General features: G+C 64.6%; 99 protein-coding genes and 9 pseudogenes (2 of these 108 cut by a window edge). 51 read left to right on the top strand and 57 right to left on the bottom strand.

Annotation, left to right across the window (positions count from 1 at the left end):
* Positions 1-104: the beginning of a phosphoenolpyruvate synthase gene (gene ppsA / locus ABIF91_RS04090; protein ID WP_284282791.1), read on the bottom strand. 2317 nt of this gene lie to the left of the window's left edge; the window shows 104 of its 2421 coding nt (coding positions 1-104); it begins with the start codon at positions 102-104; its stop codon lies off the left edge, out of view.
* Positions 105-226: 122 nt separating this feature from the next.
* Here ppsA and ABIF91_RS04085 point away from each other — a divergent pair, with 122 nt between their 5' ends.
* The gene (locus ABIF91_RS04085) at positions 227-1357 is read left to right on the top strand and encodes an SbmA/BacA-like family transporter (protein WP_080659871.1); all 1131 of its coding nucleotides are present in this window, start codon (positions 227-229) and stop codon (positions 1355-1357) included.
* Here ABIF91_RS04085 and ABIF91_RS04080 read toward each other — a convergent pair.
* Both ABIF91_RS04080 and ABIF91_RS04075 read right to left on the bottom strand, forming a co-directional pair.
* Positions 1344-2284 (bottom strand): annotated as a pseudogene (locus ABIF91_RS04080) (1-phosphofructokinase family hexose kinase). The gene ABIF91_RS04085 and the pseudogene ABIF91_RS04080 sit on opposite strands and share 14 nt — an antisense overlap.
* A 4-nt stretch (positions 2285-2288) precedes the next feature.
* Positions 2289-3719, bottom strand: coding sequence for a GH1 family beta-glucosidase (locus ABIF91_RS04075; RefSeq protein ID WP_050995088.1), 1431 nt, complete (start codon positions 3717-3719; stop codon positions 2289-2291).
* A 224-nt stretch (positions 3720-3943) separates the two neighbouring features.
* Here ABIF91_RS04075 and ABIF91_RS04070 point away from each other — a divergent pair, with 224 nt between their 5' ends.
* Positions 3944-4702 carry a CBS domain-containing protein gene (locus tag ABIF91_RS04070; RefSeq protein ID WP_028177083.1) on the top strand — a complete coding sequence of 253 codons (759 nt, stop codon included), beginning with the start codon at positions 3944-3946 and terminating at the stop codon, positions 4700-4702.
* Positions 4703-4750: 48 nt separating this feature from the next.
* On the opposite strand, the pseudogene ABIF91_RS04065 reads toward ABIF91_RS04070, so the two are convergent.
* Positions 4751-4870: pseudogene (locus ABIF91_RS04065) on the bottom strand (IS5/IS1182 family transposase); the annotation flags it as partial.
* A 327-nt stretch (positions 4871-5197) separates the two neighbouring features.
* Here ABIF91_RS04065 and ABIF91_RS04060 point away from each other — a divergent pair.
* Positions 5198-5647 carry an SgcJ/EcaC family oxidoreductase gene (locus ABIF91_RS04060; protein WP_196233503.1) on the top strand — a complete coding sequence of 150 codons (450 nt, stop codon included), beginning with the start codon at positions 5198-5200 and terminating at the stop codon, positions 5645-5647.
* Positions 5648-5750: 103 nt separating this feature from the next.
* Here ABIF91_RS04060 and ABIF91_RS04055 read toward each other — a convergent pair whose 3' ends face one another.
* From ABIF91_RS04055 to ABIF91_RS04020, 8 genes are all read right to left on the bottom strand, one after another.
* Positions 5751-5954 (bottom strand): hypothetical protein, encoded by a 204-nt coding sequence (locus ABIF91_RS04055; RefSeq protein ID WP_155251774.1) that lies wholly within the window; start codon positions 5952-5954, stop codon positions 5751-5753.
* Between the two features lie 28 nt (positions 5955-5982).
* Positions 5983-6183 (bottom strand): hypothetical protein, encoded by a 201-nt coding sequence (locus tag ABIF91_RS04050; protein WP_284282789.1) that lies wholly within the window; start codon positions 6181-6183, stop codon positions 5983-5985.
* A 253-nt stretch (positions 6184-6436) separates the two neighbouring features.
* Positions 6437-6616 (bottom strand): hypothetical protein, encoded by a 180-nt coding sequence (locus ABIF91_RS04045; RefSeq protein ID WP_035717310.1) that lies wholly within the window; start codon positions 6614-6616, stop codon positions 6437-6439.
* 23 nt (positions 6617-6639) lie between these two features.
* Positions 6640-7362: a CBS domain-containing protein gene (locus ABIF91_RS04040; RefSeq protein ID WP_028177081.1), complete on the bottom strand. Its 723-nt coding sequence runs from the start codon at positions 7360-7362 to the stop codon at positions 6640-6642.
* Between the two features lie 77 nt (positions 7363-7439).
* Positions 7440-7961 carry an Hsp20/alpha crystallin family protein gene (locus tag ABIF91_RS04035; RefSeq protein ID WP_028177080.1) on the bottom strand — a complete coding sequence of 174 codons (522 nt, stop codon included), beginning with the start codon at positions 7959-7961 and terminating at the stop codon, positions 7440-7442.
* Positions 7962-8206: 245 nt separating this feature from the next.
* On the bottom strand, positions 8207-8425 hold the full coding sequence (locus tag ABIF91_RS04030) for a ChaB family protein (RefSeq protein WP_028177079.1): 219 nt from the start codon (positions 8423-8425) through the stop codon (positions 8207-8209).
* Between the two features lie 79 nt (positions 8426-8504).
* Positions 8505-10127 carry a chaperonin GroEL gene (groL, locus tag ABIF91_RS04025; protein ID WP_028177078.1) on the bottom strand — a complete coding sequence of 541 codons (1623 nt, stop codon included), beginning with the start codon at positions 10125-10127 and terminating at the stop codon, positions 8505-8507.
* A gap of 3 nt (positions 10128-10130) precedes the next feature.
* Complete coding sequence (locus tag ABIF91_RS04020) at positions 10131-10403, bottom strand: hypothetical protein (RefSeq protein WP_155251773.1); 273 nt, start codon at positions 10401-10403, stop codon at positions 10131-10133.
* Here ABIF91_RS04020 and ABIF91_RS04015 point away from each other — a divergent pair.
* From ABIF91_RS04015 to ftsH, 4 genes are all read left to right on the top strand, one after another.
* Positions 10392-11666: an efflux RND transporter periplasmic adaptor subunit gene (locus tag ABIF91_RS04015; protein WP_028177077.1), complete on the top strand. Its 1275-nt coding sequence runs from the start codon at positions 10392-10394 to the stop codon at positions 11664-11666. The genes ABIF91_RS04020 and ABIF91_RS04015 overlap by 12 nt on opposite strands.
* Positions 11663-12889, top strand: coding sequence for an ABC transporter permease (locus ABIF91_RS04010; protein ID WP_028177076.1), 1227 nt, complete (start codon positions 11663-11665; stop codon positions 12887-12889). The genes ABIF91_RS04015 and ABIF91_RS04010 overlap by 4 nt, the downstream gene beginning before the upstream one ends.
* A complete protein-coding gene (locus ABIF91_RS04005; protein ID WP_028177075.1) occupies positions 12882-13568 on the top strand; it encodes an ABC transporter ATP-binding protein in 687 nt (228 codons plus the stop codon). Before ABIF91_RS04010 ends, ABIF91_RS04005 begins: the two co-directional genes overlap by 8 nt.
* A 151-nt stretch (positions 13569-13719) precedes the next feature.
* Positions 13720-15564, top strand: coding sequence for an ATP-dependent zinc metalloprotease FtsH (ftsH, locus tag ABIF91_RS04000; RefSeq protein WP_035717308.1), 1845 nt, complete (start codon positions 13720-13722; stop codon positions 15562-15564).
* 63 nt (positions 15565-15627) lie between these two features.
* Here the strand turns inward: ftsH and ABIF91_RS03995 are convergent, their stop codons facing one another.
* Together ABIF91_RS03995 and ABIF91_RS03990 are read right to left on the bottom strand one after the other, a co-directional pair.
* Complete coding sequence (locus ABIF91_RS03995) at positions 15628-15966, bottom strand: hypothetical protein (protein ID WP_284282788.1); 339 nt, start codon at positions 15964-15966, stop codon at positions 15628-15630.
* Positions 15967-16300: 334 nt separating this feature from the next.
* Positions 16301-17430 (bottom strand): IS3-like element ISRj2 family transposase gene (locus ABIF91_RS03990; protein WP_129557670.1). Its coding sequence is split into 2 segments (ribosomal slippage): positions 16301-17178 and positions 17178-17430, totalling 1131 coding nucleotides; the frame shifts between segments, so codons are not numbered across the junction.
* A 232-nt stretch (positions 17431-17662) separates the two neighbouring features.
* Here ABIF91_RS03990 and ABIF91_RS03985 point away from each other — a divergent pair.
* A complete protein-coding gene (locus ABIF91_RS03985; RefSeq protein ID WP_028177712.1) occupies positions 17663-17881 on the top strand; it encodes a DUF6894 family protein in 219 nt (72 codons plus the stop codon).
* 202 nt (positions 17882-18083) lie between these two features.
* Positions 18084-18281 carry a hypothetical protein gene (locus ABIF91_RS03980; protein ID WP_028177711.1) on the top strand — a complete coding sequence of 66 codons (198 nt, stop codon included), beginning with the start codon at positions 18084-18086 and terminating at the stop codon, positions 18279-18281.
* A gap of 84 nt (positions 18282-18365) precedes the next feature.
* On the opposite strand, the gene mgtA is transcribed toward ABIF91_RS03980, so the two are convergent.
* The 6 genes from mgtA to ABIF91_RS03950 all read right to left on the bottom strand — a co-directional run bounded on the left by mgtA (position 18366) and on the right by ABIF91_RS03950 (position 23526).
* A complete protein-coding gene (mgtA, locus tag ABIF91_RS03975) occupies positions 18366-20906 on the bottom strand; it encodes a magnesium-translocating P-type ATPase (protein ID WP_050995090.1) in 2541 nt (846 codons plus the stop codon).
* 110 nt (positions 20907-21016) lie between these two features.
* Positions 21017-21223, bottom strand: a complete 207-nt coding sequence (locus tag ABIF91_RS03970) for a hypothetical protein (RefSeq protein WP_050995091.1) — start codon at positions 21221-21223, stop codon at positions 21017-21019.
* Positions 21224-21270: 47 nt separating this feature from the next.
* Positions 21271-21735 carry a hypothetical protein gene (locus tag ABIF91_RS03965; protein ID WP_245285428.1) on the bottom strand — a complete coding sequence of 155 codons (465 nt, stop codon included), beginning with the start codon at positions 21733-21735 and terminating at the stop codon, positions 21271-21273.
* Between the two features lie 204 nt (positions 21736-21939).
* Positions 21940-22176, bottom strand: a complete 237-nt coding sequence (locus ABIF91_RS03960; protein ID WP_035717479.1) for a hypothetical protein — start codon at positions 22174-22176, stop codon at positions 21940-21942.
* 29 nt (positions 22177-22205) lie between these two features.
* Positions 22206-22484 carry a hypothetical protein gene (locus ABIF91_RS03955; protein ID WP_028177708.1) on the bottom strand — a complete coding sequence of 93 codons (279 nt, stop codon included), beginning with the start codon at positions 22482-22484 and terminating at the stop codon, positions 22206-22208.
* Positions 22485-22845: 361 nt separating this feature from the next.
* A complete protein-coding gene (locus tag ABIF91_RS03950; protein WP_028177707.1) occupies positions 22846-23526 on the bottom strand; it encodes a helix-turn-helix domain-containing protein in 681 nt (226 codons plus the stop codon).
* A 250-nt stretch (positions 23527-23776) separates the two neighbouring features.
* Between ABIF91_RS03950 and ABIF91_RS03945 the strand changes: the two genes are divergently transcribed.
* From ABIF91_RS03945 to ABIF91_RS03930, 4 genes are all read left to right on the top strand, one after another.
* Entirely contained in the window at positions 23777-24007 is a 231-nt protein-coding gene (locus ABIF91_RS03945) for a hypothetical protein (protein ID WP_035677616.1), read from the top strand.
* Between the two features lie 471 nt (positions 24008-24478).
* Positions 24479-24841 carry a copper resistance CopC family protein gene (locus ABIF91_RS03940; RefSeq protein ID WP_028177706.1) on the top strand — a complete coding sequence of 121 codons (363 nt, stop codon included), beginning with the start codon at positions 24479-24481 and terminating at the stop codon, positions 24839-24841.
* A 7-nt stretch (positions 24842-24848) separates the two neighbouring features.
* Positions 24849-26504, top strand: a complete 1656-nt coding sequence (locus ABIF91_RS03935) for a copper resistance D family protein (RefSeq protein ID WP_028177705.1) — start codon at positions 24849-24851, stop codon at positions 26502-26504.
* A gap of 67 nt (positions 26505-26571) precedes the next feature.
* A complete protein-coding gene (locus ABIF91_RS03930) occupies positions 26572-27759 on the top strand; it encodes a CaiB/BaiF CoA transferase family protein (RefSeq protein ID WP_028177704.1) in 1188 nt (395 codons plus the stop codon).
* Between the two features lie 2 nt (positions 27760-27761).
* Here ABIF91_RS03930 and ABIF91_RS03925 read toward each other — a convergent pair whose 3' ends face one another.
* The 8 genes and pseudogenes from ABIF91_RS03925 to ABIF91_RS03890 all read right to left on the bottom strand — a co-directional run bounded on the left by ABIF91_RS03925 (position 27762) and on the right by ABIF91_RS03890 (position 36310).
* Positions 27762-28484 carry a DUF72 domain-containing protein gene (locus ABIF91_RS03925; protein ID WP_028177703.1) on the bottom strand — a complete coding sequence of 241 codons (723 nt, stop codon included), beginning with the start codon at positions 28482-28484 and terminating at the stop codon, positions 27762-27764.
* Positions 28485-28666: 182 nt separating this feature from the next.
* Complete coding sequence (locus ABIF91_RS03920) at positions 28667-29815, bottom strand: amidohydrolase (RefSeq protein ID WP_028177702.1); 1149 nt, start codon at positions 29813-29815, stop codon at positions 28667-28669.
* Between the two features lie 273 nt (positions 29816-30088).
* Positions 30089-31177, bottom strand: coding sequence for a mandelate racemase/muconate lactonizing enzyme family protein (locus tag ABIF91_RS03915; RefSeq protein ID WP_284282930.1), 1089 nt, complete (start codon positions 31175-31177; stop codon positions 30089-30091).
* Positions 31178-31251: 74 nt separating this feature from the next.
* Complete coding sequence (locus ABIF91_RS03910) at positions 31252-32445, bottom strand: M20/M25/M40 family metallo-hydrolase (RefSeq protein ID WP_028177700.1); 1194 nt, start codon at positions 32443-32445, stop codon at positions 31252-31254.
* Between the two features lie 33 nt (positions 32446-32478).
* A complete protein-coding gene (locus tag ABIF91_RS03905; protein ID WP_028177699.1) occupies positions 32479-33723 on the bottom strand; it encodes an MFS transporter in 1245 nt (414 codons plus the stop codon).
* 104 nt (positions 33724-33827) lie between these two features.
* Positions 33828-33995 (bottom strand): hypothetical protein, encoded by a 168-nt coding sequence (locus ABIF91_RS03900; RefSeq protein WP_244430021.1) that lies wholly within the window; start codon positions 33993-33995, stop codon positions 33828-33830.
* Between the two features lie 20 nt (positions 33996-34015).
* On the bottom strand, positions 34016-35149 hold the full coding sequence (locus ABIF91_RS03895) for a PepSY-associated TM helix domain-containing protein (RefSeq protein ID WP_424578770.1): 1134 nt from the start codon (positions 35147-35149) through the stop codon (positions 34016-34018).
* Between the two features lie 21 nt (positions 35150-35170).
* Positions 35171-36310 (bottom strand): annotated as a pseudogene (locus ABIF91_RS03890) (TonB-dependent siderophore receptor).
* A 131-nt stretch (positions 36311-36441) separates the two neighbouring features.
* Here ABIF91_RS03890 and ABIF91_RS03885 point away from each other — a divergent pair.
* Positions 36442-36789, top strand: coding sequence for a hypothetical protein (locus ABIF91_RS03885; RefSeq protein WP_424578769.1), 348 nt, complete (start codon positions 36442-36444; stop codon positions 36787-36789).
* A pseudogene (locus tag ABIF91_RS03880) lies at positions 36744-37709 on the top strand (IS256 family transposase); the annotation flags it as partial. The gene ABIF91_RS03885 and the pseudogene ABIF91_RS03880, both read left to right, overlap by 46 nt.
* Before the next feature lie 20 nt (positions 37710-37729).
* Here the strand turns inward: ABIF91_RS03880 and ABIF91_RS03875 are convergent.
* On the bottom strand, positions 37730-38863 hold the full coding sequence (locus ABIF91_RS03875; protein WP_424578768.1) for a TonB-dependent siderophore receptor: 1134 nt from the start codon (positions 38861-38863) through the stop codon (positions 37730-37732).
* Between the two features lie 146 nt (positions 38864-39009).
* Here ABIF91_RS03875 and ABIF91_RS03870 point away from each other — a divergent pair, with 146 nt between their 5' ends.
* Positions 39010-39687 (top strand): TetR/AcrR family transcriptional regulator, encoded by a 678-nt coding sequence (locus tag ABIF91_RS03870; protein WP_050995094.1) that lies wholly within the window; start codon positions 39010-39012, stop codon positions 39685-39687.
* A gap of 349 nt (positions 39688-40036) precedes the next feature.
* On the opposite strand, the gene ABIF91_RS03865 is transcribed toward ABIF91_RS03870, so the two are convergent.
* On the bottom strand, positions 40037-40273 hold the full coding sequence (locus tag ABIF91_RS03865) for an HGGxSTG domain-containing protein (RefSeq protein WP_283805388.1): 237 nt from the start codon (positions 40271-40273) through the stop codon (positions 40037-40039).
* A gap of 26 nt (positions 40274-40299) precedes the next feature.
* The gene (locus ABIF91_RS03860; RefSeq protein WP_028177696.1) at positions 40300-40947 is read right to left on the bottom strand and encodes a hypothetical protein; all 648 of its coding nucleotides are present in this window, start codon (positions 40945-40947) and stop codon (positions 40300-40302) included.
* A 441-nt stretch (positions 40948-41388) separates the two neighbouring features.
* Here ABIF91_RS03860 and ABIF91_RS03855 point away from each other — a divergent pair.
* A pseudogene (locus tag ABIF91_RS03855) lies at positions 41389-42371 on the top strand (Bug family tripartite tricarboxylate transporter substrate binding protein).
* Positions 42372-42391: 20 nt separating this feature from the next.
* Here the strand turns inward: ABIF91_RS03855 and ABIF91_RS03850 are convergent.
* Both ABIF91_RS03850 and ABIF91_RS03845 read right to left on the bottom strand, forming a co-directional pair.
* Entirely contained in the window at positions 42392-42853 is a 462-nt protein-coding gene (locus tag ABIF91_RS03850; protein WP_028177694.1) for an NUDIX domain-containing protein, read from the bottom strand.
* Between the two features lie 146 nt (positions 42854-42999).
* Positions 43000-43962: a lytic transglycosylase domain-containing protein gene (locus ABIF91_RS03845; protein WP_284282932.1), complete on the bottom strand. Its 963-nt coding sequence runs from the start codon at positions 43960-43962 to the stop codon at positions 43000-43002.
* Positions 43963-44144: 182 nt separating this feature from the next.
* Here ABIF91_RS03845 and ABIF91_RS03840 point away from each other — a divergent pair, with 182 nt between their 5' ends.
* The gene (locus tag ABIF91_RS03840; RefSeq protein WP_035677508.1) at positions 44145-45176 is read left to right on the top strand and encodes a L,D-transpeptidase family protein; all 1032 of its coding nucleotides are present in this window, start codon (positions 44145-44147) and stop codon (positions 45174-45176) included.
* Here the strand turns inward: ABIF91_RS03840 and ABIF91_RS03835 are convergent.
* The 3 genes from ABIF91_RS03835 to ABIF91_RS03825 all read right to left on the bottom strand — a co-directional run bounded on the left by ABIF91_RS03835 (position 45173) and on the right by ABIF91_RS03825 (position 47730).
* A complete protein-coding gene (locus ABIF91_RS03835) occupies positions 45173-45448 on the bottom strand; it encodes a hypothetical protein (protein ID WP_035677504.1) in 276 nt (91 codons plus the stop codon). The two genes, ABIF91_RS03840 and ABIF91_RS03835, sit on opposite strands and share 4 nt — an antisense overlap.
* Positions 45449-45526: 78 nt before the next feature.
* A complete protein-coding gene (locus ABIF91_RS03830) occupies positions 45527-46384 on the bottom strand; it encodes a VOC family protein (protein ID WP_028177690.1) in 858 nt (285 codons plus the stop codon).
* A gap of 143 nt (positions 46385-46527) precedes the next feature.
* Positions 46528-47730 (bottom strand): urate hydroxylase PuuD, encoded by a 1203-nt coding sequence (locus ABIF91_RS03825; RefSeq protein WP_028177689.1) that lies wholly within the window; start codon positions 47728-47730, stop codon positions 46528-46530.
* A gap of 226 nt (positions 47731-47956) precedes the next feature.
* On the opposite strand from ABIF91_RS03825, the gene ABIF91_RS03820 reads away from it, so the two are divergent.
* Complete coding sequence (locus ABIF91_RS03820; RefSeq protein WP_035694808.1) at positions 47957-49294, top strand: PQQ-dependent sugar dehydrogenase; 1338 nt, start codon at positions 47957-47959, stop codon at positions 49292-49294.
* Positions 49295-49589: 295 nt separating this feature from the next.
* Here the strand turns inward: ABIF91_RS03820 and ABIF91_RS03815 are convergent, their stop codons facing one another.
* Positions 49590-50390: an SDR family NAD(P)-dependent oxidoreductase gene (locus ABIF91_RS03815; RefSeq protein ID WP_028177687.1), complete on the bottom strand. Its 801-nt coding sequence runs from the start codon at positions 50388-50390 to the stop codon at positions 49590-49592.
* A gap of 257 nt (positions 50391-50647) precedes the next feature.
* On the opposite strand from ABIF91_RS03815, the gene ABIF91_RS03810 reads away from it, so the two are divergent.
* The 4 genes from ABIF91_RS03810 to cyoD are packed head-to-tail and all read left to right on the top strand — an operon-like array spanning position 50648 to position 54519.
* On the top strand, positions 50648-51505 hold the full coding sequence (locus tag ABIF91_RS03810; protein WP_424578767.1) for a cytochrome ubiquinol oxidase subunit II: 858 nt from the start codon (positions 50648-50650) through the stop codon (positions 51503-51505).
* Complete coding sequence (gene cyoB / locus ABIF91_RS03805; protein WP_424579079.1) at positions 51495-53495, top strand: cytochrome o ubiquinol oxidase subunit I; 2001 nt, start codon at positions 51495-51497, stop codon at positions 53493-53495. Before ABIF91_RS03810 ends, cyoB begins: the two co-directional genes overlap by 11 nt.
* Positions 53495-54136, top strand: coding sequence for a cytochrome (ubi)quinol oxidase subunit III (locus ABIF91_RS03800; RefSeq protein ID WP_028177684.1), 642 nt, complete (start codon positions 53495-53497; stop codon positions 54134-54136). The genes cyoB and ABIF91_RS03800 overlap by 1 nt, the downstream gene beginning before the upstream one ends.
* Entirely contained in the window at positions 54133-54519 is a 387-nt protein-coding gene (cyoD, locus tag ABIF91_RS03795) for a cytochrome o ubiquinol oxidase subunit IV (protein WP_028177683.1), read from the top strand. The genes ABIF91_RS03800 and cyoD overlap by 4 nt, the downstream gene beginning before the upstream one ends.
* 319 nt (positions 54520-54838) lie before the next feature.
* Here cyoD and ABIF91_RS03790 read toward each other — a convergent pair whose 3' ends face one another.
* Entirely contained in the window at positions 54839-55627 is a 789-nt protein-coding gene (locus ABIF91_RS03790; protein WP_028177682.1) for a thermonuclease family protein, read from the bottom strand.
* Positions 55628-55826: 199 nt separating this feature from the next.
* On the opposite strand from ABIF91_RS03790, the gene ABIF91_RS03785 reads away from it, so the two are divergent.
* From ABIF91_RS03785 to ABIF91_RS03770, 4 genes are all read left to right on the top strand, one after another.
* Positions 55827-57425, top strand: a complete 1599-nt coding sequence (locus ABIF91_RS03785; RefSeq protein ID WP_424578766.1) for a GMC family oxidoreductase — start codon at positions 55827-55829, stop codon at positions 57423-57425.
* Between the two features lie 214 nt (positions 57426-57639).
* Positions 57640-58089, top strand: a complete 450-nt coding sequence (locus ABIF91_RS03780) for a hypothetical protein (RefSeq protein WP_028177680.1) — start codon at positions 57640-57642, stop codon at positions 58087-58089.
* A gap of 91 nt (positions 58090-58180) precedes the next feature.
* Positions 58181-59200 (top strand): S1C family serine protease, encoded by a 1020-nt coding sequence (locus ABIF91_RS03775; protein ID WP_028177679.1) that lies wholly within the window; start codon positions 58181-58183, stop codon positions 59198-59200.
* A gap of 59 nt (positions 59201-59259) precedes the next feature.
* Complete coding sequence (locus ABIF91_RS03770; RefSeq protein ID WP_028177678.1) at positions 59260-60987, top strand: FAD-dependent oxidoreductase; 1728 nt, start codon at positions 59260-59262, stop codon at positions 60985-60987.
* A 141-nt stretch (positions 60988-61128) separates the two neighbouring features.
* Here the strand turns inward: ABIF91_RS03770 and ABIF91_RS03765 are convergent, their stop codons facing one another.
* Positions 61129-64584: an indolepyruvate ferredoxin oxidoreductase family protein gene (locus tag ABIF91_RS03765; RefSeq protein ID WP_424579078.1), complete on the bottom strand. Its 3456-nt coding sequence runs from the start codon at positions 64582-64584 to the stop codon at positions 61129-61131.
* 252 nt (positions 64585-64836) lie between these two features.
* Between ABIF91_RS03765 and ABIF91_RS03760 the strand changes: the two genes are divergently transcribed.
* Positions 64837-65966 (top strand): IS3-like element ISRj2 family transposase gene (locus ABIF91_RS03760; protein ID WP_129557670.1). Its coding sequence is split into 2 segments (ribosomal slippage): positions 64837-65089 and positions 65089-65966, totalling 1131 coding nucleotides; the frame shifts between segments, so codons are not numbered across the junction.
* Between the two features lie 78 nt (positions 65967-66044).
* Here ABIF91_RS03760 and ABIF91_RS03755 read toward each other — a convergent pair.
* Entirely contained in the window at positions 66045-67253 is a 1209-nt protein-coding gene (locus ABIF91_RS03755) for an IS256 family transposase (protein WP_424578765.1), read from the bottom strand.
* Positions 67254-67502: 249 nt separating this feature from the next.
* Here ABIF91_RS03755 and ABIF91_RS03750 point away from each other — a divergent pair, with 249 nt between their 5' ends.
* The 3 genes from ABIF91_RS03750 to ABIF91_RS03740 all read left to right on the top strand — a co-directional run bounded on the left by ABIF91_RS03750 (position 67503) and on the right by ABIF91_RS03740 (position 71172).
* Positions 67503-68456 carry a hypothetical protein gene (locus tag ABIF91_RS03750; RefSeq protein ID WP_028177676.1) on the top strand — a complete coding sequence of 318 codons (954 nt, stop codon included), beginning with the start codon at positions 67503-67505 and terminating at the stop codon, positions 68454-68456.
* Between the two features lie 339 nt (positions 68457-68795).
* A complete protein-coding gene (locus ABIF91_RS03745) occupies positions 68796-69494 on the top strand; it encodes a cysteine hydrolase family protein (protein WP_028177675.1) in 699 nt (232 codons plus the stop codon).
* Positions 69495-69504: 10 nt separating this feature from the next.
* Complete coding sequence (locus ABIF91_RS03740) at positions 69505-71172, top strand: regulator (protein ID WP_424578764.1); 1668 nt, start codon at positions 69505-69507, stop codon at positions 71170-71172.
* A gap of 51 nt (positions 71173-71223) precedes the next feature.
* On the opposite strand, the gene soxA is transcribed toward ABIF91_RS03740, so the two are convergent.
* The 7 genes and pseudogenes from soxA to ABIF91_RS03705 all read right to left on the bottom strand — a co-directional run bounded on the left by soxA (position 71224) and on the right by ABIF91_RS03705 (position 77437).
* Positions 71224-72003, bottom strand: a complete 780-nt coding sequence (gene soxA / locus ABIF91_RS03735) for a sulfur oxidation c-type cytochrome SoxA (RefSeq protein ID WP_028177673.1) — start codon at positions 72001-72003, stop codon at positions 71224-71226.
* Positions 72000-72317, bottom strand: coding sequence for a thiosulfate oxidation carrier complex protein SoxZ (soxZ, locus tag ABIF91_RS03730; protein ID WP_028177672.1), 318 nt, complete (start codon positions 72315-72317; stop codon positions 72000-72002). The genes soxA and soxZ overlap by 4 nt, the downstream gene beginning before the upstream one ends.
* Positions 72317-72784, bottom strand: a complete 468-nt coding sequence (locus ABIF91_RS03725) for a SoxY-related AACIE arm protein (RefSeq protein WP_028177671.1) — start codon at positions 72782-72784, stop codon at positions 72317-72319. Before ABIF91_RS03725 ends, soxZ begins: the two co-directional genes overlap by 1 nt.
* Positions 72785-72788: 4 nt before the next feature.
* A pseudogene (gene soxX / locus ABIF91_RS03720) lies at positions 72789-73210 on the bottom strand (sulfur oxidation c-type cytochrome SoxX).
* A 204-nt stretch (positions 73211-73414) separates the two neighbouring features.
* Positions 73415-74684 (bottom strand): annotated as a pseudogene (locus tag ABIF91_RS03715) (FCSD flavin-binding domain-containing protein).
* 105 nt (positions 74685-74789) lie between these two features.
* Entirely contained in the window at positions 74790-76976 is a 2187-nt protein-coding gene (locus ABIF91_RS03710; protein WP_284282776.1) for a xanthine dehydrogenase family protein molybdopterin-binding subunit, read from the bottom strand.
* 11 nt (positions 76977-76987) lie between these two features.
* Complete coding sequence (locus ABIF91_RS03705; RefSeq protein WP_028180374.1) at positions 76988-77437, bottom strand: (2Fe-2S)-binding protein; 450 nt, start codon at positions 77435-77437, stop codon at positions 76988-76990.
* Between the two features lie 341 nt (positions 77438-77778).
* Between ABIF91_RS03705 and ABIF91_RS03700 the strand changes: the two genes are divergently transcribed.
* Positions 77779-79398: a B12-binding domain-containing radical SAM protein gene (locus tag ABIF91_RS03700; RefSeq protein WP_028180375.1), complete on the top strand. Its 1620-nt coding sequence runs from the start codon at positions 77779-77781 to the stop codon at positions 79396-79398.
* A 216-nt stretch (positions 79399-79614) separates the two neighbouring features.
* Positions 79615-81798 carry a hypothetical protein gene (locus tag ABIF91_RS03695; RefSeq protein ID WP_424578763.1) on the top strand — a complete coding sequence of 728 codons (2184 nt, stop codon included), beginning with the start codon at positions 79615-79617 and terminating at the stop codon, positions 81796-81798.
* 37 nt (positions 81799-81835) lie between these two features.
* On the opposite strand, the gene ABIF91_RS03690 is transcribed toward ABIF91_RS03695, so the two are convergent.
* Entirely contained in the window at positions 81836-83224 is a 1389-nt protein-coding gene (locus ABIF91_RS03690) for an MFS transporter (RefSeq protein ID WP_028180377.1), read from the bottom strand.
* A gap of 481 nt (positions 83225-83705) precedes the next feature.
* Here ABIF91_RS03690 and cax point away from each other — a divergent pair, with 481 nt between their 5' ends.
* The 5 genes from cax (at position 83706) to ABIF91_RS03665 (ending at position 89141) form a co-directional block, all read left to right on the top strand.
* Positions 83706-84806 (top strand): calcium/proton exchanger, encoded by a 1101-nt coding sequence (gene cax / locus ABIF91_RS03685; protein WP_028180378.1) that lies wholly within the window; start codon positions 83706-83708, stop codon positions 84804-84806.
* A gap of 331 nt (positions 84807-85137) precedes the next feature.
* The gene (locus ABIF91_RS03680; protein ID WP_157783717.1) at positions 85138-86766 is read left to right on the top strand and encodes a hypothetical protein; all 1629 of its coding nucleotides are present in this window, start codon (positions 85138-85140) and stop codon (positions 86764-86766) included.
* 63 nt (positions 86767-86829) lie between these two features.
* Entirely contained in the window at positions 86830-87873 is a 1044-nt protein-coding gene (locus tag ABIF91_RS03675) for a TAXI family TRAP transporter solute-binding subunit (RefSeq protein ID WP_028180380.1), read from the top strand.
* The gene (locus tag ABIF91_RS03670) at positions 87870-88499 is read left to right on the top strand and encodes a hypothetical protein (protein WP_028180381.1); all 630 of its coding nucleotides are present in this window, start codon (positions 87870-87872) and stop codon (positions 88497-88499) included. The genes ABIF91_RS03675 and ABIF91_RS03670 overlap by 4 nt, the downstream gene beginning before the upstream one ends.
* A gap of 24 nt (positions 88500-88523) precedes the next feature.
* Positions 88524-89141, top strand: coding sequence for a hypothetical protein (locus ABIF91_RS03665; RefSeq protein ID WP_244430025.1), 618 nt, complete (start codon positions 88524-88526; stop codon positions 89139-89141).
* On the opposite strand, the gene ABIF91_RS03660 is transcribed toward ABIF91_RS03665, so the two are convergent.
* Entirely contained in the window at positions 89131-89379 is a 249-nt protein-coding gene (locus tag ABIF91_RS03660; RefSeq protein ID WP_424578762.1) for a hypothetical protein, read from the bottom strand. The genes ABIF91_RS03665 and ABIF91_RS03660 overlap by 11 nt on opposite strands.
* 114 nt (positions 89380-89493) lie before the next feature.
* Positions 89494-90237: an SDR family NAD(P)-dependent oxidoreductase gene (locus ABIF91_RS03655; protein WP_035674790.1), complete on the bottom strand. Its 744-nt coding sequence runs from the start codon at positions 90235-90237 to the stop codon at positions 89494-89496.
* Between the two features lie 141 nt (positions 90238-90378).
* Between ABIF91_RS03655 and ABIF91_RS03650 the strand changes: the two genes are divergently transcribed.
* Together ABIF91_RS03650 and ABIF91_RS03645 are read left to right on the top strand one after the other, a co-directional pair.
* Positions 90379-91149 carry a methyltransferase domain-containing protein gene (locus ABIF91_RS03650; protein ID WP_028180385.1) on the top strand — a complete coding sequence of 257 codons (771 nt, stop codon included), beginning with the start codon at positions 90379-90381 and terminating at the stop codon, positions 91147-91149.
* A 199-nt stretch (positions 91150-91348) separates the two neighbouring features.
* A pseudogene (locus ABIF91_RS03645) lies at positions 91349-92204 on the top strand (DctP family TRAP transporter solute-binding subunit); the annotation flags it as partial.
* A 69-nt stretch (positions 92205-92273) separates the two neighbouring features.
* Here the strand turns inward: ABIF91_RS03645 and istB are convergent.
* Positions 92274-93041 carry an IS21-like element IS1631 family helper ATPase IstB gene (gene istB / locus ABIF91_RS03640; protein WP_038952109.1) on the bottom strand — a complete coding sequence of 256 codons (768 nt, stop codon included), beginning with the start codon at positions 93039-93041 and terminating at the stop codon, positions 92274-92276.
* A gap of 4 nt (positions 93042-93045) precedes the next feature.
* Positions 93046-94803, bottom strand: a complete 1758-nt coding sequence (gene istA / locus ABIF91_RS03635; RefSeq protein WP_100214066.1) for an IS21-like element IS1631 family transposase — start codon at positions 94801-94803, stop codon at positions 93046-93048.
* A 334-nt stretch (positions 94804-95137) separates the two neighbouring features.
* On the opposite strand from istA, the pseudogene ABIF91_RS03630 reads away from it, so the two are divergent.
* The 4 genes and pseudogenes from ABIF91_RS03630 to ABIF91_RS03615 form a co-directional block, all read left to right on the top strand.
* Positions 95138-95695 (top strand): annotated as a pseudogene (locus ABIF91_RS03630) (TRAP transporter small permease); the annotation flags it as partial.
* Positions 95696-95914: 219 nt separating this feature from the next.
* Positions 95915-97195, top strand: coding sequence for a TRAP transporter large permease subunit (locus ABIF91_RS03625; RefSeq protein ID WP_035718011.1), 1281 nt, complete (start codon positions 95915-95917; stop codon positions 97193-97195).
* A 163-nt stretch (positions 97196-97358) separates the two neighbouring features.
* Positions 97359-98516, top strand: a complete 1158-nt coding sequence (locus ABIF91_RS03620; protein ID WP_028179376.1) for a GGDEF domain-containing protein — start codon at positions 97359-97361, stop codon at positions 98514-98516.
* 122 nt (positions 98517-98638) lie between these two features.
* Positions 98639-100567, top strand: coding sequence for an alkyl/aryl-sulfatase (locus ABIF91_RS03615; RefSeq protein ID WP_424578761.1), 1929 nt, complete (start codon positions 98639-98641; stop codon positions 100565-100567).
* A gap of 163 nt (positions 100568-100730) precedes the next feature.
* On the opposite strand, the gene ABIF91_RS03610 is transcribed toward ABIF91_RS03615, so the two are convergent.
* Positions 100731-101801 carry a glycosyltransferase family 4 protein gene (locus tag ABIF91_RS03610; protein WP_028179374.1) on the bottom strand — a complete coding sequence of 357 codons (1071 nt, stop codon included), beginning with the start codon at positions 101799-101801 and terminating at the stop codon, positions 100731-100733.
* Between the two features lie 275 nt (positions 101802-102076).
* On the opposite strand from ABIF91_RS03610, the gene ABIF91_RS03605 reads away from it, so the two are divergent.
* From ABIF91_RS03605 to ABIF91_RS03590, 4 genes are read left to right on the top strand one after another with little or no spacing between them, the layout of a single operon-like run.
* Positions 102077-103840 carry an ABC transporter ATP-binding protein gene (locus ABIF91_RS03605; RefSeq protein ID WP_028179373.1) on the top strand — a complete coding sequence of 588 codons (1764 nt, stop codon included), beginning with the start codon at positions 102077-102079 and terminating at the stop codon, positions 103838-103840.
* A 59-nt stretch (positions 103841-103899) separates the two neighbouring features.
* Positions 103900-106104, top strand: a complete 2205-nt coding sequence (locus ABIF91_RS03600) for an amylo-alpha-1,6-glucosidase (RefSeq protein ID WP_028179372.1) — start codon at positions 103900-103902, stop codon at positions 106102-106104.
* 23 nt (positions 106105-106127) lie between these two features.
* On the top strand, positions 106128-106649 hold the full coding sequence (locus ABIF91_RS03595; RefSeq protein WP_028179371.1) for a PRC-barrel domain-containing protein: 522 nt from the start codon (positions 106128-106130) through the stop codon (positions 106647-106649).
* A gap of 23 nt (positions 106650-106672) precedes the next feature.
* The gene (locus tag ABIF91_RS03590) at positions 106673-107959 is read left to right on the top strand and encodes an MFS transporter (RefSeq protein WP_035718009.1); all 1287 of its coding nucleotides are present in this window, start codon (positions 106673-106675) and stop codon (positions 107957-107959) included.
* 66 nt (positions 107960-108025) lie between these two features.
* Here ABIF91_RS03590 and ABIF91_RS03585 read toward each other — a convergent pair whose 3' ends face one another.
* The 4 genes from ABIF91_RS03585 to fixL all read right to left on the bottom strand — a co-directional run bounded on the left by ABIF91_RS03585 (position 108026) and on the right by fixL (position 111423).
* Complete coding sequence (locus ABIF91_RS03585) at positions 108026-108724, bottom strand: helix-turn-helix domain-containing protein (RefSeq protein WP_028179369.1); 699 nt, start codon at positions 108722-108724, stop codon at positions 108026-108028.
* Between the two features lie 103 nt (positions 108725-108827).
* Entirely contained in the window at positions 108828-109241 is a 414-nt protein-coding gene (locus tag ABIF91_RS03580) for a response regulator transcription factor (protein ID WP_028179368.1), read from the bottom strand.
* Between the two features lie 43 nt (positions 109242-109284).
* Positions 109285-109902: a response regulator FixJ gene (fixJ, locus tag ABIF91_RS03575; RefSeq protein WP_028179367.1), complete on the bottom strand. Its 618-nt coding sequence runs from the start codon at positions 109900-109902 to the stop codon at positions 109285-109287.
* 3 nt (positions 109903-109905) lie between these two features.
* Positions 109906-111423 carry a sensor protein FixL gene (gene fixL / locus ABIF91_RS03570; RefSeq protein ID WP_028179366.1) on the bottom strand — a complete coding sequence of 506 codons (1518 nt, stop codon included), beginning with the start codon at positions 111421-111423 and terminating at the stop codon, positions 109906-109908.
* A gap of 217 nt (positions 111424-111640) precedes the next feature.
* Here fixL and ABIF91_RS03565 point away from each other — a divergent pair, with 217 nt between their 5' ends.
* The 3 genes from ABIF91_RS03565 to ccoN form a co-directional block, all read left to right on the top strand.
* On the top strand, positions 111641-112474 hold the full coding sequence (locus ABIF91_RS03565) for a universal stress protein (RefSeq protein WP_028179365.1): 834 nt from the start codon (positions 111641-111643) through the stop codon (positions 112472-112474).
* 38 nt (positions 112475-112512) lie between these two features.
* Positions 112513-112938, top strand: coding sequence for a CBS domain-containing protein (locus ABIF91_RS03560; protein WP_028179364.1), 426 nt, complete (start codon positions 112513-112515; stop codon positions 112936-112938).
* Between the two features lie 261 nt (positions 112939-113199).
* A protein-coding gene (gene ccoN / locus ABIF91_RS03555; protein WP_284281466.1) for a cytochrome-c oxidase, cbb3-type subunit I crosses the window boundary here: on the top strand, positions 113200-114558 show its 5' portion. It continues 291 nt past the right edge of the window; the window shows 1359 of its 1650 coding nt (coding positions 1-1359); the start codon lies at positions 113200-113202; its stop codon lies beyond the right edge, outside the window.

Here is a 114558-nt window from a genome sequence, read left to right as displayed (position 1 = left end):
AGCGCCGAATACAATTCGCCCAGGGATGCGGTCTTGCCTCCGACCAGCGGCACGTCGGCAAGACGTATGTCCCTGAACCAGCGAATGTAGCTCGATGCGTCCATCGCGCATTCTCCCGCGCTGCAAGATGGGTGTGAACGGCGACGACTTTCGCGCATCTCCGCGCCGTCGGTTTGCGAAAGATCAAGTGCGCAGCACATGCCCGCTTTAGCTGTGAACGTTGATGATGATCGAACCAGACCAGAACGGCTCTTCACGGGCGAAGTCGCGATTTTGGCAGAGCGCCTCCGGCTTCTGGCGGGGAGCATCGGCCTGGCGCGTATGGGTGCTATGCGGGCTGTTGGTGATGGTCGTCGTCCTCCAGCTCTACGTGCAATTTCGCTTCAACTACTGGAACCGTGACTTCTTCGATGCGCTGGAGAGCCGCGATCCTGCGCGGCTGAAAGGGCAGGCGTTCCTGCTCGTCCCCTTGTGCATCGGGAGCATCACGCTCGCCGTGACGTCGGTCTGGGGCCGCATGACCGTGCAGAGACAATGGCGGGAATGGCTGACCGGCAAGGTGATCGACTATTGGGTCGAGGATGACCGTTACGCCCGCCTCGCGGCTGTGCAGAGCGAGCAACAGATTCCCGAATACCGGATCGCCGAGGACGTCAGGATCGCGACGGACGCGCCGATCGATCTGGCGCTCGGACTGGTTTCCGCGTTGCTCAGCGCGGTCATTTTCATTCAGGTCCTCTGGACGGTCGGTGGCGACATCGCGCTGCCGGTGGGAAGTCATTCCGTCCGGATTCCGGGCTACCTTGTCTTGGGTGTGGCGCTCTATTCCGGCATCGTGACCACTGCGATGATGACGGTCGGGGCGCCGCTGACCCGGCTGGTTCAGATCAAGAATCAGGCGGAAGCGGAGTTAATCACGGCGGCACACCGGCTCCGCGATATCGGGGAGGGTATCGCGCCGCAAGAACAACGGCCGGAAGTCTGCCGTGACCTTCGCAGCACTCTCAGAGCCACCATAGACCAGTGGCGCCGCCTGTGCTGGCAATTGATGCGAACGACGATCGTGTCGCATGGCAACTCGCTTCTGGCACCGATCATCGGGCTGGTGCTGTGCGCGCCGAGATTTCTCTCCGGGGCCATGACACTGGGCGAACTCACACAAGCCGCCGCGGCCTTCACGCTGGTGCAGGCCTCGTTCAACTGGATTGTCGACAATTATGGGCGTATTGCCGATTGGATGTCGTCGCTGGAACGGGTCGGCAGTCTCCTGCTGTCGCTCGACCGCCTCAACCGGGACATGCCGCCGCAGCAGGCAGAGCCCCCGGCGCTTCCGACCGGCTCGGTCAAATTGCCGTAGAGAGAATGACCTGCTCGGCGAGACGCTTGATGTCGTCGGGCCGGCAGAGTTCTGTGCCGGGATTGAGCAGGGCGGCGGCGCCGGCGGCGACCGCCTGTCGAAAGCAGTGTTCGAGGCTGGCTCCAGATGCCAGCCCGTAAACCAGCGCGCCGAGAAAACTGTCGCCCGCGCCGACGGCGCCGACGGGCACGATCGCCAGAGGTTTGGCGCGCCACACGCGGTCGCTCGTCACCAGCGCGGCGCCGAGATGTCCCATCGTGAGGGCGACCATTGCCGCTTTGCCGCTGCGCACCAGCGTTCCGGCAGCAGCTTCCCATTCGGCGGAATCAGACGGCTCCTGGCCGACCAGCTCGCGCATCTCCGCAGGTTCGGCTTGACCAGTTCGACCCCTTCCGCCACCGCAGCAACGAGGGCCTGACCCGAGGTATCAAGGATCATCTTGGCGCCGCGCTGTTTGACGATCCTTGCGACCCTTGCATAGAAGTCGTCGGGCACGCCTGCCGGCAGGCTTCCGCTGGCAACCACGAAGCCGGGAAACGGCTGCAGCGCCGACAGCAGGGCAAGGCATCTCTGCCATTCGTCCTCGGCAAGAGGCGGCCCTGGCAGGATGAAGCGATAGGGCTGGCCCGTGCCGATCTCGCGGACGAAGAAGTCTTGCCGGGTCTCGCCCGCGATCGGAAAGGTCAGGCTTTCGACGCCCTCCTTGTCCAGCAACTGACGCAGCAGGTCTCCCGTGAGGCCGCCCACCGGATAGAGCGCGGTGGCATTGCCGCCGAGGCGCTTGACCACGCGCGCAACGTTGATGCCGCCGCCGCCGGGATCGCGGCGCTGCCCGATGCCGCGCAGCTTGGCGACAGGAACGATCCTGTCCACCGCTGTCGACACGTCGACCGCCGGATTGGGCGTGATCGTGAGGATCGCGCTCATCGGCCTAGCTGGAGACCGTGGAGGCGGCCATCGCGCCGGGCGTTGCCGTCACGTTGTCGAGCCCCGCACGGCCTGCGGCAACCTGCGGCCGTCGCGACGACCGGATGAGATCGGAATACCAGTGCGCCGACGCCTTCGGGGTTCGCTTCTGCGTGGCAAAATCGACATGCACGAGACCGAAGCGTTGCGAATAGCCCGATGCCCACTCGAAATTGTCGAGCAGCGACCACACGAAATAGCCCTTGACGTTGGCTCCGGCCCGCATCGCTTCCTGCATCGCCCTTGTATAGGCGTCGAGATAGGCAATTCGTGCGGTGTCCTGAACGCGGCCGCTATCGTCCGGCTTGTCGTCCGCGGCGGTTCCGTTCTCCAGCACGTAGATCGGCAGCCGGAAGCGCTCGTGGATGTCCAGCAACGTATCGCGGAACGCGTCGGGAATGATGGGCCAGCCGATTGTGGTGCGGCGTACGCCATCCGGCGGTGCACCAAAGCCAGCGCCGATCGGATTGCTGTCGGCCTTGATGTAGTGCGGCGAATAGTGGTTGAGCCCGAACCAGTCGACCGGCCGCGCGATCTGCGCCATGTCACCGGGCTTGACGTAAGGCTCGATGGCCTCGGCAAGCTCCGGAGGATAGTAGGCAAAGTGCTGCGGATACGGGAATGCGTCATTCCAGTACGGCGCAAGGCGCTGCGTCGCCGCAACGTCCTCCTCCCGCGTGGTGGCGGGATAGCAGGGCTGGCGGTTGTGAATGGCACCGAGCGATGCGCCCGTCACCGATTGCCGGAGGACGTCGATGGCGCGGCCATGACTCAGGTTGACGTGGTGAATGGCCCGGTGCAAAGCGCCCCTGTCGGCAATGCCGGGCGCGTTCCAGCCGAGACCGTATCCGAACAACGTGAATACGCATGGCTCGTTGAAGGTGGCGAACCGCTTGACCCGATCGCCGAAGCGGTGGGCCGCCAGCGCGGCATAATCGGCGAACCATCCCGCGATGTCCCGGTTCTGCCAGCCACCGAGGTCCTGCAGCGCCTGCGGCAGATCCCAGTGATAGAGACAGATCCAGGGTTCTATGCCGGCAGTCAGAAGTGCATCGACGAGCCTGTCGTAGAAATCGAGGCCCGCCTCGTTCGCAGCCCCGCGACCGCGAGGCAGGATGCGAGGCCACGAGATCGAGAAGCGGTAGGCGCCGACGCCGATATCGCGCATCGTCGCGATGTCTTCACGGTAGCGGTGATAATGATCGCAGGCGATATCGCCGGTATCGCCATTCTTGATGCGGCCCTTCTGCCGGCAATAGCTGTCCCATATGCTGTCGCCGCGCCCATCCACGTGGGAGGCGCCCTCGATCTGGAAGCTCGAGGTCGAGACGCCCCACAGAAATGAATTGGCAGCCGGCACGCGCGACTGAGGTGAGGGAGCGGCTCCGTCTGTCATTGTCATATGCCTGCCTTGCGATGGCGCAGTTCAGATTGTGTTAGGTCCACAATGCTGCTCTTTGCCGATCGACGTTTGACCGAGATCAACCGCCAGGTACGCAACGGGCGAAGGGAGCGGGCGGGGTTCTAGCGCGGCAGCACCCGATCGCGGCCGGGCGGTTGATCTCGATCAAGACCCTGTCGGGGGCGGCGACTACCTGTGAGTTCACTGGAGTTGAAGACATGCGCGCGCACCAGATCATGTCCCGGCGGGTGATGACTATTCGGCCCGAGGCTTCGATCGCCGATGCCATCAGGGTCATGCTTGGTCACCACATCAGTGGACTGCCGGTCACGGATGCGGCGGGAAAGCTCGTTGGCATCATTTGCGAAAGCGACTTCCTCAGGCGGGCCGAGCTCGAAACGGAGCACACGCGCAACCGGCTGCTGACCGTCCTGCTCGGAACAGACCGGATGGCGCGCGAATTCGTCAAGGAGCACGGGCGCAAGGTCGAGCAGGTGATGACGCGTGATCCGGCGACGACCAGGGAGGAGACTCCCCTCGAGGAGATTGCCGACCTGATGGAGCGTCGAAACCTGAATCACGTTCCGGTCATGCGCGATGATCGCATTGTCGGCATCATCACCCGGTCCGACTTCCTGTCCGCAGTGGCCGGTCCGTTGACCGGCGCACCCGGCTATTCGGAAGACGACAGTCAGATCCGCCGTTCGGTCCTTGCGGCGATGGCCGGGATGCCCTGGCAGCCCTTCGGCCTGAACGTGAGCGTCAGGGACGGCGTTGTGACGCTGCGCGGCGTCGTCAACGGCGACAGCGCCCGCCGGGCGGCCATCGTGGCTTGCGAGAATGCTTCAGGCGTTCGCGGCGTCGATGACCGCCTGTGCCTTCAATCGATCAGTCCCGATCCGGAGGACGATTACGGCGGTGGTGACTTCGTCTCGCTGCAGGCAGAACCCTCCACGCTCGATGACGAACCATTGTGACGATCGTCCCAGGACGCGGTCTCGCGACGGGCGACCGCGCGGATCGACCTAGGGCGCGGACTCATAACGCGCGGCCAGCCAGAGGCGGATAGATGCGAGCTGGACGAAGGCAAGGTAGTTTCCTGCAAGTCTGTCGTAGCGTGTAGCCACCCAGCGGCATTGCTTGATCGAGAAATGCCACGCGGCTTGTTGGGCAGCATAGGCTTGATGGCGACCCATTCATGATCGGCGAGTTCATAGCGCATGATTCGAGCTCCCAGTTTGGTAGCTCGAATCACAGAGGTCTGGCCGCACAACGCTCCCAGGCAGGCTTCGGTTGGACGCTTACGAGGTAGAGGCGGACACAGGCCAACCGACCATCTCCGCTGAACTGTCGCCCATTGTGGACGACAGTGTCGTTCTTCCCTCTTGTGGGCTAGGCGCGGGATGCTAGATTTGTGCGTCGCAGCTAATCATCTCCGCTATTGTAAACTCGATATCCAAATTGGGGGAACGATGAAAAGGACAATTACGGTCGCGATGTATCTTTGGGCCGGGGCATTTGCTTCAGATGCGCTTGCGGGACCCGCAGAAGAGGCCAATGCGGTAATTGACAAATGGTCGGCTACTTACACTGCAAATGACCGCGACGCGCTCGTCAGCCTATATGCTCCCGATGCAGTCCTGCTAGGAACGACCAGCCCTGTGATTTCCGAGGGTACAGAGGGCATACGGAAATACTTCCAGGAATTGCCAGGCAGTGGTCGAAAGAATGTGATCGTCGAGCGACGAATGATCATCCTGAGCGAGACGTCCGTGGTGGGGACAGGTTTCTACAATTTTGCCCGAGCCGCGGAAAACGATACTCCCCGCCCATCTCGATTTACCTTCGTGGTTGTCAAACGCGACGGTCGATGGATGATTGCTCACCACCATTCATCGCCGCTGTCATCCTCTCGGCAGTGATTTCCAATTTTGGTCGGTCATCGTGACGTCCGGCTTTGGCCCATCGCGACGCGTTGCGCTGCGGCATGAACGTGGTCGCTATAGAAGCAAAGGGGACGTGTCATCAGTCACATGACGCCACCGAGTTTATAGGTACACGGCCTAGTCCTCCGCCACGGGACGGGTGAAATCGGAATTCGCAGTCCGGCCGGGTGTCCAACGCACCGATTGCTTGGGCAGATCTGGTGATCGACGAAAAATAGAGCGCGAGTTCGAGGATGCCATACATCGCGAATATCATCAGCGCCTTGATTGCTTCGTTGGTCATCTGCATATCCTCCAACAGCCGATCTCAACTAGCGTTGGGCCATTTCGGTCAGTGCGTGCATTGGACGTGCCTGGTAGACGGCCAGCGTCTTCGCCTTCTGCAAGCCTAGTTCAGGCTGGGCCAGGTGCACGGTCAGCGTGGTCGCTGCGACGGCGATGCCGGCAAGCAATCCGGCGACGACCACTTTCAGATGCGTTGCCCTGTCTGCAGTGTAAATCGAGTGGTTCATTTCAGGCCCCTTGCCGGTGCATCCTGACGAACCCTTACTATCGGATAAATCGTCCGGCCGAAATTTGGGAGCTTCACCTAAGGTGATGTCCGTAGCGGCACGGCGAACACCTGCACTCCCCGAGTACGGCCCCACCGCGTTACCTTTGCTGTGGCTTGCCGATGCCATCGGGCGGCTTCGCGCATCGGTTCGGCAGGAGCGGGCGAGCCGGAGGCGGCGACTTCAGGGGCCGGCCACCGTGTCGTGGCGGCAGCTACCGCGGTGCCTGTCGGTCCCGCCCGGTACAGGCGGCAATCAGCCCGACCAGGGCAGTCACGAGCAACATGGTCACGATGGTCTGGATCAAGCCGAAGTTCAGCGCGTCACGTGCCACGAACAGCGCCGTGATCGGCGCTGCTATGGCGAAGAGAATCCGAACGAACCATCCGAGCATGGTGACCTCGATCCGCGGGGAGTTCAGCTAGCGGCCTTCATGTCTTCGGGCGATTCCACGTAGAACCCGGTGTAGGTATCTACGAAGCAGAGATGGTCGTGCACTTCCTTGACGCCGGCGGTGCTCTCGGCGGCGACGATCGCGGCCTGACGGGCCTCATCGGTGGTGACGAGGCCGTGCAGATGCACGACGCCCTTGCGGACATTCACCTCGAAGCCGATCGGACGCCAGTCCGTGCCGTTGACCGCGCGCGTGATGCGCTCGCGAATGTGCTCGTCATCGGCGGTCGGATCCGGAATCTCGTGCAGGAGGCTCGCCACGGCCTGCAGCAGGTTCGACCTCGTGACGATCCCGACGGGCGTCTTGCCCCGCATCACGGGGACACGCTTGATGTCGTTCTTCTCCATCAGGTCGACCAGTTCAGCCAGATCCGTGTCTTCCTCCACCGAGACGACCTGCTTCGTCATGACGTCCTCGACCTTGCGGCCGCGCTCGTGAACGAACTCGGCGGCAGCGCGTCCTGGTCCCATGAAGAACTTCAGCCAGGCGGCGTGCGTGCGGCCGGTGCCGATCTCGCTGCGGCGGAGGAAGTCGCTTTCCGAGACCACTCCGACGAGATTGCCGGCATCGTCGATGACGGGCAGGCCGCTGATGTGCATTCGGAGCATGATCTTGGCCGCCTCCTCGATCGTCGTGTGCGGCGTTACGGCAACGAGGTCCTTCGTCATGATATGATGCGCGCGCATGGTGTGTCCTCGAGTTCGCTGGCGAGTTTCCTGGGTGAGGCGAGGCTGTGGCTGTCGCAGCCTCGCGTCGGGGGCCGTCAGGCGGCCTTTACGCTGATGGTCTTGGCCGGCTTCTGAGCTTCTTCGGTCTTGGGAAGGACGACCTTGAGCACGCCGTTCTTGAACGTCGCCTCGATCTTGTCGGCATTGACATCGTCCGGGAGCGCGAAGTAGCGCTCGAACGAGCCGTAGCGGCGCTCGGAAACGTAGTAATCCTTCTTCTTCTCTTCGGTCTCTTCCTTCTTCTCGCCTCTGATGGTGAGACCCCCGTTGACGAGCTTGACGTCGATGTTCTTCTCGTCGAGGCCGGGAAGCTCAGCCGTGATCTCGTAGGCCTTGTCGCTTTCGGCGACGTCGACGGCCGGCGCATTGAAGTTCTTGGACAGGTCGCGCTCCAGCCGGGCAAGCGAGCGGAACGGCCGTTTCCAGAAGCCGCTACCGAAATCGTCGAAGATCTGGTCGATTTCGTTTCTCAGCGCCTGGAACGGCTGCCATGCCTCGCCGGCGGCTGCCGGGGCGGTGGACGTCTTGGTGACAGGAAGTTTGGTTTCGGTCGCCATGATCATGTTCTCCATCGAGTTTGACCATTCCGGTCGCCACGAAGGATAGTCTCGGCCGTCGTGCGCTGGTTGATTTCGCTCAAACCCAAGAGCCGCGCGCGCGAAATCGGATGCGTCCGCAGGGCATAGGACGATCATGTCCCATGCGGTGTGGAACTCGTCGTTCCGCATTCCTGTGTCGAGCAAAATGGGGCAGGTCCAGAGACGTTTCTCGGTTGCAGGGGCAGTCGAGAACATGTGGGCGTTTATGAAGCCGGTCTCCTTGGTAGCCATTGGTCGCCAAGTTTCACGTAAGAGCGCTTCACGGCAGCCCAGGCCGTGCGGTGAGCGATCTCTTCCTGCCGGAGGTCCCCGGCATGCGAGGCGAAGGCGTGGTTGAACGCCTCCCGGTAGATGTCCAGGGCATGAGGTGGCAGGTGGTGCCGTACGCCAAGGGGAAGGTCCTTGTTCGAGCGATAGGGCATCGTTGCATCCTGCGCGGAATCTTCGCCCCTCTTGCGCCGACGGGTGATGCCGCTGCGTTCGCTGCAGGGCCTGCGGCTGCTACATCGCCATGTCGGACTCGGGCAGCCGCTCGCGCTTCGGCTCCGGAATCTCCGTCATCGTCGCCTCCGTCAGAAGAAGCACGCTTGCGACGGACACCGCATTTTCGAGCGCGGTCCGTACGACCTTCACCGGATCGACGATGCCGGCTTCCACCAGGTCGACATAGACCTTCCGGGCGGCATCGAAGCCGGAATTGCCCTCGCTGGCCAGCATCCGGGCAACGACGACGCCGCCATCGGTTGCGGAATTCTCCGCGATCTGGCGCGCGGGAGCTTCGAGCGCGCGCTTCAGGATCTGCACGCCCGTTCTTTCGTCGCCCTCGCAGGTGGCCTCCTCCTTGGCTACGGCCGCGATCGTGCGGAGCAGGGCGAGGCCGCCGCCGGGAACGATGCCCTCGGCCACCGCAGCTTTGGTCGAGCTGATCGCATCGTCGAGCGCCTCCTTCTTGGCCTTCATCTCGGCCTCGGTCGGTGCTCCGACCCGGATGACGGCGACGCCGCCCGACAGCTTGGCGAGGCGCTCTTCGAGCTTCTCGCGGTCGTAGTCGCTGGTGGTCTTCTCGATCTCGACGCGGATCTGAGCGAGCCGTGCGTCGATACGGGCGCGATCGCCGCCACTCCCGATCAGGGTGGTGTTCTCCTTGTCGGCGACCACCCGTGCGGCGCGACCGAGCTGCTGGAGGGTGGCACTTTCCAGTTTGAGCCCGATCTCCTCCGAGATCACCTGCGCGCCGGTGAGGATGGCAATATCTTCCAGCATGGCCTTGCGCCGGTCGCCGAAGCCGGGTGCCTTGACCGCGCAAGCCTTGAGCACGCCGCGAAGCTGATTGACGATGAGGGTCGCCAGCGCTTCGCCCTCGATGTCCTCGGCGATGATCAGAAGCGACCGGCCGCTCTTGGCGACCTGCTCGAGCAGGGGAACCAGATCGCGCAGGGCGCCGATCTTGTGATCACAGAGCAGCACGTAGGGATCCTGCAGCACGGCTTCCATGCGGTCGGCATCCGTGACGAAGTAGGGCGACAGGAAGCCGCGATCGAACTTCATGCCTTCCACGACCTCCAGCAGCGTCTCGGTGGTCTTGGACTCCTCCACCGAGATCACGCCGTCACCGCCGACCTTCTCGATCGCATCCGCCACCAGTTCGCCGATGGAGATGTCGTTGTGCGCCGAGATCGTGGCGACCTGAACCTTTTCCGCCCTGGTCTTCACCGGCTTCGCCATGGCGTGCAGGGCGGCGATGGCGGCCTGTGTCCCGCGATCGAGGCCGCGTTTGAGGTCGATGGCGCTCGCGCCGGCGACGACGTTCCGGACGCCGTCCGCGAGGATGGCATGGGCCAGGATGGTCGACGTGCTGGTGCCGTCGCCGACGACATCGCCGGTCATCTCGGCGGCCTGCCGCAGCACCTGGGCGCCCAGGTTCTCTTCCGCGTCCTTGAGATCGAATTCCTTGGCAATGGTGACCCCATCGTTGCACACGATAGGTGCGCCCCACGACTTCTGGATCAGGACGGATTTCGACTTCGGCCCGAGCGTGACGCGCACGGCATCGGCGAGAAGGGACGCGCCGCGCAAGACTTCTTCACGAGCCGCCGAGTGAAACAGGACCCGCTTGTGCGCCATTTTTCATGTCCTCTGCTTTGCTGCCGCTGCCAATGCGATCTTGCAGGCCAGTTTGGACGAGTGAGCAGCAACCGGATTGATCTTCGTCAACGTGAGCACGTCGGCGTCGAAGCTCCCAGGAGCTCTCGACAGGTCGTCGATCGATGCAAACGCGACATTGTTTTGAGACAGCGCGCATTTTGCCGGCAGGGCGTTGACTTGGCGCAATCTGGAACTGGGGTGGTGCGGTATTGGGTTCGGTGGAATTCGCAGCAGCGCAGAGTCATGGTCGAGCAAACAATATCTGTTCCCAAGCAGGAGCATATGAGCGGGCTCTCCGCCGCGTCGGCGTGGTCGGGAGTCCTCGCCCACAAATGGTTTGTGCTCGCGATCCTTGTTCTGCTCGCCCTTGGTGCCTGGCAGGGCGTCCGCATCCTGTTCGGACCTGCCGTCGTGGTCGACCTGGTCGCGCGCGGCCGATTGATCGAGACCGTGGTGGCGAGCGGGCATGTCGAGACACCGTACCGCGTCGAGATCGGCAGCCAGATTACCGGCACGGTCGCGGACGTGCTGGTCCAGGAAGGCCAGAAGGTCACCAAGGGGCAGCCGCTGATCTCGCTGGAGGCGCGGGAACTGAAAGCGAGCGTGATCCAGGCGCAGGGGGCGGTAGCCCAGGCCGAAGCCCGGATCAGGCAGCTCGAAGAGCTGACGCTGCCCTCCGCGAAGGAAGCTCTGACACAAGCGCAAGCGACGCTTCTGAACGCCCAGCAGACCTATAACCGCACGGCGCAGCTCGAGCACAATGGCTACGCGACCAAGGCAGCCTTGGATGACGCGCAGAAGACGCTCGATGTCGCGCGCGCCGTGAAGCGTGCGGCGGAGTTCCAGGTCTATACCGCAAGCCCGGGCGGCAGCGACTATGTCATGGCGCAGACGCAGCTCAACCAGGCACGAGCCAATCTGGACACGGCGGACTCCCGCCTGGGCTATGCCACGATCGTGGCCCCTCGCGACGGCGTTCTCATCACCCGGAACGTCGAGCGAGGCACCGTGGTGCAGGCGGGGAAGGCGCTCCTGGTGCTGGCGCCGTCAGGTGACCTGCAGCTGGTCTTGCAGATCGACGAGCGCAATCTCGGCAAGCTCGCGCTCGGACAGAGCGCGCTGGCCTCCGCGGATGCTTACCCGGACCGGCGTTTCGCCGCCAAGGTCTCCTACATCAATCCGGGCATCGACATCTCCCGCGCGACCGTCCAGGTGAAGCTGACGGTGGTGGAGCCATCCGACGATCTGCGCCAGGACATGACCGTCTCGGTCGACATCGAGGTTGCCGCGAAAGACAATGCGAAGGTGCTTCCCGTCCGCTCGGTCCATGACGTTCTCTCCGGACAGCCCTGGGTCCTGACCGTGGAGGGCGGTCGTGCGGTCAAGCGTCCCGTGAAGCTCGGCCTGCGCGGCAGCAGCAACATCGAGATCGTCGAGGGGCTCGAAGCCGGTGATGTCGCGATTCCGCAAAGCTCCGGCGTCGTGACCGGGCAGCGCGTGCGGCCCGTCCGGCCATGAATCGCTGGCTTCCATTCGAGTGGATCGCTGCCGTGCGCTTCCTGCGTGAGGGGAGATTGCAGACCGCCTTCATCATCGGCGGCATTTCGATCGGCGTTGGCGTCATAGTCTTCATGTCGGCGATGCTCGCGGGCATGGAGGCGAATTTCATCAAGCGCGTGCTGACGTCGCAGCCGCAGATCCAGCTCCTCACGCCGGATCAGGTCGCGCGCCCCTTGCGCAATGCCGCCGGCGAGATCGAGGACGCGGTGGTGCAGCGGCCGAGCCAGCGGGTGATCTCGATCGACCAGTGGCCGAAGATCCGAGCCCAGATGCTGGCGATGCCCGAAGTCACCGCGGTCTCACCCACCATCACTGGATCCGCGCTGGCCATCCGCGGCGACGCCAGCCGGGCGGTGACGCTGACCGGAATCGAGCCGGACACCTATTTCAACATCGTCAAGGTGCCGGACTACATCGTCGCCGGCACCGCGCGGATGACCAGCGAGGACATCATCATCGGCACCGAGCTCGCCAAGAATCTCGGCGCCACCGTGGGTGACAAGCTGAACCTCCAGGCGGCAAGCTCTGCCAACCGGGTGCTGACGATCTCCGGCCTGGTCGATTTCGGCAACAAGGGCGCCAACCAGCGGGTGGCTTTCATCGCACTGCGGACCGGACAGTCTCTGCTCGGCATGATCGGCGGGGTTACTACCATCGACATGACGATCAAGGACATCTACGCGGCCGAAACCATCGCCAAGCGGATCCAGGCGGCGACGGCCGTCGAGGCCGATAGCTGGATCGCCACCAACGCGCAGTTCTACACCGCCGTCCAGGCGCAGATCTACACGAACACCTTGATCCGTGTGTTCGTGGGCCTGTCTGTGGCCTTTGGCATTGCCGCGGTGCTCATCGTCTCGGTGATCCAGCGCTCCAAGGAGATCGGCATCCTCAGGGCGATGGGCACCTCGCGCGGCCAGATCCTGCGGGTGTTCCTGCTCCAGGGTGGTCTGCTCGGCTTTGTCGGCTCGCTGTTCGGCGCGACGATGGGCGCCCTTGCGCTGATCTATTGGCACGCTGTTGCCCGCCAGGCGGATGGAAGCGAGTTCTTTCCGTTGATCCTGGAGCGAAACCTCTTCATCTATACGGCGGTGCTCGCCACGGTCACCGGCCTGTTGGCTGCGACAGCGCCGGCGGTGCGCGCCGCGAAACTCGATCCGGTGGTAGCGATCCGTGGCTGACGAGATCCTGAGGCTCGAGCGCGTCTGCAAGGCCTACAATGTGGGCCTGCCAACGGAGGTCGAGGTATTGCACGACATCGATCTCGAGCTCGCTCATGGCGAGTTCCTGGCCTTGATGGGGCCGTCCGGCTCAGGCAAGAGCACGCTGCTCAACATCGTCGGTCTGCTCGATCGGCCGACGTCCGGCCGGCTCCTCATCAAGGGGCGCGATACCGGGCTGCTGGGCGACAACGAACTCACGCATCTGAGAGGCCACACCATCGGCTTCGTGTTTCAGCATCATTTGCTGATCTCTGCCTTCACCGCGCGCGAAAACATCATGATGCCGATGCTCGCGGACCGCGGATTTCCGAGCGCGGAGATCGCGGCCCGGGCCGATCATCTCCTTGCCGAGGTCGGTCTCGAGAGATTCGGAAACAATCTCGCCAACAACATGTCGGGCGGCCAGCAGCAGCGGGTGGCGGTGGCCAGGGCGCTCGCGATGAATCCGGATCTCGTGCTGGCGGACGAGCCGACCGGAAATCTGGATTCGAAGTCGGCCGATGCCGTCTTCGAACTGATGCGACGGGTCAATCGGGAGAGCGGCACGAGCTTCCTGCTCGTCACACATAATCTGGACCTCGCGCGCCGCTGCGACCGCATCATCGAGGTGGTCGACGGCCGGATTGCGCAGCATTGAACGCTGGGACTCCGGCGCAAGCGCCATATGCTGTCAGCTGTCGAGTTCGTCGGCCCGGTCGTGTGAGACTGCGGTGTTGACCTGAATCAAGCAGAAGCCGCCGTTCCCCTATTACCATTCACGCCGCAGCCGACGGTGATGGAGAAGCAGAGTGGAGTCCGATCAAGTTTCACGGAAGCAGACCATGGTCATGGCCGCTGTCTTGGCAGGCGGCCTGCTGCTCGTCATGCTGCAGTTCGGGCTCGCGACGTATAGTTCGATCGAAACCATTCCCTACAGCCAATTCGAGCAGCTGCTGGCACAGGACAAGATCGCCGAGGTGTCCGTCGGCTCGGATATGATTCAGGGGAAATTGAAAGAACCGCTTCCGAGTGGAAAGTCCGCATTCATCACGGCGCGGGTCGATATGGCTTTGGCCGAGAAGCTCGCGGCGAAAGGCGTGAGCGTGACCGGCGTTCCCAGTGGCGGTCTGCTGCAGAGCTTGCTGTCCTGGATCTTTCCGGTCATCGCCTTCTTCGTGATCTGGTTCTGGATCGGCCGCCGCATGGGAGGCGGCCAGGGCCTGGGCGGGCTGATGGCGATCGGCAAGTCCCGCGCAAAGGTCTATGTCGAAAAGGACATCAAGGTCACCTTCGCGGACGTAGCCGGAGTGGACGAGGCGAAGTTCGAGCTCCAGGAAGTCGTTTCATTCCTCAAGGACCCCACGAGCTATGGCCGCTTGGGGGCGCACGTGCCGAAGGGAATATTGCTGGTCGGACCCCCGGGAACGGGAAAGACGCTGCTGGCCCGCGCCGTGGCGGGAGAGGCCGGCGTTCCGTTCTTCTCGATCTCGGGCTCGGAATTCGTTGAGATGTTCGTTGGTGTCGGCGCAGCCCGCGTCCGGGACCTGTTCGAGCAGGCCCGAAAGGCGGCACCGTGCATCATCTTCGTCGACGAGCTCGACGCACTGGGACGCAGCCGCGGGCCGCTCTCGTTCGGTGGTTACGACGAGAAGGAACAAACCCTCAACCAGCTGCTGTCCGAGCTTGACGGCTTCGACCCGAGCGCCGGCGTCATCCTGCTGGCGGCCACCAACCGCCCCGAGATCCTGGACCCCGCACTGCTGCGCGCGGGCCGGTTCGACCGCCAGGTTCTGGTTGACCGGCCGGACAAGAACGGGCGCGTCGCCATTCTCAAGGTCCATGTCCGCAAGATCCGCATGGGCAACGACGTCGACCTCGACAAGGTGGCGGGACTCACGACCGGATTTACCGGCGCCGACCTCGCAAACCTCATCAACGAAGCCGCGATCGCCGCGACCAGGCGGAGCGGTGAGGAGGTCACGTTCGACGATTTCGTCACGGCGATCGAGCGGATCGTGGCCGGCATCGAGAAGAAGAGCAGGGTGCTCAGCAAGGACGAACGGCGCAGGGTCGCCTATCACGAGATGGGCCATGCCCTCGTTGCGGCCAGCCTGCCCGGCGTCGACCCGGTGCAGAAGGTCTCGATCATTCCGCGCGGGATCGGCGCACTGGGATACACCATCCAGCGTCCGACCGAGGACAGGTTCCTGCTGACGATCGAGGAGCTCAAGAACCGCATCGCGGTGCTGATGGGGGGACGCGCATCGGAGCGTCTGATCTTCGACGGTGCGATCTCCACCGGCGCCGCCGACGATCTTCAGCGTGCGACCGAAGTCGCGATCGAGATGGTGACCAAGTACGGCATGGACGAGACGGTGGGGCAGCGCACCTATGCGCCCAAGCCGCAAGCGTTTCTCGGGGCGGCCCAGGACAAGATCGTCGGGGCTGCCGAGGCAACGGGCCGCGAGATCGATCTGGCCGTCCGCAACCTGATCGAGGAAGGAGACCGCCGCGCCCGGGATATCCTCCAGCGCCGGCGTGGTGACCTGGACGCCGGTGTGGAGCTGTTGATCGCGAACGAAACGGTGACGTCCGAGCAGTTCGCGCCGCTGCTGGGCCAGCGCAGCGGGGAGAGCAAGCCGGTCGCCGCGTGATCGCGGCACGCATCAATGGCCGCGGCCCGCTGTGCAGGAGCGCGCATCAAGCCTGCCGACCGATCAAGGGCCGCGCGAGTTGATCTTCCGGCGCAGGCGATGACACGTATCTTCCAGGAGAGTTTGAAGATTCTCGATGTTCACCAGCAGCTCCTCTGCTTGTCGCCGATCTGGTGTTCCGAAAGCAAAACCGTCGCGCAGATGCGCGACGGTCTCCACGCGCTTGCGTCCGGCTGCGGCTCGATTTTCGAAGAACTCGAGTTGCTCCAGATCATGGCCGAGCTCGTCCGCTTCGGAGATCAGCATCTTGGTGATCGCGCTTCGGCGGTCAGGCATGAGGTCGGCGCCGTTCAACAGCGCGATGTAATGGTCGACATTCGCCCGTGCGATGTAGCGATGCATGGCGCACTCCCCCGTCACGTAACCTTATATTACCACCGCAAAGGCAGGCGACGAAAGATGACCGCCTTTGGGTGGGCAGGCCGCCGCGGTATTATAGTAGCAGGGGCGAGAGCGGTAAACCAGAATATCCGTGATCTTCTGAACGGCGATCCAAGTCGCCAAGCAGATGTCGCGGCAGATCGGGCTTGAGAGCTGGCCCCGGTTGTTTGGACAGCGCCCCGCTGGATTTAAGTGGATTCCTGCCGGGTTATGCTGAACGCGGGGCTTTACGGTTTTGTCGTTGCGTCGGGAGGGCGTAGCCCGACCAGAGCGACGACAAAACCGTCGGCGACGGTCATGCGGCCATCACCATAGCTTGCGTGCCGAAGTAAGCCTCGTCGGGCGTGCGCCCGTCAAGGCTCGAGTGAGGGCGTCCCTGATTGTAGAAGGCCAGATACTTGGCAATTGACGCTCGCGCCTCGGACACGCTGTCGTAGGCGCGGAGATATACTTCTTCGTATTTGACCGTGCGCCAGAGCCGCTCGACAAACACGTTGTCGCGCCAGGCGCCCTTGCCGTCCATGCTGATGGCGATCTTCGCGTCCAGCAGCACATCGGTGAACTCGAGGCTGGTGAACTGGCTGCCCTGATCCGTGTTGAAAATCTCGGGCCTGCCGTGCTTCGCCAACGCCTCCTGGACCGCTTCGACGCAGAAGGCCGCCTCCATTGTGATCGAGACGCGATGGGCCAGGACCCGTCGGCTGAACACATCGACGACCGCCGCGAGATAGACGAAGCCACGCCGCATCGGAATGTAGGTGATGTCCATTGCCCACGCATGGTCGGGCCGCTCGATCTTCAATCCGCGCAACAGGTACGGGTAGATCTTGTGACCCGGAGCCGGCTTGCTCGTGTTCGGGCGACGATAGACCGCCTCGATCCCCATGCGCTTCATCAGCGTCGCGATGTGGCGGCGACCGGCGTATACGCCCTCCCGCCGCAGCAACGATCGCAGCATACGCGCTCCCGCGAAGGGATAATCGAGATGCAGCTCATCGAGCCGACGCATCAAGGCAAGGTCCTCGGCCGAAACTGGCCGAGGTTCATAGTAGACCGTGCTGCGAGCCAGCTTCAGGACCTTCGCCTGGCGCACGATAGAAAGATCATGATCGCGGTCGATCATCGCTTTGCGCTCAGCAGGCCCGCCTTGGTGAGCGCGCCGGACAAAAAATCGTTTTCCAACGCCAGCTCGCCGATCTTGGCATGTAACGCCTTCAAATCGACCGGCGTCTCGGCCGATGTCTTGTCATGCCCAAACACGCCGGCGGCGCCTTCCAGGAGCTGGTTTTTCCAGATCGTGATCTGGTTCGGATGAACATCAAACAGTTGCGCCAGCTCCGCCAGTGTCTTGTCGCCTTTGACCGCAGCCAAAGCAACCTTCGCCTTGAATGCCGGAGAATGCGTCCGGCGGCTCTTCTTCGTCATCTTCGCTCCTGATTCGCAGCAAGAATCCTCGCCGCTGTCAGGCAGAAAATCCACTCAAGCTACTGTCCGAATTTGCGGGGGCTCTCTTGATCCCGATCAAGCTCGGGCTTCGCGGGCCCGCTAGTATTTATTTTGCGTAACCCGACCCCACGGTTACGTCCCCAAGTCGCCGCCGAGGTCCATCCCACCGCATCTCGGCGGCTCTTTTCTTCTAATGATTATGAATGAGCCGATGCCCACCTATTATTTCGATATCAAGGACGGCGTGCCCGTCCGCGACAAGTCAGGATTGGAGCTTGTGAGTGATGGTGCCGCCATCGCACACAGCAAGAACCTCGCCGACAGGGTGCGCAGAGAGAAACCGAAAGGTCATCCCGCGCTCCAGATCGTCGTCATCGACGAGAGCGGCCGGGAAGTTCACCGCGAACGGATTTATTCAAACGCGACTTGAACACCGGTAAAGGGATGTAGCGCGGCTCGCTCCCTGCCGCAGTCTGGTCGCCTCACATCGCGGAATTCGGCCGCCTCATTGATTTGGCGCAAAGCCGCGGGCCAATCGGCTTGTAGCTTAAATCAAAAGCGCCGGGTCGGAGTGACGGTGTCCCTCGCCCAACAGGTGCTGAATGGAAGGTGCCTGGGAGGGGTGAAGCACCATGAAGCGGCAGCAGACCAAGCAAACCGTATCGTTTCAGGACCGCCTTTCGGCGTGGGCCGAACAGCTCCGCAAGAAGGCCGCTAGGCTGAAGCTTGGCCGCGAGCGGGACGACCTGCTCGTGAAGGTTCGTCAGGCCGATGTCGCAGCTCACCTCGACGAATGGGTCAACTCTCGCGGTCTTCAGCCGCCAAAGTAGGGTTGCTCTGCTTCCAGCTGGATGCAGGCAAGGCGCGCTGTCGCCTGCACGCGCGGCATCGAACCAGGTCGATCGTCTCGAGTATCAAGCCTCTGGGATTGCGAGGCGCTTGGCGGCGTTCGCCGAGACCAGATAGGCCGCCGCGATGGCAATGATCGCCGCAAGTATTCCTCCGGAAAGCGCGGTAAAGCCGAACAGCCCGCGCCACGGACCAAGCGCAAGCGCCAGCCCGGCGAGAAGGGCGCCGACAGACGTCGCGATCAGGATGTTATGGGGGCGGTTCGCGCGCCATGGCATGCGGCGCGACCGGATGACGAAGATGACCAGGATCTGAGTGAGTATCGATTCCACGAACCACCCGGTTCGAAACAGTGCTGCATCCGCTTCGAACACCTCGAGGAGAACGACGAAGGTGATTGCATCGAACAGGGAGGACGCCATTCCCATGATGATGGAGAAGCGCAGGATGCCGGCCATGTTCCACGTTTCGGGCTGGGCCACGTCTTCGCGGTCGACCTCGTCGAACGGGATGCCGATTTCGGAGAGATCGTAGATCAGATTGTTCAGCAGGATCTGCAGCGGCAGCAACGGCAGGAATGGCAGAACGATCGACGCCAGGGCCATCGAAAGCATGTTGCCGAAATTCGAACTCGTTCCCATTCGGACATATTTCAGGATGTTGGCAAAGGTTCTGCGGCCCTCGCGCACGCCGGCCGCAAGCACTGACAGGTCGGGAGTCACCAGGATCATGTCGGCGGCTGCGCGGGCGACCTCGGTCGCGCCCGTGACGGATATGCCGACATGTGCTGCGTGGATCGCCGGCGCATCATTGACGCCGTCTCCCATGAAACCGACGACGTGATTGCGGCGCCGGAGTGCGGCAATGATCCGCCCCTTCTGATCGGGGTCGATCCGGGCAAACAGATCGACGTCATCGACTCGGGCGACGAGCGCGGCATCGGTGAGCTCTGAGATCTCGGCTCCGGTCATGACTCGTTCCGACGGGAGACCGACCGCTCGCGCGACATGGGAGACCACGGCGTCATGGTCACCCGAGAGGATCTTGATCGTCACGCCGAGCGAGGTGAGCGCTTCAATCGCCGAGGCCGCATCCTGCTTGGGCGGATCGGCGAAGACACAGAAGCCCAGCATGGTCAGACTGGTCTCGTCACCGACGGCAATCGTCCGTTGCCCCACCGGAATGGACCTGATCGCGACGGCAAGAAGCCGGAAGCCGTCGCGGGCATATCGAGCCTGGATGTCCGCCATTTTCTGGTGCCATATGGCGTCGAGCGGATGAGCCAGGCCATCGATCTCCACGGCAGCGCAGCGGGCCAGGATGGATTCCGGAGCCCCCTTTGCGATCAGCATGTGCTCGTCGTGCCGAGCGGCGAGAACGGACAAGCATCTCCGCTCGAAGTCGAACGGGACTTCCGAAAGCCGGACCCAGCCGTCCGCGCCATCGCGGCTCGCTGACAGGATCGCGTCGTCGAGAGGGCTTCGGACACCGGCCTGGAACGTGCTGTTCAGGTGCGCGAAGCTCAGCACGCGATCGCTGGACCGATCCTGCGGATCGATATGCGCCTCCAGCGTGATCCTGGCTTCCGTCAACGTGCCGGTCTTGTCGACGCAAAGCGTGTCCATCGCGCCCAGGTCGTGAATGGCGGACAATCGCTTGACGATGACTTTTCGCTTTGCCATGCGCAGCGCGCCACGGGCGAGGGTGACCGTCATCACCATGGGCAGCAGTTCGGGCGTCAGGCCGACGGCGAGTGCGACGGCGAAGAGGAAGGACTCCATTGCGGGACGATGCGCGACGAGATGAGTCATCAGCACAAAGAGCATGAGAAAGAGTGTCAGCCGAAGGATCAGCACGCCGAGCCTTCGGACGCCCTCCTCGAGAGCCGTCGGCGGTGCGTCGGCGGCCATTGCCGAGGCGATCGCGCCGAAGCGCGTCCGGCCTCCGGTCCTCACGACCAGCATCCTGCCGCTTCCGCCCACGGTGCTGGTTCCCGCAAACAGGGCGTTCGTGGCGTCTGCCGGCAATGCCGCCGCGCAAGGAGCGTCCGTCTTGAAAGCCGGAAACGGCTCGCCCGTCATCAGGGCTTCATTGACATGCAATTCCTGGGCATCGAGGACGATGCCATCGGCCGGTATCAGATCGCCGATGCGGAGCTTCACGACGTCCCCGGGGACGAGAGCCGTCACCGAAACGGTCATGTCCCTGCCGTCCCTGACGACGTCGGCCTGAATGGCGACGGATTCCCGCAGCGCTTCGGCCGTCCGCTCGGCGCGATGCTCCTGAACGATATCGAGCGTGATGGACAGGGACAGCACGGTCGCGATGATGGCAAAACTGCCGATGTCGCCGCTCAGCCCGGATACGAGCGCGGCTGCCAGCAGCATCGCAATCAAGGGATTCCAGAGGCGTTGGCCGAGCTTGCGCAGCGCTGACCGGCTTTGGGAGGCGTCAGCGCGGTTTGCTCCGAAGATTGCCAGCCTTCGTTTCGCTTCGGTTTGTGTCAGGCCTTCCGGACCTGAGCCGAGCGCGCGGCAGAGTTCTTCCTTTGGCGTTTGCCAGAACTCGGCAACCAAAGCCTCCGCCGGAATGGATTGCGCGATCATTGCAAGGGCTCGCCGGTCACTGACATCTGGGCCAGGCGAGCGTAAGAGGCTGCTCGACCCCCGGGTTGATGCAGCTCAACCCGGTTTCGGGTGACACAGCCTGTGCATTGCTAATAGACGGACACCGCACGACCCGCGTCTGCGTGAGCACCATCCTGATGCGGCCGATCGATAGCGGCGAGGGCGGCCTGCTCATGCGACAGGCGCCACTCGATGTAGTTGCGCTCGACGTCGGTGAGATGCGCCTTCAGCAAGCGGTGATAGCGCTCGATGTTCCTGCTGTGGGCGCGACTGAGCGCAAAGCTGGCTGCCGACATGTCACCTCCTCGTGCTGACGTTCAGAGCGACGCGCCGCTTCAGCGCATCATTTCTTCCGGCTGTTCGCCGATGGCGAAAATATCTGGTTGGCAGGTGGTTGCCCGCCGGTCGGAACGGCGATGGTCACGAAGCCGCGGCCCATCGCGGTGTGGCAGGCATTGCAGCCGTCGGTCAGCGCGCGCATGGAGGCGACGAACTTGCGATCATCTCCCGCCGCGATCGCGTCGGCGACCGAGACCAGCGGCTCCCTCATCGTGGTCACGTTGCTGATGGGCACCGCCGGGTAGAAGACGGCTGCTTCGGCCAGGCTATTCGTCAGCTGCCTGAGCTCATACGCGGCCAGGTCCCAGTTTTTCGCCTTGCCTGCATACCACAGCTTGAGATGCTCGAGCTGCGCCATGCCCATGACCTCGACGAGACGAGGCACCTCTTGTTTCGCGCTCGCGGACGGCGGAAAGTCGGACTGAGCAATCGCGGATGTGACCGCACCCGCCGAAATCGCGAGAACCACGCACCAATGTCTTAGCGTCATCCGAGCATTCCCTGTCAGTTTCGCCCTTTACTATCAGGCTCCTGTTCCAGGCCTTTGCGCTGAATCAAGCTTTCGCGTTCCCGCCGCCGGATCTCGTCAGGAAGAGGTGCAGCGGACAGGGCGAGAGAAGCAGCCGACGGTGAATTCGAAATTGGTGCCTCGGCGCGAAGCGCCCGAGCGGGATCAATTCAGCCTTCCAAGAAGTCTTCGGATGATCTTCCTCAGATTGTCGGCGTACTCGTCGATGACCTGACGCCTCTCGGCCGATGGCGAAAGCCGACAATCATCGCCTTCGTCCGCTGACGGCGTATCCGTCCGGGATCCCCCGCGGATGATGGAGGCGGTGGGCTTCGTCGGTTTCACGGGAATTCTGGCCTCTGGATAGAGCTGCGCGTTGTTCAGGATAAGATCCGGTTCCATCTGCCTGATCCCGTTCGCTCGCGCCGGACTCAACGCCCCGGGGCCGTCCGATCGCATTTGGGGCAGCGGCCGTCGGCGGCTGCTCCGAGCTGACGGCCAATCTCCATCCAGAGAGTCTCTTTCTCCCATTTCGTGCCGTCACTTCTGGCCATTCGCTTCACGCGTTCGAAAGCGTGGCTCTCGGCAGCGTCATCTCCGATGCGGACGGTCACGTCGCGGTGGAAGGGGCAAACAGTCGTCGCGCGGGTCGTCTCCAGTGCATAGCGCACGACCGCGGTGAGATCGTCGGTGTGAATGTCGGTAAGCATGTCGGCTCTCCTGATCAGCGTTCCTCCTTGCCCGGACGATCCCAAGGGTTCGACGAAAATCGGCCCCGGGCTCCATGGGAGCGCCGAGGCCGATTGTTCGCTTGGTTCTTCCATTCAGGGTCCGAGCTCGTCCAACAAACCCGCGTTGCCGACTTTCGTTCCATCGAACTCTCCGGCGGAGCCGCGCTCCGGCCTGCTCCATGCTCGCGGTTTCTGCACCTGTCTATGAGAGCGGCGCCCGGAATACCTGGGAATCCGAACTTCGCTCCTTCGGGCAACGGTACCTCAGCAAGCGTTCCCGATGCCGATATGACGCTACAATCAGGGTCACCAACATGTCTTGATCCAGCTCAAAGGGCGATCAGGCGTTCATGTCCCTGAGGTGCTGACGATTGCGCAGCACGATCTGCCTGGCACCGGAAAAGCCGAGAATGCCTCCGCTGTGGAGCTGGGACAGTGCGCGCGAAATCGTCTCCAGCGTCAGTCCGAGATAGTCGCCGATATCCCGGCGGCACATCGGGAGCGCCAGCATGCCTGCGCTTGCCAGCCGGCGATCCATTTCGAGAAGGAACGCCGCGACCTTCTCCATGGCGGTCTTGCGGCCCAGCAGCAGCATGTGATTCTCGGCGTGATTGAGCTCGGCGGCCGTCATGTCCCACAATTTGCGCGCGACCTGGACGTCGGTGGTCGCGGCCTTTTCGAGCGCCGCGCGCTTCACGAGACGCACCGTCGTATCGACGATCGCTTCAGCCGCGAGGCGGTGGGTGGCTCCGGATTCCAGGCCGAAGACATCGCCGGGCAGATGGAATGACCCGATCTGGCGCCGTCCGTCCGACAGCAGCTTGTATGTCCTGACGGAACCCGACACGACCTGGTAGACATACTCGGCCGGCTCGTCGTCGCCAAAAATCTCCTCGTCCTTGTGGTAGGAGAACTCGCTCGCAACCAGTCCCGCCATGGCCGCGAATGGATCGGAAACGCGGGACGCCGGGGTCGTTTTAGGGCGAAGCGGCTGATTGACGTTGAGGGCGGCGGTCAGCATCGGAATCTCCTGTTGATGGAACTCCAATACGCCATCGCATCGTGCCCGGATATTTCGGGAGGATTCGTAGGGCGATCTCCTTACGTATGTTTGCGTAAGTCGGCGTGGCCGGAAGCGCTCGCCTGACCGCTCTCGATTGGCGACTTGCGCGCCAGCGCTGCGCGATATCCTCGCCACTCCCGCGTCGATCCGTTCAGGACAGTTGCCTAAGTATTGGCCCGCAATTTCAATGCCGGAGCGGCGGGCGCATATGATCGGCATGGACCGCAACATCATCTTCAAGTGCCCCCGCACCGGCATGAACGTGCAGCACTGGCTTCCCGGCGCAATGTCCGACGCCGCGGATACGCACGTCTCCATCCGATGTCCCGCTTGCGGCTCGCTGCACTTCGTCAACATCGCCACTGGCAAGATGTTGAGCGAGGGGAATCGTCCGGCGTCGAACGACTGCGGCTCCAGCCGGTCTTGGCGCCCAGCCTGATCCCTCACATGTTTGACGCGGTGAGAGTCGCACCCGCGCTCCAATGCGTCGGGATAACGCGATCACTCCACCGCCGGAGCGGCCGTTCCGCGTCCCCGTCGCTGCGCCGTCCACCGCGCTCACCCGGTCAGCCGGCGCATGCTCTGTACGATCCGCCTGACCCTCCCCAGCATCGCGCAGCGGTGTCCACTGGGATGCGACGAAAATTTCCGCCGAGCCCCACTTGAACAGAAATCGACCTGGTCACGTCGACTTCAAGCCTCCGTGCTTGGCTCGACGCGTGCCTCCCGCATCGGCATTTTGCCGCGGCCGGTGTGTCGCAGCGGCAACAGCCGATCCATTTCCGTCGATTGTAACCGGCCTGGCGCTCGCGCGCCCTTGGCGAACTGCGCCGCGGTTCCAACATAGGCACGGACCACGCGCCGGGGGCGGTGCGGTGGCGGGACGGCTGCCGACAGCGAGTGACCAACCATGCGCGTATTCATTCGAATCGCGATTCTTCTATCCGCCATCTGGTGTCTTGCCGACCCGAATGCAGCCTCGGCACACGCCATCATCGTGTCGTCCTCGCCGGCGGCCGGTGCGACCGTCTCGGGGGACGCCGTCGCGATCAGCCTGCATTTCAACAGCCGGATCGATCGCGCCCGTTCCAAGCTGACGCTGCTGGCGCCGAACGGCGCCACGCAGGCGCTGACGCCTGCGGCCAATGCGCCGGCCGACGAGCTCAAGGCCGAGGCGACGCGGCTTTCCGGCGGCGCATGGCGCCTGCGCTGGCAGGTGCTGAGCGTCGACGGACACATCACGCGCGGCGACATTCCGTTCATCGTTCATTGACCTCGCCTTGTACCTGTTTCTCGACATCTTCGGCTATCTGTCGGTCGTTCTGCGCGGCCTGATCCTGATCGCCCAAGCCTTCACGCTCGGCGGCCTTGCTTTTCAGATGCTGTTGTGGTGGCCGTTGCGGCCACAGCTGTCGGTGTTCGGTCTCACGATCGAGGAGAAATGCCTGACGGTGCTGAAGGTCAGCGCCTTCGCCTGGGCGCTCCTCACCATCGCTTCGCTGGGTCTCAATGCCGCCGCGCTGGTCGGGACGCTTCAGGTGTCGTGGCGCGAGGCGATCAGTGCCGATTTCGCCCGGGCCGGCCTCATCATTGCGGCGAGCGCATTCGGCCTCGCCGTGCTGGCAAACGGACGCGCGCAGGGTCTGCGATCCCTGGCACTCCTCGCGCTTGCGCTGCTCGCGCTCGCGATGCAGACCCGGCTGACCCACGCGGCGAGCCGGCCGGTCCTCAGCTGGCCGCTGCTCCTGTCCGATGCCGGCCACATGCTGGGCGCCGCGATCTGGATCGGCGGGCTTCCCTATTTCCTGATCGCGCTGAACGGCTGCAAGGTGCCCTCGGACTGGCGCCTCATCGCACGGCGCTACTCGCTGATGTCCATGGCCGCAGTCGCGGCCATCGTCGGCGGCGGCCTCGTCATGGCTTTCGATTACATCGGCTCGATCGAGGCGATCTACGGCACCGCCTATGGCGTCATGATCCTCGCCAAGATCGGGTTGCTGCTGATGCTGCTCGCGCTTGGCGCGGGCAATTATCTCTTGGTCGAGCGGCTGCGGCGCGATCCCGCAACGCCGATCCTCCGCCTCAAGCGCTTCGCCGAGGTCGAGGTCGGCATCGGTCTCACCGTTCTGCTCGCGGCTGCGTCGCTGACGTCGCTGCCGCCCGGCGTCGATCTGTCGCGCGACCGACTGAGCTGGCAGGAGATCGTCGAGCGCGCCACGCCGCAATGGCCGCCGCGCCTGACCAGCCCGGACTACGACAAGCTGACCATCGCGCAGCTCCAGGCCAGGATCACCCTGGCCGATGCCGGGCGCAGCAGCGCACCGGCCGCCTACGTTCCCGGCGAAGGCACGATCCTGCCGCGCAACGCCGAGGACATCGCCTGGTCCGAGTACAATCATCACTGGGCCGGCGTCTTCGTGGTGCTGATCGGCCTGCTCGCTTTGATCGAGCGGTTTCGCTGGGGCGGCTGGGCGAGGCATTGGCCGCTGCTGTTTCTCGGCATGGCGGCCTTCCTGCTCCTGCGCGCCGACGAGCAGGCCTGGCCGCTCGGGCCGGCCGGATTCTTCGAATCGCTGCGCGATCCCGAGGTGGCGCAGCACCGCATCTTCGTGCTGCTGATCGCAATATTCGGACTGTTCGAATGGCGCGTGCGGCTGCGCGGCGACAAGGCCGGACGCGCGGCCTTGGTGTTTCCCCTGACGACCGCGCTCGGCGGGGCGCTCCTGCTCACGCATTCCCATGCCATCGCCAACATCAAGGACCAGCTCCTGATCGAGATGAGCCACACGCCGCTTGCGCTGTGCGGGATCGCCGCGGGCTGGGCGCGCTGGCTCGAATTGCGGCTCGACGGCCGCGTCCGCAGCGTCGCGGCGTGGTTCTGGCCGGTCGCCTTCATCCTGGTCGGGTTCGTCCTGCTGGACTACCGCGAGGCCTGAGCGCCGGCGCCATCTTGCCGCGGCAATCATTCTCTGTAATCTGAGCAAAACACTGGGGAAGAAGCCTATGGGAGGAGTTCTGGAGGGCGTGCGCGTGCTCGATTTCGGGCGCTATATCGCCGGGCCCTATTGCGCCACCTTGCTGGCCGAGTTCGGGGCCGAGGTCATCCGCGTCGAGAAGCGCGACGGCAGCGAGGACCGGTTCGTGGCGCCGGTCGGCGAGAACGGCGAAGGCGCGCTGTTTCTCCAGATCAATCGCAACAAGAAGTGCATCACGCTCGATCCGATGAAGGTGGAAGGGCAGGAGGTGATGCGCCGCCTGGTCGCGACCGCGGACGTCGTGGTCGCCAATCTGCCGCCGCAGACCCTGCGTGCGATGAAGCTCGACTACGAATCCCTGAAGGCGATCAAGCCGGACATCATCCTGACCACGGCCACCGCGTTCGGCGGGCCGGGTCCCTGGTCCGACCGCGTCGGCTTCGACGGCGTCGGGCAGGTGATGTCGGGCTCGGTGTACATGACCGGCGCTGGCGATCCGCCGTACCGGGCCGCGGTGAACTGGGTCGATTTCGGCACCGCGCTGCACTGCGCGTTCGGCACGCTCGCCGCCCTGATCGAGCGCGGCAAGTCCGGGCGCGGGCAGATCGTGGAGGGCGCGCTGCTCGCAACCGCGCTGTCCTTCACCAATGCGACGCTGATCGAGCAGGCCGTCATCAACGTCAACCGCGTTCCCACGGGCAATCTCGGCCAGACCGCTGCTCCGGCCGACATCTACCGCACCAGGGACGGCTGGGTGCTGTGCCAGGTCACCGGCCATCCGCTGTTCAAGCGCTGGGCGCGGCTGATGGGTGAGGAGGACGTGTGGCTGAACGATCCGCGCTTTGCCGACGACATCAGCCGCGGCAACAACGGCCGCATCATCAGCGAGCGGATGGCGCGCTGGTGCGCCGAGCGCACCACGCAGGAGGCCGTCGATGCGCTGGGCCAGGCGATGATTCCGACCGGCCCCGTGCTCTCACCGCAACAGGCGCTGGATCATCCGCACATCCGCGCCGCCGGCTTCATGCAGGACGTCGACTATCCGGGCCTGCCGAAGCAGGCGCCGGTCGCCCGCGCCGCGGTGCGGCTGTCGGAAACGCCGGGCGAAATCGTGAGCCGCCCGCCGACGCTCGGCGAGCACACCGATCTCGTTCTGACGGAGCTCGGCTATGACGAGGCCGCGATCACGGCGCTTCGGCAAGGCGGCATCGTCTAGCATCACAACAGTTGCTTCAGCGCCTTTGCATCGGCCGGCGCCGCGCTCTTCTGGTCGTTGTCGAAATAGACATAGACGTCGCAGCCCTGCCGCTTCCAGGACTTGATGCGCTTCGCCCATTGCCCCAGCGTCGCCCTGGTGTAGTGGCCGTGATAGCGCCCGCCGGGGCCGTGTCCGCGCACATAGACGAAATCCGCCGTGCGCTTCCACGGCGCCGGCGCATCGTGATGGTCGGACAGGCACAGCGAGATGTTCTCCTCCGCCAGCATCCGCAGGATGCGCGGCTGATACCAGCTCGGATGACGAAACTCGAAACTGTAACGCCGCTTTCGCGACAGCAGCTTGAAGAAGGAGGCGAGCCGGTCCGCGTTCGCCTCGAATTGCGGCGGCAGCTGGAACAGGATCGGGCCGGCCTTGCCGCCGAGCCTGGAGATGCGGTCCTCCAGCAGCTCGAGGCTGTTGACGGAGCGGTCCGACAGCCGCTTCCAGTGCGTGATGAACTTGGACGCCTTCCAGGCGAACACGAAGTCGCGGCCGGTCTGCTCGCGCCAGCCCTTCACCGCCTCTGGCGTCGGCGTGCGGTAGAACACTCCGTTCAGCTCCGTGGTGTCGAACTGCCCGGCGTAGTAGCGCAGCTGCTCCTTCAGCGTCACGCCCTCGGGAAAGAACGGGCCTCGCCAGGAGGCGTAGTGCCAGCCGGAGGTTCCGATCAGAACGCGCGCCATGTTTCACGTGCCATCCGTTGCCATTTGCCGGAGGGAACGTCCGTGCCGCGGATACGTTGCTCGTGAGCTTGATCAACGCAGGAATTATCCCATTGCGGAAACACCCTCTCCCCAAGCCCTCTCCCGCAAGCGGGAGAGGGAGAGCACCTGTGGAAAGCGATTGAACCCAATCTCATCGCGCTTCAGTTCGACGCCAGCGCCGCCTTGGCGACCTCGGCCATCCAGCCGGAGGCCACCGGCAGGATCGCGTCGTTGAAATCGTAGCGCGGCCCGTGCAGCTCCGCGCCGTCGCGCAAGGGCCCATTGCCGATCCAGACGAAGGCGCCCGGCCGCTGCTGCAGATAGTGGGCAAAATCCTCGCCGGCCATGCTCGGCGCGAGGTCGCGCCGCACCGGCGCCTGCACCTTCTCCGCAGCGATGCGCGCGAGGTCGGCTTCGGCCGGCGAGTTGATCACGACGCCCACACCCCAGACGATCTCGGGCGTGACCTTGACGCCGAAGCTGGTCGCAATCCCCGCGCAGGTGCGCTCGATGCCGTCGAGGATGGTGTCCCTGACCGCCTCGCGATGGTAGCGCAGCGTGCCGCGGAGGGTGACGCGCCCGGCGATCTGGTTCGGCGCGGTGCCACCTTCGATCGTGCACAGCGACAGCACGGCGGTGTCGAGCGGATCGACGCTGCGCGCGGCGATCGATTGCAGCGCCACGATCAGGTGCCCCGCCGCCACCACCGGGTCGCGCGTCAGATGCGGCATGCCGGCGTGGCCGGCATGGCCTTCGATGGTGATGGTGATGCGCCCGCCGGAGGCCATGACGACGCCGTCGTGCACCGCGATGGTGCCGGCGGCAAGGCCCGGCCAGTTGTGGAAGCCGAACACCCGCTCCATCGGAAAGCGGTCGAACAGCCCGGCCGCGACCATCGCGCGCGAGCCGCCAAAGCCTTCCTCGGCCGGCTGGAAGATGAAATCGACCGTGCCGCTCCAGTCGGTGTCGGCGACGAGCAGCGCGGCGGCACCGAGCAGCGAGGCGGTGTGGCCGTCATGGCCGCAGGCGTGCATCACGCCTGATGTTTTCGAGGCGTAGGCGAGGCCGGTGTCCTCGGTGATCGGCAGCGCATCCATGTCGGCGCGCAGGCCGACCCGGCTTCGTGCATGGCCCCGCGTCAAGGTCGCGACGATGCCGTGCCCGCCGATGCCTGCCTCGAACGGAATGCCGAGTTCAGTGAGCCGTTCCTGCACGAAGGCGGAGGTCTCCTTCTCCTGAAGCGACAGCTCCGGGTGGGCGTGAAGATGCTGGCGCCACGCGGTCAGTTTCTGGTGCAGCTCGGGGATCAAGGCTGGGGTCTTTCGCGAAATGTAGGTTGCCGGCACAATAGCGGATTGTCCGCGCCATGCATCAAGCGCCTTGGAATGCCTCGCGTGCAGCAATGAGATCGGCGATCGCTGGGGCACCAACCGTGCCGTGTGCTCCACTTCACCTCTCCCGCTTGCGGGAGAGGCCGGGAGAGGGCTGGATCGTCATTGGGAGTCTCACTGCGGAGACACCCTCTCCCCAACCCTCTCCCGCAAGCGGGAGAGAGGGCGCACCTCGCTTATTGTCGCATCTCTCTAAGCCATCAGCTTCGCCAGCCCCGGCCAGTCGAAGCTGATCCCATGCCCATGCCTGTCCGGCGCCAGCGCAAGCCCGTCCTGCAGCACCAGCGGATGCTCGATGTATGTGTCGAGCCCGAAACCGTGCGCCTCCAGATAGGAGCGGTTCGGGCAGGCCGCGAGCAGATGCACGGTGATGTCGTGCGCGCCGTGGCTGGTGACGGGCAGGTTGAACGCTTCCGCCAGCCGCGCGATCTTCATGAACGCACTGACGCCGCCGCAGTTGGTGACGTCGGGCTCGGGATAGGACACCGCGCCTGATGCGATGTAGTTCTTGAACTCCCACAGCGAGCGCAGGTTCTCGCCGGCCGCGATCGGCACGCCGCCGGCCTGCATGATGCGCGCATGGCCCGCGACGTCGTCGGGAATGATCGGCTCCTCGAGCCAGGTGAGGTCATAGGGAACGAACGCGCGGGCGGCACGGATCGCTTCCTCGACCGTCCATTTCATGTTGGCGTCCACCATCAGCGGAAAACCGTCGCCGAGATGCTGTCGCATCGCGGAGACCTTCGCGACGTCGGATTTCAGGTCGGGCCGGCCCACCTTCATCTTGATGGCGCGAAATCCCTTGGCGAGGTTGCCGTCGGTCTGCGCGAGCAGCGCATCGACGGAGAGGTCGAGGTCGATGCCGCCGGCATAGCACGGCACGCCCGCATCGAAGCCGCCAAGCAGGCGGAACAGCGGCAGCCTGGCGCGCCGCGCCTTCAGATCCCACAGCGCGATGTCGAGCGCGGAGAGCGCCAGCACCGTCGGCCCGCCGCGCCCGCCATAATGCAGCGCCCACCAGACATGATGCCAGATCGCTTCGGTGTCGTCGGCCTCGCGCCCTTCGACCAGCGGCGCAATCTCGCGTGCAAGGATATCCGCAGTTGCCCCGCCATTGCGCCCGACCGTGTAGGTGTAGCCGACGCCCTCGGCACCGTCGGCATCGCGGACGCGGCAGGTGATCAGCTCGAACGCGGCGATCTCGCCATGGGTGGAGTCGGACAGCGTGACGGGGAGGGGGATCCGGTAGAGCCCGGTCTCGGTGTTCGCGATGCGCGCCATGGTTCCCTCCTGCCTTTTTCTTGCAGGCTAGGACGATGTGCAAGGCCCGGCAAGCGCGCGTCGCGCAAGGCAGCTCATCGCATCGTCGCGAGTTGCACGGCCAGCGCGCAGGCGCGGTCATATTCGTCGAGATTGATCCATTCGTCGACCGTGTGCGCCTCGTTCTGCCCCGCGCCGAAGGTCACGGTCGGAATGCCGTGGCGGACCATCCAGTTGGCGTCGAGGCCGCCATTGGCGGTGCGGACGTTCGGCGCGCCGCCGACCGCGGACACGGCCTCGACCGCGCGCTTGATGACGGGCTGGCTGTCCTTCATGCGGAACGGATAGTAATCCGTCTCCGCCTTGAACTTGACCTTGCCGGACTTGCCTTGCGCGTTGGTGACCTTCTTGGCCGCCTTCTCGAACGCGGCCTTGTAGGCCCTGGTGATTTCCTTGAAGAACTTGCCGTCATGGCTGCGGCTTTCACCGCGCACATGCACGTAGTCGGTGACGACGTTGGTGGCATCGCCCGCCGGGCGGCCCTCGCCGCCGGTGACCGGGCCGACATTGCTGGTGCCTTGCCGCTTGCCCTTCACCACCTTGCCGAACCAGCCGCCGGCCTTCACGTCCGCAAGCGCGAGCGCCATGATCATGGTGGAGGAGATGCCGCGTTCCGGCGCGACGCCGGCATGCGAAGCCCGGCCGAAGATCTCGACGCTCCAGCGATCGGCGCCGACGGCACCGATGACGACGTTCGAGGCGGCGCCGCCATCATAGTTGAACGCCATGACCGGCGAGCCGAGCTCGTCCAGCTTGACGTGGCGCGCGCCGTAGAGCCCGCTCTCCTCGCGCACGCAGAACAGCAGCGTGATCGGCGGGTGATCGAGCTTCTGCCTGGCGAGCTCGGCGGCCAGCGTCACCAGCACGCCGCAGCCGCAGCGGTTGTCGCCGCCAAGCGCGGTCCTGGCCTCGTTGACGATCTTGCGTCCCGATTTCTTCGGCTTCGCACCGGCGCAGAGCGGCACGGTGTCCATGTGGGTCATGAACATGATGCGCGGCTGGTTGTGCAGCGCGCCGCGGCCCGGCAGGTCGACGATGAGATTGCCGGTCTCGGTCGGAACGGGAATGCGGGTATTGGCGTCATCGAGCCGGATCGCCTTCGCCGGCACGCCGGCCTCCTTGAGCGCGGCGGCAAGCTCGCGCCCGATCGCCGCCTCCTGTCCGGTCACGCCCTCGACGGCGAGGAAGCGCATGAGGCGGTCGGTGGCGGCCTTGGTGTCGACGGGCATGAGTGATTCCTTTGGCGAGCGGGGCGCGTCATCCTATGGGTCCCGCGAGGTGTAAGCCAAGAAGATCAGCACGCCGAGAGCCAGCATGGCAGCCATGAACAGCAGCACCGCCGGCAGGCCCGCGAGCGCCGCAACCGCGCCGGTCACCGACTGCATCAGCGCCGCGCCGAGGAAGAAGGCGAGGTTGACGGCCGCGAGGGCCTTGCCCGCGACTTGCGCGTCCACCAGCTGCCTGGACATGCCGAACAGCAGCGGCTGGGCGGAGGTCGCAAGCCCGATCAGCACGAACAGCGCGAGGTCGTATTGCGGCGGCATCATGGGCACGCCGAACAGCGTGGAGACCGCATGATGCGGCGCGCCCAATGCCATAAGCGCCAGCAGCACCGCCCCGGCCATATGCGAGCCCGCCACCAGCGCGCGGCGCCGACCGAGCCTGCGGTCGATCATGCCGATGCACAGGGGGCCCGCGATCATCGCCAGCGTGAATGCGCCGAGCTGGTTGCCGGCCTCGACCCGCGAAAGTCCCTTGACGTCCATCAGCCACGGTCCGCCCCACAGGCCGCGCAGCACCAGCGAGGTCGCCAGCGACACCAGCGCCAGCGCGATCAGCCCGCGAAGCGGGCGCGAGATCCCGAGCCTGAGCACTTCGATCATCTGCGCCAGTGGCGAGGACTCGTCCTTGTGTTCGGCCGGCTGGTGTGGGACCAGCGCGAACACCGCAAGCGCCACCGCGATTCCGCCAATCGCCGACATCCAGAATCCGGTGCGCCAGCCGTAAGCGTCCACCACGAAAGCGAGCGGGCTCGACGACAGCAGCATGCCGATATTGCCGATCGAGAGGATCGCGCCCGACCACAGCCCGAACCGCGCCGCCGACAATTGCTTGGCCGCCAGCGTCATCGGGCACATCAGCATGCCCGAGGTGGCAACGCCCAGCAGCAGCTGCCCGACGGCAAAGCTTTCCGGCCCCGTCGCAAACCCCGACGCGACCGCGCCGAACACGGTCCCCCCGAGCAGGCTGAGCGACACCGGCCGCACGCCAAACCGGTCCATCGCCGCCCCGACCGGGATCTGCGCCGCCGCAAAGGCGAAAGGATAGATCGACGTGAGGCTCGCCAGCGCCTGCGGCTCGATGTGGAAATCCGCCGCCATCAGGTCGAGGCTGACGGCGGGAATGGTGCGCAGCAAGGTCGAGAGCATGTGCCCGCAGGCGAGCGCCACCAGCGCGAAGATCAGCACGCGGGTGGTTGTGCCCGCGTCGTTGGCGGCAGTGGTCATGAGCGTCCCGTCCCGGCAAGGGTTTTGGCCGGGTTACACGATTTTGCGGGAGGCTGCCAATGGCGAAAGGTGTAGCGTTGGCGCAGGGGCCGCCTGACCTGATGTCAGGGCTTTTGACGCGGCGGCATCAAGCCCTGAACGAGGTAATAGAGACTGCAGACGCAGGGAACAGCCAGCGTCGCCCACGAGAGCGGCCACCAGATGCCGCCTTCGCCGATCAAGGCAGCCAGCAGGCCGAGCAGCGTCACAAGCGCCAGCAACGCGGGGATCATCCACAGCGCTCGCCTCGACGTCATCGGGCGAACCCCGTCGAGGCCGCTCGCATGTCGGCCGCGGCCGTGCGCCTGGTCCGCCATCTCGCGAGCCAGAGATAGAGGCCGCTGATCAGGATGATGATGATGGTGACGATGTCGAGCACCGCCCAGATGATCTTCAGCGGCAGCCCGCCATAGTCGCCGAAATGCAGCGGCTGCGACACGAACAATGCAGTCGCGTACCACGGCATGTCGCGAACCGCGACGACTTCGCCGCTGGCCGCATCGATGAGGGCTGGCTTGAGGATGCGGCTCGTGAGCGGCGCATCTCCGGTCAGGAACGCCGCGTAGTGGGTGGGCGTTGAAAACGGGCTGCCGGGAAAGGCGAGCGTCGTGACGGTCATTCCCGGCACGGCCGCGCGGACATTGGCGAGCACCAGGTCAACCGGAGCTTTGCGATCTCCTTGCGCCTGTCCCCTGTTTTGCGTGGCCATGTCGAGCAGCTGGTTCGATTGCCACATCAGCTCGATCGGCGCCGCCAGCGTATTGATCACGCCCGTCAGCGTGACGATGCCGAACCAGGCCAGGGTGATGATGCCGAGCAGATTGTGCAGGTCGAGCCAGCGCAGCCGGTTGCTGTGCCGCTTGCGTATCTCGCCGAACCTGAGGCGCCGCGCGAACGGCCCGTACAGCACCATGCCCGAGAGGATCGAAACGGTCAGCAACAGCCCCATGCCGCCGAGGAACAGCGTGCCCTTGATGCCGGCAAACAAATCGGCATGGAGCCGCAGCATGACATAGATGAAGCCCTCGTTGGGCTGATCGGCGCTGAGTGCCTTGCCGGTCCTGACGTCGAACACCTTGTAGAAGAAGGTGTCCGGAGCAGACGTCATGCTGACGGCTGTCGGTATCTTCACGATCGGTTTCTCGCGGTCGTAGAACAGGTACGGCACGACCTCACCTGGCCGCTCGGCGAGCGCCTCGGCGATCATCGTGTCGACGGACGCGCGGATGCCGGACTCGGCGACCTTGTCGATCGCGGGGTTTGGTTCCAGTTCCTCGTGAAAGATGAGGGGCAGCCCGGTGAGACACAGCAGCAGCGCAAAGATCGTGCAGACCAGGCTGCTCCACTTGTGAATCCAGGACCACCACCGCAGCCGTCTCGCCGTCATGGCCGACGCAACATCATGCGATCACCACCTGTAGCGCAGGCCCGCCAGCACGAGGCGGCCGTTTCCGAACTGGCAGTAGAAGTTCGAGCTGCTGCTCGTGTAGTAGCTTTTGTCGAAGAGGTTGGTGACGTTGAGCGTGACCTCCGCGCCTTTCCAGGCTCGCACGAGATTGGCAAGATCGTATCGCACGGCGGCATCGAACACGACGTATCCCGGCGACACCAGGCTGTTGATGTCGTCGCCATAGCTGGGACCGACCGAGCGCACGCCGCCGCCGATGGTCAGGCCGGCAAGGCCGCCGGTGAGGAAGCTGTAGTTGGCCCACAGCGATTCGAAATGCGTCGGCACGGCTTGCGGTCGCTTGCCGATCGCTGTGAGATCGGTCGATTTCGTCACCTTGGTGTCGAGGAAGGTCGAGGCCGCGATGATCTCGATGTTCTCGGTCAGCTTGCCGCGCGCCTCCAGCTCGACACCGCGCGAGCGGATCTCGCCCTGCTACACGCTGAAGCCCGGCACGGCGGACGGCGTCAACGTGTTCTGCTGGCGCAGGTCGAACACGGCCGCCGTGAACAGCATGTCGGCGAAGGCGGGCTTGTACTTCAGGCCGCCTTCGTACTGTTCGCCCGTCGTGGGCACGAAGGGCAGGCCGTTGCTGCCGACGCCGATGGTCGGCTCGAAAGAGGTCGAATAACTGACATAGGGCGCGAGCCCGTTGTCGAACAGATAGAGCAGGCCGGCGCGATAGGTCTGCTTGTCGCTCTCCTGCGACTGCCTCGTCGCGGAGATCCGGTTGTCGTTGGTCTGCTCGGTCCAGTCGTGCCTAGTGCCGAGGGTCAGGCGGAAGCCGCCGAACTTCATCTGGTCCTGGACATAGATGCCGGTCTGCGTCAGCGACTGGTCGTTGTTGATGAACGGGAACAGCGTTCCCACCGGTTGATAGTAGGCGGGATTGACGACATCCAGCGAGGTCGCGCCGCCGAATTGATAGAGCCACGAGCTACGCGTGTTCTGCTGGTCCCAGCCGGCGAGCACGGTGTGCCCGACCGCCGAGGTTCGGAAGTCGAAGCGCAGGCGGTTGTCGGCGGCGATGCCGTCGGCGCTCTCGGTGGACCGGATTGCCGCTCGGGGAATCGTGCCGGCCGCGGTCAGCGCGCCCGCCATCTGGAGTGATTGGAAATCGGTGTCGACCTTGGAGGAGCTATGGCGGAATCTGGGTGATGACGGTGTGAGGAAGGCGGCGTATCGAGGCGGGTGACGAGCCTGCCAGAACCTCTCGAGGAGAGCGATACGCCATGACCGAGACTACCAATGTTCTTGCTTTCCGTCAGCCGTCCGCGGTTGATGATCCACTGACCGATATCGTTCGTGCCGGCGCGCGGGACCTGCTTGCCAGGGCGATCGAGATCGAGGTTGGCGCGTTTCTGGCCAGCACGGCCAATCTGACGCTGCCCGACGGTCGAGCGCGCCTGGTCCGACATGGGCACGGTCCGGTGCGCGAGATTGCGACCGGCATCGGTCCGGTGGAGGTCGCTCGTCCCAAGGTCCGCGACCGCGGAGCGAGCGGGCCAGGCGACCGCCTCCGCTTCAGTTCGGCAACCTGCCGCTATGGGCGCGGCGGACGAAGAGCCTGGATGCCTTGATCCCGGTCCTCTATTTGCGCGGCATCTCGACCGGCGACTTCCAGGAGGCGCTCTCGGCGCTGCTCGGCAAGGATGCGCCGAACCTGTCGCCTTCGGTGATCGCCGGCCTGAAGGCCGATTGGCAGGTCGAGTACGAACGCTGGCAGAGACGCGATCTGTCGGCGCGTCGCTATGTCTACATCTGGGCCGATGGCGTGTACCTGCAGGCCCGCATGGAAGATCACAGCGAATGCATGCTGGTGCTGATTGGCACCACGCCGGAAGGCAAGAAGGAGCTGATCGGCTTCCAGGTCGGCGTGCGCGAGAGCGCGCAGAGCTGGCGCGAACTCCTGATCGACCTGCGGCAACGCGGGTTACGGATTGCCCCGCAACTCGCCATCGGCGACGGCGCCCTCGGCTTCTGGAAGGCACTGGACGAGGCCTTTCCCGGCACGCGGCACCAACGATGCTGGTGCCATAAAGTGAGCAACGTACTCGACAAGGTCGCCAAATCCGTGCAGGGCCCCATGAAGAACGACCTGCGGAACATCTATCTGGCCCCACACCGGGCCGAAGCTGAAACCGCGATCGACGTCTTCGTCGAGAAATACCACGTCAAATACGGACGTGCGGTGGAGTGCCTGATCAAGGATCGCCATGCGCTGCTCGCCTTCTTCGACTTCCCTGCTGAGCACTGGATCCACCTACGCAGCTCGAACCCGATCGAGAGCGTCTTCGCCACGGTGCGCCACCGAACGGTGCGGACCAAGGGATCGCTGTCGCAACAAACTGCGAAGCTGATGGTGTTCAAGCTCATCGACGCCGCATCGAAGACCTGGCGGCGATTGAAGAGCACGAACCAGTTGCCGAAAGTCATCGCCGGTGTAAAGTTCATCGACGGAATCGAAGTCATTCCGAACACTGAAAGCCACGCCGCCTGATCAGGCCGCGTCACCCAAAATCAGCCATAGCTCACCTTGGAGTATCGCAGTGCCGAGTGGAAGCTCACGACCTCGTTCAGCCGGCGGTCGAACACATATCCGACGCCCGATTGCTCGCGCTCGAAACGGTCGAAACCGGGATCGCCGATGTTCAGATTGCGGTTGAGATAGGGCTTGTACGCAGCAGGCGCGAGCGATTGCGGATAGAGCGAGTTGAAATAGCCGCCCTTCGGATCTCGCTGATAAAAGCCCGAGACCGTGAGCTGGGTGTCGGCGTCCGGCCGCCAGGTGATCGCCGGCGCGACGCCGAAGCGCTGCTCGTCCACGTCGTCGTAACGCGTGCCGGACATCCGGCCGATCGCGCTGATGCTGTAGAGCCATTGATGCGCGGCATCCAATGCGCCCTGGCTGGTGATGCCGCCCTGGACGCGGCCGTAGCTGCCGCCCTCGATGCGCGCTTCGTTGTAGGGAATGTCGCTCGGCTGGCGGCTGACCAGGTTGACGAGACCGCCGGGGCTGATCTGTCCGTACAGGACCGCCGAGGGACCCTTGATGACCTCGATGCGATCGAGCAGGAACGCGTCGATCGAGGTGACCGCAAAAGCCTGGCCGCGCGGCAGCTTCAATCCGTCGAGGAAGCTGACGAAATTGGTCGAGGTGCCGAAGCCGCCGATGCCGCGCAGGAACACGCTGTCATAGCGGGTGGTCGCGTCGCGTTCGGAGAGGACGCCCGCCGTGTATTGCAGGGCGTTGCCGACGGTCTGCGGGTTCTGCGTATCGATCTGCCGGCGGGTCACCGTGGTGACCGATTGCGGCGTTTCCAGAACGGGCGTGGACGTCTTCGTCGCCGTCGACTGGTTGGTTGCAGCCATCTGGTCGCGCGTGTCTTGTCGGACTGTCGCCGATGCAACCGCGGCGGGCGTCGCCCTCGCCGGCGCGTCGGAGCTCGTCCTCGACCGGTTGCTGCGCCGTGTCGCGCTCTGCTGACGCTGCGATGTCACGTTGCGGGCCGACCGCTGCGCCTGCGGCGCGTCCACCGTGACCGGCGGCAGCGCGGAGTTCTGCGCAAATGTCGGCCCGTCCAGCGCAAGAAAAGCAGTCGAGCCAAGCAAAAGTGCCGCACCTCGCAGAACCCGCTGCGATCCCCCGGTCATTCCCATCGTCAAAACCCCACCCCAAATCCGGCGGACAGGGTTAAAACAAAACGGGACGATATTGTCCAGTTATGAGATTGGCTTTTTCGAGTATTTAGAACTATTAAAAGTCCAGGACAGCGATTCCGGATCGCGCAGGGGAAGGCATGAAGCAGGCAGTCAAGACCGGCAAGCGCACGAAGAGGCGCATCGGCGAAGGTCGTGGCGGGCGACCGACCAAGGCAGAGGCGCAGGCGATCGAGGACCGGATCCTTGCGGTGGCCGCGGATCTATTCGCCCGGGATGGCTATGCCGCGACATCCATGGAGCGAGTCGTCTCGGAGTGCGGCGCCGGCAAGGACACCATCTACCGGCGTTATCCGTCCAAGCGCGCAATTTTCGATGCAGTCCTCGACCGAAGCCGCCGGCGCATCATGGCGCGCCTCGGCGACCTTCAGGTGAGGCAGTCGAGCCAGGACAGCCTCGCGCAGCTCAAGGAGCTGACGAGCCTCCTGCTCGACATCAATCTCGATCCGGAGCTGGTTGCCTTCAAGAGGATCGCCGCCAGCGAAAGCCTGGTTGCCGCCGGCAGTCATGCCGAGCCGGAGCCGGATGCTATCATGTCTCTGCTGCGAACGTCGGTGACGAAGGCCCAGGCGGATCGGCACATCGTTCCGGGCGATGTCAATTTCCTGACCGACTTTCTCATCAACAGCATCATCGTGGGCCCGACCACGCTGGCGATGTTCGGATACAAGCCGCTCGCCTCGCCCAAGGAGCGGAAGCGCTACTTCGAGAAGGCGTGGAAGCTGTATCTCGGCGGCGCCGCTGGCCGGCGAGGCTAAAGCGGAATGACTTTAGATTGAATCAATCGCCGCGGCTCCTCCACCTCTCCCGCGAGCGCAGGGCAATCGCATATGGGAGCGATTCCTCTGTGTCCATCCTTCGAGACGCCCACCCTTGGCGGGCCCTCGGGATGAGGACGGAGTGCGCGGCAACAGTTTCAACGGGCATCGATGCCACTTAGCCTCATCCTGAGGAGACCGCGAAGCGGTCGTCTCGAAGGACGAGGCGCGCGCTCAGCTTGCGAATGAGGCCATATGCGATTGCCCAGCCCGCGAGCGGGAGAGGGAGGCCTGACTGCTCTGCGCGGCAGGACCATCTCCAGGTCTCGGCGTCTGCGCACGCGGCAACTTACTTCATCTCACGGAGAAGCTTCCACGCGTCATCCAGCAAGTCCCGGATCCGTCGTCGCTCGGCGATGCGATCCCGTCCGAACATTCCATGCTTCCGCGCATTGAAGTTCCCCTTCGGCGCACCGCAGCCTCGTCCGCCGCCGTGCATGCGACAGCGTGTCTTGCCGCGCATTGCCGGAGCTTGGCAGGCGTGACCGCCGCGGGTGCGGGCGCCGCAACGCGGGCTTGCCCGCATCGGGCCAGTGCTTCGGGCGTGCTGACTCATGAGCGGCCGGACTGCGTTGCGGCACGTTCGCCATCATCAGGCCTCATAGCCATCCGCGGCTCCAGCGGCACCTCCGCCGCGCCTGGCTCGGGCACGATCACATTGGCATGCTGCGTGACGTTGCCGACGATCGCGCTGCCGCCGTCCTGCACCGAGACGTTCTGAACGGTAATCGGTCGCTCGCCGCTGCTGCGGTGGCGGCTGAGGGCCTCCATCTGGGCTGCGAAGGTACGGGCCAGCCGAGTCAATGCGCGGGTGATGCCCTCCTGCTGCTGAAGATTTTCAGTCAGGGCGAGGCGGCAGGCAGACCGCATTGTGGCAACGTGAACGGACACCATCTGCGCCACCAGCATGGCTTCGAGCGAATCCCTCGGCGCGATGCTCTTCATCATCGAGATCATGAAGGCAAGATTGGGCTCGTCGGGCTTCTGCAGGACCACGCTGGCCTTCATCAGCTGCTTCAGGATGCCGTGCAGCGCGTCGTGATCGACGGCGCCGAGCGCGTCGGCCAGCAGGCGCTCGCCGGCCTGCGCGTCGGGATGCTGGATCACGATGCGCCGCCGGCTGAGCTTGATCCGTGGGCCCGGCCTGCCATCACATTTGGCGACGGGCGTCGTGCTGTTGCGTGTCAGGGCTGTCGTCATGTCGATATGTCCTTGGGCCCCGCGGCAGGGGCGAGGAGGCTCGCTGGGCGAGGCCGACCCGCGCAGCTGCCGTGCGGCGGTTGCGATTTTTCAGATGTCGATGAAGGGCTTGGGCGCGATCGGAGCGAGGCGCCATGGCCGGGCTGCTCACGGTTATCGCGATGTTGCCATTATGCCCCTGTTTTGCCCGACGAGTCAAAATCGATTTCGTAACATCCGAAGATCGCTGCCCAACGCAAGTCCTTGTTTCGACAGGGGCCGCCTACTGTGCATGGGGTTGTTTTCGCATTTTTTGTTTGGAAGGGGTCGTACGTGCCGTGCGGCGGAATGCCAACGCCCGAACGCGATTGCGGAATCCGGCGTGGCCGCTATTCATGATCCTCGAATGTGTCGCACGAACAAACATGCACAAGCGGCGCTGTGAGGCCTGAGAGAGAACGAATGCAACGAACGGTCCGCCTGCTGGCAGTCATCGCCGGATTGTGCGCTTCTGCGCTGTCGACGCAGGCCCTGGCGCAGAAATACCCGGTGCGGCCGGTCAAGGTCATGGTCGGCTTCAGCGCGGGCGGCCCGGTCGATGTGGTCGCGCGCATCATCAGCGATCGCCTCAGCAACAAGCTCGGGCAGCCCTTCGTGGTCGAGAACCGCGCCGGCGCCAACGGCATGATCGCCGCCGAAGGCGTCGCGCGCGCGGACGCGGACGGCTACACGATGCTCGCCTGCAACTCGTCCACGATCACGCTGAACAAGACGCTGTTCAAGGACGTCCGCTATGACCCGGAGAAGGACTTCGCGCCGCTGACCACCGTCGTCTCGGCGCCGCTCGTGCTCGTCGTCAATCCCGAGAATCCCAAGACGGCCAACATCAAGACCGTCGCCGATCTCGTCGCCGCGGCAAAGGCCGCGCCCGGGGCGCTCGCCTACGGCTCGGGCGGCAACGGCAATTCGCTCATCTCGCCATGGAGCTGCTCGGCCAGAAGGCCGGCATCAAGATGATCCACGTGCCCTATCGCGGCGGTTCGGCCGCCGAGGTCGGCATCCTCGCGCAGGAGGTGCTGGCGGTGTTCGATCCGCTCTCCGCCGTGCCGCTGGTGAAGGCCGGCAAGCTGCGCGCGCTGGCGGTGTCGTCGGCCGAACGGTTGCCAGCGCTGCCCGACGTGCCGACAGTCGCGGAAGCCGGCTATCCCGGCTTCGACATCTCGTTCTGGGTCGGCTTCTTCATGCCGAAGGCGACGCCCGCGCCGATCCTGGAGACGCTGCACCGGGAGATCGTCACGGCTGCCAAGGATCCCGCGGTCGCGGAGAAGCTCGGCTCGCAGGGCGTCGTCAGCGTGCTCAGCCCGGCCGACTATGCTGCGAAGATCGCGAAGGAGACGAAGGAGCTCGCCGAGGTCGTCGCGGCCGCGAACATCAAGGCGGAGTAGGGCTCCGCTCGCGAGGCAGCTTATTCGCTGCCCGCCAGCTGCGCCAGCCGGTCAAGCAACGGACGTTGTCCAGCGTTGATCCTCTCCTGCGCCGCTTCGAGCGTGAACCATGCGGCGCGGTCGACCTCCGGGAACGTCTGCCGTTTGCCGCTGCGAGGCGGCCATTCCATCTCGAACGTGTTGCTGCGAATGCTGGCCGTGTCGATGTCGAGCTCGGCCGCGAACGCGGTGACGACCTTCCCGCCGCGTTGCCTGACCTGACCCAGCGCCGTCAGCGGCACCGTCACCTCGAGGCCGAGCTCCTCGGCAAACTCCCGTCGCGCGGCGGCCTCGGCGTCTTCTTCGTCCGCGTACTCGCCCTTCGGGATCGACCATGCACCGAGATCCTTGTTGCGCCAGAACGGGCCCCCGGGATGAACGAGGAGAACCTCGATCTCCCCGCGCTTCCGATAGGCGATGATCCCGGCACTCTTCGATGGCATCTCAGGTTCCGCAGGAAAGAGGCGCGGCCTTCGCTCGGGAAGAAAGAACCGAGCGTTTGGCGCATCGAGCCCCGTGAACGTCGGGTGATCGAGTAGTCGCATGTCGGTCGGAAGCCGCTCTATCAAGCGGCTTCTCCATCTTCGTGTCAAATCGCAGAGCGTTCCCGAGCGGCGATGCGAACGGCGCGCGCCTTCGCGCTCCTTCCGGCAGCGCGTGCCGCGATCAGGCTGCGGGCCTTGCCGTGGGCGGTGGCATTCTTCCGCAACAGGGTTGCGAACCGCTTGCGCGCCCGGCTCGTCGCCACCCGCGTGCCGAGCTGCTCGGCCTTGTGAATGATGCTCGCGACCGAAGGCGTCAGGTTGACCGGAACCCAGGCGACGTCCCTGGCCTTGGAGAGAGTGCCGGTGCCTTCGCACGGCGCTTCGCGCGGCAGGTCGATGCGGATCGCAAGCGCCTCGGAGCGTTCGATCCAGTCTTCGGCTTTGGTGCCGGTGATGATCCGGACATAGTCGCGCGTCTCGCGCGGCAGCTCGCTCCCTCTGGCAAGCCATTTCTGGACGCGGCCGGGACCTGCGTTGTAGGCGGCGGCAGCAAGGCCGAGATTGCCGAAATCGTCGCGAAGCTTGCGCAGGAATTTTGCCGATGCCGGCAGCGCCTTCATGGGATCGAAGGGGTCGTCGAGCCCGACCTCGGCGGCCGTCTCCGGCATGAACTGCGCGACGCCTTGCGCGCCGGCATGGCTGACCTCGTTGGACTTGAAGCGGCTCTCCTGCCAGAGCAGGCGGGCGAAGAAGGGCACCGGAATGCCGCTGGACTCGGCGGCTTCACGAAGCGCGTGACAGAATTGTTCGGTTGGTGAAACCGGAGCTTGTAACACCGGCTCGGTTGCGCGCGGTGCCTCGATCCCCAGCTCATAGGCCGCGTGCGCGTTCGCGAACTCGATGGCCTGCACGCTGGCGACGAAGAGTTCGACCACCGGAACAAGTGGCGAGGCATGATTGTTCTGAACAATGGTGGTGTGGAACGGTGATGCTTGCCGGGATGCCGACGGATCGAGGTCGCACATCAGAATCAGGAATGCGGCGCAAGCCGCGACGACAAATCGCATTTGCGGAGACAACCTCGAACTGTGGGATGAACGGTCGGCGATGCGCCGGCGACAAGGAGTTCTTAACCGTCCGATTGCGGCAAAGCTGCGATCTCGTCGGTTCCTTCGGTGTTACTACGGTGTTCCCGAGGAGAAACCCTCCGCGGCCCTGGGGTCGCTTGCGAGTGGGATGTGCGATGACGATGCGATCGATGCTGGGCGCGGTGATTTCGCTGTGGCTCATCGGGCCGGCGCTCGCAGGCAATCTCGATCCGGGTGCGGTGAATGACGCTGCGCGTCCCGCGAAAGCGCCGGCCACCGACAAGATCAATCCAGCGGTGGTGAAGCTTCAGGTCCTGCTCGATCGTGCGCAATTCTCGCCCGGCGAGATTGACGGCAGGTTCGGCGAGAATGCGCAGAAGGCGCTCAAGGCATTCGCGGAGCAGAACGGCATCGCATCCGACAAGACAATGGCGCCGGAGCTCTGGGACAAGCTGACAGCGGCGAGCGAGGGTCCCATCGTCGCCGATTACAGGATCGCCGACACCGACGTAACAGGCCCGTTCCTGAAGGAGTTGCCGGGCAAGCTCGATGACATGAAATCGCTGAAGGCACTGAGCTACACCAGCCCTCTCGAAGGACTTGCCGAGAAATTCCACATGAGCGCGGATCTGCTCAAGGCGCTCAACCCCGGCAAGGCCTTCGACAAGGTGGGAGAGACGATCGTCGTTGCCAACGTTCCGGCACGGCGAGAGCTGCCGCGCGTGGCCCGGCTTGAGGTCGACAAGAAGAACGGGGCATTGAAGGCGTTCGACGCAAGCGGCGCTCTGCTGGCGTTCTATCCCGCGTCAGTCGGCAGTCCGGATCGCCCGACGCCGAACGGCACGCTCAAGGTGACCAGTACCCACGAGAGTCCGACCTATCGCTACAATCCCGACTACAAGTTCAAGAGCGTCAAATCCAAACGGCCGTTCGACATCAAGCCGGGTCCGAACAATCCGGTCGGAGCGTACTGGATCGGCCTGTCGGCGCAGGGCTATGGCATCCACGGAACGGCAGAGCCCGACAAGGTCGGCAAGTCGGCGTCTCACGGCTGCGTCAGGGTGACCAATTGGGACGCTCGTGTGATCGGCGAGAACGTCAAACGCGGCACGCCCGTTGTCTTCCTCGATGCGCCGACGGATACGTCCTCGAAGCAGCAGGGCGGACCCGCCGCGAAACGCGCCGCGAACTAGTCCTTGGGGAAATCCTTGCGCATCGCGATCTCGGCGGCATCGCCGGGCGACAGCACGGTCTGGTCGAACGCCGGTTGCGGCGTCGTCATGATGTCGTAGAGCGAGATGCCCTTGATCGGCTTGCCCATGAGTTCGCGGACGCATTCGGCGAGCGTGCCGTTGTAGACGAGATAGGGCGCGCCGCGATCCTTCAGCCTCTCGCCCTTCAGCGACGGCCACTTCTTCAATTCGGCCGGTGCGTCATAGGCAATCGGCGATTCCTCTTTGAACATGCGTTTGGTCCCGGCGACTTGGATTGCCGGGAATCCTAGGGCCGCCGGGGTAAACACCCGTTAAAGAATTAGTTCAAATCAGCCGGCAACGAAGGCGAGCAGGGTGCCGTTGGCCTTGGCCGGCGGCACGCAGATCGCATCGCTGCTGCGGACGGCGGCTGAACCCAGCGCCTTCCCGGTTGCCGCGAGATCGCCGCTGACCAGCACCAGCGCGGCACCGCCGCGCTCGGAGAGACCGGTCAGCGGCACGCCGGGATAGCGTTTGCCGAGCTGGTCCAGCGTCAGATAGACGAAGTCGGCGCGATCGCCGCCGGAAGGTACTGTGACCGCGCCGTCCGCCTCCGCGTGCGGCGCGCGGTCGATCAGACGACCGAGATGCGCAGCTTCCTGCGCCGGCTCGGGCGTTGCGATCAGCGTCTGCTTGATCCGCCTCGCCGCATTGGCGTGCTGCATCAGTTCGGGAATCCACACGGTCTCGCGCGTCTTGTGCTGGCACGCGAAGATGCGCACGCCGCCGGGCGCTTCCGCAGTCGGCCACATGAAGGTGCGGAATTTCGCCGCCGAGACCGTGCCGTCAGGCAGCGTCACCGGCCGCTCGAAATCGGTCGGGCCGATCGGCGTCAGGCCCCGTGCGCGGATCTCCTCCGCGCCGGCGGCGGAATCGATCGCGGTGAAGGCGATGCGCTCGATGCCCTCTCCCTGCTTGTCGAGGAACGCGCGCGCCGGCGCGTTCTGCTCGGTCGCGGCGAGCACGCCGAGCAGCTCCATGTAGTCGGGATCGAACATGATGGTGTAGTTGCCGGTGCCCATATGCGCGCTGTGGGTGCCGCGCGGCGACACCGTGAAGCCGAGCTGCCGGTAGTTCTCGGCGGCCTTGTCGAGGTCCTTCACCATGACCACGGCGTGGTCGATACCGATGACGTTCTTGAGGGCCACTGTTCTTTCCCCGATTGCAGACTGATCTTGCGCCGCGCCGGCGGCCACGGCTCCTGTCTACGCCGGCTAGGCGGTCAAGTCATTTTCAATTCAGCGGCAGATGCGGAATTTCATTCCGCGCAACGCATCCTCGCGCGACGACGTCAGCGCGCCTGCTCGATATAGGCGGCGATAAGCGCACGCTCATCGCTGGTCATCTCCGTGATGTTGCCCGGCGGCATGGCGTTCGACCAGGCCGCGACACGGCCGATCAGGCGGATGTTGCGATGGATGTGCTCGGGTGCGTCGAGGAGGATGCCTTTCGGGGCGGTCACAATGCCGGCCCAGACCGGCTCGGCCGCGTGGCACATGCTGCAGCGGGACATCACGATCTCCTCGACATTGGCGAGCGTCGGCTGCGCAGGCAGCGCGCCGGTCTTGACCTCGCGCGGGCCGGCCGCGGAGAGGAACAAGATCGCGACCACGCCGACCGCCGCCGCGCCCCACACCCACCACGGCGATTTGCGCCCCGCGTGTCGTTCGTTGAAGAAGTGGCGGATTACTGGCCCCAGCGCCAGGATGATCGCGACGATGATCCAGTTGAAGCGCGTGGCGTAGAGCAGGGGATAGTGGTTGCTGATCATCAGCACGACGACGGGGAGCGTCAGATAATTGTTGTGGACCGATCGCTCCTTGCTGGCCTTGCCGAGCTTCGGATCGGGCGCCTCGCCCGCGATCAGGCTGGCCACGATCTTCTTCTGGTTCGGGATGATCAGCGCGAAGACGTTGGCGACCATGATGGTGCCGATGATCGCTCCGATCTGGTTGAAGGCGCCGCGGCCGCTCAGCACGTGGGTGAAGGCGTAAGTCAGCGCGACCAGGAACAGATAGCCGCCGATGGCGAAGGGCAATTCGTGCCGCGCAAGCCCGGTGCGACAGGCGGCTTCATAAAGCAGCCACGCCAGCGCGAGGCTGCAGAAGCTGAACAGCCCGGCCTGGAAGGGCGTGATGTCGAGGATCGCCTTGTCGACCAGGAACAGGTCGGCCTCGAGATAATACACCACCACCATCAGCGCGAAGCCGGACAGCCAGGTGGTGTAAGCCTCCCATTTGAACCAGGTCAGCTCGTCCGGCATCCGGCTTGGGGCCACCAGATACTTCATGATCCGGTAGAAGCCGCCGCCATGAACCTGCCAGGCCTCGCCCTGCACGCCATCGGGCAGGTCGCCTGTCAGGTTGCTCCTGGGCTTGAGGCTGAGGTCGAGGGCGATGAAATAGAAGGAACTTCCGATCCAGGCGATCGCCGCCACGACGTGCAGCCAGCGCAGCAGCAGGCTCGCCCATTCCGATATCACGGATCCCCACATGATCTTCCCATCAGTCGCGACGGCGATGTCGCAGCTTTCATGACCGCAACCGCACCCTTACAATGTGTCGCATCTATCTGCGGTGTTTTCCAGTACGGTGGGTGCACCGGATGCATACCCTGCGGGCATGAGCTGACGTCGAATGCGACGGGTGTTTGATCTGCCGCAGAACGTTTGCGGATGAACGGCGTTGACGCCCGGTACGACAGGTGGGGAGGAAAGCGACGTGAAGAACAGGATTTCGTTCGCGGCAATGTCCGCGGGGCTGCTGGTCGCGGTTGCGGCCGGCGCGCAGGCCGAGCCGGTGTTGCAGGGCAAGGACGCCTATGGCGACTGGCGGGCCGACAAGCCCGGCACGGTCAGGCTGATCCGGCCCCAGGATCTGGTCAGGCCCGGCGCCACGCGGTCGGTTGCGAGCTCGTCGCGCGTGGTGCCGCGTCCGCCGGAGGCTGCGCTCCAGGTGCCGGCCGGCTTCAAGATCGAGCTGTTCGCCGAAGGCCTGCGCGCGCCGCGCATCATACGCGTGGCCCCTAACGGCGACGTCTTCGTCGCGGAGACACGGGCCGGTACCATCCGCGTGTTGCGCGCCGGGGAGGGCGGCAAGGTCGCGACCAACGAGGTGTTCGCCAGCGGACTGCGGCAGCCGTTCGGCATCGCCTTCTTTCCGAACGGCGACAATCCGCAATGGGTCTATATCGCCAACACCGACGGTGTCGTCCGCTTTCCCTATCAGGCCGGCGATCTCAAGGCGCGCGGCAAGGCGGAGACGATCGTGGCAAGCCTGCCGCATGACGGCGGCCATTCCACCCGCGACATCGCCTTCACGCTCGACAACAAGCGCATGCTGGTCTCGGTCGGTTCGCTCAGCAACGTCGCCGAGGGCATCGGCACGCCACCAGGCGGATTGGAGGCGTGGTCGAAGGCGCAGCCGCCTGGCGCGGCCTGGGCGAGCGAAACCGAGCGCGCGACCTTGCTGGCCTTCAATCCCGACGGCAAGGAGCGGAAGATCTACGCCACCGGCCTCCGCAACTGCGTCGGCCTCGCAATCCAGCCGCAGACCGGTCTGCCCTGGTGCTCGACCAACGAGCGTGACGGCCTCGGCGACGATCTCGTCCCCGATTACGTGACCAGCGTGAAGGAGGGCGCGTTCTACGGCTGGCCGTGGTTCTACATCGGCGGCAACGAGGACCCGCGCCACGCCGGCGCGCGGCCGGACCTGAAGGACAAGGTGACGGTGCCCGACGTGCTGATCCAGCCGCACTCGGCCTCGCTCGGCATGACCTTCTATCAGGGCACGCAGTTTCCATCCGAATACCAGGGCGACGCCTTCGCCGCTCAGCATGGCTCCTGGAATCGCTCGAAGCGCACCGGCTATAAGGTGATCCGCATCCGGATGAAAGACGGCAAGCCGACCGGGGAGTACGAGGATTTCGTAACGGGGTTCGTCGTGAGCGACTCGGAGGTCTGGGGCCGTCCGGTCGGCGTCGCCATGGCGAAGGATGGATCGCTGCTGGTGTCGGAGGACGGCAACGGCACGATCTGGCGGGTGATGCATTCGCGGTGAGCGACGTCTCTTCGCCTCTCCCCGCGTGCGGCAGGGCTATCGCATATGGTGAGAATGATGCTTCCGCGTCGGGACTGGGCTCCCTCTCCCGCTTGCGGGCAGGGCAATCGCATTTGAATTTTGCAGAGGTCGTCATGCCCGGGCTTGTCCCGGGCATCCACGTTCTTTGTGCTGCGTGGAAAGGCGTGGATGGCCGGGACAAGCCCGGCCATGACGCTGTGGAGACAGTCGGTGCCCATAGCCACATCTCATATGCGATAGCCCTGCCGCGTGCGGGGAGAGGGAGAAGAACGACCTACCCCCGTCGCACGCTGGCACCACCATCCACCGGCAGCGTCACACCCGTAATGAAATTCGCCTCATCGCTCGCCAGAAACAGCGCGGCGTTGGCGACGTCCCATCCGGTGCCCATCTTCCTGCGCAGCGGCACCTTGCTGTCGCGTTCGGCTTCGACCTCGGCGCGGGTCTTGTGCCATTCGCGGGCGCGGGTGTCGACGGCCATCGGCGTGTTCATCAGGCCGGGCAGGATGACGTTGGCACGGATGCCGTATTCCGCGTTTTGATAGGCGAGCTGTTCGGTGAAGGCGATCATCGCGGATTTCGTCGCCTTGTAGGCGACATAAGGATACGTCGTGATCGCGGCCATCGAGGAGATGTTGATGATGGCGCCGCTTCGTTGAGCGCGCATGATCGGGATCACCTCCTTCGCGGCGAGTATGCAGCTCTTCAGATTGATGGCGACGACGCGGTCGAACGCCTCCTCGGTCAGTTGCAGCAGCTCGGCGTCGCCGCCGGACAGGCTGACGCCGACATTGTTGTGCAGCACGTCGATCCGGCCCCAGCGCGATTGCGCGTCGGCCACCATCGCCTTGATGTCGGCGGCCTTGGTGACGTCGGCCTTGAAGGCCGCGGCGGTGCCGAGTTTCGCGGTGATCATCGCCACCGTTTCCTGCGCCGACTCCAGGTGATGGTCGACGCACAAGACCTTCGCGCCCTCGCGCGCGAAGGTGAGCGCGGTGGCGCGGCCGTTGCCCATGCCTTCGCCGGGACTTTGCCCGGCCCCGACGACGATCGCGACCTTGTCCTTCAAGCGCATCTCGGTTCACTCCCCGGCACGGGCACCATTCGTCCCATTATTTTCGTGCAGATTAGCAATCGCCCCGACCGGAGAGAAGGGCGTGGATCCTGCGTGCATGTCATTGACATCACATGGAATTGCATGTCGCGGCCGGCCTGTCGCGCATGACTGAGCCTTGCAGTGCAGGAACCGTTCTGCGGTCGCAGCGTTTGCGGCCGGAGCCTTTCCCGCGCTAGGCTCGGTCCCGGGGGCTCTCAACCGCCAGTGGCTTGCCGATGAATCTGCTCGATCCGCAAGGGCCCGTGGCTGCGGGCAACAGCACCATTCTGGTCGATTCCGTCTTCATCATGCTCGTGATCGTGGTGCCCACCATCATCACGATCCTCGGCTTTGCTTTCTGGTTTCGCGCCTCGAATCCGAGAGCGCGCTACCAGCCTGGCTTCGTCTATTCCGGCCGCGTGGAAATGGTGGTGTGGTCGATCCCTGCACTTACGGTCATCCTGCTCGGCGGTGTCGCCTGGATCGGCTCGCACCAGCTCGATCCGGCCGCGCCCGTGCCGGGCACCGGAAGCCCGGTGCGGATCCAGGCCGTGTCGCTCGACTGGAAATGGCTGTTCATCTATCCGGACCAGCGCATCGCCACCGTCAACACGTTGACGGTGCCCGCGGGCGCCGAGCTGAATTTCCAGCTGACATCGTCGAGCGTGATGAACACGTTCTTCATCCCGCAGCTTGGCAGCATGATCTACACCATGAACGGCATGGTGACGAAGCTCAACCTGCGCGCCGACAATGAAGGCAAGCTCCAGGGCCTGTCCGCGCATTTCTCCGGCGATGGGTTCCCGGACATGATGTTCGACGTCAACGTCGTCTCGCCGCTCGCCTTTCCGGAATGGGTGGCGAATACCGCCAGGACGGATGCGGTGCTGAACGCGGACAGCTACAAGAAGCTGATGCAGCAGGGCATCGAGAAGGGCCGGCCTGTCTACCGCCTGGACGATCCGCGGCTGTTCGACCTGATCGCGACCCAGCACATTCCGCCGGGGCCGGGGCCGGGGCCGGGGCCGGGGCCGGGGCCGGAGCTCGCATCCGAAGCGGGCCGGTCGCACAATGGAGGCCATGATGCTCGGTAAGCTCGATTGGTCGGCCATTCCGCTTGATCAACCGATTCCGCTCGTCGCCGGCGCGGTGGTGCTGGTCGCCATCCTCGGCGTCTTGACGTGGGTCGTGGTGAAGGGACATCTGCCCTATCTCTGGAGCGAATGGATCACCAGCGTCGATCACAAGCGCATCGGCGTCATGTATATCCTGCTCGCTTCGGTGATGCTGCTGCGTGGCGGCTGCGACGCCATCATGATGCGGATCCAGCAGGCGGTCGCCTATCAGTCGCAGGGCTATCTGCCGCCGGAGCACTACAACCAGATCTTCTCCGCGCATGGCACCATCATGATCTTCTTCGTGGCGATGCCCTTCGTGATCGGGCTGATGAACCTCGTCGTGCCGCTTCAGCTCGGCGTGCGCGACGTCGCGTTTCCGACGCTCAATTCGGTCGGCTTCTGGCTGACTGCGACCGGCGCGCTGCTGGTCAACGTCTCGCTCGTGGTCGGGGAGTTCGCGCGCACCGGCTGGCTCGCCTTTCCGCCGCTGTCGGGGCTGGTCTACTCGCCCGGTGTCGGCGTCGACTATTACGCCTGGTCATTGCAGATCTCCGGCGTCGGGACGCTGGTCGCCGGCATCAATCTCGTCACGACCGTGCTGAAGCTGCGCACGAAGGGCATGAACTATCTGCGCATGCCGATGTTCTGCTGGACCACGCTGGCCTCGAACCTTCTCATCGTCGCGGCCTTCCCGATCCTCACCGCCACGCTCGCGATGCTGCTGCTGGACCGCTACCTCGGCTTCCACTTCTTCACCAACGAGGCCGGCGGCAACGTCATGATGTTCATGAACCTGATCTGGGCCTGGGGCCATCCCGAGGTCTACATCCTGGTGCTGCCGGCTTTCGGCATCTTCTCGGAGGTGGTCTCGACCTTTTCCGGCAAGGCGCTGTTCGGCTATCGCTCCATGGTGCTCGCGACCATGGCAATTTGCGTCGTCTCGTTCATGGTCTGGCTGCACCACTTCTTCACGATGGGGGCGGGGCCCGACGTCAATGCCATCTTCGGCATCGCCAGCATGATCATTGCGATACCGACCGGCGTGAAGATCTACAACTGGCTGTTCACGATGTATGGCGGCCGCATCCGTTTTGCGACGCCGATGTTGTGGTCGGTCGGCTTCATGGTCACCTTCATCATCGGCGGATTGACGGGCGTCCTCGTCGCGGTGCCGCCGGCCGACTTCATGCTCCACAACAGCATGTTCCTGGTCGCGCACTTCCACAACGTCATCATCGGTGGCGTGCTGTTCGGCGCCTTCGCCGGCCTGGAATACTGGTTTCCGAAGGCGTTCGGTTTCCGCCTCGACGAGCGCTGGGGCAAGGCCGCATTCTGGTTCACCTTCATCGGCTTCTACGTCACGTTCATGCCGCTCTACATCGCCGGGATGCTCGGCATGACCCGTCGCTTGCAGCATTACGATGTCGCGGCATGGCGGCCCTGGATGATCGTCGCGGCGGTCGGCATGGCCGTGCTGACGATCGGCGTGATCTGCCAGATCGTGCAGCTCGTGGTCAGCATCCGCAATCGCGAGGCGTTGCGCGATCGCACCGGCGATCCCTGGGACGGGCGCTCGCTGGAATGGGCGACCTCGTCGCCGCCGCCGGTATTCAACTTCGCCTTCAATCCCGATGTGCGCGGCGAGGACGCCTATTGGGAGATGAAGGTCCACGCCCGGCAGCAATCGCTCGCGCACGAAGAGCCCGAATATCAGGACATCGAGATGCCCCGCAATTCGCCGACCGGCTTCGTCTGCGCGTTCTTCGCCACCATCATGGGCTTCGCGCTGATCTGGCACATCTGGTGGATGGTGATCCTGGGCGGCATCGGCGCGTTCGCGACCTTCGTCGTGTTCGCCTGGCGCGACCATGACGAGTACGTCATTCCTGCCGAGGAGGTCGCCCGCATCGACCGCCTCAATGTCGAGGAGCGGCGCAGCCTCGTCAGCATGGCGGGAGCAGTCTGATGGCGATGACCGCGACTGCCGACCACGCCCGGGCCGATCCCCATCACATCGGCGTCGTCATCGAGCATCCCGGGCCTGCGCCGAAGCGGATCGTGACCGCCTACGGCTTCTGGGTCTTCCTGCTCTCCGACATCGTGATGTTCTCCTGCTTCTTCGCGGCCTATGCGGTGCTGTCCGGCCAGACTGCCGGTGGCCCGAAGGGCGCGGAGATCTTCGATCAGAGGAATGTCGCGATCGAGACGGTCTGCTTGCTGCTCTCGAGCTTCACCTGCGGCATGGCCAGCATCGCCGCCGACGTGCGCAACCGGTTCTGGTTCTATCTCGGCATGACCGTCACCTGCGTGCTCGGGCTCATATTCCTCGTGCTCGAGTTCCGCGAATTTGCCGATCTCGTTGCGCGCGGGTACGGTCCGTCGCGCAGTGCGTTCCTGACCGCGTTCTTCTCCCTGGTCGGCTGCCACGGCCTGCATGTCTCCGCCGGCGTGCTGTGGCTCCTCACCATGATGGCCCAGGTGTTCGCAAAGGGCTTTCGCGCCGACATTCTGCGCCGGATGATGTGCTTTGCACTGTTCTGGCATGCGCTCGACATCATCTGGGTCGCAGTGTTCTCGGTCGTCTACCTGCTCGGGGGTGCGGCATGAGCGAGCAGACGCATGGAATGGTCAAGCACGACCTCGCACCCGGTGAGGAAGAGCAGCATAGTGTCGGCACGAGGGTCGTCGGATACGTGGTCGGCCTCGTGCTCGCGCTGCTGCTTACGGCGACCTCGTTCTTCATCGCCGGCACCGATCTGGTCTGGCAGCCCTCGATTCCGGTCGCGCTGATCGTGCTTGCGATCGCACAGATGGGTGTGCATCTCGTGTTTTTCCTGCACATCACCACGGGCCCCGACAACACCAACAACGTGCTGGCGCTCGCCTTCGGGCTGCTGGTCGTCTTCCTGGTGGTGGGCGGGACGGTCTGGATCATGGCGCATCTCAACGCGAACATGCCGCCGATGGACCAGATCATGCGGATGCAGTGATCACGCGCAACGATCGCAAGAAGGCGTCAGGGTGCATCCGGAGCGCTGAGGTTGCCGCGGCGTCATGGCTCGTCCCGGGCACGACGCCTCGGCCTGCACAGCGGTGCACAGAAAAGAACGGCCGCTTGCTCGTGACAAGCGGCCAAGTCTAGGGAGGAAACGCCCGAGCAAAGACAATCGGGCCGGAGCCGGATTGTTGCCAAGGAAACGCTCGCGCAAGGCGCTCGCGTACGCATACAAATGCAGCAACTGCCGATGAAATTCAATCCCGGATCAATACGTAGTCGGAATACTACTCACGGATGCGGAACCCGCCCGTTCACTTTGGCCGGCGGCAATTATAGGCCTTGCGGAAGCCGGCGGCCTGGGCGTCGTCCTCCGAGCAGAACCAGCGGTCCGGTTTGGTGGTCGCGGGATAGCTCGGGCAGCCGCGCAGATGATAAATGCCGATATTGCCGGTGACGCGGGCGCGCACCGCAAGCTTGCCCTTGATGCTGCAGCTGGGCGGCATGGTCAGCTCTTCCGGGAACAGCACGGCGCGGATTTCCTTGTCGCGGTCCGGGCGGCAGGCGGCCCCCAAGAGCGCGCCGTCCTTCTTGCCGCTCCGGAAATCTTGCGGTGCAACAAAGCAACCTTTCCAGATCCCGACCGCTGCCGTTTTGGCCTCGGTGGCCGTCGGCTTGAAGTTGGCCTTGATCGGCTCGCGAGCGAGGGCAAAGCCGAGCTTGATCAGCTGCTCGTTCAGGCTAGCCTTGTCGCCCTCGGCCGTGCAGATCGCCCGGTGTCGCTTGCCGAAGCTCTTTTCCGGCCCGACATCGTCGCAGCGCACCACGCGTCCCTTGATCAGCTTCGTAAGCTGATCGCGGGCCTCGATGCCGCAGGTCCAGGTATCGGCTTGGTTGTCGATGCAGACCTGGTCCAGCTCGGGCGCATCGACGCCATCCAGCCGATATGTCACGTCGCCAAGCTGGATGGAATTGCCGTCGCGGGCCGTCGCGGCGCCGGTCAGCGCCGAGGCAGGGGCGGAGGTGCCCAGAAACCCGGACAAGGCCAAAAACGAAACGAGCGCAAAAGCGCGGGCGCTGGCAAAGTAATTTCGGAAGGACATACGGTCTCGCTATCGATGGGCTCGTGCGTCTCGTTCCTAGCATCGGGATGTGGCGATACCAATGGTCTGCACCCCGCGAAGCGCGACATTCCGGCCGCGCGGCTTTACTAGGCCGTCGCTCTGACCCTATCGTTCGCCGGCCTCGCCGAGCGCGAAAGGCCGAATCGCCCGGGAAGCGGCGAGGGGAGGAAAGCTTGCGATGAAAGACCCCGTGGACGTCCTGATCATCGGCGCCGGCGCTTCAGGCGCGGCGGTGGCGTGGTCGCTGGCCGAGACCAGGATGCACATCCTCTGCCTGGAGCAGGGCGGCTGGATGAACCCGGCGGAATATCCCAGCACCGGCCGGGATTGGGAGGCCAAATTCTACGGCGAATGGTCGTCGAGCCCCAACGTCCGCGGCCGGCTCGAGGACTATCCGATCAACGACGACAACTCCCCGATCAAGGTCGTCAACTACAATGCGGTCGGCGGCTCGACGGTGATGTACACCGCGCATTGGCCGCGGCTGCATCCCTCCGATTTCAAGGTGAAGACGCTGGACGGCGTCGCCGACGACTGGCCGATCGACTACGACGCGCTGACCCCGTTTTTCGAAGAGAACGACCGCATGATGGGGACGTCCGGCCTGTCAGGCGATCCACTCTCGCCGTTGACGCATCCGCCGATGCCGCAACAGCCGCTCGGATTGTCCGGCGCCATCATCGGCAAGGCCATGAACAAGCTCGGCTGGCACTGGTGGCCGTCGGACACGACGGTCGCGACCATGGACTATGAGGGCCGGGCGCGCTGCATCAATCTCGGCCATTGCACGCCGGCCTGCGCGCAAGGCGCAAAGTCCTCCACCGACATCACCTATTGGCCGCATGCGATCCGCGCCGGCGTCGAGTTGCGCACCCATTGCCGCGTGCGGGAGATCAGCACCGACGAGAACGGCATGGCCTCGGGCGTCGTCTACTACGACAAGGACGGCGTCGAGCAGTTTCAGCCTGCGCATGTCGTCATCATCGCCTGCAACGGCGTGGGCACGCCGCGCCTGCTTTTGAACTCGGCCTCGGGGCGCTTTCCGAACGGGCTTGCAAATTCGTCCGGCCTCGTCGGCAAGAACCTGATGTTCCATCCCTATGCTCAAATCTACGGATTTCTGAAGGAGCCGACCGACAGCAATCGCGCGCCGCCGACCTGCCTGTGGAGCAAGGAGTTCTACGACACTGACCCGTCGCGCGGCTTCGTGCGCGGGTACGGCATCCAGTTCGGCCGCGGCGCGGGGCCGGTGTTCGAGGCGGTCGCGAGCGAGCAAAAGGGCATTCTGCCATGGGGCGCCGACCATCATCGCGTATTCCGTAAGCTCAACGGTCATCGGCTCGCGGTGTCGGCAATCTGCGAGGATCTGCCCGAGGAGCACAACCGCGTCACGCTCGATCCCGTGCTGAAGGACAGCCACGGCATCCCCGCGCCGAAGGTCGACTATACGATCAGCGAGAACAGCCGGAAAATGATGGAGCACGGGCTGGCGCGTGGCCGGGAGATTCTCGAGACCGCCGGCGCGACCGACATCTGCATCAACAATCCGATCCCCTGGGGCGGCTGGCATCTGCTCGGCACCGCGCGGATGGGCACTGACCCCGAACGTTCCGTGGTCAACGAATGGGGCCGCGCGCACGACGTGAAGAACCTCTTCATCGTCGACGGCAGCATCTTCGTCACCTCGGGCGGCGTGAACCCGACGTCGACCATCCAGGCCCTCGCGCTCTACATCGCCGACCAGATGAAGCAGCGCCTCGCCAATTTGTTCGATTGAGAATGATGATGTTCAGACCCAGCCACGCTGCATCTCTCCCGCCTGCGGGAGAGGTCGGCGCGTCCGGGCGATGCGAAGCATCGTCCCGCGCGCCGGGTGAGGGCTCCCTCCTCTGGGGGAGTCCCTCCGCGGAGACACCCTCTCCCCAACCCTCCCCCGCAGGCGGGGGAGGGAGCAGACCTTCATCGCCGCACGAGTGTTAGAAGAGCACGCCATGTCTGATCAACTCACCCTCACGCCGCGGCAGCGCGATGACCTCCGCACCATCGCGGCGATGATCATTCCTCCGAGCGAGGAATATCGCGTACCAGGCGCCGATGACGACATCATCCAGGCCGACATAATCGCAACGCTTGGCCGCGACACCAAACAGGTCGTGACGGCGCTGGATCACCTGGCTCGGCTCGCCGGCATGCCGCTGGCCGATCTCGAGCCCGCCGCGCGCGACGGCGTCGCCCAGCAGTTCCGCATCTCCGGCGGCGTCGCCGCCGCAACGCTCGTCCGCGTGGTCCTGCAATGCTACTACCGCGACGACCGCGTGCTGCGCTCGCTCGGGCTGGAGCTGCGCGCGCCGTTCCCCAAGGGGCACGTCCTCCCGGATGGGGACTGGTCGCTGCTCGACCCGGTCAAGGCAAGAGGAGGCTCTCTGAGGCGGACGTCCTAGCCATCTGGGCAGTCCAGCCCTGCGCTCCGGGCGGGCACCTTGCGCGGCAGGAAACAGGCCACCATCTGTGTGAGCCTCAAGGACTCTTGCCATGCTGGACTTCACCTCAGACATCGTCGATGACGCGCCGTCATCGCGAACGACGACATCTGCCCCTGTCGACGACAGGGCCCTGCTGGACGCCTATTCCAATGCCGTGATCGACGTGACCGACCGTGTCGGTCCCGCGGTCGTGCGCGTCGAGACCGGGCCGAAGGTGCCGAACGGCCGCGAGCGCGGCGGGCTCGGCTCGGGCATCGTGATCTCGCCCGATGGGCTCGTCCTCACCAACAGCCATGTGGTCGGCAGTTCGAAGGAAATTCGGCTGCGCGACGTCGAGGGCCATGTCGGCGACGCGCAGGTGCTCGGCGTCGACCCCGACACCGATCTTGCCCTGCTGCGCGCCAACGGCGCGCGCCACTTGCCCTATGCCGCGCTCGGTAACTCCAAGACCCTGCGCCGCGGCCAGCTGGTGATCGCGATCGGCAATCCGCTCGGCTTCGAATCGACCGTGACCGCCGGCGTCGTGTCGGCGCTCGGGCGCTCGATCCGTTCGGTGAGCGGGCGCACCATCGAGGACGTGATCCAGACCGATGCCGCGCTCAATCCCGGCAATTCGGGTGGCCCGCTGGTGTCGTCGAATGCCGAGGTGATCGGCATCAACACCGCAATCATCAACGGCGCGCAAGGTATCTGCTTTGCGGTCGCCAGCAACACCGCGCAATTCGTGCTGTCGGAGATCATCCGCCACGGCTATGTCCGCCGCGCCTATATCGGTGTTGCCGGCCAGACCGCGCCGGTCCCGCGGCGGCATGCGGTGCTGGCCGGCGTCGAGAACAAGATGGGCGCGCTCTTGATGCAGATCGAGCCGGATGGACCCGCGGCCAAGGCGGGCCTGTTGCCCGGCGACGTCGTGATCAGGCTCGACGGCGTCGAGATCAACGGCGTCGATGATCTGATCCGCGTGCTCGACCGCGACCGGATCGGCCGGCGGCTCGCCATGGACGTGCTGCGGCTCGGCCGCCTGCGAGCGATCGATATCGATCCGATCGAGCGCAAGAAGGCGCGCTAGCGCTCGGGCGCCTGGGCGCGGTATGACACCGTCATGCCTCGCTCACGGAAGCTTGCCGCATGATGCCGGCGCACGAGACCTACGACATCATTGTCATCGGCGCCGGTGCCGGTGGCATGACGGCCGCGGCCGTCGCCGCCGCCGAAGGCCTGCGCGTGCTGGTGATCGAGAAGACCGCCTTCGTCGGCGGCACCACCGCCTGGTCCGGCGGCATGATCTGGATCCCCGCCAACCCCAAGATGAAAGAGGCGGGACTTTCCGACAGCGTCACCGATGCAGTCCGGTATCTGTCGAGCACGGTCCCCGAGCCCGCCAATGCCGGCCTGCGCGCCGCCTTCCTCGCGCGCGGGCCCGAGGCGATCGCCTATCTCGAAGCCAACACAGAGGTGCGGCTCCAGCTGGTGGGGGACTATCCGGACTATTATCCGGAACGGCTGGGGGCGACGGCCGGCGGCCGCGTGCTGGAGCCGGTTGTCTTCAACGGCGCCCGGCTGGGAAAAGGTTTCGCGCGATTGCGGCCACCGCTGCCGGAGTGCACGCGGTTCGGCGGGATGATGGTCAGCCGCCTTGACATTCCGTATCTAGCCCGGATCGGAACGTCGCTGCGCTCGACCTTGCGCGCGGCGCAGTTGGTTTCCGGCTATGCGTGGCAGCGCCTGCGATGGCCGCGCGGCACGACATTGTATCTCGGCAATGCGCTCGCCGCGCAGCTGTATGCCACGCTGCTGGCGCGGCGGGTCGAGATCCTCTTCAGCGCCGATGTCGAGGGCTTATCGATGCGGGACGGGCGCGTCGCTGGCGTGGTGATCCGCCACGGCGCCCGCGACCGCCTGATCACAGCGCGTCGCGGCGTCGTGCTCGCGACTGGAGGCTTCTCGCATGATGCAAGCTTGCGCAAACGCTTCTTCCCGGCCGGGGCAGGTTTTATCTCGGCGGCCACTGCGTCGGCGACGGGCGACGGGATTCGTCTGGCGACTGCGGCCGGTGCAGCGCTCAACACGGACGCGACGAACGTGGCCTATTGGGTCCCGGCCTCGCTGTTCCGCCGCACTGATGGCAGTCGCGGCGTGTTCCCGCACTTGGTGACCGACCGCGCCAAGCCCGGCCTGATCGCCGTCAATGCGGCCGGCCGGCGCTTCGTCAACGAGGCGCTGTCCCACCACGAGTTCGTGCTGGCCATGCTGCGCGAGGCCAATGGTGAGCCCGACCGGCCGTTCCACCTGATCTGCGACCGCCTGTTCCTGTGGGCCTACGGCCTCGGCCGCATCAAGCCATTCACGCGCAATTACCGGCGCTATGTAGCGAGCGGTGAGTTGATCGAGGCGGCGGATGTCGCGCAGCTTGCAGTCGAGATCGGCATCAAGCCATCCGTGCTTGCAGCGACGGTCGCGAATTACAATACCGCTGCGAAGGAGGGGCGCGATCCCGAGTTCGGTCGCGGCAGCACCATCTATCAGCGCCATCTCGGCGATGCCGCGCACAAGCCCAACCCTTGCGTCGCGCCGATCGTCCGCGCGCCGTTCTTCGCGCTGCGCATCCATCCGGCGGATCTCGGCACGGCCATCGGCATGACGGTGGATGCGCAAGCGCGTGTACTGCGCAAGGACGGCACCCCGGTCGCCGGCCTCTACGCCTGCGGCAATGACATGGCTTCGATCATGAACGGCAACGATCCGGCTTCGGGCATCACGCTCGGGCCGGCGCTGACCTTCGGGTACATCGCGGGGCGGCATCTGGCTGAGGGCAGCATGGCGCTGCCAACAAGGCTGGCCACGACACCAGTCTAGCCGTCCCCACCCCTGTCATGCCCCGCGAAAGCGGGGCATCCAGTACGCCGCGGCCCATCGAGGAATCACAGCCGTCTCGGAGTACGGGATCGCCCGGTCAAGCCGGGCGATGACACCGGGAGTGTGGCGAAACGCCTTCTCCTACTCCGCAGCCGCCGCAAAGCGGCTGTTCTCGAGCTCCGCTTCCAGCCGGGCCTGCTCCGCCGCCGCCAGCCTGATATTGGCTTCCTTGACATGGCCGAAGCCGCGGATCGTCTCGGGCACCCGTGCAAGCCGGGCCAGCAGCGGGATCTGCGCCGCCTGCAGCCCGACGATCCGCTGATCGATCATCGCCAGATAATCCGCGATCAGCTTCCGCTCGGTCCGGCGCTCCTCGGTGCGGCCGAACGGATCGAGCAGGCCGCCGCGCAGGAACTTGAGCTTGGCGAGAATGCGGAAGGCTTGGATCATCCAGCCGCCGAACTCCTGCTTCTGCAGATGTCCCGTCACCTTGTCGCGCTTTGCGAAGATCGGCGGGGCGAGGTGGTACTTCAGGGTGAAATCGCCATCGAACTTCTCCGACACCTTCCTGGCAAAGCTGCCGTCAGTATAGAGCCGTGCAACCTCGTACTCGTCCTTGTAGGACATCAGCTTGAACAGGTTCTTCGCGACGGCCTCGGTCAGCTCCGTCGACGCGGGCGAAACGGCGCTCTCCGCCTTGCGCACCTTGGCGACCGCCGCGAGATAGCGGTCGGCGTAGGCCTTGTCCTGATAGCGGGTCAGGAATTCGGCGCGGGTTGCGATGATGTCGTCGAGCGATTTCGTTGGCGCGGATGCGCGGCTCTTGAACTGGAGCACGCTTCGCACCCGCGACATGTCGTGGGCGGCGAGGCGGCCCCAGGTGAAGGCGAGCTTGTTCATCTCGATCGCGGCGCCGTTGATGTCGATGGCGCGGAGCAGGGCCTCCAGCGACAGCGGGATCGCGCCCTTCTGGAAGGCGAAGCCGAGCATGAAGGGGTTGGTGGCGATGCTGTCGCCCATCAGCGCGGCGGCAATGCCCGTGGCGTCGATGATGTCGAGGTTTTTGTCGCCGATCGCGTCGCGCAGCACGGTCTGCATCGTGCCCATTTCGAAATCGAGATCGGGGTTCTGCACGAAGCTGGCGGTCGGCTGCAGGTCGGCGTTGATGTAGGCCTTCGTCACGCCGCGCTCGGCGCGGCTGAGTGCGGTCGGGCCGGCCGAAACGATCATGTCGCAGCCGAGGATGACGTCGGCGCCGCCCGTGGTGATGCGGACGGCGGAGATATCTTCCGGCTTCGGCGCGATGCGCACATGGCTCATCACCGCGCCGTTCTTCTGCGAGAGGCCGGTGAAATCCAGCGCCGAGCAGCCGCGGCCATCGACGTGGGCGGCCATGCCGAGCAAGGCGCCGATGGTGATGACGCCGGTGCCGCCGATGCCGGTGACGAGGATATTGTAGGGGCCGTCGAGCTCTCGCGCCGGCGGCAGCGGCAGATCGGCGAACAATTGCCCGGAATCGACCGCCGAGGTCTTCATCCGCTTCAACGTTCCACCATGCACGGTGACGAAGCTCGGACAAAAGCCCTCGACGCAGGAAAAATCCTTGTTGCAGTTCGACTGGTCGATCTGGCGCTTGCGGCCGAACTCGGTCTCAAGCGGCTGCACCGAGACGCAATTGGAGGCCTGCGAGCAGTCGCCGCAGCCTTCGCAGACGAGCTCGTTGATGAAGGCGCGCTTGGCTGGATCGGGATAGAGCCCGCGCTTGCGGCGGCGGCGCTTTTCGGCGGCGCAGGTCTGGTCGTAGACGATGACGGTGAGGCCCTTGATGTCGCGCAGCTCGCGCTGCATGGCATCGAGCTCGCGGCGGTGATGGATGGTTGCGCCTTGCGGAAAGTAGTTTCCTGGCGGGTACTTGCTCGGATCGTCGGAAACGATCGCGAGCCGCTTGACGCCTTCGGCCCAGACCTGATGCGCGATCTGCGCGACGTTGAAGGCGCCTTCGGCCGGCTGGCCGCCGGTCATGGCGACGGCGTCGTTGTAGAGGATCTTGTAGGTGATGTTGATGCCGGCGGCCGATGCCGCGCGGAGGGCGAGGAGTCCGGAATGGGTGTAGGTGCCGTCGCCGAGGTTCTGGAAAATGTGCTGCTCGGTGGTGAATGGTGACTGGCCGATCCAGTTCACGCCCTCGGCGCCCATATGCGAGATCAGATCGGTCCGGCGGGTCGGCATGCTCAGGGCCATGCCGTGGCAGCCGATGCCGGCCATGGCGCGGCTGCCCTCGGGCACGCGCGTGGAGGTGTTGTGCGGGCAGCCCGAGCAGAAGAACGGCGTGCGCGCGAGCTTGATCTGGGTGCTGGTGGTGACGGGATTGTCGAAGGCCTCGAGCCGGGCGAGGCGCTGCTCCAGCACCGGGCTGTGATGGCCGAGCTTGCGCAAGCGTGCCACCAGTGCGCCCGCGACGATGGTCGGCGTCAGCTCGCCCTCGCTCGGCAGCAGCGGCGCGCCGCGCTCGTCGCGCTTGCCCGTGACGGTCGGGCGCTTCGATGCGTCGATATTGTAGAGGATGCGCATGAGCTGGTCTTCGATGAAGCCGCGCTTCTCCTCGACCACCAGCACGTCCTGAAGGCCTTCGGCAAAACGCCTGGCGCCGCTTTCCTCGAGAGGCCAGGTCAGCGCGACCTTGTAGATGCGCAAGCCCAGATCCTGCGCGTCCTTGTCCGTAATGCCCAAATCGGCGAGCGCCTGGCGCAAATCGAGATAGGCCTTGCCGGTCGCGACGATGCCGAGCCGCGCCGGCTTCGAATCGAGCACGATGCGGTCGAGCTGGTTGGCGCGGGCGAAGGCCTGCACGGCGGCCATCTTCGGGCCGAACAGGCGCTTCTCGGCGTCGAGCGGCGGATCGGGCCAGCGGATGTTGAGGCCGCCGGGCGGCATCTCGAAATCGTCGGGCAGCTTGATCTGGATGCGTTCGGGATCGCTGTAGATCGACGCGGAGCTCTCGACGGTCTCGCTGATCGCCTTGAAGCCGACCCAGCAGCCGGAGAAGCGCGACAGCGCGAAGCCGTAGAGGCCGAGATCGAGATAGTCCTGCAGCGTCGCGGGATTGATCACGGGGATCAGCGCCGCCGCGAACACCTGCTCGCTCTGATGCGCCAAGGTCGAGGACTGGCAGCCGTGGTCGTCGCCGGCAAGCGCGAGCACGCCGCCGTTCAGCGAGGTGCCGGCTGCATTGGCATGCTTGAGCGCATCCACCGAGCGGTCGACGCCGGGGCCCTTGCCGTACCAGATGCCGAACACGCCATCGACCTTGGCGCCGGGAAACAGGCCGACTTGCTGGCTGCCCCACACGGCGGTTGCAGCTAAGTCCTCGTTCAGGCCGGGCACGAAGGCGATATCGTGCTGCTGGAGGTGCGACTTCGCCCGCCACAATGCGTGGTCGTACATGCCGAGCGGGGAACCGCGATAGCCCGAGATGAAGCCGCCGGTGTTGAGGCCTTGGAGTCGGTCGCGTTCGCGCTGCAACATAGGAAGGCGGACGAGGGCCTGGGTGCCGGACAGGAAGATCCGCTTCGATTCGAGCCGGTATTTGTCGTCCAGCTGGGAGTGTCAGAAGTTTTGTGTAAGAGCGTCTCTGTGAGGGGTTTGCGGGGTCAGCGGACTGACCCCATGGGGTCAGTCCGCTGAGCCTGCAAAGCGCTCGCCGAACTGGATGGCAAACTGGCCCATTGCGGCCGTCCATGCAACCGGTCGTCGCCAATGGAAGAGCTGGCCCCGCAAATTCGGACAGTAGCTTGAGTGGATTTTCTGCCTGACAGCGGCGAGGATTCTTGCTGCGAATCAGGAGCGAAGATGACGAAGAAGAGCCGCCGGACGCATTCTCCGGCATTCAAGGCGAAGGTTGCTTTGGCTGCGGTCAAAGGCGACAAGACACTGGCGGAGCTGGCGCAACTGTTTGATGTTCATCCGAACCAGATCACGATCTGGAAAAACCAGCTCCTGGAAGGCGCCGCCGGCGTGTTTGGGCATGACAAGACATCGGCCGAGACGCCGGTCGATTTGAAGGCGTTACATGCCAAGATCGGCGAGCTGGCGTTGGAAAACGATTTTTTGTCCGGCGCGCTCACCAAGGCGGGCCTGCTGAGCGCAAAGCGATGATCGACCGCGATCATGATCTTTCTATCGTGCGCCAGGCGAAGGTCCTGAAGCTGGCTCGCAGCACGGTCTACTATGAACCTCGGCCAGTTTCGGCCGAGGACCTTGCCTTGATGCGTCGGCTCGATGAGCTGCATCTCGATTATCCCTTCGCGGGAGCGCGTATGCTGCGATCGTTGCTGCGGCGGGAGGGCGTATACGCCGGTCGCCGCCACATCGCGACGCTGATGAAGCGCATGGGGATCGAGGCGGTCTATCGTCGCCCGAACACGAGCAAGCCGGCTCCGGGTCACAAGATCTACCCGTACCTGTTGCGCGGATTGAAGATCGAGCGGCCCGACCATGCGTGGGCAATGGACATCACCTACATTCCGATGCGGCGTGGCTTCGTCTATCTCGCGGCGGTCGTCGATGTGTTCAGCCGACGGGTCCTGGCCCATCGCGTCTCGATCACAATGGAGGCGGCCTTCTGCGTCGAAGCGGTCCAGGAGGCGTTGGCGAAGCACGGCAGGCCCGAGATTTTCAACACGGATCAGGGCAGCCAGTTCACCAGCCTCGAGTTCACCGATGTGCTGCTGGACGCGAAGATCGCCATCAGCATGGACGGCAAGGGCGCCTGGCGCGACAACGTGTTTGTCGAGCGGCTCTGGCGCACGGTCAAATACGAAGAAGTATATCTCCGCGCCTACGACAGCGTGTCCGAGGCGCGAGCGTCAATTGCCAAGTATCTGGCCTTCTACAATCAGGGACGCCCTCACTCGAGCCTTGACGGGCGCACGCCCGACGAGGCTTACTTCGGCACGCAAGCTATGGTGATGGCCGCATGACCGTCGCCGACGGTTTTGTCGTCGCTCTGGTCGGGCTACGCCCTCCCGACGCAACGACAAAACCGTAAAGCCCCGCGTTCAGCATAACCCGGCAGGAATCCACTTAAATCCAGCGGGGCGCTGTCCAAACAACCGGGGCCAGCTCTGGATGCCGGCATTTCTGATGGCGAGGTAAAGCAGCTTCATCGCCGCCTCGTCGTTGGGGAAGCTGCCGCGTGTTTTGATGATCTTGCGCAGCGAACGGTTCAGCGCCTCGACCGCGTTGGTGGTATAGATCATTTTGCGTATCTCCGGCGCGAAGGCGAAGAACGGAATGACGTGCTCCCACGCCCGGCGCCAGGCCGCCCCGATCGCGGGATAGCGCTTGCCCCACTCGGCTTCGAAGTCCTCGAGCCTGAGCAGAGCGGCGTCGGCATTCTCGGCATGATAGATCGCCTTGATCGAGGGAAGGATCGCCTTGCGATCCTTCCAGGACACGAAGGATAGGCTGTTGCGGATCAAATGCACGATGCAGGTCTGGACCATCGCCTTGGGAAAGACGCTGTTGATCGCCTCGGGAAAGCCCTTCAGACCGTCGACGACGGCGATCAGGATGTCGGCGACGCCGCGGTTCCTCAGATCGTTCATGACCTTGAGCCAGAATTTGGCGCCTTCGGTTTGCTCGATCCAAAGCCCGAGCACGTCTTTCTCGCCCGATGCAGTGATGCCCAGCACGACGTAGACTGCCTTGTTCTTGACCATCCCCTCATCGCGAATCTTGACCCTGAGCGCGTCGAAGAAGACCACCGGATAGATCGCTTCCAGCGGCCGGCTCTGCCATTCGCGGACCTCGTCGAGAATCGCGTCGGTGACCTTGCTGATCAGATCGGGGGACACCTCGGTGCCGTAGAGCTCGGCCAGATGGCCCTGGATCTCCCGTACCGTCATGCCCCGCCCGTAGAGACTGATGATCTTCTCGTCGAAGCCGTCGAAGCGGGTCTGGCCCTTCGCGACGATCACCGGTTCGAACGTGCCGGCGCGGTCGCGCGGCACCTCGATCTCGATCTCGCCGTCGTCCGTCAACAGCGCTTTGCTGCTTGTGCCGTTGCGGCTGTTGCCCGACCCGCGGCCCGCCGGGTCGCCCTTCTCATAGCCAAGGTGGTGGGTCAGCTCCGCACCCAGTGCGCGCTCCAGAAGCGCCTTCTTCAGTCGTCTGAAAAGCCCGTCTTCGCCGGCTAAGTCTTCTGGCTTGAGGCTGCCCCCGGCAAGAAGCTGGTCCAAAATCTCAGGTGAAAAATCCGTAGCCATGTGAGTCTCCTGTCAAAGGTAAACTCACAGAAACCATCTTACACCGAGTTACTGACACCCTCAACGCTCGACCTGCATCAGCGTCATTTCGGGAGTCCTTGTCTTTCGTTCGGCGTGGAGTTGCGCTGCGGGAGGAAGTGCGGCGGCGCGAGGCGGATTGTGACAGTCAAGAGTATGCGCCGGCGATGTCAATATCGCTGGCCGCATCCGTGGCGCTCCTGCTAGTCATGGCTGCCTGTGGAGAGCACCATGACTGCAAACGCATTCGACACCGATATCACGGAAACGGCCGAAGCGCTGATTGGGCCGTGGCGCCAGCCGCGCCAGATGCTGCAAGCGCAAACCTACGACGCGCACGCCTCCATCCACGACGACGCAACCGCCCAGAAGCTCGGCTTCAAGGGCGGCACCATCGAAGGGCCGACCCATTTCAGCCAGTTCGCACCGCTCGGCGAACGGCTATGGGGTCGTGCCTGGTTCGAGACGGGCTGCCTTTCCGCGCATTATCGCAGCGTCTGCTACGAAGGTGAGGAGGTGCAGGCGATCCTGTCGAAGCCATTGCCCGGCACGAGCCAGTGCCAGATTCAGATGGTCAAGCGCGACGGCATCGAGGTGCTGCGCGGTACGGCCTCGGCCGGCGATGCGCCGGTTGCGACCGCGCTCGAGACCCGCCTCGGCGAGCTCAAGCCGCTCACGGATCCCGTGATCCTGCGCGATGTGAAGGTGGCGCAGACCGGCAAGCGGCAGCCGGTGCGCATGGCCTTCGATCAGACCATGGGCGACCTCTACCCGTTCTCGCTCCGGCAGAAGCTCGCCGTCATCACCGAGAACTCGCCCTACTACGCGAGCGCGGATAATCCCTGGGGCAGGCCCATCATCCCGATGGAGATGCTGAGCGTGCTGTTCCAGTACCGCTCCAAGGACGATCCGCTGCCGGCCAAGGGCCCGGCTGTCGGCCTGTTCGCCGACCAGGAGATCCGCCTCGTGAAGGGGCCGCTCTTCGTTGACGAAGAGTACGAAGTCGAGCGCGAGGTGGTCGCGCTCTCCGGTAGCCGCCGCACCGAAAGCGCCTGGGTGAAGACGCGCGTGTTCGACAGTGCGGGCGCGATGGTGGCGACGATGCTGCTGAACATGGCGACGCTGAAGGATTCCTATGCGCCGTATGAGGAAGAGTATCGGCGGCTGTATGGGGCTGGGCGGTAGGCAAGGCGTCGCCACACACGTGCGTCGTCATTCCGGGGCGACGCGTAGCGTCGAGCCCGGAATCCATTTCACCTCGGGTACCGCGGCCCGATGGATTCCGGGCTCGCGACTGCGTCGCGCCCCGAAATGACGGCTGGTGAAAGTCTCGCCACCGCTTAAGCATTGAGCAAATGCGCGCCGTAAAACCGCCGCACAGCGAATGAGCACACGCGCACTCATCTCGTAACATTTTGACAGAGCAGCGAATTTATCGAAGCTCTCCTTCCAATCGCTATTGTACACAATGGCACGGCGCTTGCAGAACTCCTGGCCAAGAGAGTTCTCGCGGGGGTCTGCGTCATGTTGAACTCAGCCAAGCCGGCAAAGGGCGTCATCAGCGCCGAGCCCGAGCCGATCACGCTCGACTGGCCCGCCACCGCGCTTCTCATCATCGACATGCAGCGGGACTTCATGGAGCCCGGTGGCTTCGGTGAAACGCTCGGCAACGATGTCAGCCAGCTTGCGCGCGCGGTGAAGCCGATCGGCGCGGTGCTGACGGCGGCGCGCGACACCGGCATGCTGGTCATCCACACGCGCGAGGGACATCTGCCCGATCTCTCCGACGCACCGCCGGCGAAGGTCGAGCGCGGCGCGCCGAGCCTTCGCATCGGCGATCCCGGTCCGATGGGGCGCATCCTCATTCGCGGCGAGGCCGGCCACGACATCATTGCCGAGCTCTATCCGCTCGACAGCGAAATCGTGATCGACAAGCCGGGCAAGGGCGCCTTCTACGCTACCGAGCTCGGCGATGTCCTGGAGAAACACGGCGTCGAGAATCTCCTGGTGTGCGGCGTCACGACAGAAGTGTGCGTCAACACCACCGTGCGCGAGGCCAATGACCGCGGCTATCGCTGCGTCGTCATCTCCGACGGCTGCGCATCCTACTTCCCCGAATTTCACGAGATGGGCCTGAAGATGATCAAGGCCCAGGGCGGCATCTTCGGCTGGGTCGCGAGCTCAGCCGCAGTCCTGGAGGCGATGAAGGTTTCGACCACATAGGGGTATGACCATGAGCACATTGACGGGGACGGCGGGCAAATCTGAAATCGACAAGTCCGGGTTCAAGCCAGCACTATGGACATCGGGCGACTGGAACGCGTTTTTCGGCTTCGGCACCAACATCCTCGTCAACATGCTGGTGCTCACGGGCCTGTTGCGCTTCGTGCTGAAGATGCCTGATAGCCTCGTGTTCGGCCGCATCCTGCCCGCCCTCGGGCTGATGATGTGTCTGTCCACCTTCTACTATGCGTATCTCGCGTATCGGCTGGCGCAGAAGACCGGCCGCAACGACGTCTGCGCGCTGCCCTCCGGCGTCAGCGTGCCGCACATGTTCATCGTCACCTTCGTGATCATGCTGCCTATCACCCTGAAGACCGGCGACCCGCTCAAGGGCTGGTCGGCGGGCCTGGTCTGGGTGTTCTTCCAGAGCTTCATTCTCATGATCGGCGGCTTCATCGCGCCGTTCATCCGCAGGATCACGCCGCGCGCAGCGCTGCTCGGCACGCTTGCCGGTGTCTCCGTCACCTTCATCTCGATGCGGCCGGCGCTCGAAATGTACATGACGCCGCAGATTGGTCTGGTCTGCTTCGCCATCATCCTGGTGAGCTGGTTCGGCGGTGTGAAGTATTGGCGCGGCATTCCCGCCGGTCTCGTCGCCATCGCCGTCGGCATGATCATCGCCTGGGGCTCGAACCTGTTCGGGCTCGGCCTTGGCGGCTTGAGCCTCAAAGGCGTTGGTGCTGCCTTCGCCAACTTCGGCTTCTCGGTGCCGATCCCGGCAATAGGCTATGTCTTCTCCGGCTTCGAATTCCTCGGCATCATTCTCGTTACCGCCATTCCGTTCGGCATCTACGACCTCGTCGAGGCCATGGACAATGTCGAGAGCGCGGAAGCGGCCGGCGACGACTATCCGACCACGCGCGTGCTGACCGCTGACGGCGTCGTCAGCCTGATCGGCTGCCTGATGGGCAATCCCTTCATCAACGCCGTCTATATCGGCCACCCCGGCTGGAAGGCGATGGGCGGCCGGATCGGCTACTCGGCGGCGACCGGCATCATGGTGGTCGTGCTGTCGTGGTTCGGCATCATCTCGGTGCTGCTGGCGCTGGTGCCTGTCGTCGCGATCTCGCCGATCCTGCTCTATATCGGCATGCTGATCGGCGCGCAGGCGTTCCAGACCACGCCGGTCAAGCACGCGCCCGCCATCGTGCTGGCGCTGACGCCGCATCTGGCTGCCTGGGCCAAGCTCCAGATCGACACCATGCTTGGCTCCACCATGAACGCGGCGGCAACCGTCGGCGGCTTGGCGGCCGACAAGGCCGATGCGGTCAAGGCCGCCGCGATTGCCGCGCTGCCGCAGCAGGGCGTGTTCTATCACGGCCTGGAGGTGATGGGTGGCGGCTCCATCCTTGGCGGCCTCATCCTCGGCGCGATCGGCGTCTTCATCATTGAGCGGGATTTCGAGAAGGCGTCCGCCTTTGCGCTGGTCGGGGCGGTGCTGACTTATTTCGGCTTCATGCACGGCGAGGCCGTCGGCATCGGCGGCGGCTTTGGCGTGACGCCCGCGGTGGCCCTAGCCTACGCCGTGATGGCCGCTGGCCTGTTCGCCGCCGCCAAGCTCGGCGCCAGCGAGCCCTACGCCGCGCATCCGGAGATGTCGGCCGCGCCGGCGGAGTAGGCGTGCCTCAAGTCTCGCGGAACGGCCGGGCGGTGTCCCGGCCGGTTCCTTTCAGGGGCGCACCGCCGGCGTCTCCATCGGCAGCCCACGCGCCCGCGACATCAGATAGAGCTCGAGCGCGACCAGCTCGGGTGAGCCGTAGTCATAGGCCTGGGCGCGGACGCCGGTCATGCAGCTGCGCAGCCGCCGCTCGAGCGATCCCAGCGTCTGCCACTCCAGCCGGTAGAGCGGATAGCCGGTCGGCTGTCCCTGCGTGATCGGCGCGCCCGCAAGACGCTTGTCGAAATTGTCGTCATGGCAGTTGGTGCAAGCGAGGTTGAGCTGGCCCTCGCGCTGCATGAAGAGCGCGCGGCCCTGCGCGACAAACGGCTTGAGCTTTGGATCGTCACCGGCCGTGATCGCGGTGCCGCGCGACTGGTGGGCGACGAAAGCGGACAATGCGAGCAGCTCGCGATCCTCGTAGGGCAGCGGCTCCGCCTGCTGATGATCGGCGCGGCAGAGATTGATCCGCTGATCGAGCGTGACGGGACGGCCGATTGCCTTGTCGAAGGCGGGGTAGCGCGCCGCGACGCCCTTCATGCTGCTGCGCGCATCGCCATGACAATCGGCGCAGGCCTTGTTGGCGCTGCCGGTCTTCTTCGCCCAGAGCGCCTCGCCGTCGAGCACGAACAGCATGCCGGGATTGGCGGTGTCGTCGTCCTGCATGGCGCGCGTGTCCGGGCCCATGAAGGTGTAGCCGGAGCGGCGTGCATCGGGCGGGATTTCACCGGCGAGCAGGGCCGGGGCTGCCGCGAACAAGGTTGCCGCCGCTATCGCGCGCCAGGAGATCATTCGACCGTGATCGATGCCGACGCGGTTGTCGAATAGCCGTTGTCGCCGATCCATTCGAACTCGAACCTGCCACTGTCCTTCGCGACCGTGAAGAACGACAAGTACGGGTTCGCCGCGATCGCGGGAAACAGATCGGCGCGAAAAATCTCCGTGCCGTTGTAGCGACATGCAAAGCTCGTGATGATGTCGCGCGGCACCAGCTTGCCGTCGGCGGTGTGGCGGAAGCCGGTCTCCATGATGTGCGAGGTCAGCGTGCGGATCTCGATGATGTCGCCGCGTCTGGCCTTTGCCGGAACGTTGATGAGGGCGGCCATCAGTTCGTCTCCTCGGTGCAGGCGGCCAACGTCACGACGACGTCGGCAGCAATTTGCCAGAACGTGTCGTCGGAGAGATGCGCGATCGCGACGACCTTCTGGGTATCGGCGAGCCGGATCCGGGTCGAGACCTGGGCTCGGCCGGAGGAAGGACCGAGATAGAAATTGCCGATGTTCGGCTGCGGGTTCTTTTCGTTGAAGACGTGGATGCTCTTGACGTGGTCATCGGCCGTCATCGGGCTTGCAACGCTCACCGTCATCGGCACCGTGTTGCCGTTCTCGACCAGCGGCGGAATGTCGAGCTTCACCCTGCCGCTGCGAATCTGTGCTTCGCCGACGACGTTGCGGATCGCGGTGTTGAGCATCGCCGGCGTTGCTTCGATCGGCCGCAGGGTGACGATCGGGATCGTGCCGGCGACCGTCACGCCGCCGGCGAGGCCCAGGAATTGTCGTCGCGTGGTTGGCATGACCCTAGTCCCGAAGCGTTGCAAGAAAAGCCACGATGTCCTCGATCTCCGCAGCCGACAAGATCGGCTTGCCGGCGAAGTTGCGTCCGACGCGGACGAGGCCGCCGGCGCGATAATAGGACGGCATGATGGTCTGCGGGTTGAAGCGCGAGGCATCGACCAGTCGAAGCCGCAACTGGCTCACCGACCACCGGGTTCCGGCGCCGGTGAGATCAGGCGCGAGATCACCCTGGAACCGGGTTTCCGGAAATGGGCCGGAATGGCAGAGAATGCAGGTCGTGGTGCGCGCCAGCACCAGCGCGCGGCATCGCCGGGGGAGCCAGTGAGCGAGGCGGGAATGCCGTCGTTGACGATTGTGTAGGGCAAGAGTTCTTCGGCTCTCACGCTGGCAGAGAGTGCAAGGCTTAGCGTGACCACCGCAGCGATAAGCGACTGAATATGAGACGAGGGATCGAGCCGCGCATTCCACTTACCTCTCCCGCTTGCGGGAGAGGTCGCCGCGCAGCGGCGGGTGAGGGCTCTTTCCTCTTGGGAGTTCTCGCGGGCGAAGACACCCTCTCCCCAACCCTCCCCCGCTGGCGGGGGAGGGGGCGCACCGCGTTCATGGCGACATGCTCGTCTCATCATGTCCTAGCCAAACGTCTCCGCCGTGATGGTCTGAAACCATCGCTCGGCCTCGGCTGCCTCGCGCGCGCGCAATTCGCGCGGCGCATCGACCGGGCTGGTCGCGCCGCCCTCGACCTCGGCGAAGATGTCGCCCCTGGGCTGGTAGTTGCCGGCGAGCGAGAAGCCGTAGCCGGGCGCGACGGTGCTGTAGCAGACCCCTGTGAGTCGGGGCGCCTCCGGTGTGCTGCCCGCGAGCAGGCTAACGATCGCGCTAGCGCCGGCCTTGCCCTGTGCGCTTGCAGCGGAGGCCGATTTTGGGATGCCGCCGCCAAGGCAGGCGTCGCCAATGACGTGGACATTCTTGACGAGCTTCGACTCGAACGTGACAGGATCGATCGGGCACCAGCCGGTCGCATCCGCAACGCCCGCGACCCCCGCAATGCGGCCCGCGCGCGGTGGGATGACGTTGGCGACGTCAGGGGTGTAGTTGCCGAATTCGGTGACGATGGTCCTGGTCGCGGCATCGATTGAGGTGACGCGGCCGCCTTGCGACAGTGCGACGCGTTCGATCATGTCGCCGTAGAGCTCCTTTCCAGGCCTGTTCGAACAGTCGCTGCAGGGAGAAAGTGTCCTTGGCATCGAGGATCAGAACCTTCGAGCGCGGCTTCTTCGTCTTCAGGTAATGCGCGATCAGCCCTGCGCGCTCGTAAGGCGCGGGCGGGCAACGAGAGGGATTGGCCGGGATGGCAATGGCGACGGTGCCGCCGTCCGGCATCGCTTCGAGTTGCCTGCGCAGCAAAAGCGTTTGCGCGCCGGCGTTCCAGGCGTGCGGCATCGTCTCCGACGCGGCCTCGTCGTAGCCGGGCAGGGCATCGAGATGGAAGTCGATGCCGGGCGAGAGCACGAGCCGGTCATAGCCAAATTCGGTGCCATCGCCCGTGGTCACGCGACGCTTTTGCGCGTCGATGGCCGTCGCAGCCTGGGCGACGACGGTGATGCCGGCGGCGCCGAGCCTGTCATAGCCGAACTGCTGCGCGTCGATCTCGCGCAGGCCCGCGATCACCTCGTTGCTGAAGGGGCAGGAGATGTAGGTCTTGTTCGGCTCGATCAGGGTGACCAGCAATCTGGCGTCGGCGCGCTTGAGCGCGCGGGCGCAAGCCGCGCCGCCAAAGCCGCCGCCGACCACGACGACGCGGCCCGCCGATTGCGCGCGCAGGATCGAAGGTGCGGCGAGCGATGTGGCCGCGACGGCGATGCCGAGGACGGCATTCCGCCGTGTCACCGGCGCATTCATGAGGCCTGTCCGAAAAATGCTGCGGCGGCCGGCGTGGCCGCCGCGAGTCGTTGTTTGAGCATGGTCTTTTCCGGAAAACCGCTTCGCACTTTTCCGGATCATGCTCTACGCGAAGGTGATGTTCTGGTCCCGCAGCGGCACCGAGCGGATGCGCTTGCCCGTCGCGGCGAAGTACGCATTGAGCACGGCCGGCGCCGCGACGCCGATGGTCGGCTCGCCGACACCGCCCCAGAACCCGCCGCTCGGCACCATCACCGATTCCACCTTCGGCATCTCGTTGATGCGCATCGAGTTGTAGGTGTCGAAGTTGGTCTGCTCGATCTTGCCGTCCTTGACGGTGCAGCCGCCATAGAACAGCGCGGAGAGGCCATAGACGAAAGAGCCCGCGATCTGCCGCTCCACCTGCGCCGGATTGACGATGTAGCCGGGATCGGTGGAGGCGACGATGCGATGCACCTTGATCTTGCTGCCGTCGGTCACCGAGATTTCGGCGGCGCCGGCGACATAGCTGCCGTAGCCCATGACCTGCGCGATGCCGCGATAGACGCCCTGCGGCGCCGGCGTGTCCCAGCCGATCTTCTCGGCCACGGCATTGAGCACCGCGAGGTGCTTGGGGTGATGGCCCATCAGCTTGCGGCGGAATTCGAGCGGGTCCTGGCCTGCGGCCTGGGCCAGCTCGTCCATGAAGCACTCCATGTAGATCGCATTGTGATTGACGTTGACGCCGCGCCAGAAGCCCGGCGGAACGTGCGGGTTGCGCATCGCATGCTCGATCAGCAGGTTCGGTACCGAATAGCCGAACGCGGCGTCTCCGGACTGGGCGACGCCCTGGAACGCGACGGGATCCATGCCGTTCTGCAGCGCTTCGGGGCGAAGCGAGAACAGGATCGACTGGCCGGACAGGCGGTAGTGCAGCGCGATCAGATTGTTGTTGGCGTCGAACGCGCCGGTCATCTTGCACTGGGTGATCGGGTGATACCTGCCCTGCGCCATGTCCTCTTCGCGCGACCACAACAGCTTGACCGGCGTGCCGGGCATCTGCCTGGCGATCATGACCGCCTGGCGCACATAGTCGGTCTGACCGCGCCGGCCGAAGCCGCCGCCTGGCATCACCTTGTGCACGTCGCACTTCTCGGCCGGCAGGCCGGAAGCCTCCAGCACGGCAGCGAAGGCCGCCTCGCCATTCTGCGTGCCGCACCAGACCTCGCATTTGTCCGCCGTGTAGATCGCGGTGGCGTTCATCGGCTCCATGGTGGCGTGGTTCTGGTAGGGATAGCTGTAGACGGCCTCGACCTTTTTCGCGGCCCCGGCAATCGCCGCCTTCGCATCACCGTTCTTGTTGCCGACATAGGCCGGCTGCGCGTCGTCGAGCCCCTCGGCCAGCCACTTCGCAATCGACGCACTGGAGACCTTGGCGTTGTCGCCCTCGTCCCAGACGATCGGCAGCGCCTCCAGCGCGGTCTTGGCGTGCCACCAGGTGTCGGCGACGACGGCGACCGCGGTATCGCCGACCTTGACCACCTTCTTGACGCCTTTCATGCCGGCGATCTTGGCTTCGTCGAAGCTCTTCAGCTTGCCGCCGAACACGGGGCAGTCCTTGATCGCGGCGTTCAGCATGCCCGGCAGCTTGACGTCGATGCCGTAGATCATGGCGCCGGTGGTCTTGTCGACGGTGTCGAGCCGCTTCACGCCCTTGCCGATCAGCTTCCAGTCCTTCGGATTCTTCAGCTTGACGTCCGCTGGCGGCGTCAGCTTCGCCGCAGCCTCGGCGACCTTGCCGTAGGTCGTGGTCCGGCCCGAGCGTGTATGGGTGATGACGCTGTTCGCGGCCGTACATTCGGAGGCCGGCACTTTCCACGCATCGGCGGCCGCCTGGATCAGCATCACGCGCGCGGTGGCGCCGCCCTTGCGGACATAGTCCTGCGAAGAGCGGATGCCGCGGCTGCCGCCGGTCGAGAAATCGCCCCAGACGCGCTTGCGCGCGACGCTCTGGCCCGGGGTCGGATATTCGGTCGTGACCTTGGTCCAGTCGCATTCGAGCTCCTCGGCGACGAGCTGGGCGAGACCGGTGAGCGAGCCCTGGCCCATCTCGGAGCGGGCGATGCGGATCACCACGGTGTCGTCGGGCCTGACCACGACCCAGGCGCCGATCTCGGGCGAGCCGTCGGCGGCGCGGACCACGGCGGGGCCGCCGAAGGGGATGTCGAGGCCGATTGCAAGGCCCGCGCCGACAGCAGCGCTGCCGATGACGAAGGCACGGCGGTTCATCTTGGGAGAAACATGCTTGTTCATGGGGCGGCTCCTTACGCGCTGGCGATCGTGTGGATCGCTTCGCGCACCTGCTGGAAGGTGCCGCAGCGGCAGATGTTGGTGATGGCCTCGTCGATGTCGGCGTCGGTCGGCTTCGGCTTCTCGTTCAGCAGCGCCGCCACCGCCATGATCATGCCGCTCTGGCAATAGCCGCATTGCGGCACGTCCTGGGCGATCCAGGCGTCCTGCACCTTGTGCAGCGTGTCGTCCGAAGCGAGCCCCTCGATCGTGGTGATCTTCTTGCCCTCGGCCTCGCTGACCGAGATCCCGCAGGAGCGCATCGCCACGCCGTCGATGTGAACCGTGCAGGCACCGCATAGTGCGATGCCGCAGCCGTATTTGGTGCCGGTCAGGCCGGCATTCTCGCGGATCGCCCAGAGCAGCGGCGTATCCGGGTCGACGTCGAGGGTGAAGGGTTTTCCGTTGATTGTTAGGTTTGCCATCGCAAGTCCCCTGATTGGCCCAATCCACCGATTGAACTCAGGCGCGCAATCTGTCCGGCAAACTGGAACTGTTCAAATCAACACTCCGAGGGCTAGCCGGGAGGCATTGCCCGGCCGCGCGAGAGTATGGACCGCGGCGCTGTTTTGCCTCATCCCTTCGTCAATCGATTCGGGTTGACGTCTCCTCCATGGGCGCCAATCCGCGGCTTCAGGCGACGACCGGCCGTCAAGGCCGGTTCCAGGCCCGGGTCGCGCCCCGCGCAGCGGCGACAGTTTGTCCCTTTTGCCGGGATGCAAGACGCCTGCGCTCTGGTACACTGGGGCGAAGCAAAAGGAGTTCCATGAACGTGCCGAGTCCCTGCAACGTGCTGATGCTCTACCCGCTGTTCTCGGCAGAGTCCTTCTGGAGCTTTGGCGAATCCTGCAAAGTGATGGGCGTCAAGCGCCCTGCCGCCCCCTTGGGCCTGATCACCGTTGCCGCGATGTTGCCCGAGAGCTGGACGGTCCGGCTGATCGATTGCAACACTGCGCCGCTCGGCGACGACGATCTCGCCTGGGCCGACGTCGTGTTCACCGGCGGAATGATGCCGCAGCAGGCCGACACGCTGCGCCTGATCGAGCTCTGCCGCGCGGCTGGCAAGCCGGTGGTGGTCGGCGGTCCCGATCCCACCTCGAGCCCCCACCTCTATGAGCGGGCCGACTTCCGGGTGCTCGGCGAAGCCGAGAGCGTCATCGACGAATTCATCGCGGCCTGGGAAAGCGGCGCGCGGTCCGGCGTCTTCACCGCGCCGAAATTCCAGGCCGACGTCACCAAGACGCCGGTGCCGCGTTTCGACCTGCTCAGGTTCGAGGACTATCTCTATCTCGGTGTGCAGTATTCGCGCGGCTGTCCCTTCACCTGCGAGTTCTGCGACATCATCGAGCTCTACGGGCGCGTGCCGCGGACCAAGACGGTCGAGCAGATGTTCGTCGAGCTCGAGACGCTCTACCGGATGGGCTACCGCGGCCATCTCGACTTCGTCGACGACAATTTCATCGGCAACAAGAAGTCGCTGCGGCAATTCCTGCCAAGGCTCGCCGAATGGCAGCGCACGCACGGCTATCCCTTCGAATTCTCCACGGAAGCCTCGGTCAACCTCGCCGACGATCCGGAGCTGCTGGAACTGATGGGGGCGGCCAACTTCTTCGGCATCTTCGTCGGCATCGAAAGTCCGGACCCGGCGACGCTGGTCGCGATGCGGAAGAAACAGAACACGCGGCGCAACATCGCCGAGAGCATCCACAAGATCTACGCCGCCGGCATGCTCGTCACCGCGGGCTTCATCGTCGGCTTCGACAACGAGAAGGTCTCGATGGCGGAGGCCATGATCGACTTCATCGAAGAGGCGGCGATTCCCGTCGCCATGGTCGGCCTGCTCTATGCCTTGCCGAACACGCAGCTCACGCGCCGACTCGAGCGCGAAGGCCGGCTGCATCCGGGCCACGATGTGGCGCCGACCATCGGCGCCGATCAGTGCACGGCCGGCATCAACTTCGATCCGGTCCGCCCGTTGCGCGACATCCTGATGGACTACAGGCGGGTGCTGGAGCACACCTACAGCCCGGCGGCCTATGCAGGACGCGTCGACCGCTTGATGACGCTGCTCGACCGATCCAGGCAGCGTCCCGAGCTGGCAGAAGGAGATATCCGCGCCAGGCTTGGGGCGATGGAGACGGTGCACAAGGTGGTCACCGCCCTTCCCGAGGCACGGGGGCCGCTCTGGCAGACCTTCATGAATTGCGCCAAGCGTGACACCTCGTCCGCACGCATCGCCGTGCAGATGATCGCGGCCTATGCGCATCTCGGACCGTTCTCGCGCAAGGTGATCGCGGCCATCGATGAGCGCCTGGCCGCGCTGGACGGGCACATGCCCAATCCCGTCGTGGCCATGGACGCGACCGAGGTTCGACATCTGGCCTGAGATCCGGAGAGCCTATGGGGGCCGCGGGGCGCTTTGATGCGCCGCCGGCCAGGCCTTCCGGCAATCAAAGTGGCTGTCATGTGTGAGATCCCGGCTTGACAGCCGAACAACCTCAAGCTGATCGTCATCAGGACGATACCGGGCCTGCCATGATTTCGGTGCGCGGCTGCGTCATTGCCAGATTGGCTTTAGCGGGGTTGAGCCATGTTCAGGAAGGTGATCCGCTGGTCGATTGCATTGATTGTCGTGGCGGCTCTGGCCTTTGCGTATCTGCCTTCCTTCATCGCCGATTCCATCTACAAGAACGTCGACGACATCACCGACGGCGAGATGCCCGCCACCGTCACCGCGTTTCAATCGGGACCGGACGTCGTCAGTACCATCGGCGGAAGCGGCGAGGGCTTGAACTGCAGCCTGCCGCCCTGGGCCAACATATTGTTCGACGGCGGGACGGATTCCAACCAGAAGCGCCATCTCGTCCTGCAGCGCTTCAGACAGGCCTGCGTCTTTCACGACCTGTGCTATCGCCACGGCCTTGCGACCTACGGCTATAACCAGAACGATTGCGACCGGATTCTGCAAAACGCGGCTTTTCGGCTGTGCGTCTACATACGAAACAGCAGTCAGGAGAGCAGCGCGGCGCGCTGTCAGACCGATTCCAAGATGGTTCTGGCCGGCGTGAGTCTCGGAGGCTACAACGCCTATCGCGGCTGGGACCGATCGACCTATTTCGAATTCGACTCGGATCCGTCGCGATCGAACGGGTTTCAGGTCAGTCGCGTGGTCGATCATCCATTCAAGGCGATCGCACCGGCCAAATACGCAGATGACCCCGATCAGGTCATTCTCATGTTCGAGAACCTTCGATCCAATCTGGCCGTGACCTGCATCACCTGCGCGACTGTTCCCGTCCTCGAGTGGACGACCGATCCCAACGCCGTCAGCGCCGAACTGCGCTCGGTCGGGGTGATGCGGTTGCCGGAGGTGCTGCTCAAGCGCGTGCCCATGCTGACCGAAACCATGCCGGTCTGGTTGCCGCCACGCCGGCGGCACGCGGCGCCGCATCTCCTGGTCGATGGAGCAGGCAAGCACCATCTGATCTGGATGAGCCGGAACAACTCGGAGAACAGCATATCCTGTGTCGTCAGCGCCGATGCGGCGCGGCTGCTCACCAATACCTTGCCGACCCGGGATCTCTGCTCGGTCGATGCGGGCCCATCGCTGACCCGCGTGGAAGTCGACATGTTCGCGACCTCTCCGCTTCCGATGGAAGTACCCGGAAGTTCGGATCTCATCTATGCGACCTCGGCCAGCCCACAGAAGACGACAGAGCACCATCTGAGCTTCTGTTCGCGCTCTGCGTCCCGGAAGGTCGAGGAGACCGACCATGACGACCGGTCCAAATGCGTCACGTTCCCCGAAGCCGAGGTCCGCACGGGCGCGGCGCTCGGCGCATTTCAGAACTTTCCGCTGGTTCGTCCCGGGCAGCAGATCTATTTCGCGCGGGACATCGCGCAGCAGACGGACTCGCTGCTGACCGCCGCCTGGCAGCGCGCCTTTGGCAATAGCTTTTCGCCCGAAGGCGCCCTGCTTGTGATCGACGTTGCACCGCCGCTCGCCGCAAAAGGGCCTCTCTCGGCCAGGCTGAAGAAGATCGTCCGGTTCAACATCGACGATCGCTTCGATCCGATGATGCCGATCACGCGCAAGGCGGACGACCTGCGCTTCCTGAGCCTCGAGGCGGCAAAGTCGAGCGTGCACCTTCGCATGATCGATTTCGCCAAGGACAAGCCCTCCGTCGCCAATGTGCAGCTGATGATGGGCAACGGCGAGGTGGACCTGGATCGCTCCTGGGCGGAGAGGCCGATGCTGGTGCTGGAGACCAGGGACGCGCGCCCCAGAACCAAGCTGGTGTTCTCGCGCGGAGAAGTCGCGGTTCAATCGGGCAAGCCCGTCACGACCGACGCGACGACGGAAGCGTTGACGCTGCAGACATTGGTTTTCGAACGCGATGCCGCGGCGCCTTCGAATATGCCCTTCGTGAAATCGGCCGGAGCGGCGTGCCGGGTCGTGTACGAGTTCGCACCGAACCACACCGACTGGCCGTGCTACCGCGCGTTCGATCCCGAGCGTACGATGCGGGCGTCGCCGGCGACGCGGATGCAGGCCTCCCAGATGCTGGTCGGGCGGTTCACCCGAGCCGGCGGCCATGGCATCGCATTTCCCGATCTCTGCCTGAAGTCGGAGCCGATCATTCTGGCGCCGCAAGGGAGCACGTTTGTGCCCGTGAGCGAGACCGCGGGTTGGACAGGGCCGCCAAGGCTGACGCAGACGATCAAATGCGAGCCGCTCGATGCGGCGGCAGTCGCGAGCCGTCCGATCGCGGACAAGGCTCCGTGACAGCCGGCTGCTGATGAAGCGCGCGAATGTGTCCGATCTACTTCACTGCCAGTCGCAAAAAGCTCATCACGCTGCCGAGCGCGGCGAAGCCTGCGCCGAGCGCCAGCGCCAATGTCGCGCCGTCATGACCCGCGAGCGCGAAGCAGGCTGCGGCGAGCGCCGCGCCGGTCGTCTGCCCCGTCAGGCGCGCAGTGGCGACGATGCCCGAGGCGCTGCCGCTGCGGTGCGGCGGCGCGCTCGACATCACCGCCTTCATGTTCGGCGCCTGGAAGAAGCCGAACCCCATGCCGCAGATCACCATGCGCCAGATGATGTCGGGGATCGCAGGATTGGCCGGCAGCATGGCGAGCAGCGCCATGCCGAGGCCAAGCAGCACGAGGCCGATGCCGCCGAGCAGGCCGACGGCATAACGGTCGGAGAGGCGCCCCGCGATCGGCGCCATGATGCCGACCACCAGCGGCCAGGGCGTCATGAAGAAGCCGGTCTCGACCTGAGAGCGGCCGAGCACGTCCTCGAAGTAGAACGGCAGCGAGACGAAGGCGAGGCCCTGCACGGCGAAGGAGCATACCGCGGTCGCCGCCGACAGCGCGAACATCGGCCGGCTGAACAGGTCGATCGGCAGCATCGGCGCGGGATGGTCGGCATGGCGGCGGGTCAGGATGAAGCCGAGCGCGAGGGCGGTGACCAGCTCGATGCCGACGACGAGCGGCGACAAATTGTGCGCGGCGCTGCCGATGCCGGTGATGAACAGGCCGAGGCAGGCGGTGGCGAGGATCGCGCCGAGAAAGTCGAAGCCGTGATCGGCGCGCGGGGTCTTCGGCAGCATCGCAAAGCCGATACCGATGGCGACGAGGCCGAACGGGATGTTGACGGCAAACAGCCAGGGCCACGGGCCGATTGCCAGGATGGCGGAGGCGATCGAGGGACCGAAGGTGAAGGCGGTCGCGACCACCAGCGCGTTGTGGCCGAAACCGCGGCCCTGCATCCGTCCGGGATAGACGAAGCGCACCAGCGCCGTGTTGACGCTCATGATGCCGCTCGCGCCCAGGCCCTGCAGCGTGCGCGCGACGAGCAGGCTGTCCAGCGACCACGCCACCGCGCAGAACAGCGAGGCGATGGTGAACAGGATGAGGCCGCCGAGATAGATGCGCTGGTGCCCGACGATCTCGCCGAGCGCTCCGAGCGGCAGCAGGGTTGCGACCAGCGCGATCTGGTAGACGTTGACGACCCAGACCGACTGCTCCGGCGTGACGTGCAGATCGGCGGCGATGGCGGGCAGGGCGATGTTGGCGATCGCGGTGTCGAGCGAGGCCATCGCCAGCGCGGTGAAGATCGCGGCGATGGCCCAGCGCCGCTGCGCGGGCGGAAGGCCGTCGGCGGTCGGATGGTCGGGATCGCGCGCGGCGGCAGGTAACGTGGTTGTCATCGGCTCGGTGTTATGCGTTCCCAGCGTTGCTGCGGCGGCGTGGGCTATGCGCCGTGTACTACAGCTTGGCGGTCTGCCACAGGCTCATGCGTGCATGCTGTGTATGCGCCGAAGCCGGCCGCATCGTGAAGGGGCAAGGCGGGCGAGACGGTTTGCCTGCTTTCATGGTCACGACAATCGAATCTAAACTCGAAGAACAACCCCATGCACAGTAGAAGTGCCCTTGATCCATAAGGGATTTCGGGACGCGTTTGCGACGACATCCGCAGCTGCGATCGCGTTGACCCGTCGGGCAAAACACTGGCAGGATGCAATGCTGGCGGCGATGGGGAATTGCGCCATGGCGCGTTCTCGTCACGCGCGGTGTCCGCCAGGCCGCACAGCCGCGCGTCTCTCCCTCCTCTCGTTGAGCCAGATCAAGACTCGTTTCGCGAACACGTCGGACCTTTCCACCAGCGCATCGATGGAGAGGGCGGTCGACATGCGGACTCTGCTCAGGGAAATCCGGAATACCCCTTTGCTCTGGATGCTGGCCTTCGTGCCCATCGTGCTGCTGGTCGAAGCTGCCGCGCCGCATTTCCACACGCTGCTGTTCGTGCTGGCCGTGCTTGCCATCGTGCCGCTGGCGGCCCTGCTCAGCCACGCCACCGAAGCGGTCGCCGCGAAGACCGGCGATGCCGTGGGCGGACTGCTCAATGCCACGCTCGGCAACCTTACGGAGCTGATCATCGCCATCACGGCGCTGCGGGCAGGCCAGTATATGCTGGTGAAAGCTTCGATTGCGGGCGCGATCGTCACCAACGCGGTGTTCATGCTAGGGGCGTGTCTGTTGCTCGGGGGCCTGCGCTACCACGTGCAGGAGTACAACCGTGCCGGCGCGCGGCTCTCGTCCGGCCTGTTGTTGATGGCAACCGTCGCCCTGCTTGCGCCTTCGGCCGTCGCCGATCTCGAGCATCTGCCGCAAGGCGGCGGCATCCTGAACAGGCTCAGTGTCGGCATTTCGATCCTGCTCATCATCGCCTATGCGCTCGGCCTGTTGTTCTCGCTCGTTACGCACAAGGAGTTGTTCGCAAGCTCTGATCATGGCGACGACCAGGAGGCGCACTGGCCGATCGGAATCGCCGTCGGCACGCTGCTGGTCGTCACGGTGCTGGTCGCGCTGGTCAGCGAAATCTTCGTGGAATCGGTGCAGAAGGCGGCGGAGACCTTCGGGATGAGCCCGGCGTTTGTCGGCTTCATCGTCGTCTCGTTGGTCGGCGCCGCCGCAGAATTTGCGGTGGCCTTTGCCGCCGCGCGCAAGGACCGGCTCGACATGGCCGTCAGCATCGCGCTCGGCAGTGCCTCCCAGATCGCGCTGTTCGTTGCCCCCGCGCTGGTGCTGCTCAGCTATGTCGTGGGACCCGCGCCGATGAACCTGCAGTTCTGGCCGGGCGCCGTCACCATGATGATGATTGCAACCGTCACGTCGGCCTTCATCACTGCCAGCGGCCGCTCGGCCTGGTTTGTCGGCGCCCTGATGATCTTCATCTATGCGGTGTTTGCACTGACGCTGTATGTCGTTCCGCCGGCGGGCCAGGGATGACGGGCTGACGCCCATCGGCTTGAGGCTTCTGATTCACCCGGCGCAGGATGGCGGCCGCGGCAATCCCCGGACGGGACCGCAGGCGGGACTTTGAAATGACATTGCTCCGTGACCGAAACCTGGCGTCGGAAGCGGCGAATCCCGGACCGATATTTAATTTGACTTACCATGTCCTTAAAACTATATAATATTATATATTTAATAAATTTAATCATGGCGGCGGACCGCCTTAACGTCATTCTCGAACTAGCGTGTTCTCATCAAGCATCGGACCATGCGACCAGGCCAAGTCATCCGCGCCATTAGAGTCGCCGTTGAGAGAGGCGTATGCATGCGCCGACCAATTGAAACAGCACCGAGGAGCGGAGAAGGCATCTGGGTAGAAGATGCGACCGGGGCTACTGAGATCGGCCACTGGTCACCCGAGGCGGGCAAATGGGTCTGGCAGGACGGCTCTCCGATCAATCCCGCGCCCACCCATTGGTACCCTGCAATGGAGGATGTCGATCCGGAAGACGAACGATCGGGCGGTTCGCTCGTGGCGGCCGCAATTCTGATCCCCGTCATCTTCGCCGGGGCTTCCCTGCTCGGCCTGTTCACGCCATTCACGGCGCAACCGACCATGACGCACATCGGCAGCGATGTCGCCGTCAGCCTCGATCAGCGGCTGGAAATCCCGACCGGCTCGCTAGCACTCCTTCAGCGCGAAGCGACCGGAGCGCTGATGCAGGCGGAGCCAGCGAGTGTGGTGCAACCAAGCCAGCGGTTGGGCGAAGACGCGTCGCGCATTGATGCGTCCGCCAACGAGCTGGCCGAAGCGCGTAGGGAGCTCGACGAGGCGGTCCAGCGCGCGCACACGGCGGAAATCACGGCGGAGGTGCTGCGGAAATCACTTCAACAGGAGCAAGCCCACAGCGCCGAACTCGCGAACGAACTTGCCGGAGCCCGCCGCGAGATCGAAGCCGGCAACGCGAAATCCCGCAACGCGGACGATGTGGCCGCGCAGCAGAGAGATGCGGCGGCGCGGGAGATCGCGGAACTGCAGCAGGCCCTGCAGCAGGAGCGGCAAAGAAGTGGACTCCTCGTGAAGCAGGCGAATGCAGCGCAGGCGGCTGCGGCGAGCGCCGAGCAGGAACGCCACGAGGCGCAGTCACGCGCCGCCGCGCTCGCGAGCGAACTCGCCGCAATACCTCGCGCATCGCTCACGGCGGAAGCTGCGGCCGCGGAACAAAAGAAGGTCGTGGGACGGGAGGTTGCGGAGCTGCGTCAGTCCCTGCAAGCCGAGCGGCAGAAGAACGCCGACCTCGTTGCCCAGGCCGAAGCAGCGCGAGCGGTAGCGGCCAATGCCGAACAACAACACCGAGAAGAGGCCCAGGCGCATGCAACCGCGCTGGCGAGGGAGCTTGCGGAAACGCGCCGTGAGATCGAAACCCGGAACGTGCAATTGCGCGAGGCGAACGATGCCGCTTCGCAGCAGAGACAGGCAGCGAACCGGGAGATTGCCGAACTGCGGCAGTCGCTGCAACAGCAGCGAAGCGGGACCGAGGCCAGGCAAAAAGACCGTGCATCGGCATCGGCCCCAGCCGATGCTCGCCACCAGGCGGAGCAAACAAATCGAGGCCCAATCTTGCCGGCGGCGCGGAGCGCGGAAGCGACTGTCGCAGAGCCGCTGAAAGCCGCAAACCAGGCCGAGGCGGAGGCCCGATTGATCCCGCGCGCCAGGGCGTTGCTCGATCAGGGAAATATCGGTGCAGCGCGGATCGTTCTCGAGTTCGCGGCCGAGAAGGACATTGCGCAGGCAAGCTTCATGCTCGCGGAGACATACGATCCGGCGGTTCTTTCCGCCTGGGGGACCTATGGAACGCGCGGCGAAGCGGCCAAGGCGCGAGAGCTCTACGCGAAGGCACACCGGGGCGGCATTCGCGAAGCGAAGGAACGCCTGGAGGCGCTGCAGCGCTGAGAGTGGACGTGTTGCAGTCCTGCGGACCAACGGTTGCGGTGGCTGATTCGGAAGGGAAACGACATGAACAAGGCGCCAAGGTCACTCTCGCTGCTCCTGCTCGCCGGGTTGCTGCCGGTCGCGATGCTGCTTCAGACGGCCTGCCTCGAAGCGCAAACGGCGGGAAATACCAGGACTGATGCTCAACTCGTCCGAAGGCCGCTCCCGCCGGAGAGTGAAAAGGATCGGATGAACGCCTGGACGGTCGGGCTCGCCGGCGGTCTGCTCGAGGGCGCACCGATCCGCCTCGCCGCAGAAATGGCTCGCGTCGTCGACGACGGAGCAAACCTGCATCTCCTGCCGATCGTCACGCGGGGAGCCACCGACAATCTGAATGCGCTGCTGTATTTGCGTGGCGTCGATACCGCCATCATCAATTCCGATGCGCTCGACGAATATAAGGTTCAGGCACCGCAGATCCGAAGCCGCATCACGTATCTGCTCAATCTCTTCCCATCCGAGCTGCACATTTTTGTACGGCCCGAGATCACAAGCCTGAAGGATCTTGCCGGCAAGAAGGTGAACTTCAACACCTTAGGCACCGCAGCGGCCTATTCAGGACCACTGATCTTCAGCCGTCTCGGCATCGATGTCGACAAGACGTTCATTCCGCATCAGTTGGCCCTGGAACAGATGCGCAAAGGCGAGATGTCGGCCGTCGTGTTCATTACATCGAAACCCGTCGACGCCTTCGTGAGGGGCCGCTGGGATGCTGGATTCAAGTTCCTGCCGGTCAACTACGACAGGAAGTTCGAGGACTATTATCTGCCCGCGACCCTTGAGGCCAATGAGTATCCCAGTCTGATCAGGCAAGGCGAGCGGATCTCGACGATTGCGGTGCCGACAGCGCTCGTTGCGTTCAACTGGCCGCAACAATCGAATCGCTACCAACGCGTGGCGCGCCTCGTCGACTATCTGTTCTCGCGAATCGACAGGCTGCAGGCGCCGGGCTTCGATTCGAAATGGCAGTCGATCAATCTCGCGGCAACCGTTCCAGGGCTCACTCGCTTCCAGGCCGCACAGGATTGGCTGGATCGCAAGGCGCGCAGCGCACAGGCTCGGCCATGAAGAGTGCGGCTCCTCCGCTCGCCGTCGCTTTCAATGTGGCCTGCGGAATCGCCTACGCGCAAAGCGCGAGCGATCCCATGGAAGCACTTCGGGCTTGCTCGGCGATGGCGGGGCAAGGCCGGGTGGAATGTCTTCAGGATCTGTCACGCAGGATTCCACCGCCCGGCCGGGGCGCGTCAGACGATGGCTGGCTGATCAGCGAGACCACTTCGCCAGTCGACTATTCACCAATCGTCACGGCCACCACCTCTTCGATCGGCAGTTCGGATGGTGCTGCGATGCAACTCGCAATCCACTGCCGTAAAGGCCGCACGGAAATCGTAGTCGCAGGACCGACGATGTCACGCAGTGCCAATGAATACGCCGTCTCCCTTCAGCTCAATGCGGAGCCGCCAATGCAACTCGCGGCTGCCGCGCCGTCATTCGGCTCCGGCGTTGCTTTCGGGGGCGACGTCGTGCGGTTGCTGAGGTCGCTGCCCGATGACGGTTACATCAATGTGCGTCTCTCCATCCGCACCGGCGTGGTGCAGGAGGGACAATTCCCGCTCGGCGGATTCAGGAACGTGCGCGAGAAAGTTGGGGCTGCATGCAAATGGCCACATGCGGTCGCCAGACCAGGACGGTGAGGATCAGGGAGAGGGAGAAACGAGATGATCAATCCAAAGTTGGCGATGGCAGTCACCAGCAGCTTGGCGATGCTGCTTTTGGCTGGACCGGACGCGCAGGCGCAGCAGGACAACCAGTCGATCCTGCAGGCGAGCGCGACGACCCAGGCGGGCAGCCAGAAGCATTCAAGTCGAGATAAGCAAGCGGGAAAACCTGGGCAGCTTCACACCAGCAAGCGCAACCCCGCGAACGAGGGAGCGCTGGCTCAGATGACCAAACCTGAGGCCGCCAGGAAGTCACATCGGCTGATCTTGCAGGTCAATTCCAACGAACCTGCGATGATGAACCTCACACTCAACAATGCGACCAACGTCGCGCAATACTTCCGCGATCTCGGTGAACCAGTGTCGATCGAGGTCGTCACCTTTGGTCCCGGGCTTCACATGCTGCGCGATGACACCTCGCCTGTAAAGCCGCGCATCGAGGTCCTCGCGATGGGCCATCCGGAAATCTCCTTCAAGGCTTGCGGCAATACGCAGGAAAACATGCGTAAGGCGGAGAACAAGGACATAAGTCTGATTCCGCAGGCCACGGTTGTCAAATCCGGTGTCGTCCGCGTCATGGAGTTGCAGGAACAGGGCTGGAGCTACGTCAAACCGTGAGATCGGGCGCCAAAGCGGGCACCGCATGCGTTTCGCCGGCCGAGTGGATTCCGATGCTGACGATGCGGCCCCGTTTGCGTTCGATCATCCGCGGCAACAGCGCATGCGCGATGCGGCCATAGCCCGTGAAGTCCAGCGCGAGCGGGCGGCTGCCGCCGTCATTGTTAACGAAGATGTCGACGTGGCCGAACTCCCTCAGCGCGAAGGCGGCCGTGTTTTCAGCGGCAACCTCGGCCATCACGTCCTGCTCGAAGGGCGTGATCAATTCGCCGCACACCCTGCGCCAGTTCGGCGGGCAGATCGCTCCGTCGCGCGACGCGGACGACGTGCGCGCCTTGGGGCATCTGCCTGCCTAAAACTGATATCTCCGCAAACCCCCATCCACCGGGATCACCGTGCCCGTGATGTAGCGCGCCACCGGCGAGGCCAGGAACACCACGAGGGCCGCGAGGTCCTCCGGCTCGCCCCAATAGCCGACCGGGATTTCCTCTTCCGCAAAGCGCTCGCGATAATCCGGCGCGTAGTTGCGGCGGATCTGTTCGCTCATGATGCGGCCCGGCGGGATGCAGTTGATGGTGATGCCGTGCGCGCCGATCTCGCGCGACAGGCCCTTGGCCCAGGCGTGCACGGCGGCCTTGGCGGCGAAGGCGGCGTTGAGGCCTTCCGGCTCGGACTTGCCGGTAATGTTGACGATGCGGCCCCATTTGCGTTCGATCATCTGCGGCAGCAGCGCATGCGCGATGCGGCGATAGCTGGTGAAGTTCAGCGCGATCGCCTCGTCCCACTTGCTGTCGGGCGCATCGACGGGGAGGGGACGGCTGCCGCCGGCATTGTTGACGAGGATGTCGACATGGCCGAGCTCCTTCAGCGCGAAGGCCGCAATGTTCTCGGCGGCGTCCTTGGCCATCACGTCCTGCTCGAACGGCGTGATCAATCCGCCGCCGACTTCTTTCGCCAGCTCGGCCAGCAGGTCGGTGCGGCGCGCCACGCCGATGACGCGCACGCCTTCCGCCGCCAGGCCCTTGGCGATGGCGCGGCCGATGCCGATGCTCGCGCCGGTGACGACAGCGGTTTTCGATTTGAGCCCGAGGTCCATGGTCGCACGCTCTCTTGGTTGCTTTGCGTTTTGCTGTTCGTTTCCTGCCCCGTCCCGCGTGCGGCGATTTGCCGAACCGAGACGAGCAGTGGTAACCAAGGGCTTCGGCGAAGGAAACACGAAAAAGAAAAGGCTGACGCGATGGTCTGGGACCCGCAGCAATATCTGAAGTTCTCCGGCCATCGGCTCCGGCCCGCGGTCGACCTCCTGATGCGGATTCCGGATCTTGCCCCGCGCGCGATCGCCGATCTCGGCGCCGGCGCCGGCAACGTGACGAAGCTGATCAGGGAGCGCTGGCCGGATGCGCGCGTGACCGGTGTCGAGGGCTCGGCCGAGATGGTCGCTGCGGGGCGGAAGGCCGCGCCGGACGTGGAATGGTCACATGAGGATCTCGGCCATTGGAGTCCCGCCGGGCAGTACGACCTGATCTATTCCAATGCCGCACTGCACTGGCTGCCCGATCATGCGGCACTGTTTCCGTCGCTGATGGAGAAGGTGGCGCGTGGGGGCATCTTAGCGGTGCAGATGCCGCGCAACTTCACCGCGCCTTCGCATGTGCTGATCGGCGAGACCGCGCTGGATGGTCCGTGGCGGTCCAAGGTGGAGCATCTCGTCACCCCGCCGCCGGTCGAGGGACCGGCCTTCTATCACGATCTGCTCGCGCCGATGTCGGCCAATATCGACATCTGGGAGACCGAATATCTGCAGGTGCTCGAGGGCGAGAACCCCGTGAAGGAATGGACCAAGGGGACCTGGCTGACACGCTATCTCGACGTCCTGCAAGGCGAGGAGAAGATCGCGTTCGAAGCCGCCTACGGGATGCGCGTCGCAAAGGCCTATCCGAAGAATGCTGCGGGGCAGACGCTGTTCCCGTTCCGGCGCCTCTTCATGGTCGCCCAGCGCAAAGGCTGATTGCACTGCCGCATTGCGGCACAAGCGCTCGTTCCCTTTGGACGCGCGCCGACACCGGGTTGCGCATGCAGCGGTCCTCAAGTTAGCTTGGCTGCGGCAAACAGGGGCTTGGGTCCAGTTGTTCGGGTAGCGGATTGCTGCCAGGACCGACCTGAAAAACAAGAAGAACCCGGTTTCCGAGTTGTTGGGAGGTACGTTCATGCGCACGCTGCTTGCCGCGGTCGCCGCCGCGGCTGTTCTCTTGGCTCCCGCCATCGCCCAAGCCCAGAGTCCCGTCGTTATCAAGTTCAGCCACGTGGTCGCCAACGACACCCCGAAGGGCAAGGGCGCGCTGAAATTCAAGGAGCTCGCCGAGAAATACACCGACGGCAAGGTCAAGGTCGAAGTCTACCCGAACTCCACGCTCTACAAGGACAAGGAGGAGATCGAGGCGCTGCAGCTCGGCTCGGTGCAGATGCTTGCGCCCTCGACGGCGAAATTCGCGCCGCTCGGCATCAAGGAGTTCGAGGCGCTCGACCTGCCCTGGCTGTTCAGGGACGACCAGACCTATGCCAGCGCGATGAAGGGCACGATCGGCAAGTGGCTGTTCCAGAAGCTCGAGGCCAAGGGCATCACCGGGCTCGCCTATTGGGACAACGGCTTCCACATGCTGTCCGCCAACCGTCCCCTGATGAAGCCGACCGATTTTCAGGGGCTGAAATTCCGCATCTCCGGATCGAAGGTCGCCGACCAGTATCTCCACATCATGGGCTCGATCCCGCAGATCATGGCGTTCTCGGAAGTTTACCAGGCCTTGCAGACCGGCGTGGTTGACGGCTGCGAGAACACGGCGTCAAACTACCTCACGCAGAAGTTCTACGAGGTGCAGAAGGACATCACCGTATCCTATCACGCGCATCTGCAATATGCTGTCATCGTCAATTCGAAGTTCTGGTCAGGTCTTCCGCCCGATATCCGCACCAAGCTGGACTAGGCGATGGCGGAGGCGACCGACTACACCAACTCGATCGCGCGGCAGGAGAACGAGGACGCGCTGGCCGAGATCAAGACCCCGCGGGTCACTTCAAATTCCTCCGGGTGTGGTCAGTCAAATTCCTCCACCCGCGAGGCAGGACAAGGGACTGTTAGTTTGAGTTTGTTTCCCGGGCAAGAGCTTCAGCGGCTTCTTTGAGCCGATAGCTGCGTCCGTCGAACTCAAGCAGATGGCAATGATGCATAAGGCGATCGAGGATCGTCGTGCTCATAGTGTTGTCCCCAAGGTATGCCCCCCAATCCTGCACGACGCGATTGGAGGTGACGATGACGCTGCGGCGCAGTTTGTAACGCTGATGGATCAGGGTCTGCAGCAAAGTGCCGGCGTCGTCGGGGATGGCGCGTGCGAGGAATAGATCGTCCAGCACGAGGAGATCGCAGTCGATGATGGTTCGCAGCCGGACCTCGCGTTGTGCCGGAGAGTTCAGGGCGTAGCGGTGGAAGAAGTCGTCGGTCTCAAGATACTGGACCTTGTGGCTTTGCAGGATCGCCTGATAGGCAATCGCCTTGGCGATGTGCGACTTCCCGGTGCCAGGTTTGCCAACAAGCAGAGCGTTCTCGCCAGCGGCAATGAACGCCAGGGTGTGGAGCTGGAAGCAGGTCTGACGTGGCAGTTTGGGATTGAAGGACCAGTCGAACTCGGCGAGCGTCAGCTTTTCGTCGAGCCCGGATTGCTGGTATCGCCGCTCGATAAGACGGGACTGACGACGGTCCAGTTCATCCTGCAGGATAAGGGAGAAGGTCTCGAGGAAGGGCTGGTTGGCGCCCTGCGCCTGGAGCACGCGCGTCTGCAGCGTGTCGCGGACACCCGACAGGCGCAGCTGTCGTAGGCAACGCTCAATTTCCGGCATGGTCATCATGTGGCTAGGTCTCCAGTTTAAGGTGAGAAGGTGCAGCGGGAGCGCTCGTGGCGCCGGAGTTGGCCGGGGTTGCGCAGGCGACACGAGCGCGGATTGCCGTGGCGTGATCGTCGTGAGCCTCGGCCTGCCGACCATTGTCGTCGGCGTCGCGCCGCACAGCGCGGCTGAAGAGGTCGCCGTATTCCGCGGGGGTACGGATCAGCGGATGATCCTGGGTGAGCGGCGATGCCGGCTGTGGCGTCACTCCAACCTGCTCGATCGCCTGTTCGAACAACCGCTCGACGGTCGCACGCACGTGCTTGTAGCGGTAGATGCGGTTGTCGATGGCGTGCGCGCAGGCCTGCTCGACCAGCCGCGCCGGATACTTCCGGCCCAGCCCGACAATGCCCCACATCGCGCGCTGTCCGGGGCGCCCTTCGGTGTCGAACACCTGCTGGCACAAGGCCCTGGTCTGCGGTCCGATGCGCTCGGCGCTCGCCAGCAGCACGGCGGTTTGCCGCGACGGGTTGAACGGCCGTTCGCTGGTCGGCAGGACGACAGAACCGGGGTGCGCCATCCGGGAATGAACACGCAGCAGCGCACGGGTGTGGCGATCACGGATCTCGATCGTGGTGGTGTAGATGCGCACGACGACCTGGCTGCCGATCGGCGCGGGCCGCGCGGCGTAATAGCTGTTGTCGACGCGTACGGTGGTGTCGTCGCAGACAGTCCGGACGACTTCGGTGAAGATGCGGAAGGGAGCGACAGGCAGCGGCCGCAGGTGCGGCTTCTCTTCCTGGAACATCGCCTCGACCTGACGGCGCGTGCTGCCGTGGATGCGTTTGGAAGCCCAGTTCTCCTCCCAGTGCCTCAAGAACTCGTTTTGCGCCTCCAGCGTCTCGAAGCGCCGTCCGGCCAGCGCAGTGCCCTGGGTATGTTGAATCGCATTCTCGACGCATCCTTTCCGATTTGGATCGGCCACGCGCGCGGGATCGGCGACCACGGCGTAATGAGCCAGCATCGCGCTGTAAATCGGGTTGAGCTGGGGCTCGTACAAATCCGGCTTGAGGACGCCTTCCTTCAGGTTGTCGAGCACGACATAGCTGGGGACCCCGCCAAAATACCGGAACGCCTCTTCGTGGAGCTGCGCCCAGACTTGTTGGCTGGACTTCCAGACTACCCGCCGGAAGCTGCGCCGCGAGTAGCGTAGCGTCATCACGAACAGGCGGGGACGACGGTACCGCCCGCTCTTCGGATCAACCGTCGGCGCGCCCTCGCCATAGTCGACCTGAGCTTCCTCGCCGGGGAGGAACTCAAGACGATCAAACTGCTCAGGATCAGCGTGCCGCAACCGGCGCACAAACCGCTTGACACTCTGGTAGCTGGACGGAAAGCCAAATTGATCAACCAGGTCCTGGTAAATCGCCTGCGCGTTCCGCTTCAGCCGGACCTGTTCTTCGATCCACGTCCGATGCGCTTCGCAAGCCGAACGGGCCAGGCTGCTGGTGACCGTCGCTTCCGATGTCCCAAAAGCCGGTGGTCGGGGTGGAGGAATTTGGCCGTCCGCGCTCACCGAGCCGGTGGTCACTTCCCCGGGGGAATTTGCCTCCGCACCGGCCCGCAGCGCCTGATAACGCCGGATCGTCTTGCGATCGACACCCGTCAGCCGGTGAATCTCGCGCTGGCTGGTGTTGCGATCAAGTAATGTAAGTACGGTGCTTTGCAGATGTCGCTTCAAGACGTTCAACTCCCCGGCCCCTTGCTGGCTAAAGGGGTCGAACATAAACGTCCTGCCTGACCGGCTACTGCTGTTCAGCGGCGCTGACGGCGATCATCAGGTGGGGGAGTTTCAAGTGACCATACCCGGGGGATTTTGACCGACCCACGGGGATCAAGAAGACGGGGAAGACCAATCTGCATTATCTCACCGACGCCGACCGCAAGGCCTGGCAGGAGGCGATGCAGCCGACGTATAAATGGGCAAAGGGGCGGGTTGGGCAGGAGGTGCTCGATCTCCTCGCCAAGGAACTCGACGTCAAGATGAACTGACGGGCTGCGCCCTAATAAGAACAATACCAACGGTCGGGAGTGATCGCACTCCCGGCCGTTGCGCTTGAATGATCCAATCCGGGGGGACCAAGTTGCTGCGCGCGCTGAATCGTTTTCTCGATCATCTCGAGGAGTGGCTGATCGCGACGATGATCGCGGCTGCGACATCGCTCATCTTCGTCGCCGTGCTGCATCGCTACGGTGCCGGGTTGTCGATCGACATCGCCAAATGGGCGGAAGCGCGAAATCTCGCCTTCCTTGCCGTGCCGGCGCGAGCGGTGTTCGTGTGGCTTGCCGCGCTCGACCTGTCCTGGGCACAGGAACTCTGCATCTACATGTTCATCTGGATGGCGAAGTTCGGTGCCGCCTACGGCGTGCGCACGGGCATCCATGTCGGCGTCGATGTGCTCGTCAACCAGCTTCCCGGCGGATCGCGCCGGCGCGTCATCACTTTCGGTCTTCTGTGCGGCGCGCTTTTCACCGCCATCGTCGGCTATTTCGGAGCCGCCTTCGTCGGCCACATGTGGCAGAGCGGCCAGCAATCCAACGATCTCGAAGCGCCGATGTGGATGGTCTATCTCACGATCCCGCTCGGCTCCGGCCTGATGTGCTTCCGCTTCCTGCAGGTCGCCTGGTCGTTCTATCGCACCGGCGAGCTGCCGCATCACGACATGGCGGGCGTCGAGGGTGTCGAGGCGGATCCGGTGCATCCGGCGCCGGTCACGCCCAGCCAGGTCGTCCGCGACGAGCGCAGCCCGCTCGGCTGGATCCTGATGCTGCTGCCGGTCCTGATCGTCGCGATCTGCTTCGCCCATGCAGGCCATCTCATCACGCTGCCGCAGGGCGTGCGCGTCGCCATCGTGTTCGCGCTGCTGCTCTCGCTGATGCTGACAGGCATGCCGATCTCGATCGCGCTGGGTCTGACCGTGCTCAGCTTCATGTTCACGCTGACCGACGTGCGGACCGAATCGGTGGCGCTGAAGCTGTTCACCGGCATCGAGAATTTCGAGATCATGGCGATCCCGTTCTTCATCCTCGCCGGCAATTTCCTGACCCATGGCGGCGTGGCGCGGCGGATGATCACCTTCGCAACCTCGCTGGTGGGCCATTGGTACGGCGGTCTGGCTCTGTCGGGCGTGGTCGCCTGCGCGTTGTTCGCCGCCATCTCCGGCTCCTCGCCGGCAACCGTCGTGGCGATCGGCTCGGTGATCCTTCCCGCCATGGTCGCGCAAGGCTTTCCGAAGCGGTTCGGCGCGGGCGTGATCACGACGTCGGGCTCGCTCGGCATTCTCATCCCGCCGTCGATCCCGATGGTGCTCTACGCCGTGTCCACCAACAGCTCGGTCGGCAAGCTGTTCATCGCCGGCATCGTGCCGGGGCTTGCGCTCGCCTCGCTGCTCGGCGCAACCACGTTCTATCGGGCCTGGCGCAACGACTATCCGCGGATGCCGAAAGCCACCTTCCTCGAGCGTCTCGATGCATTCCGCAAGTCGATCTGGGGCATCCTGCTGATCGTGATCGTGATCGGCGGCATCTATAGCGGCCTGTTCACGCCGACTGAAGCTGCCGCCGTCAGCGCGGTCTATGCCTTCATCGTGGCCGTGTTCATCTACAAGGACCTGAGGCTGCGCGACGTGCCGCGCGTGCTGCTGTCGTCGGCGAATCTCTCCGCGATGCTGCTCTACATCATCACCAACGCCGTGCTGTTCTCGTTCCTGATGACCTACGAGAACGTGCCGCAGGCGCTGGCGCAATGGATGATCGACCAGGGCCTGGGGTGGATCGGCTTCCTCCTGCTCGTCAACCTGCTGCTGCTGATGGCGGGCAACGTGATGGAGCCGTCCTCCATCATCCTGATCATGGCGCCGATCCTGTTTCCGGTCGCGATCAAGCTCGGCATCGATCCGATCCATTTCGGCATCCTGATGACGGTCAACATGGAGGTCGGGCTGTGCCATCCGCCGGTCGGCCTCAACCTCTATGTCGCCTCCGGCATCGCCAAGATGGGCATCACCGAGCTGACGGTCGCGGTGTGGCCGTGGCTGCTGACGATGCTGGGATTCCTCGTGGTGGTGACGTATTGGCCCGGCCTGTCGCTCTGGCTGCCTCGCTTGCTGGGCATGTAGCCGCCGCGTGGTGGGGACGGAGACGATGAGCATGCGTCTCCGTCCGTCCTGGGGCGAGACATGGCTAATGCGCGGTAAATCCGCACGCTCAAATGCGATCCTTGAGTAGCGAACGCATCTTTACGGGTCTTCGGTAGATAAATGCCAGTGGATGGGAGCTGGCATGTTCTTCAACAGAATGGAATCCGGACCGGCGTCGATTTCGGACGCCGTCCATTTGGAAGTCATCACGGGCCTTCACGGCACGATGATGCCCACCATTCTCGCGGCCGCCTGCCAGGCGATGGTCGGCGCCATCACGATCTACGAGACCGGTGACATGATGACGGCCGGCCTGACGGTCGCCGGCGTGCTGGTGGCGATTGTCCGTCTTGTCGAGATATTTGCATTCCGCCGCCGCCTCGCGGCTCCGCCGCGGCTCGGCCGGGCCGAGGCCGTGCGCTGGGAACGGCGCTATATTGCCGGCACCGTTGTAACGGCCCTCGTGCTCGGCGTGTTCGCCGCGCGCAGCATCGTGCTGGGCGATGCGCTCTGCTGCGTGATGGCGGTCGGCATCGGCTTCGGCTTCGGCGCCGGCGTGGTGGCGCGGCTGGCGCTGCGTCCCGCTGCGGCGCTGCTCGATCTCGCCGCGATCGCCGCGCCTGCCGCGATCGTGAGCTTCATGCAGCCCGATCTCCGCCATGTCGGGCTCGGTCTCCTCATTCTGATGTACGTGGTCGCGAGCTTCGAGATGGTTCGGCTCAGCTTCAACGCCTCGATCAGCCAGATCACGCTCAAGCGCCAGTTCGAGCAGCTCGCGCGCTCCGACCCGATGACCGGCGTGTCCAATCGTTCGGTGCTGGCAAGGGATCTGCCCGTGATGCTGTCGGCCGGGATGGTTGCCGTCCATACGCTGGATCTCGACCGCTTCAAGGAAGCGAACGATCGGTTCGGCCACCCCGCCGGCGATGCGCTGCTGAAGCAGGTCGCCGGGCGGCTCAAGGCGCTGGCCGGGCCTGACGACCTCGTGATCCGCATGGGCGGCGACGAGTTCGTCCTGGTGCAGCGCGCCGCGTCCGACGCGGAGGCGATGGCACGGCGGATCGTGCAATCGATCGGCACGCCATACGAGGTTGACGGACAAGTGATCGAGCTCGGTGCGAGCGTCGGCGTTGCCGTCGCCCCGGACGACGGCCGAACCGCAGAGGCGCTGTTGTCGCGCTCGGACAAGGCGCTTTATCGGGCCAAGCAGAATCGTGGCGGCTACGTGCTCGCCAGCGAGCTGCGGATGGCGGACAACGCCACGGCATCGCGCCAAGCCGTTGAAGGCGTCGCTGCCTAGCCCATGCACCCTCTCCTCGCGGGGAAGGGAGAAGGCATCTCGCTCCATTTCCTTCGTCTCCTCCAATGGCAATCGACCGCAAGATGCGGTTAGATGCCGTGCATCAGGCGGGGAGGAGCAACATGACGGAATCCAGCAGTGAGCCAAAGGACGCATCGCCGTCCGTCATCGCTCGGCACGAGGCCATGTTCAACGCACTGCCGTTTTCCGACACGCGCGACTTCGATGACGCCGCGCGCGGCTTTCTCGGCACGATCGAGAACGCGGCGATCACGAATCCGCAAGGGCGGACGGTCTGGAGCCTCGAGCCCTATGGCTTCCTGTCCGCCGAGCAGGCACCGCACACGGTCAATCCGAGCCTGTGGCGGCAGTCGCGCCTCAACATGCAGCACGGCCTGTTCGAGGTCGTGCCCGGCGTCTACCAGGTGCGGGGGCTCGACATCGCCAACATGACGCTGATCGAGGGCGACAGCGGCGCCATCGTCGTGGACACGCTGACCTCGATCGAAGGCGCCCGCGCCGCGCTCGATCTCTATTTCAAGCACCGCGGCACGCGGCCGGTCGCGGCGATCATCTTCACCCATACCCACACCGACCATTGCGGCGGCGCGCGCGGCGTGCTGGCGGAGGATGTGCTCGCTACTGGCAGCGTGCCGATCATCGCGCCGAACCTGTTCATGGAGCACGCCGTCTCCGAGAACATCATCGCAGGACCTGCGATGCTGCGCCGGGCGCAGTACCAGTTCGGACCCCTTCTCGCCAAGGGCGTGCGCGGGCAGGTCGATTGCGGCCTCGGCAAGTCGATGGCGGCGGGCTCCGTCGCGCTGCTGCGGCCCACGGACCTGATCATGGCGACCGGCGATACGCGCGTGATCGACGGCGTCGCATTCGAATTCCAGATGGCGCCGAACAGCGAAGCGCCGGCGGAGATGCACTTCTTCGTCCCGCGCTACAGGCTGTTGAACCTCGCGGAGAACTGCACGCACAATTTCCACAATCTGTTGCCCTTCCGCGGCGCCGACGTGCGTGACGCGCTGGCCTGGTCGAAATATCTGGGCGAGGCTTTGCAGCTCTGGGACGGCAAGGCCGAGGCGATGTGCGGCCAGCACCATTGGCCGGTGTGGGGGGCTGAGCGCATCGGCACGATGATCCGGCAGCAGCGCGACCTCTACAAGTTCGCGCATGACCAGACCATCCGCCTGATGAACCACGGCCTGACCGCGGCCGAAATCGCCGAGACGATCCAGCTGCCGAAGAGCCTGGAAGGCGCCTGGCACGGCCGCGGCTATTACGGCCACATCCGGCACAATGTGAAGGCGATCTACCAGAAATATCTCGGCTGGTACGATGCCAATCCGGTCAATCTCGATCCGCTGCCGCCGGTCGAGTCGGGCAGGAAGTATGTCGAGTACATGGGCGGCGCGGACGCGATCCTGGCGCGGGCGCGCACCGATTTCGACAAGGGGGAGTTCCGTTTCGTCGCGCAGGTGCTCGGCCATCTCGTCTTTGCCGAGCCTGACAATGCGGCGGCGCGCGCACTCTTGGCCGATACGCTGGAGCAGCTCGGTTATGCCGCCGAGAGCGCGACCTGGCGCAACGCCTATCTGTTCGGCGCGCAGGAATTGCGCCAGGGCATGCCGAAGGTGCCGGCGCGTCCGCCGATGCCGCGGGAGACGCTGGCCGCGCTCCGCACTTCCCAGCTCTGGGACGTGCTCGGCATCCGCCTCAACGGTCCCAAGGCGGAAGGCAAGCACATCGTCCTGAACTGGCGATTTTCCGATACCGGCGAGACGTTCGTGCTCAATCTGGAGAATTGCGCGCTCACTTACACCGAGGGGGTGCAGGCGGAAAATGCGGACGCCAGCTTCACGCTGGCACGGTCGACGCTGGACGAGGTGATCGCGAAGCTGACGAGCTTTCCGGAAGCGGTCGCCGCCGGAAAGGTCAAGCTCGCGGGCAATCCGATGAAGCTCGCCGAGCTGATGGGACTGATGGACGAATTCCCGCGGATGTTCGAGATTGTCGAGCCGAAGCGGGCGGTGGTGGCATAGGGCGGTGCAGTTCGCCGCGCATGTGCCGTGATCCGTCCACCGCATATTCGCTGTCCTCGCCCGGCTTGACCGGGCGATCCAGTATTCCAGAGAATGCAGTGCTTGAACCGAAACGCCGTGGCGTACTGGATGCCCCGGAGTGTGCCTTTGGTGAGAGTGGCTCTTACTCCGCGCTGCTCACCAGCTTGATCCGCGGCGCCTGTGCCTCGGTCAGGCTGCGATAGGCCGCAAGATAATCCAGCGCCATGCGCCGTGCCGTGAAGCGGGTCTCGAACTGCTTGCGGATCGCGGCGCGGTCGAGTTGCGGCAGGCGTTTCACCACACCGGCGGCGCTGATCACGTCCTCGACGATGAAGCCGGTCAGCCCATCGTCGATGATCTCCGGAACCGAGCCGCGGTTGAAGGCGACCACCGGCGTCCCACAGGCCATGGATTCGATCATGACGAGGCCGAACGGCTCCGGCCAGTCGATCGGCAGCAGGAGGCCGAGCGCGCCGCTCAGGAAGTCCGACTTCTCGTGATCGCCGATCTCGCCGATGAACTCGACCAGCGGATTGTTCTCGATCATCGGCCGGATCAGCTCGTCGTAATAATCCTGGTCGGCGCGATCGACCTTGGCGGCGATCTTGAGCGGAATGCCGCAATGAGTCGCGATCTTGATGGCGCGGTCGACGCCTTTTTCCGGCGCGATGCGGCCGAGCACCGCGAGATATTCCTGTTTCGCCGGCTTCGGCGTCAGCAGATTCTCCGGCAGGCCGTGATGGATGGTCGTCACCCAGTTCGCCTGCGGCACCGGCCGCCGCTGCGCGTTGGAGATCGAGATGACGGGCATCTTGGAGAAGGTGTTGAAGACCGGCTGATGCTCCGGCAGGTCGAGCCGGCCGTGCAGCGTGGTCACGAATGGCGTCGGCTGCCGGTGGAACAGCGACCACGGATAATAGTCGAGATGGAAGTGGAGGAAGTCGAACTCCTCGTCGTCACATTTCTGCCGCACCCGCTCCAGCAGCACCATGTGCAGCGCATTGGGATCGCGCACGGAACCGTCGAGACGGAGCGCCTTCGGCCATAACGCGTCCAGCTTTGCCGAGGTCTGCGAGTCACCGCTGGCGAACAATGTTACGTCGTGTCCAAGGGCTACCAGCTCCTCCGTCAACCAATGCACCACCCGCTCGGTGCCGCCATACAGCTTGGGTGGAACAGCCTCCGTCAACGGAGCTACCTGCGCGATGCGCATCTCACCATCTCCTCTGCGATCATGAACGTTGAAAGCCCCCGTACATCGGCACCGGCTACGCCCAGCCAAGGGAACGTTCCCGCACCTGCGAAGTTCCTTCCTCCGAACGTTACATATTCGACACGTCGGGGGATCGTCGCGATGCTGCCACTAGATCTTCGCACATCGCCCGCATCCGCATGTCGTGATGGCGTTGCCCGGGAACCGAGGCGAAGCGGTCGATGTTCACTCGACCAGTAACGAAACGAAAATCAGCATAACGGGGCGATAGCCATATGGATCAGCTTTCTGGATACGCGCGCAGGCCTTTTGCCTTTGTCTTGCGCTATCTCCGGCGTCGTCTCGCTTCGCATTCGGTAATCCTGGCCGCCGTCGTGGCGGCCGTTGCCTGTTCCGTGGGCACTCAGTACGGCGTCAAATCCCTGGTCGACAGCTTGTCCGCCGGCCCGGGGCATGGCGGCAGCGTATGGCTGGCATTCATTCTGCTCATGTCGCTGATCGCAGCCGACAACTTCCTGTGGCGGATCGCGAGCTGGACGGCGAGCTTCACTTTCGTCCGTGTCACGGGTGATTTGCGCCGTGACATATTTCGTCATCTGACCGGGCATGCGCCGAGCTACTTCTCGGACCGGATGCCCGGCATGCTGACGAGCCGCATCACGGCGACGTCGAACGCGGTGTTCACCGTCGAGAACATGTTCGTCTGGAACGTGTTGCCGCCCTGCATTGCCACAATTGCGGCAATTGCCCTGATTGGAACCGTCAGTCCTTACATGGCCCTCGGCCTGGTCGTGATCGCCGGCGGCATGGTGGTTGCGATGTTCCATCTGGCAGCCGCCGGCAAGCCGCTGCATGACGATTTCGCCGACAAGGCCGCGGTGGTCGACGGTGAGATGATCGACGTGATCAGCAACATGCCGCTGGTCCGTGCCTTCTGCGGCATCGGCCACGAGCATGAGCGGTTCGACGCGACGGTGAACCGGGAGCTCGCCGCGCGAAGCCGCAGCCTGCGTTATCTGGAAAAGCTGCGGCTGTTGCATGCCGTTATCACCGTGCTTTTGACGATCGCGCTGATGGCCTGGGCAATCACGCTGTGGCAGAAGGGCCAGGCGACGACCGGCGATGTCGTGCTGGTCTGTACGCTCGGCATCTCCATCCTGAGCGCCACGCGTGATCTTGCGGTGGCCCTGGTCGACGTCACCCAGCACGTCGCACGCCTGACCGAGGCGATCGCCACGCTGCTGGTGCCGCATGAATTGCGCGACCACCCCGAGGCCGAGCCGCTGGTGAAGAGCGGCGCTGCAATCGCATTCAACAACGTCACCTTCGGCTATCCCGGCGGCGAGAAGATCTTCGAGCGGTTCAGCCTGCGCCTCCAGCCGGGCCAGCGCGTCGGCCTCGTCGGGCAGTCCGGCGGCGGCAAGTCGACGCTCTTCACGCTGCTCCAGCGCTTCTACGACGTCGACGAGGGCAGCGTCACCATCGACGGCCAGGACATCTCCAAGGTGACGCAGCTGAGCCTGCGCGAGGCGATTTCCGTCGTGCCCCAGGACATTTCCTTGTTTCATCGCTCCATTCGCGAGAACATCCGCTACGGCCGGCCGAACGCGACCGACGACGAGGTGCTGCGCGCGGCGATCGCTGCGCGCTGCGACTTCGTCGAGAGCCTGCCTGACGGCCTCGACACCATGGTCGGGGACCGCGGTGTCAAGATGTCCGGCGGCCAGCGCCAGCGCATCGCGATCGCGCGCGCCTTCCTGAAGGATGCGCCGATCCTGCTGCTCGACGAGGCGACTGCCGCGCTCGACAGCGAGTCCGAGGAGGCGATCCGCGAGGCGCTGTCGCGCCTGATGCGCGGCCGCACCGTGATCGCGATCGCGCATCGGCTGGCGACGCTGCGCAATTTCGACCGCGTGGTGGTGCTGAGAAATGGTAAGATCATCGAGGACGGCTCGCCCGAGCGTCTGATGCAGGGCCACGGGCCGTATCGTGAGCTGGTCACGCAGGAAATGAGCCGGCTCGCGCAAGCTGCCGCGTAAACCAACAGTCGCGTTTCTCGAGTCGGTTGCGTTTTGAAACAGGCGCAGGGGAGCAGCTCATGTCGGCCGAAGCCGTCACCCAATTCGTCTCCGTGACGCGGACCTCGGAACAGGTCGCGGAACAGCCGTTCTATATCCCGATGACGGGGCCGTCGGCACGGCCACGGCGTTCGCTCAAGCACGACGACACCTTCATCGTGCTCGACAGCCATGGCGACATCGGCGCATCCGCCGGCGGGCCGGACGGCCTGTTCCATCACGATACGCGCTACCTCGCGCGGCTCGAGCTCGTGCTCGACGATCTCCAGCCGCTGCTGCTCGGCTCGAATCTGCGCGACGACAATTCGGCATTGACCGTCGATCTCACCAATCCGGACATCTACCGGCAGGGCAGCCTCGTTCTGCAGAAGGACCTGCTGCACATCGTGCGCACGATCTTCCTGTGGCGTGGCACGGCCTATCAGCGCATCGGCGTGCAGAACCATGGCGACCGGCGCACCAGCGTCGACCTGACGCTGCTGTTCGGCAACGACTTCGCCGATTTGTTCGAGGTCCGCGGCGAGCGGCGGCCGCGCCGCGGCATCGGAACCAGCCGGCTGCTCGGGCCGACCGACGTCATGTTCGAGTATCGCGGCCTCGACGAGGCCGAACGGGCGACCGGACTGCATTTCGACCCGCGTCCGACGCGGCTCTCGGTCAATGCCGCGACCTGGGAGCTCGACCTGGAGCCGCACCAGGCCAAATCGCTGTTCGTGGCCGTGTCCTGCAACCGGCCGATGACGGAAAAGCCGGTGCGGTTCTTCCCGGGGCTGCTGGCGCACCGCCGCGAGATGCGGCAGTTGACCATGGGCGCGGCCAGCATCGAGACCTCCAACAACATCTTCAACGAGGTGCTGTGCCAGGCCATGGCCGACCTCAACATGCTGATGACCGAGACGCCGCAGGGGCGATACCCCTATGCCGGCATCCCCTGGTACTCGACCACGTTCGGTCGCGACGGCCTCATCACGGCGCTCCAGATGCTCTGGGTCGATCCCCGCGTTGCCAAGGGCGTCCTGCGCCGGCTCGCGCATTTCCAGGCCACGGCGATCGATCCGCTCGCGGACGCTGCGCCCGGAAAGATCCTGCACGAGATGCGCGGCGGCGAGATGGCGGCGCTCGGGGAGGTGCCGTTCGCGCATTATTACGGCAGCGTCGATTCGACCGCGCTGTTCGTGCTGCTCGCAGGGAGCTATTTCGAGCGCACCGGCGACGAGGCCACGCTGATCGAGCTGTGGCCGGCGATCGAGGCGGGGCTGGCCTGGATCGACGGCCCTGGTGATCCTGACCAGGACGGGTTCGTCGAATACCAGCGCGCGACCGAGAAGGGGCTGGCGAACCAGGGCTGGAAGGATTCCTACGACGCGATCTTCCATGCCGACGGCCAGCTTGCTGAGGGCAATATCGCGCTCGCGGAAGTCCAGGGCTACGTCTTTGCTGCCAAGCAGCTCGCCGCGCGTTGCGCGCTGCGGCTCGGCAAGCCGGAGCGGGGACGCAAGCTCGAGGCCGACGCCAGGGCGCTCGCCGAGCGCTTCGAGCAGGCGTTCTGGTGCGAGGAGCTCGGCACCTATGCGCTCGCGCTCGACGGCGAGAAACGGCCCTGCAAGGTGCGGACCTCCAACGCCGGGCAGGTCCTGTTCAGCGGCATGATCCGCGAGGATCGCGCCCGCCTCGTCGCCGCCGATCTGATGCAGCCGCATTTCTTCTCCGGCTGGGGCATCCGCACCGTCGCGCAGGGCGAGGTGCGCTACAATCCGATGTCCTATCATGACGGGTCGATCTGGCCGCACGACAATGCGCTGATCGCGCTCGGGCTCGCGCGCTACGGCCTCAAGCATTCGGTGGCGCATGTCTTCAAGGGGCTGTTCGATGCCGCGACCTATATGGATCTGCGCCGGCTGCCCGAATTGTTCTGCGGCTTCCGGCGCGAGAAGCGGCGCGGCCCGACACTCTACCCGGTCGCCTGCGCGCCGCAGGCCTGGGCCAGCGCGACGCCGTTCACGCTGCTGGAGGCGGCGCTCGGCCTCGAGTTCGACGTGACGCGCGGCGAGATTCGCCTGCGCAATCCGCATCTGCCGGCGTTCCTCAACGAGGTGATCCTGCGCGATCTGCGCCTCGGCGAATCCAGCGTCGATCTTCGCGTCAGCCGCCACGGCGACGACGTGGCGCTGGAGGTGCTGCGCACACGCGGCCAGATCCAGGTCTCGATCGTGCTGGCGCGCTAGCGGTGCATCATGAGGAGGGTGTCATGCGTGCGATCGGAGCGTTGATCCTGAGCGTGGCGATCATGGTTGCCCTGACGGTCGCACCGTCGCGCGCCGCGGAGGATCAGCCCGCAGGGCAGAATGAAGCGAATGCGCCGCCGACGGCACCGCCGCCGGTCTCGACCGTTCCGGTGACGCCCAAGGACGCCGCCCCGCCGCCCTCGGTGACCATCATCGGCGCGAGCGAGGCCCACGGGGTGCTCGGCCGCGACGTTCGCAGCGCCGCCGGCGAGGACATGGGCCGCATCGTCGACGTCATCGTCGATCGCACCGGCCATGTGCGGGCCGCGGCGATCGATTTCGGCGGCTTCCTCGGCGTCGGCAGCCGCAAGATCGTGGTGGACTGGAACGCGCTGCGCTTCGGCAAGATCGCCAACAAGAAGGACAGTATCACGCTGGAATTGACCAAGGCGCAGGTCGCGGCCGCGCCGGAATACAAGGAGGACACGCCGATCGTCGTGCTCGGCGCGTCCGGCAGCCTTCAGCCGCTGCAAGCGATCCAGTGAGGTGCCGGGAGGGCTCACCGCCTGTGCTGTTGTCGAGGAAGCCGAACGATGCGGATCGCGGCGGCCGCGCCGAACAGGACGGCGTCGCTGCGCCCTCGGCCGCGGGTATTCCGGCGCCCTCGCGCCAGAGCCTGCGCGGGCTCGACTGGTTCATCTTCTTCCTCGCCGACGTGCAGACCGGCTTCGGTCCCTTCATCGCGGTCTATCTGACGACGCAGAAATGGACCCAGGTCGAGATCGGCCTCGTGCTGTCGATCGGCGGCATCGTCGCATTGATCGGGCAGATGCCGGGCGGCGCGATCATCGATGCCGCGAAGTCGGAGCGTCTGGTCGCCGGCCTCGCGATTGCGACCATCGGCGCCTGCGCGCTTGCCTATGCCGCCATGCCGATCTTCCCCGTTGTGGTCGCCGCCGCCACCTTGCACGCGGCGGCGAGCTGCGTGCTCGGGCCGGCGATCGCCGCGATCAGCCTTGGCCTCGTCGGCCCGCTCGCGATCGGCGAGCGGCTCGGCCGCAACGCGCGGTTCGCCTCGCTGGGCAACGGCGTCGCGGCGGCGGTGATGGGTACCGCGGGCTATCTCCTGTCGAGCCGCTCGGTGTTCCTGGTCACCTTCCTGCTCGCGATCCCGACGCTGATCGCGCTCTCGCGCATCCGCGAGAATGAGGTCGACATCAGGCGCTGTCACGGCGAGATGCCGCCTGAGGCCGCGGACCGCGGCGATACCAACATCTGGCACCTGATCCGGCAGCGTCCGCTCATCGTCTTCGCGCTCAGCGTGCTGTTGTTGCAGCTCGCGAATGCCGCGATGATGCCGCTGATGGCGAGCGCGGTGACGGCGCGGTCGAGCCAATGGGCGACCGTGCTCGTCGCCGCCTGCATCATCGTGCCGCAGGCGATCGTGGCGCTGCTGTCGCCGACGGTCGGGCGCAAGGCACAGCTCTGGGGCCGGCGTCCGCTGCTCCTGATCGGATTCGGCGCGCTGACGATTCGCGGACTGCTGTTTGCGACCGTGCGCGATCCCTACCTGCTGGTGCTGGTGCAGGTGTTCGACGGCTTCACCGCCGCGGTGTTCGCAGTCGTGATTCCGCTGATCGTGGCCGACGTCGCCTTCGGCAGTGGTCATTTCAACTTGGCGCAGGGGATCGTGGGGACTGCGACCGGCATCGGCGCATCGCTGAGCACGGTGCTCGGCGGCTATGTCAGCGACAAGTTCGGCAATGCCACCGCGTTCATCGGGCTGTCCGGCGTCGCCGCGACGGGGCTCCTTCTGATCCTGCTGATGATGCCGGAAACCCGGCGCAAGGCATGATCGCGACAAAAGAAAAGACCGGCCGAATCGGGTTCGGCCGGCCAAGTCACGGGGGGAGAAAACCGATCAGGCGTCGAGATTGTGCAGGCGCTGGCGGTTGCGCAGCACGATCTGGCGGGCGCCGGAGAAACCGAGAATGCCCTGGGCGTGAAGCTGCGACAGTGCGCGCGATACGGTTTCAAGGGTGAGGCCGAGATAATCGCCGATGTCGCGGCGGCACATCGGCAGCGCCATCATGCCGGCAACGGCGAGGCGGCGGTCCATTTCGAGCAGGAACGTCGCAACACGCTCCATCGCGGTCTTGCGGCCCAGCAGCAGCATGTGGTCCTCGGCATGACGAAGCTCACCGGCGGTCATCGCCCAGAGCTTGCGGGCAACCTGCACGTCGGTGCCGGCGGCCTTCTCGAGGCTCGCGCGCTTCACCAGGCGCACGGTGGTATCGATGATGGCTTCCGCGGCGAGGCGGTGAGTGGGACCGGATTCGAGGCCAAACACGTCGCCGGGGAGATGGAAGGCGCCGATCTGGCGACGGCCGTCGGAGAGAAGCTTGTAGCTGCGCACCGCGCCGGTGACCACCTGATAGACGTATTCGGCCGCCTCGTCGTCGCCGTAGATCTCCTCGTCCTTGCCGTAGGAGAACTCGGAGGCGACCAGGCCGACATGGCCCGTGATCGCGCCGAACTGGTCGGTTACGGGATGGGCAGGGGCAATCTTGCCACCGATTTGGGTGTTGATCGCCTGGGTGTTGATTGTCTGGGTCAGCATCTGCGCCATCTCCGTTGTGATGGCGCTTTCCTACGCGGTATCGGAGGCTTCGAAAATTTCGAGCGATATCTTAAGGAGGGTGCCTTACGTAGAATCCCGTAGGTCAGGCGCGGGGGCGGTCCTGGATGGCATGGCGGATGCACTTGACCAGGTTTTCGTCGAGAAGCGGCTTCAAAACCACGTCCTTGATGCCCGCCGTCGCCGCCCGGGCCGAGATGTTCTCGTCGGGATAGCCGGTGATCAGGACCACAGGCGCGTCGCGGTCGGATTTGCGCAAGCGGCCGGTCAGTTCGATTCCGTTGATGTCCGGCATCTTGTAGTCGATGACGTAGCAGTCCGGCCCGGTCGCGCCGCTGACATTGAGTAGCGCCGTGCCGCTCCTGAAGGTCCGCACGGCAAAGCCATCGGTCTCCAGCAGGAACCGCAACGATCCCAGGACGGCGGCATCATCGTCGACCACAAAGACGGTGAGTTGTGGGGACGGCAGCCGCGCACCATGTGAGCTGACCTCGATCATGCTGGCTGGTTAGCACGGCCCCGGGAAGGCGCCTTGACCTGCCTCAATCGTTGAGCATGCCCGCACGCATCGCCAGCCGGACCAGTTCGGAGAGGCTGCTCGCCTGCATCTTGGTCATGACGTTGGCCCGGTAGACCTCGATGGTGCGCGGGCTGATGTCGTATTCGCGGGCGATCAGCTTGTTGGAGAGGCCCGCGATCAGCCCTTCCATGACCTGGCGCTCCCTGGGACTCAAGGACGCGACACGGGCGGCGATGTCCTGCGCGACGGCTTCGTTCTTGGCGGCAGGCTCGGCCTGGCGGATGGCCGAATCGATCATGGCGGTGAGACGGTCGTCATCGAACGGCTTTTCCAGGAAATCGACCGCCCCGAGCTTCATGGCTTCGACCGCGAGCGGCACGTCGCCATGACCGGTCATGATCACGATCGGGAAGGGGCTTTGCTGCGCCTTCATCCGCTTCAGCAGCTCGATCCCGTCGAGGCCGGGCATGCGCACGTCGGAGACGACGCAGCCGAAGGCGAGGCCGGGCAGGGCTTCGAGAAAGGCGAGCGCGTCGTCGAACAGGGTGACGTCGAAGCCGGCGGAATCCAGCAGGAAGTTCAGCGAGTCCCGCATCGCTGCGTCGTCGTCGATGACGTAGACATTTCCCTTGGTCGCCATGATTCAGCTCTCGTCGGTTGCCGGCAATGTGAAGCGGAATGTCGCTCCGCCCGCCGCGTTGCTCTCGGCCCACATGCGGCCGCCGTGAGCCTCGATGATCGAGCGGCTGATCGACAGTCCCACGCCCATGCCGGTGTCTTTGGTGGTGAAGAAGGTCTGGAACAGGTTAGGAATGACGTCGTCGCGGAAGCCCGAGCCGGTGTCGGAAACCTCAACCTCGATCATGTCGTCAGCGACGCGAGTGTTGGCGACGACGAGCTCGCGCCGCGGCGACTGTGCCATTGCTTCCAGCGCATTGCGAAACAGATTGACGAGCACCTGCTGGATCTGCACCCGATCGGCGAGGACGAGATCGGCGTCAGGATCGAGGCTGAAGCGGAGCTGCACGTTCTGCTCGCGCGCGCCGGCGAGCCCGAGTGCGCCGGCTTCCTCGATCAGCTTGGAGAGGCTCTCGACCCGCTTCTCCGACTCGCCGCGGGAGACGAAGTCGCGCAGCCGGCCGATGATCTGGCCGGCACGCAAGGCCTGCTCCGCTGCCCGATCGAGCGCGCTTTCGACCTTCGGCGAGTTGGGATCGCTGCTGCCGGCGAGGAGGCGCCGCGATCCCTTCATGTAGTTGCTGATCGCCGCCAGCGGCTGGTTGAGCTCGTGAGCGAGCGCGGAGGCCATTTCGCCCATTGCGGTCAACCGCGACACATGCACAAGCTCGGCTTGCAGTTCCTGGAGCCGCGCCTGGGTCTGCTGGTGCTCGGTGAGGTCCCGCACGAAGCCGGTGAAATGAGGCTCGCCCGCGCGTTGCGTCTGCCCGACGGAGAGATGCATCGGGAAGGTCGTGCCGTCGCGGCGCTTGCCCGTCACAATCCGGCCGATGCCGATAATGTGCGGATCACTCGTCCTGAGATAGCGCGCAAGATAGCCGTCATGACGCGACTGATCGGGCTCAGGCATGAGAATGCTCACGTTCCGGCCGATGGCTTCCTGCCTGCTGTAGCCGAACAGCCGCTCCGCGGCGCTACTGAAGAGCTGCATGATGCCGCGTGAATCGATGACGATCATGGCGTCGGGCACCGTTTCGAGAATCGAGCGAAGATGATTCTCCTGGGAGCGCAGGGCCTCCTCGAGCTGCTTTTCCTCGTTGATGTCGAGGAATATCCCGCTGAGATGACGTGGCGCGCCCGAATCGTCCCGGATCACGCCGGCCCTGGCCCGGATCCATTGGCCGTTTCCGGACGCGCCGCCGACCTTGAAGGACAGGTCAAGTCCCCCGCCGCCTTCCGAGGTGCGCCCGATCTCCTTCAGGAGGCGGTCCCGATCGCCCGGCTCCAGCAGCGAAAGAAAGAGGTCGTAGCTGACGGCCTGGTCTCGCTCGAGGCCAAACAGCCGCTTGGCCATCTCCGACCATTCAAGCTCTCGGGTCTGCAGATCAAAGTCCCAGGTGCCCACCCCGAATCCCTCGATGCGGCCCCGGAAATGCTCGCCCCGACCGTCGTCTGCCGGATGGGTCACGCGGGTCGGCGCCAAGCTCTGCTCCTGTTCTCAGCGGGCAGGCAGGATGCCTTTACCGCTACGGCAATTTCGCCCAAGGCTCGCCCAGAGGCAAGCGCGGACGTTTGAATTCGCTGGCGGATTTCCCGCTGAACGGCGCGGGAGCCAGAAGCGCTTGTTTTGATCTATCTCAGCCTGTTGCGCGTCAGCAGGATTAGGCTTCGAGAAAATTTGGTGATGCTGGAGATACCCGATGACATATGCGACCGTCATGGTCAGCTTGGCACTCGATCAGCCCAACGAAGCGCGTCTTCAGGTCGCGGGGGAGCTCGCCGAGCGCTTCGAGGCTGCCATCGTCGGGGTCGCCGCAGCGCAGTTCGCACCGCCACTCTATTTCACCGACGGCACCGAGGCGCAGGCGCTGATCGACGAGGGCGAAGCTTCGGTCAAGCGGCGGCTGGCAGACCTGGAAGCACAATTCCGCGCGGCCACGAAGGATCGCGGCGGGCATGTGGAGTGGCGCAGCGCCATGGATTTTCCGGCGCGATTCGTCCTGGCGCAGGCGCGTTGCGCCGACATCGTCGTCAGCGGAGGGCGGACCCCGGCCTTCTCCGATGCTTTCTCGCTCGCGAGCCCCAAGGACCTGGTGCTGCAGGCCGGCCGTCCGCTTCTCGTCGTCCCCGATCGGGTCAACTGGCTCGACCTGCGCAACGTGCTGGTGGCGTGGAAGGACACGCCGGAGGCGCGGCGGGCGGTGGCCGACGCGCTGCCGATGCTGCGCAAGGCGAGGGAGGTCACCATCGTTGAAATTCCAGAGAGGGACGACGACCGCTCGGCCGTGACGGCCGGCGTCATCGACGTAGCCGCCTGGCTCGGCCGTCACGGCGTCACCGCGACCGCACGCGTCTCGGAGGCCGCAAGAGATGAAAGCCCCGCGGCGCATCTGGAGAAGGTCGCCGGCGACGTCGGTGCCGGCCTGATCGTCGCGGGCGCCTATGGTCATTCGAGATTTCGTGAGCTGATCCTCGGGGGCGTCACCCAGCATCTGGTCACGCAAACCGCCCGCAGCGTGCTGCTGTCGCACTGACCGCCGGCCGGTCAGTATCGAATCGAGGAGGACGCGTCATGTACAAATTTCTTGAACAGACTGTCGACGGCTACATGACGCGCAACGTCAAAACGGTGCAGCGCGGCCTCGACCTGTTCCAGCTCAGCGAGATGTTCGAGACCGACGATTTCAACTCCTATCCGGTCGAAGACGACGGGCAGGTGGTCGGCATCGTCACCAAGTTCGACATCCTGAAGTGCTTCGCCTTCACGCCGACCCAGATGTTGCCGCGCTATGATGACCTGATGAGACGCAAGATCGGCGACGTCATGACTCCCGAGTTCATTTATGTCAGCCCCGACACGCGGCTGACACGCGTGCTCCAGATCATGGTCGAGCACCGCATCAGGAGCATCATCGTGCTCGACGGTGCACAGAAGCTGGTCGGCATCATCGCCCGTGAGGACGTCATCGCGGCGCTCAAGGCGACGGCGCGGGACTGAGCAGGAGCTCCGTGATTTTACGGAGATGTTTCTCTTCTTCCCTTCGTTCCCCTTGTGGAAGAATGCGGCCCTCGGCCGCCGTTCTTGAAAACGCCGAAGTTTGCCGCGCCTTGCTCGCTGTCCTCTCCCATGGGGGAGAGGACACTTCAACTGGCTGCGCATCGGCTCACATTAACAGAAATCCATCCAGCTTGATTTCAATCAATTCCCCGCGAGGGTGAATGTGATTTCTGGCAGCGAGTTCTTTCAGAGAGAATCCGCATGAGCCAGCCCTCCATCTCCAAATCCATGACCATCGGTGAAAGCGGCTTGGCTGTCGTGTTCGCAGTCACCGCTTTTCTTTGCGTGATCGCCTCGGCCAAGGCGCTCGACGCGCCCTTCGCCTTTCACGCCGCGCTCAGCGCGGCGGCGAGCCTGGCTGCGGTGTTCTTCATCGTCAACCGCTACTTCGAACGTCCGGCGGCGTTGCCGCCCCAGGAAATCAACGGTCGCCCGAACTACAACATGGGGCCGATCAAGTTCTCCGCCTTCATGGCGATGTTCTGGGGCATTGCCGGATTCCTCGTCGGCCTCATCATCGCCTCGCAACTGGCCTGGCCCGCACTGAACTTCGATCTGCCCTGGATCAGCTTCGGCCGCCTGCGGCCGCTGCACACCTCCGCCGTGATCTTCGCCTTCGGCGGCAACGTGTTGGTCGCGACCTCCTTCTACGTGGTGCAGAAGTCCTGCCGTGCACGCCTTGCCGGCGACCTCGCGCCGTGGTTCGTCGTGCTGGGCTACAACTTCTTCATTCTGATCGCCGGCACGGGCTATCTGCTCGGCGTCACCCAGTCGAAGGAATATGCCGAGCCGGAATGGTACGCCGATTTGTGGCTGACCATCGTCTGGGTCGTCTATCTGCTGGTCTTCCTTGCCACCATCTTCAAGCGCAAGGAGCCGCACATCTTCGTTGCGAACTGGTTCTATCTCGCCTTCATCGTGACGATCGCGGTCCTGCATCTCGGCAACAACCCGGCGCTCCCGGTCTCGGTGTTCGGCTCGAAGTCGTACGTCGCCTGGGGCGGCATCCAGGACGCCATGTTCCAGTGGTGGTACGGCCACAACGCGGTCGGCTTCTTCCTGACCGCCGGCTTCCTCGCCATCATGTACTACTTCATCCCGAAGCGGGCCGAGCGGCCGATCTATTCCTACCGGCTCTCGATCATCCACTTCTGGGCGCTGATCTTCCTCTACATCTGGGCCGGCCCGCACCATCTGCACTACACGGCGCTGCCGGACTGGACGCAGACGCTGGGCATGACCTTCTCGATCATGCTGTGGATGCCCTCCTGGGGCGGCATGATCAACGGCCTGATGACGCTGTCGGGCGCCTGGGACAAGCTGCGCACCGATCCCGTGCTGCGCATGCTCGTGGTCTCCGTCGCCTTCTACGGCATGTCGACCTTCGAAGGCCCGATGATGTCGATCAAGGTGGTCAACTCGCTCAGCCACTACACCGACTGGACCATCGGTCACGTGCACTCCGGCGCGCTCGGCTGGGTCGGCTTCGTCTCCTTCGGCGCGCTCTACTGCCTGGTGCCGTGGGCCTGGAATCGCAAGGGCCTCTACAGCCTGAAGCTC

The organism is Bradyrhizobium sp. USDA 241 (assembly GCF_049739505.1).
GTDB classification, from domain to species: Bacteria; Pseudomonadota; Alphaproteobacteria; order Rhizobiales; family Xanthobacteraceae; genus Bradyrhizobium; species Bradyrhizobium liaoningense.
Note: the sequence above shows the minus strand (reverse complement) of the source record. Positions and strands in the feature narration are given on the sequence as shown.

Coding starts and splice junctions, on each gene's coding strand:
- ABIF91_RS04085 (WP_080659871.1), top strand. CDS start 227: ATGATCGAACCAGACCAGAACGGCTCTTCACGGGCGAAGTCGCGATTT.
- ABIF91_RS04075 (WP_050995088.1), bottom strand. CDS start 3,719: ATGACAGACGGAGCCGCTCCCTCACCTCAGTCGCGCGTGCCGGCTGCC.
- ABIF91_RS04070 (WP_028177083.1), top strand. CDS start 3,944: ATGCGCGCGCACCAGATCATGTCCCGGCGGGTGATGACTATTCGGCCC.
- ABIF91_RS04060 (WP_196233503.1), top strand. CDS start 5,198: ATGAAAAGGACAATTACGGTCGCGATGTATCTTTGGGCCGGGGCATTT.
- ABIF91_RS04055 (WP_155251774.1), bottom strand. CDS start 5,954: ATGACCAACGAAGCAATCAAGGCGCTGATGATATTCGCGATGTATGGC.
- ABIF91_RS04050 (WP_284282789.1), bottom strand. CDS start 6,183: ATGAACCACTCGATTTACACTGCAGACAGGGCAACGCATCTGAAAGTG.
- ABIF91_RS04045 (WP_035717310.1), bottom strand. CDS start 6,616: ATGCTCGGATGGTTCGTTCGGATTCTCTTCGCCATAGCAGCGCCGATC.
- ABIF91_RS04040 (WP_028177081.1), bottom strand. CDS start 7,362: ATGCGCGCGCATCATATCATGACGAAGGACCTCGTTGCCGTAACGCCG.
- ABIF91_RS04035 (WP_028177080.1), bottom strand. CDS start 7,961: ATGGCGACCGAAACCAAACTTCCTGTCACCAAGACGTCCACCGCCCCG.
- ABIF91_RS04030 (WP_028177079.1), bottom strand. CDS start 8,425: ATGCCCTATCGCTCGAACAAGGACCTTCCCCTTGGCGTACGGCACCAC.
- groL (WP_028177078.1), bottom strand. CDS start 10,127: ATGGCGCACAAGCGGGTCCTGTTTCACTCGGCGGCTCGTGAAGAAGTC.
- ABIF91_RS04015 (WP_028177077.1), top strand. CDS start 10,392: ATGGTCGAGCAAACAATATCTGTTCCCAAGCAGGAGCATATGAGCGGG.
- ABIF91_RS04010 (WP_028177076.1), top strand. CDS start 11,663: ATGAATCGCTGGCTTCCATTCGAGTGGATCGCTGCCGTGCGCTTCCTG.
- ABIF91_RS03995 (WP_284282788.1), bottom strand. CDS start 15,966: ATGCATCGCTACATCGCACGGGCGAATGTCGACCATTACATCGCGCTG.
- ABIF91_RS03985 (WP_028177712.1), top strand. CDS start 17,663: ATGCCCACCTATTATTTCGATATCAAGGACGGCGTGCCCGTCCGCGAC.
- ABIF91_RS03980 (WP_028177711.1), top strand. CDS start 18,084: ATGAAGCGGCAGCAGACCAAGCAAACCGTATCGTTTCAGGACCGCCTT.
- mgtA (WP_050995090.1), bottom strand. CDS start 20,906: ATGATCGCGCAATCCATTCCGGCGGAGGCTTTGGTTGCCGAGTTCTGG.
- ABIF91_RS03970 (WP_050995091.1), bottom strand. CDS start 21,223: ATGTCGGCAGCCAGCTTTGCGCTCAGTCGCGCCCACAGCAGGAACATC.
- ABIF91_RS03960 (WP_035717479.1), bottom strand. CDS start 22,176: ATGGAACCGGATCTTATCCTGAACAACGCGCAGCTCTATCCAGAGGCC.
- ABIF91_RS03955 (WP_028177708.1), bottom strand. CDS start 22,484: ATGCTTACCGACATTCACACCGACGATCTCACCGCGGTCGTGCGCTAT.
- ABIF91_RS03950 (WP_028177707.1), bottom strand. CDS start 23,526: ATGCTGACCGCCGCCCTCAACGTCAATCAGCCGCTTCGCCCTAAAACG.
- ABIF91_RS03945 (WP_035677616.1), top strand. CDS start 23,777: ATGATCGGCATGGACCGCAACATCATCTTCAAGTGCCCCCGCACCGGC.
- ABIF91_RS03940 (WP_028177706.1), top strand. CDS start 24,479: ATGCGCGTATTCATTCGAATCGCGATTCTTCTATCCGCCATCTGGTGT.
- ABIF91_RS03930 (WP_028177704.1), top strand. CDS start 26,572: ATGGGAGGAGTTCTGGAGGGCGTGCGCGTGCTCGATTTCGGGCGCTAT.
- ABIF91_RS03925 (WP_028177703.1), bottom strand. CDS start 28,484: ATGGCGCGCGTTCTGATCGGAACCTCCGGCTGGCACTACGCCTCCTGG.
- ABIF91_RS03915 (WP_284282930.1), bottom strand. CDS start 31,177: ATGGCGCGCATCGCGAACACCGAGACCGGGCTCTACCGGATCCCCCTC.
- ABIF91_RS03910 (WP_028177700.1), bottom strand. CDS start 32,445: ATGCCCGTCGACACCAAGGCCGCCACCGACCGCCTCATGCGCTTCCTC.
- ABIF91_RS03905 (WP_028177699.1), bottom strand. CDS start 33,723: ATGACCACTGCCGCCAACGACGCGGGCACAACCACCCGCGTGCTGATC.
- ABIF91_RS03900 (WP_244430021.1), bottom strand. CDS start 33,995: ATGATCCCCGCGTTGCTGGCGCTTGTGACGCTGCTCGGCCTGCTGGCT.
- ABIF91_RS03895 (WP_424578770.1), bottom strand. CDS start 35,149: ATGACGGCGAGACGGCTGCGGTGGTGGTCCTGGATTCACAAGTGGAGC.
- ABIF91_RS03885 (WP_424578769.1), top strand. CDS start 36,442: ATGACCGAGACTACCAATGTTCTTGCTTTCCGTCAGCCGTCCGCGGTT.
- ABIF91_RS03875 (WP_424578768.1), bottom strand. CDS start 38,863: ATGACCGGGGGATCGCAGCGGGTTCTGCGAGGTGCGGCACTTTTGCTT.
- ABIF91_RS03870 (WP_050995094.1), top strand. CDS start 39,010: ATGAAGCAGGCAGTCAAGACCGGCAAGCGCACGAAGAGGCGCATCGGC.
- ABIF91_RS03865 (WP_283805388.1), bottom strand. CDS start 40,273: ATGCGGGCAAGCCCGCGTTGCGGCGCCCGCACCCGCGGCGGTCACGCC.
- ABIF91_RS03860 (WP_028177696.1), bottom strand. CDS start 40,947: ATGACGACAGCCCTGACACGCAACAGCACGACGCCCGTCGCCAAATGT.
- ABIF91_RS03850 (WP_028177694.1), bottom strand. CDS start 42,853: ATGCCATCGAAGAGTGCCGGGATCATCGCCTATCGGAAGCGCGGGGAG.
- ABIF91_RS03845 (WP_284282932.1), bottom strand. CDS start 43,962: ATGCGATTTGTCGTCGCGGCTTGCGCCGCATTCCTGATTCTGATGTGC.
- ABIF91_RS03840 (WP_035677508.1), top strand. CDS start 44,145: ATGCGATCGATGCTGGGCGCGGTGATTTCGCTGTGGCTCATCGGGCCG.
- ABIF91_RS03835 (WP_035677504.1), bottom strand. CDS start 45,448: ATGTTCAAAGAGGAATCGCCGATTGCCTATGACGCACCGGCCGAATTG.
- ABIF91_RS03825 (WP_028177689.1), bottom strand. CDS start 47,730: ATGTGGGGATCCGTGATATCGGAATGGGCGAGCCTGCTGCTGCGCTGG.
- ABIF91_RS03815 (WP_028177687.1), bottom strand. CDS start 50,390: ATGCGCTTGAAGGACAAGGTCGCGATCGTCGTCGGGGCCGGGCAAAGT.
- ABIF91_RS03810 (WP_424578767.1), top strand. CDS start 50,648: ATGAATCTGCTCGATCCGCAAGGGCCCGTGGCTGCGGGCAACAGCACC.
- cyoB (WP_424579079.1), top strand. CDS start 51,495: ATGCTCGGTAAGCTCGATTGGTCGGCCATTCCGCTTGATCAACCGATT.
- ABIF91_RS03800 (WP_028177684.1), top strand. CDS start 53,495: ATGGCGATGACCGCGACTGCCGACCACGCCCGGGCCGATCCCCATCAC.
- cyoD (WP_028177683.1), top strand. CDS start 54,133: ATGAGCGAGCAGACGCATGGAATGGTCAAGCACGACCTCGCACCCGGT.
- ABIF91_RS03790 (WP_028177682.1), bottom strand. CDS start 55,627: ATGTCCTTCCGAAATTACTTTGCCAGCGCCCGCGCTTTTGCGCTCGTT.
- ABIF91_RS03785 (WP_424578766.1), top strand. CDS start 55,827: ATGAAAGACCCCGTGGACGTCCTGATCATCGGCGCCGGCGCTTCAGGC.
- ABIF91_RS03780 (WP_028177680.1), top strand. CDS start 57,640: ATGTCTGATCAACTCACCCTCACGCCGCGGCAGCGCGATGACCTCCGC.
- ABIF91_RS03775 (WP_028177679.1), top strand. CDS start 58,181: ATGCTGGACTTCACCTCAGACATCGTCGATGACGCGCCGTCATCGCGA.
- ABIF91_RS03770 (WP_028177678.1), top strand. CDS start 59,260: ATGATGCCGGCGCACGAGACCTACGACATCATTGTCATCGGCGCCGGT.
- ABIF91_RS03755 (WP_424578765.1), bottom strand. CDS start 67,253: ATGGCTACGGATTTTTCACCTGAGATTTTGGACCAGCTTCTTGCCGGG.
- ABIF91_RS03750 (WP_028177676.1), top strand. CDS start 67,503: ATGACTGCAAACGCATTCGACACCGATATCACGGAAACGGCCGAAGCG.
- ABIF91_RS03745 (WP_028177675.1), top strand. CDS start 68,796: ATGTTGAACTCAGCCAAGCCGGCAAAGGGCGTCATCAGCGCCGAGCCC.
- ABIF91_RS03740 (WP_424578764.1), top strand. CDS start 69,505: ATGAGCACATTGACGGGGACGGCGGGCAAATCTGAAATCGACAAGTCC.
- soxA (WP_028177673.1), bottom strand. CDS start 72,003: ATGATCTCCTGGCGCGCGATAGCGGCGGCAACCTTGTTCGCGGCAGCC.
- soxZ (WP_028177672.1), bottom strand. CDS start 72,317: ATGGCCGCCCTCATCAACGTTCCGGCAAAGGCCAGACGCGGCGACATC.
- ABIF91_RS03725 (WP_028177671.1), bottom strand. CDS start 72,784: ATGCCAACCACGCGACGACAATTCCTGGGCCTCGCCGGCGGCGTGACG.
- ABIF91_RS03710 (WP_284282776.1), bottom strand. CDS start 76,976: ATGAACAAGCATGTTTCTCCCAAGATGAACCGCCGTGCCTTCGTCATC.
- ABIF91_RS03705 (WP_028180374.1), bottom strand. CDS start 77,437: ATGGCAAACCTAACAATCAACGGAAAACCCTTCACCCTCGACGTCGAC.
- ABIF91_RS03700 (WP_028180375.1), top strand. CDS start 77,779: ATGAACGTGCCGAGTCCCTGCAACGTGCTGATGCTCTACCCGCTGTTC.
- ABIF91_RS03690 (WP_028180377.1), bottom strand. CDS start 83,224: ATGACAACCACGTTACCTGCCGCCGCGCGCGATCCCGACCATCCGACC.
- cax (WP_028180378.1), top strand. CDS start 83,706: ATGCGGACTCTGCTCAGGGAAATCCGGAATACCCCTTTGCTCTGGATG.
- ABIF91_RS03680 (WP_157783717.1), top strand. CDS start 85,138: ATGCGCCGACCAATTGAAACAGCACCGAGGAGCGGAGAAGGCATCTGG.
- ABIF91_RS03675 (WP_028180380.1), top strand. CDS start 86,830: ATGAACAAGGCGCCAAGGTCACTCTCGCTGCTCCTGCTCGCCGGGTTG.
- ABIF91_RS03670 (WP_028180381.1), top strand. CDS start 87,870: ATGAAGAGTGCGGCTCCTCCGCTCGCCGTCGCTTTCAATGTGGCCTGC.
- ABIF91_RS03665 (WP_244430025.1), top strand. CDS start 88,524: ATGATCAATCCAAAGTTGGCGATGGCAGTCACCAGCAGCTTGGCGATG.
- ABIF91_RS03660 (WP_424578762.1), bottom strand. CDS start 89,379: ATGGCCGAGGTTGCCGCTGAAAACACGGCCGCCTTCGCGCTGAGGGAG.
- ABIF91_RS03655 (WP_035674790.1), bottom strand. CDS start 90,237: ATGGACCTCGGGCTCAAATCGAAAACCGCTGTCGTCACCGGCGCGAGC.
- ABIF91_RS03650 (WP_028180385.1), top strand. CDS start 90,379: ATGGTCTGGGACCCGCAGCAATATCTGAAGTTCTCCGGCCATCGGCTC.
- istB (WP_038952109.1), bottom strand. CDS start 93,041: ATGATGACCATGCCGGAAATTGAGCGTTGCCTACGACAGCTGCGCCTG.
- istA (WP_100214066.1), bottom strand. CDS start 94,803: ATGTTCGACCCCTTTAGCCAGCAAGGGGCCGGGGAGTTGAACGTCTTG.
- ABIF91_RS03620 (WP_028179376.1), top strand. CDS start 97,359: ATGTTCTTCAACAGAATGGAATCCGGACCGGCGTCGATTTCGGACGCC.
- ABIF91_RS03615 (WP_424578761.1), top strand. CDS start 98,639: ATGACGGAATCCAGCAGTGAGCCAAAGGACGCATCGCCGTCCGTCATC.
- ABIF91_RS03610 (WP_028179374.1), bottom strand. CDS start 101,801: ATGCGCATCGCGCAGGTAGCTCCGTTGACGGAGGCTGTTCCACCCAAG.
- ABIF91_RS03605 (WP_028179373.1), top strand. CDS start 102,077: ATGGATCAGCTTTCTGGATACGCGCGCAGGCCTTTTGCCTTTGTCTTG.
- ABIF91_RS03600 (WP_028179372.1), top strand. CDS start 103,900: ATGTCGGCCGAAGCCGTCACCCAATTCGTCTCCGTGACGCGGACCTCG.
- ABIF91_RS03595 (WP_028179371.1), top strand. CDS start 106,128: ATGCGTGCGATCGGAGCGTTGATCCTGAGCGTGGCGATCATGGTTGCC.
- ABIF91_RS03585 (WP_028179369.1), bottom strand. CDS start 108,724: ATGCTGACCCAGACAATCAACACCCAGGCGATCAACACCCAAATCGGT.
- ABIF91_RS03580 (WP_028179368.1), bottom strand. CDS start 109,241: ATGATCGAGGTCAGCTCACATGGTGCGCGGCTGCCGTCCCCACAACTC.
- fixJ (WP_028179367.1), bottom strand. CDS start 109,902: ATGGCGACCAAGGGAAATGTCTACGTCATCGACGACGACGCAGCGATG.
- ABIF91_RS03565 (WP_028179365.1), top strand. CDS start 111,641: ATGACATATGCGACCGTCATGGTCAGCTTGGCACTCGATCAGCCCAAC.
- ABIF91_RS03560 (WP_028179364.1), top strand. CDS start 112,513: ATGTACAAATTTCTTGAACAGACTGTCGACGGCTACATGACGCGCAAC.